This is a genomic window from Azospirillum brasilense (genome assembly GCF_007827815.1).
In the GTDB taxonomy this organism is placed as follows: domain Bacteria; phylum Pseudomonadota; class Alphaproteobacteria; order Azospirillales; family Azospirillaceae; genus Azospirillum; species Azospirillum brasilense_C.
In genome coordinates this window covers 1-113,128 of sequence record NZ_VITH01000007.1, presented here as the reverse complement: position 1 = coordinate 113,128, position 113,128 = coordinate 1, and the positions used below count along the sequence as shown (strand labels likewise).

Sequence of the window (113,128 nt, the reverse complement as noted above, 5' to 3'; positions counted from 1 at the left end):
ATGAGCTACTTCTGCTGCCCCAACTGCGGCCACCGCACGGACATCTTCAGCCACGGCGGCGCCCGCAAGGAAGCGTCCGACCTGGGCATGGAGTTCCTCGGCGAGGTCCCGCTGCACCTCGACATCCGCGAAACCTCCGACCAGGGCCAGCCCATCGTGGTGTCCCAGCCCGAGTCGGAACACGCGAAGGTCTACCGCGGGATTGCCAAGCGCCTGTGGGAGAAGATCGCCGGCGAGCAGGGTCCGGCGCGAGCGGCGCCGCGGATCGTGGTGTCGTAAGGGGGCGTGCTTGCCCCCACCCTTCCCACGGCTTGCGCCGCGGGCCCCTTCCCTCCCCCGCTTCGCAGGAGAGGGAGTTTTGTCCCCTCCCCTGCGTCAGCGGGGGAGGGATAGGGAGGGGGCAATGTTTTGCCGGGGGCAAGAACCCCCCATATTCCGTCCCTCGACACAGCGCGGACGGGGCCAATGCCGGATTTCGTGACGTTGGTGGTGCTGCTGGCCGCCGTGGTCCTGGCGGTGCCGGTGGCCAAGCGGATCGGCTTCGGCGGGCCGCTCGGCTATCTGGCCGCGGGGCTGGCCATCGGGCCGGGCGGGCTCGGGCTGGTGACGGACGTCGAGGCGATCCGGCACGTCTCGGAACTCGGCGTCATCATGCTGCTGTTCCTGATCGGACTCGAACTGCGCCCTGCCCGCCTGTGGGTGATGCGGCGATCGGTGCTGGGGCTGGGCGGCGCCCAGGTCGCGGTGACAACCATCGTGATCGCCGCCTCCGCCATTCTCCTGCTGGGTTTCTCCCCCGCCGCCGCCGCGGTGACCGGATTCGGCCTGTCTCTCTCCTCCACCGCCATGGTGCTGCCCATGCTGGCGGAGCGGGAGTTGCTGACCACCAACGCCGGGCGCAGCGCCTTCTCCATCCTGCTCTTCCAGGACCTCGCCATCATCCCGGCGGTGGCGCTGCTGCCCCTGCTCGGCCATGGCGCCGGGGAGGTGCCGGACGCCGGGACGGCGTGGCTGGCCGTGCTGAATGCCGGCGGAGCGATCGCGGTGATCCTGGCCGGCGGGCGCTATCTGCTGCGCCCGGTGCTGCGCATCGTGGACGGCGCCCGGACGCCGGAAATCTTCACCGCCACCGCCCTGCTGATCGTGCTGGGCACCGCCCTGTTCGCCGCCTGGGCGGGGCTGTCCATGTCGCTCGGCGCCTTCATGGCCGGGGTGCTGCTGTCCGATTCGGAATACCGGCACGAGGTGCAGGCGGACATCGCGCCGTTCGAGGGGCTGCTGCTCGGCCTGTTCTTCGTCTCGGTGGGCATGGGGGCCGACGTGGCGGCGCTGATGGCCGAGCCGGTGCGCTACCTGTCGCTGGCGCTCGGCCTGATGGCGCTGAAGGCGGCGGCTCTGTTCGGGCTGGCCCGCCTATCCGGGCTGCGTCCGGGCGGTTCGACGCGGCTGTCCACCGTGCTGAGCCAGGGCGGCGAGTTCGGCTTCGTGCTGTTCGGGTTGGCCGTCGGCGTCGGGGCGATGAGCGGGGGGCAGGCGGCGACGGCCATGCTGGTGGTCACCCTGTCGATGATCGCCACCCCCTTCGTCTTCGCGGCGGAGGAGCGCTGGCTGGCGCCGAGGCTGATCGTGAAGCCCGTCCGCCCCTACGACACCATCGCGCCGGACGGGGAGCCGCCGGTGCTGATCTGCGGCTTCGGCCGGGTCGGGCAGATCGTCGGGCGCGTGCTGCGGCTGCGCGGCATCCCCTTCACGGCGCTGGAGCAGAGCGCCGAGCAGGTCGACGTCGTGCGGCGGTTCGGCAACAAGGTCTATTACGGCGACCCGTCGCGGCTCGACCTGCTGCGCGCCGCCGGGGCCGACAAGGCCAAGGTGCTGGTGGTGGCGCTGGAGGACATGGAGCAGTCGCTGCGTGTGGTGGAGCTGGCGACGCGCCATTTCCCCCACCTCGTCATCCACGCCCGCGCCCGCAACCGCCGCCACGCCCATTTCCTGATGGACCGCGGGGTTACGCATTTCGTGCGCGAGACCTACGATTCGAGCCTGCGGCTGACCGGCGGCGTGCTGGAATCGCTGGGCCTGCCGCCGGAGGAAACCCGCCACACGCTGGACACCTTCCGCGAGCATGACGAGCGCACCCTGATCCGGCAGCACGCCGTGCACCACGACGAGAACCGCCTGATCCAGACCTCCCGCCAGGCCGCCGCCGAGCTTCAGGCCCTGTTCGAGGCCGACCGCGAGGAACCGGAGGGAGAGCGGGACAGCAAGACCGTCTGACGCTCCTCTCGCAAGCTTACCCGATCAGCAGGCTGTCGTCGGTGATGTCCTCGCCGCCGCGCTGCTTGGCGAACAGCGCCAGCAGATGCGGCACGTCCAGCCCGGCGCGCTGCTCCCCCGACACGTCGAGCACGATCCGTCCCTCGTGCAGCATCACCGTGCGGTCGCCATAGTCCAGCGCCTGCCGCATGGAATGGGTGACCATCAGCGTGGTCAGCCGGTTTTCCTCGACGATGCGGCGGGTCAGGCCGAGCACGAACTCCGCCGTTCCGGGGTCGAGCGCCGCCGTGTGCTCGTCGAGCAGCAGGATCTTCGACCCGGCGAGCGTCGCCATCAGCAGGCTGACCGCCTGCCGCTGCCCGCCCGACAGCAGGCCCATGCGGTCGTGCAGCCGGTTCTCCAGCCCCAGCCCCAGCTCCGCGATGCGCTCGCGGAAATGCCGGCGGCGGTCGCCGCGCAGGGCGGAGCCCAGGCCGCGGCGCCGTCCGCGGGCGGCGGCCAGCGCCATGTTCTCCTCGATGGTCAGCGCGGTGCAGCTTCCGACCATCGGGTCCTGGAAGACGCGGGCGACCAGCGAGGCGCGCTTCGGCGTCGCCCAGCGGGTGACGTCCACCCCGTCGATGGCGATGCGGCCCTCCTCGGCGATCACGTCGCCGGCCAGCGCGCCCAGGAAGGTGGATTTGCCGGCGCCGTTGGAGCCGATCACGGTGACGAACTGCCCTTCCGGAATCGTCAGGTCGACGCCGCGCAGGGCGTGCTTCTCCAGCGGAGTGCCGCGCCCGAAGGCGACGTGGATGCCGTTGACCGTGATCATCGGACGGCCTCCCTCTTCTTCGACGCGGCTTTCAGCCGCATCCGCGGCAGGATCAGCGCCACCGCGACCAGGACGGCGGTGACGAGGTTGAGGTCGGAGGCCTGGAGCCCGATGGCGTCCGCCGACAGGGCCAGCTGGACCGCCAGACGGTAGAGGATGGAGCCGACGACGCAGCCGACCAGCGCCCACAGCATCGCGCGGGCCGGCAGCACCGTCTCGCCGACGATCACCGCGGCCAGACCGACCACGATGGTGCCGATGCCGGTGGTCACGTCGGCGAAGCCGTTGGTCTGGGCGAACAGCGCGCCAGCCAGGGCGCACAGACCGTTCGACAGGGCCATGCCGGCGTAGATGTGGAAGTCCGTCTGAACCCCCTGGGCGCGGGCCATCCGGGCGTTGACGCCGGTCGCCCGCATGGCGAGGCCGAACTCGCTGTTCAGGAAGCGGGCCAGCAGCAGGACGATCACGACGACGACGACCAGGACGACGAGCGGCCGCACCACATGGTCGGGCAGCCCCAGCCCGTAGAAGGGCGTCAGCACCGTGTCTTGCATCAGCAGCGCCACGTTCGGGCGGCCCATCACGCGCAGGTTCACCGAGAACAACGCGATCATGGTCAGGATGCTGGCCAGCAGGTGCAGGATCTTGAAGCGGACGTTCAGCGTCGCCGTGACCAGCCCGGCCATCGACCCGGCCAGCGCCGCGACGAGGCTGGCGGCCCACGGGTTGACCCCGGCGACCAGCAGCGTGGCGCAGACCGCCGCCCCCAGCGGGAAGCTGCCGTCCACCGTCAGGTCCGGAAAATCGAGCACCCGGAAGGACAGGTACACGCCGAGGGCGACCAGCGCGTACACCAGCCCGATCTCGACGGCCCCGAAGAAGGCGATTTCACTCATGTGTGTATCCGGCTTCGCCGGTTCGCCCCCTCCCCGACCCTCCCCCGCTCACGCGAGAAAGGGAGAATCAGTCCCCTCCCTCGCCGAAGGCGGGGGAGGGCTAGGGACGGGGCAGAGCCAGCGGAACTTGGTCCTTACCGATTAAACTTACTGCTTAAACTTACTGCCCGACCACCTTGGTCGCGCGCCGGGTCACCGCCTCGGGGATGGTCACGCCCATCGCCGCCGCGGATTTCGGATTCACGAACAGGTCGGTGCCCTTGGCGAAGGTCACCGGGACGTCGCCCGGCTTCTCGCCCTTGAGGATGCGGACCACGGCCTCGCCGGTCTGGCGGCCGACCTGCCGGTAGTCGAAGCCGATGGAGGCCACCGTGCCGCGCGCCACGCTGTCGGTGTCGGCGGAGAAGACCGGCAGCTTGGCCTGCTGGCCCACCGCGACGACGCTCTCCAGAGCCGAGACGACCGTGTTGTCCAGCGGCACGTAGATCGCGTCGGCCTTGCCGACGAGGCTGCGGGCGGCGGGCTGGGCGTCGGCGGACTTGGTGGCGGTCGCCTCGACCACCGTCAGCCCGGCCTTCTGCGCCTCGTCCTTCAGCGCCTTGACCAGCGAGACGGAGTTCGGCTCGCCCGCGTTGTAGAGAACGCCCAGACGCTTGACCGACGGCACGATCTCGCGGATCAGCGCGACATGCTCGGCCACCGGGGCCATGTCCGACACGCCGGTGACGTTGGCGCCCGGCTTGTCCAGGCTGCGGACGAGCTGCGCGCCGACCGGGTCGGTCACCGCGGTGAAGACCACCGGGATGTCGCGGGTCGAGGCGACGACGGCCTGGGCGGAGGGGGTGGAGATCGGCACGATGACGTCCGGACGGGCGCCGGCGAACTGGCGCGCGATCTGCGCGGCGGTTGCGGGGTTGCCCTGGGCGCTCTGATACTCGACCTTCAGAGAGCCACCCGGCGTGTAGCCCGCGGCCTTCAGCGCCTCGATCACGCCGTCGCGCGTGGCGTCCAGCGCCGGATGCTCGACGATGGCGGTGATCGCGACGGTCTTGGTCTGGGCGAAGGCGGCGGCGCTGGTCAGCGCGACAGCCGCCGTGGCGGCGGCGAGAAACAGGCGGGTGATCGTCATGGCTCCAGGCTCCCGGGGAGGGTTTGTGCATCCCGTAGACGCCCAGGGGCCGGTCCGTCAACTGCCCGAACAGGAATCCGATGAGCGACGACCCGCACGACGCCCGACTCCACGCCCGACTCCGAGCCCTCGAAGACGCCATCGCCGACATCGAGGCGGAGGCCTGCGCCGCCGCGCACGCGCTGTGCGCCCATGAACTTCAGATGCGGCTGGAGAACATCGCCCGCCGCGTGGAGGCCCTGCGCGCGGCGCAACCCCGAGGTGCGGGTGACGGAACGGCGTGACGATCGGTCGCTCCCTCCCCATATGTGGCCCTTCGGGGAGCGGATCGCAGGGGTACGGTCATGACGGCGGAAGACAGGACGGTGGAAGACGGCACTCAGGACGGTGCGCGGTCGAAGACGACGGCGGCGCTGCGCGGGCTGATGGGGCAATGCCCGGCCTGCGGACGCGGGCGCCTGCTGCGGAACTACCTGAAGCCGGTGGACCACTGCGCCCATTGCGGCGAGGCGTTCGGCCATCTGCGCGCCGACGACGCCCCGCCCTGGATGACCATCCTGATCGTCGGCCACATCATCATCCCGGCGGTCCTCTCGGTCGAGCAGCGCTACGAGCCGGCGACCTGGGTGCATCTCACCATCTGGCCGTTGCTGACCCTGCTGCTGACCGGCCTGCTGCTGCCGCGCTGCAAGGGCGTGGTGCTGGGGCTGCTGTGGAGCACCGGCGCGCCGGGGTCGGAGCGCGCCTGATCTCCTTTAATCGAAGCTGGCTCAGTCGAAACTGAGGGCGAAGCTCGCCCGCCCCTGTCCGCCCTGGAAGCGCTGCCACATCACGCCGTAGGCGGCTTCCAGCGCGCGGGTGAAGCGCACGCCGTTCAGCGCCGGGGACGCCGCCAGCCGGTCCCGCAGCCCGCCGCGCAGGGCCGTCAGCCCCGCTGGGTCGGCCACCAGCGCCGCCGCCTTGGTGACGTAGCCGTCCGGCCCGTCGGCCACCAGATCGGACAACCCCGCCGAGGCGAGGTGCGTCACCGAATGGCGGGCGCAGAAGCGGTCGCCGCCCAGCGTCACCACCGGCACGCCCATCCACAGCGCCTCCAGGGTCGTCAGACCGCCGGAATAGGGGAAGGGGTCGAGCGCCACATCGACCTCGCCGTAACCGGCCAGGAACTCCCGATGCGGCGCCCCACCCCGCAGATCGACCCGCGCCGGGTTCAGCCCGGCCCGTTCGAACAGGGCCAGCGTGCGGGCCGCGGTGCCGGCGTCGTCCAGCCCCGGCGTGCGCAGTAGCAGGCGGGAACCGGGGACGGCGCCCAGCACGCGCGCCCACAGCGCCGCGACCTCGGCGTTCAGCTTGGGCAGCGCGTTGAAGGACCCAAAGGTGACGTGACCGCGCGCCGCCAGCGGCAGCGGAGCCACGGCCGGCGCGTCCTCGGGCGGCGCCCAGGGCACGTAGGCGTCGGGCATGCGCACGACGCCCTCGATGCACCAGCCGTCCGATCCCGGCGGGCTCTGCCGCGAATCGGAAATCAGATAGTCCATGGCCGGCAGGCCGGTGGTGCCGACATAGCCCGCCCAGGTCGCCTGCACCGGCGCCGCGCGCCGCGCGAAGACCGGCAGGCGGTTGCCGAAGGTGTGGCCCGCCAGATCGACCAGGATGTGGATGCCGTCCGCCTGGATGCGCTGGGCCAGGGCCGCGTCGTCCAGGCCGGTGGTCCAGACCCAGTGGTCGGCCTGGGCCATCAGCCGCTCCGTCTTCCAGTCCGGGTTGGCGGTGTTGGCGTAGCACACGACCTCGAAGGCCGAGCGGTCGTGGTTCGCCAGCACCGGCTCCAGGAAGAATCCCACGGGATGCGCGCGGAAGTCCGGCGAAACATAGCCGATGCGCATCCTCGGCGCCGGAGCGGCCACGGCGGGCGCCGGGCGGTCGGGGTAGCGGGCGCCCCAGTCCGCGTGGGCCTGGGCAATGGCCGGCATGGTCAGCCCCGGCACGAACTGCATCAGATAGAGGCGCGAGGCGTGCAGCGAATCGACGGTGCCATGCTGTGCCACCACGGCCTCGATCTCCGCCAGGGCCTCGTCCGTCCGCCCCTGCATGGCGAGCACACGGGTGGCGCGGTTCGCCCGCACCTCCGCCCGGCCCGGCGCCAGGGCGAGCGCCGCCCCATAAGCGTCGTCGGCCTCGCCCAGCCGGTTCATCTCGGCCAGCGCGTTGCCGAGGTTGTAGGGGTGCGCCCAGTTGGCCGGGTCGAGCCGCCCGGCCCTCTCATAGAGTGTCACCGCCTCCGCCCGCCGCGCCTGGGCGCGCAGCAGCACGCCCAGATTGGCGACGGCCGCCAGCGTTTTCGGGTTCAGCGCGATGGCGCGGCGGAAGAAGGCCTCCGCGCGCGCCGAATCGCTGGCCTGGCGCACTGCCTCCGCCATGGTGAGCAGCCCGTCCATCGCCATCTCCAGCGACGGATCGAGGTTCAACGCCCCGGCGTAGGCGTTGGCCGCCCCGGCGACGTCGCCCAGGCTTTCCATCACCAGCCCGTAATTGGCCCACCAGACGGGGACCGAGGGATAGGCCGCGATGGCCCGCCCGATCAGCTCCAAGGCCTCGTCGAACCGCCCGGCCTGCGCCGCGACGAGGCCCTGGCGGTGAAGTCCATCGGCCTCGTGCGGCGTCATCTTGGGCGGCGTCATGACGGTTGGTCCTTGCAGGGTTGGAGCGGGCGTTACTCGGCGCGGCCGAGCTGGTCCATCAGCTCCCGCCACTCGCGCTTGGACAGGCCGCTGGCCTCCTGGGTCACGGCCTCGCCGGAGAGCAGGCGCTTCACGACCTCCAGCCCGGTCTTCGACATGTGGGTGCCGCCCAGCCGGTACTCGCTGAAGGCGTCGAACACGGCGGGGACCCAGCGCTTGACCACGTCCAGCATGGCCTCCGCGTAGACGCGGATCTCGTACTGGGCGTGCGGGTCGGCGCGCAGGCTGAGGAAATGCAGGAGGTTGTGGAGATCAACCTTCCAATACCACTGGGTGTAGTAGTTCAGCGTCAGGTTCATGCGCGCCAGTTCGCGCGCCAGACCCTGGCGGCCCTCCGCGATGGTGGTGCCGTCCTCGCGCTGGTTCAGCATCTCCTCGTAGTGGGCGTAGACCGCCTCCGAATCGTCGCGCAGCAGCTTCATCACCGACGCCGCCTCGTCGCCCTGGAGGACGTCGCCGCGGCCCTGCCGGTTGACGACGGCCTGGGCGCCCAGGTTCTCGGGCGTCGGGATGTAGAACTCGCGATCGAGGATGGAGTAGCGCGCGGAGTATTCGTTGACGTTCGCCGTGCGGTGGCGAATCCACTGGCGGGCGACGAAGATCGGCAGCTTGACGTGGAACTTGATTTCGCACATCTCGAACGGGGTCGAGTGGCGGTGGCGCATCAGATACTTGATGAGACCGGCGTCCTCGGTGACCTTCTTGGTGCCCTTGCCGTAGGACACGCGCGCCGCCTGGACGACGGCCGAATCGTCGCCCATGTAGTCGACGACGCGCACGAAGCCGTGGTCCAGGACCTCCAGCGGCTCGTAGAGGATCTCCTCCAGGGCCGGAACGGTGGCGCGGCGGGTGGTGGCGGTGACGGCGCGCAGGCGGTCGATCTCGGCGCGCTGCTCGGGCGTGATCGGCATGGGTACTCCGGGGACTGAAATTCGGGCGGCACTCTACGTCCCCGGACCCGGCCAGTCACCCCCTTCGCGGCGGCCTCTGGTCAGAATCCGCCGCACCCCCTTTCCATATCCGGACGAAGGGCCTATATTGGGTCCGTCGGCAGCAGCCGACTATGGCGATAAACGCCTTGCGGAATAAGCGTTGTGGACCCGGGGGCGGTACCCGGCGCCTCCACCAAACAAACCACCGGTCTCTCGGGCGTTGCCGTAGGGAGCGGGTTCGTTGGGGGCGAAATAGGATCGACACGCGTGGTAAAGGCATGGTCTTCGCCCGGCATGGTTCCGCCGTTATCGGGCCATTGCAATAGTTGCCAACGACAACGTTGCTCCGGTCGCCGTTGCCGCCTAACAGCGGTAACTGACCGAAATCAATCCCCGATGGGTAGCACCTGAGGGTGGGGCCGTGGGCCGCCTAGCAACAGAAGGCCCACACTTACCCGTCTGGCGTTAAGGACCCGCCCAAGAATGCCGAGAGAGCAGTTGCGTTATGACCGCATGGTCGAGGCCGCCCTGCGCGGTGTCGTCCGTGACGCGCTCCGCCAGGTGACGGACCGCGGGCTCCCCGGCGATCATCACTTCTACCTGACCTTCCGGACGGGTTACCCGGGCGTCGACATCCCCGAATATCTGTCGTCCCAGTATCCCAACGAGATGACCATCGTCATCCAGTACCAGTTCTACGGGCTGGAGGCGCTGGACGATCATTTCGAGGTGACGCTGAGCTTCAACAACGTGCATGAGCGGCTGGTGATTCCCTACGCTGCCATCACCACCTTCGCCGACCCGTCGGAGAATTTCGCCCTCCAGTTCCAGCCGGTGGAGCCCGCCGAATCGGCGGAGATCGCCACCATTCCCGCGCGTGAGGCGTCGGAGAAGAAGGCTGCGGACGGCAAGGATGGGGCGAAGCCGTCCATCGCGAAGCTCGCCAAGTCGGATATCGGCAAGGCCGAATCCGGCAAGCCCGACTCCGACCGTTCCGGCGAGGAGCCGAAGCGCGGTGAGGTCGTGGCGCTCGACGCCTTCCGCAAAAAATAGGCTTTTACCAACAGGCTCCCCACCATGGCCACGGTCAGCGAACTCGTCCGTTTCCTGTGCGAGTCGCTGACACCGTTGGGAGCCATCACCGCCCGCCGCATGTTCGGCGGTTACGCGGTCTATTGCGACGGCGTCGTCTTCGCTCTGGTCGCCCGCAACGTCCTGTATTTCAAGACCGACGACGGCAACCGCGCAGAGTACGAGGCGCTGGGCCTGCGCCCCTTCAAGCCCTTCGACGACAAGCCGACGGTCCTGCCCTACTTCCCCCCGCCCGACTCGGCGCTGGATGACCCGGACGAGCTTCTGCTCTGGGCCCGTCCGGCCTTGGCGGCGGCGATCCGCACCGCCGCCGTCAAGAAACCGTCCCGCAGGAAAGCGAAAGTTTGAGGCGTCAGATGTTCTCCGCCATATGGGCGGAGGCGGTGTCCACCGGCGTGTTGCCAGCGCGCTGGCGCACCTGACGGGCGAAGCGCGCCGGACTCGGCAGATGGCTGAGCAGGCGCCCGGCGCGGCCCATGGCGGACATCGCCTTGCCCATGCTCATCACGTCGCCGAGCCGGCGATCCACGAAGGCCCAGGTCTCGGCATGGCCCTCCGACTGGTCGTCCAGCCAGTAGAAGGTGGCGGAGCTGAGCACCGCGGCCAGCGTCGCCCGCTTGGTGTAGTGGTTGAAATCGGTGGCCGTGTCGCCCGCCGCGAACCACATGGCGTCCACCGTGCGGTAGAGCATGCTCAGCCCCATGGCGATGTTCTGCGGCATGGCGAGGTAGGCGAGCAGCCGGCGCTTGGCCTCCATGTGCGGCTCAAGCACCTCGAAATGCGTGCGGATGGCGAGCGCGATCTTCTCGCGCACCTTCATCTCATCGAGCGGATGCTTGTCCAGCTCCGCCAGCATGCGGCGGTCGGTCCAGGCGCCGAAATGCTCGACCAGTTCCGGCACGCCCCCGGGAAAGGCGCGGTGCATGGTCGCCGTGTCGTAGCCGGCCATCTGCGCGCCGTCGCGCAGCGCCTGCTGGCTCCAGCCGTCGAACACGATGTTGGGAAGGGTGGAGAGCAGGATGTCGTCCCGCACCGCGTCCATATCCAGCGCAGCGTCCATGTCAGTCTCTCCCCTCCTGCTGTTCCAGCGCCTCGGTCACGTGATGCGCCTCGTCGGTGAAGGCCAGATAGCGCAGATCGGTCATCCGGTCGATGTAAAGCACGCCGTCCAGGTGATCGCACTCGTGCTGGATGACCCGGGCGTGGAATCCCTCCGCTTCGCGCTCGATCGGTTCGCCGTCCAGCCCGACGCCGCGGTAGCGGATGCGCGCGAATCGTGGAACGACGCCGCGCAGCTCGGGAATCGACAGGCAGCCCTCCATCCCGTGCTCCATCCCATCGTCCAGCGGCTCGATCACCGGGTTGATGAGGACGGTCGGCTCCACCGGCTCGCCGCCGGAACGCATGGCGGGAACGCGGAACACGATCATGCGCAGCGATTCGTGCACTTGCGGGGCCGCCAGCCCGACTCCGGGCGCGTCCAGCATGGTGTCGATCATGTCGGAAGCCAGCCGCCGGATCTCCGGGGCCGTCGGGTCGGGCACCGGGTCCGCGACCTTGCGCAGCACCGGGTGCCCCATGCGGGCGATCTTCAACAGGGCCATGCCCTATTATCTGGGCGCCACGGGCCGCCGGGCAACCGTTTTGCCCACGCATTGTCGCAGCGGAACACGCAGGGTTGGAAGACTCCGCTTCACAGGCGGCCCCGTCCGTGCTACATAAAGGTCCACACAAGGGGTGCGCCCGAAAGCGCATGCCTGTCGCATGCCTGTTTGTTGCTTCATGGCAACTCGGCTCACTTGATAAAGGTGACGGTTAACGTGCAAGTTCTGGTCCGAGACAACAACGTCGATCAGGCCCTCCGCGCGCTGAAGAAGAAGATGCAGCGCGAGGGCATTTTCCGGGAAATGAAGCTGCGCCGGAACTACGAGAAGCCCTCGGAGAAGCGCGCGCGTGAGAAGGCTGAGGCGGTGCGTCGCACCCGCAAGCTGCTCCGCAAGCGTATGGAGCGCGAGGGCTATTAATCCTCAGGCGCGTTTCGCGCCGGATTGACAGGCGCGCTTCGGCGCGCCGGGCATCCATGCGCGTTCGCGCGCTTGCCCCTCTTGTGTCTTGCACCTGCCGCCCCGCGTCTGCGCGTGGGCGGTTTTGGTGCATCTGCGGTCCGCTTCGCCGCACCGAATAAAGCCTGCCAAGAAAAGAATGGGGAGGGTCGCCAATGAGCGCATCCAAGGACACTCCGCGCGTCTCCGTGCCGGCGCTGCGCGCGCGCAAGGGCGGAGAGCCGATCGTCTGCCTGACCGCCTACACGACCCCGGTCGCCCGGCTGCTGGACCCGCATGTCGACCTGCTGCTGGTCGGCGACTCGCTGGGCATGGTGATTTACGGCTTCGACAGCACGCTGCCCGTCACGCTCGACATGATGATCGCCCACGGCGCCGCCGTGGTACGCGGCTCGCGCCACGCCTGCGTGGTGGTGGACCTGCCCTTCGGCAGCTATCAGGAGAGCCCCCAGGTGGCCTTCCGCAACGCCGCCCGCGTCATGGCGGAGAGCGGTGCCCAGGCGGTGAAGGTGGAAGGCGGGCTGGAGATGGCCGAGACGGTGGCCTACCTGACCACCCGCGGCGTGCCGGTGATGGGCCATGTCGGGCTGCTGCCGCAGTCGGTCAACGCGCTCGGCGGCTACAAGGCGGTGGGCCGCGATCCGGAAGCGGCGGAGCGCATCCGCGCCGACGCCCGCGCCATCGCCGAGGCCGGCGCCTTCTCGCTGGTCATCGAAGGCACGATGGAGTCGCTGGCCCGCCAGATCACCGAGGATGTGACCATCCCGACCATCGGCATCGGCGCCTCCCCCGCCTGCGACGGGCAGGTCCTGGTGTCGGACGACATGTTCGGCCTGTTCGGCGAGTTCCAGCCCAAGTTCGTCAAGCGCTACGCCCAGCTCGGCACCGCCATCGGCGAGGCCGCCGCGACCTACGCCGCCGAGGTGAAGGCCCGCAGCTTCCCCGGTCCGGAGCATTGCTTCGGCATCAGGAAGGCATAGGGCACCCTCCCCTGCCCCAAAGAAAAAGCCGTGCGGCCTCGCACGGCTTTTTCTTGTTCCGGGGAGCGTCAGGCGCCGTCCACCACGATCATGCGGAAGTCAGCGGCGTCTTTCCGGGCCTCGCGCGCTTCACGGTATTCGGGGCTGTCGTAAAAGGCCTTGGCGGCGGCGTAATCCGGGAACTCCAGGATGACCACGCGGTTGGGCTGCCAGCCGCCTTCCAGCGCCTCCGCCTGCCCGCCGCGGGCGATGAAGCGCCCGCCATTTTGGGCGACCGCGTTCGGGGTCAGCTTCTTGTAGTTTTCATAGGCCGCGGGATTCGTCACGTTCACGTCGGCGATGATGTAGGCGGGCATGGCGTCCTCTCTCCGTTTCTTGTGATGGCAAAAAGAAACCCCCGGGGCGCGCCGGCCCCGGGGGTTCATCTTACGCCACACCGGTAAGGGTGCGGGTTACTCCATCGACTTCACGACCTCTTCGGTGACCTTCTTGGCGTCGCCGAACAGCATCATGGTGTTGGGGCGGAAGAACAGCTCGTTCTCGACACCGGCGTAGCCGGCGGCCATGCCGCGCTTGATGAAGAACACCGTCTTGGCCTTCTCGACGTCGAGGATCGGCATGCCGTAGATCGGCGACTGCGGATCGGTCTTGGCCGCCGGGTTGGTCACGTCGTTGGCGCCGATCACGAAGGCCACGTCCGCCGTGCCGAAGTCGCGGTTGATGTCCTCCAGCTCGAACACCTCGTCGTAGGGCACGTTGGCCTCGGCCAGCAGCACGTTCATGTGCCCGGGCATGCGCCCCGCCACCGGATGGATGGCGTACTTGACCTCGACGCCCTCCTTCTTCAGCAGGTCGGCCATCTCGCGCAGCGCGTGCTGGGCCTGGGCCACCGCCATGCCGTAGCCCGGGACGATGATCACCGACTGGGCGTTCTTCATGATGTAGGCCGCGTCCTCCGGCGAGCCGGCCTTGACCGTGCCGCGCTCACCGCCGCCCGCCGCCGCCGACGCCGCCCCACTGTCGCCGCCGAAGCCGCCCAGGATGACGTTGAAGATCGAGCGGTTCATGCCCTTGCACATGATGTAGGACAGGATGGCGCCCGACGAGCCGACCAGCGCGCCCGTGACGATCAGCAGGTTGTTCTGCAGCGTGAAGCCGATGCCCGCCGCCGCCCAGCCCGAGTAGCTGTTCAGCATCGAGATCACCACCGGCATATCGGCGCCGCCGATCGGCAGGATCAGCAGGAAGCCAAGCGCCAGCGCGACCAGAACGATGATCCACATCGCCACGCCGGAGTTGCTCTGCACCAGCCAGACGATGAGGAGGATGGTCAGCACGCCGAGGGCGGCGTTGAGGTGGTGCTGGAAGGGGAAGACCAGCGGCTTGCCGGTGACCAAGCCCTGCAGCTTGGCGAAGGCGACGATCGAGCCGGTGAAGGTGATGGCGCCGATGGCGGTGCCGAGCGCCATCTCGACCAGCGAACCCTTGGCGATGGCGCCGGGGACGCCGATGCCGTAGGCCTCGGGCGAGTAGAAGGCCGACAGCGCCACGAACACCGCGGCCAGACCGACCAGCGAGTGGAAGGCGGCGACGAGCTGCGGCAGGGCGGTCATCTCGATCTTCTTGGCGATGACGTAGCCGATGCCGCCGCCGATGGCGATGCCGAGCACGATCATCCAGTAGGACTGGACGATGGGCAGGGCCAGCGTGGTCAGCACGGCGATGGTCATGCCGGCCATGCCGAAGAAGTTGCCCTGGCGGGAGGTCTCCGGGCTGGACAGGCCGCGCAGCGCCATGATGAAGCAGACCGAGGCGACCAGATAGAGAAGGGCGGACAGGGTTTCCATGGTTACTTGCCCTTCTTCTTGAACATCGACAGCATGCGCTGGGTGACCAGGAAGCCGCCGAAGATGTTGACGCTGGCCAGGATGACGGCGAGGAAGCCCATGATCTTGGAGAAGCCGAAGCCGGCCGGGCCGGCGGCGATCAGGGCGCCGACGATGATCACCGAGGACACCGCGTTGGTCACCGCCATCAGCGGCGAGTGCAGCGCCGGCGTCACCCGCCACACCACGTAGTAGCCCACGAAGCAGGCCAGCACGAACACCGTCAGGCCGGTGATGAAGAAGTTGCCGTGGCTCGCCGCGTCCGCGACGGGAGCGGCGTGGCCGAGCGCGGCGGCCTGGGCGGCGAGCGCGTCGATCTGCTGGCTGGCCGCGGCGAGCTGAGCCTTCAGCTCGGCGACGCGGTTGGACAATTGAGTCTGATCCATGTGTCTCTCCCTAATTCCGTCCGGCCTTTAGACCGTCTGGCCGGCGAAGGCGGGATGGACGACCTGCCCATCGCGGGTGAGCGCGATGGCCTTCACGATCTCGTCGTCCCAGTTGAGCGTGACGCCCTTCTCCTTGTCGTGCAGCGACTGCAGCAGAGCGAGGAGGTTCTTGGCGTACAAGAGCGAGGCGCTCTCGGCGATGCGGCTGGGGTAGTTGGCGTGACCGACGATCTTCACCCCGTTGTCGGTGACAACCACCTTGCCCAGCTCCGAGCCCTCGACGTTGCCGCCCTGCTCCACCGCCAGATCGATGATCACCGAGCCCGGCTTCATCGAAGCGACATGCTCGCGCGTCACCAGGATCGGCGCCTTGCGCCCGGGGATCAGCGCCGTGGTGATGACGATGTCCTGCTTCTTGATGTGCTCGGCCACCAGCGCCGCCTGCTGGCGCTTGTAGTCGTCGGACATCTCCTTGGCGTAGCCGCCCGCCGTCTCGGCCTGCTTGAACTCGTCGTTCTCCACCGCGACGAAGCTGCCGCCCAGCGACTGCACCTGCTCCTTGACCGCCGGGCGCACGTCGGTGGCCGAGACGATGGCGCCCAGCCGCTTGGCCGTGGCGATCGCCTGCAGGCCCGCCACACCGACGCCCATGATGAAGGCACGCGCCGGCGGCACCGTGCCCGCCGCGGTCATCATCATCGGGTAGGCCCGGCCATACTCGCTGGCCGCGTCGACCACCGCCTTGTAGCCGGCGAGGTTGGCCTGCGAGGACAGCACGTCCATGACCTGGGCGCGGGTGATGCGCGGCATGAACTCCATGGCAAACGCGTTCACCCCGGCCGCGGCGTAGGCCGCCACATGGTCACGGCTGTTGTAGGGGTTGAGGATGGCGAACAGCAGCGCGCCGCGCTTGATCAGCGCCAGCTCGTCGAGGTCCCCCTCCCCGGCCAGCAGCGGGCGCTGCACCTTCAGCACGATGTCGGCGTCGGCCAGCGCCGACGCGGCGTCCGGCGCGATCTCCGCGCCGGCGTCCTGATACACCCGGTCCGGCAGGTTCGAGCCCAGACCGGCGCCGGTCTCCACGACCACTTCCAGGCTGAGGGCTTTGAGTTTCTTGACCGTCTCCGGAGAAGCCGCGACGCGATTCTCGCCCGCGCGCCGCTCCCTGGGTATGGCGATTTTCATGGTTCTTTATCTCCCCTGCCGCAAGTGGCCGATTTGCGTGCAATCAGCCTAGACCGTCGGCATCAATGCCGGATTTATGTGACTTTGTGAAGCTCTTGAGCGTCGATGGTATTACCAGCGGTGACGGGTGCGGCGCAACAGCCCGGAGAGGGTTGGCACGCCCGCGTGCAACGGAAAGTGCAAGGTCGCCGCTTTCGCAAGGTCTCGCCATCGGTCTTTCGCATCAGGCGTCCGTCCGGGGCGGCGCTTGTCGCCGCAGGCGTATCTCACTATCCGGGCACACCCGGCCGCGGCCTGTGGCATCCGCGCCGATGACGCCGGGAGTCGCTTGCCATCGACGGCGCCCGCCGATATCGTCCGCGCCGGATTCCCCGGAAGCACCCAATTTGAGGTTACCCTTATCATGTCCGACGTCGGCGGCATTGCGGCGGATCGCCTGAAATCCTTCGTGGAGCGCATCGAGCGCCTGGAAGAAGAGAAGCGCGGCCTGCAGGAGGACATCAAGGAGGTCTACTCCGAGGCCAAGGGCACCGGTTTCGACACCAAGATCATCCGCCAGATCATCCGGCTGCGCAAAATGGACAAGGCCGACCGCCAGGAGCAGGAAGCGATCCTGGAACTCTACAAGGAAGCGCTGGGGATGGTGGAGTAACCACCCCACCCCTTCCCCGTTACGCCACCCCGATCAAGCCGCAGCGTCCGCGAGGGCGCCGGCGGCCAGCCGGTCCATCACGTTGCCCAGCAGGGCGAGACCGGCCCCACCGTCGAGCGACAGGATCGACTCGGGGTGGAACTGCACGGCGGCGAGCGGAAGCCGCCGGTGCTCCACGGCCATCACCAGACCGTCGGCGGTTTCCACCGTCACCATGAGGTCCGCCGGCAGCCGGTCGCGCCGCGCCACCAGCGAGTGGTAGCGACCGACCGTCAGCCGCTCCGGCAGGCCGGCGAACAGCGCGCCGCCCAGCACCCGGACCTCCGTCGCCTTGCCGTGGACCGGCTCCGGCAGCACGTCCAGCGTGCCACCGAAGCGCTCCACCATCCCCTGCAAGCCCAGGCAGACGCCGAACACCGGCAGGCCGAGCGCCAGCGCCGCGTCAATGGTGCCGGCCACGTCGAAATCCGCCGGGCGCCCCGGACCGGGGGACAGCACGACCAGATCCGGCCTCCGCTCCGCCAGCGCCGCCCGTGCGTGATTGTGACGCAGCGTCGTCACCGACGCGCCGGTCTGGCGCAGATAGTCGGCCAGCGTGTGGACGAAGCTGTCGTCGTGATCCACCAGCAGCACCCGCTTGCCACGCCCGCCACAGGGAGCCGCCGGAATTGTCTGAAGCGAATTCGCGGTGGTCCCGCGGATGGCGTCGCGGAAGGCGGCGGCCTTCAGGCGGCACTCCGCGTCCTCGGCGTCCGGGTCGCTGTCGGACAGCAGGGTCGCCCCGGCCCGCACGTAGGCGACGCCCTCGGCCATGCGGATGGTGCGCAGGGTCAGGCCGGTGTCCATTCCGCCGTCGAAGCCCAGCCGACCGAAGGCCCCGCCGTACCAGCGGCGCGGCGACCGCTCCGTGTCCTCCAGGAACTGCATGGCCCAGCGCTTGGGCGCCCCGGTCACCGTCACCGCCCAGGTGTGGGTGAGAAAGGCGTCCAGCGCGTCGAGGCCGGGCCGCAACCGCCCCTCCACATGGTCCACCGTGTGGATCAGGCGGGAATACAGCTCGATCATCCGCCGCCCGATCACCCGGACGGACCCCGGCTCGCACACCCGCGCCTTGTCGTTGCGGTCGACGTCGGTGCACATGGTCAGTTCCGCGGCGTCCTTGGCCGAGGTCAGCAGGCGAAGGACCTGCGCGGCGTCGCCCAGCGCGTCGGCCCCGCGCGCCACGGTGCCGGAAATGGGACAGGTCTCGACCCGCCCGCCGGCCACCCGCACATACATTTCCGGGCTGGCGGCGACCAGGAACTCGCCCCGCCCGAGATTGACGAAGGCCTCGTAGGGCGCCGGGTTGGCGGCGCGCAGCCGTCGGAACACCACCGAGGGCGCGTCGGCGCAAGGGTCGGCGAAGGTCTGGCCAGGCACCACCTCGAACAGGTCGCCGCGGCGGAAAGCGGCTTTGGCGGTCTCGACGACACCTTGATACTCGCCGGGGGCGTGGTCGCATCCGCCTTCGGCGTTGGTGTCGGGGCGGTAGGGGTGGTCGCGCCCGCCGCGCTCCAGCCCCTCGCTGCTTCCCGCCGCGGTGATGAACTCATACTCGATGAGCCGCGCGACGCCCGTTCCGGGGTCCAGTGCGACGAGCCGGTCCGGCAGGTAGAGCACCAGATCGCGCTGGTCGTCGGGCCGCTCCAGCCGCAGGCGGATCGGCTCGAACTGGAAGGCGAGATCGTAGGCGAAGGCCCCGTAGAGCCCGAGCAGCGGGTCGTCGGGGGCGGCAAACAGCGCCAGCACCGCGCGCAGGACCGAGAAGACGGAGGGCTGGCGGCTCCGCTCCTCCTCCGGGAAGGGGTGCTGCGGCTTGCGCACCAGGGCGGTGACCCGCGACGGCGCCTCCTCCAACCCGGCCAGCGCCTCCAGGCCACGCAGAGCCTCGGCAATGGCCGGCAGCAGCAGCCGGCCCCGCGCGTTCAGCGCGTCGAGGCGCAGCGTCCGCCCACGCGCCGTGACGGCCAGCGGCGGGTCGGTGAAGCCCAGCGCTTGGCGCCGGTAGCGGCCCGGTGCCTCCACCCCGCTGGACAGCAGCAGGCCGCGGCGGCGGTCCAGCGCATCGATCACCGGATCCAGGGCGTTCCGCGGGTCGAGCGCCGTGGCGCGCCGGGTCACGGTCACGCCGCCGCGCGTCCGGAAACGGAGCGGTTCGAGGAGGTCGGGCGAAGCGAGGAAATCGGCGGGATACATGGTGGGGTCTCCGGTGGTCGATCCGTTGGCGGACGGACACCCGGAGTTCCCTTGCTCGACACCTGGATTCCCTGGTCAGGAAAAAGGCCGCCCGGAAGCTCCGGGCGGCCTTTCGATACTGTGTGCGCTCACGCGCGTCGGCTGGCCGGCCCGGTTAGACGGGCCACCACCAACGACGCGACAGGGAGGGCGCAACGAAAATCATGGCGTCGAGTTCGCCACAGGGATGCGGCCCTGTCAAGCCCCCTTGCCCAGTCCGGTCGGGTCGGCGGGCGCGTGCCACGCGCGGAGTTCACTGACCGCCTGCCGCAGCGCCGTAGCCGCGGCGGACAGCACCGTGGCGGTGATGACCGCGGCGACCAGATGGTCCGGCCAGCCCTGCCCCATCGTCCAGGCGCCCGCCGCCGCCATCATCACGGCGGCGTTGGTCAGCAGGCCGTTGCGGGCGCACAGCCAGACCGCGCGCAGCGTCACTCCGCCGCGCCGTCCAGCGAACAGCAGGACCGCGACCGACAGGCTCGCCCCCATCCCGAGAAGCGCGACGAGGCTCATCACCGGCGCGTCGGGAACGGTTCCGGCGTAGGCGCTCCACGCCGTGACGGCCACCAACGCCAGACCGAGGACGGCCAGCAGCAGCCCTCTCGCCAGCGTCGCCCAGCCGCGGGACTCCAGCCCCCGGCCCATCATCCACAGGCCGACGCCGTGGGTCGTCGCGACCGCCAGGAAATCCAGCGCGCTCGCCCGCAAGGCCATGGACTGCGTCTCCAGCCCCGCGCCCAGAGCGACGGCGGCCATCAGCCCGTTGACGAGCAGAGCCATGCGCAGGGTGCGGCGATAATCAGCCTGCCGCCCGCCATTCGGACGACCGCCGCCCCCGCCGCCCCCACAGGAGCCTCCACAGCAATTGCCGGCCATTCCGTCACCCTCCGCCCGCGCCACGCGCACCGTTTATCAAGGACACTCTAATATACACGAACCGGACCGTCCACAGGACCGGTCATCACTCCGCCCATTCCGGATCGCTGGTGAAGACGATGGTGAGCCAGCGGTCAGGGCCTTCGCCGCCGATCGCGGCACCCACCTCGTCGCGGATTTTGTCCCACTCCTCCAGCGTGCGCGGCGGCCAGCCGCGCGGGACGATGAAGAACAGCTCGATCTGCCGCCCCCGCCCCACCCGCGCGACATAGGCGCGGTAGGAGGCGAGGCCATGGCGCTGCACAATGTCCGACGCGACAGCATCGACGTGCCGTTTGAGGTCGGCGGGCGTGACCAGCAGGACATCGGCCAGCGCCCGCCGCATCGTGCCGACCGGGATCGGGATGACCACCAGACAGACCAGGGCCAGCGCCGCCGGGTCGATGTAGGGCGACATCCAGTGAAGCCGGGTGCCCTGGATCAGATACCCGAACACGAAGGCAACGAGCAGCGCCGCGGTGAGCGCCGCCGACATGATCCAGGCCTTCGCGTCAAGCGCCAGGAAATCGGAGCGGACCGTCCGGTTCGCCCGCGTCGCGAAGACCGCCATGCCGGCCGCGACGAGAACCGTCACCGCCGCGTAGGCGATCGCGTGGTCGAAGGCCAGGTCGCGGCCGCCGGTCATCAGGCTGCCCACGGCGTTGATGAGCGCGTAGATCGCCGCCCCCATCAACAGGGTGGCGTTCAGCCCGAGGACCATGGGTTCGAGATGCCAGAAGCCCATGGTGAAACGCTCGGCCAGCTTGCCGCGGCGCGGTCCGCCGGTGCTCAAGGTGGCGGTCGAGGCGGTGATCAGGTTCGACACCAGCAGCGTCACCATCGTCATGCTGGCGTCCACCAGCGCATAGATGCCGTCGAAGACGATGGCGAAGGAGCCCGACAGCAGGCCGAACAGGATTCCGGCGCCCGCCAGCAGCACCGTGACGGCGATGGACAGGCGAAGAACCCTCTGCTCGGTGGTCATGCGCGCGCTCCCTTTCCCCCGCCACCCGGCGGTTGCCACGCATTCATGCATAGCGGCCCCGTCGAGACGGCAAAACCGATTTTCCAATCCGGACCGCCAAGCCCTTGCCGGAACCGCCGGCCGCTCCAGGCTCATTCCGAATCGGACCCCGCCGATTCGCCAACCCCAAAGAGGGAGGGTGGACATGACCGTCGTTTCCGAGGTTCTGAACCGCAAAGGCCATAACGTCGCATCGATCCTGCCGTCCGAATCCATCCGGACCGCCGCCCGCACGCTGACCGAGCGGCGCATCGGCGCCCTGGTGGTGTGCGACCGCCGGGGCCGGCTGGCCGGCATCCTGTCGGAGCGCGACATCGTCCGCGCCGTGGCGATGCATGGCGCCGATGCGCTGGACATGCCGGTGGAGGATCTGATGACCCGTCAGGTCAAGACCTGCCGGCCGGAGGATACGATCAAGGACCTGATGCAGATGATGACCCTGCGTCGCCACCGCCATGTGCCGGTGTGCAACGACGCGGGCGACCTTGCCGGGGTGATCTCCATCGGCGACGCCGTGAAGGCCCGCCTGGACGAGCAGGCCCACGAGGTGGCTGTCCTGAAGGATCTTGCATTGGTCCGCTAGAGGCACCCCGGACCTCGACCAAGTCCCCGGACGGGGGAGCCGAAGACCAGGCGCACTCCATGAGGCGAAAAGGCTCCCCCGGTCGCGCGCCGTTTGGCGCTAACACGTCTCCGCGTCCTGAAATCCCAGGGCGGCGTTCGGATATTCGGTAACGCTTCGTTCCCGAACCTTCGGACCCGACATGCCGCGCCGCTACCCGACCCACCTGAAGATCCTGGTCGTCGAGAACAACCCGCTGCTGCTGCGGGCGCTGCGGGATATGCTGGAACATTGGGGGGTCGGTCAGGTCGCCCCGGCCGCCAACGGGCGGGAGGCGATGGAGCTGATGCGCCGCGAGCCCTATGACCTGATGGTCACCGACTGGGTGATGGAACCGGTGGGCGGCGGACAGCTCGTCCGCTGGGTGCGCGGCTCGGCCAGTTGCCTCAGCCCCGACTTGCCGATCATCGTGCTGACCGCCAACGCCGACGTCGCCACCGTGCGCGCCGCCTGGGACGCCGGAGCGGACACCGTCCTCGCCAAGCCGGCCTCCGCCAGCACCATCGCCCGGCGCATCGAAACCGTGCTGACCAACCCACGCCGGGGTGGCCGCTCCCAAGCCGAGGCGGGCGCCGCCAAGCCGACGAACAGCAACACGCCCTCCCCTTCGCACGCGGCGCCGACCCGCCCGGCGATCTCCTCCGTCCCCGCCCCGCTGCGCCTCCCCCCGCCGCCGCCGCGCCTGCCCGGCCCGTCCACAGCGGGAACAGGTCCGCTGCGCTCCACCGACCCGAAGATGGTCCGTCTGGTGCTGGCGCTCGACCGGATGGAAAGGGCATTGGCCAACCCCGACGCGCTGGGCACGCGGCTGCGCCACGCGGTGTCCGACCTGCAGCTGGCCGCCGCCGGCAACGCCGCGGCCACCGCCATCGTCGCGTCGCTGTCCACCTGCATCACCTGGGTGGACCATGACGGAGAAAGCTTCCAGGAGGCGGTGCAGGCCCACATGGACGCCCTGCGCTGGACGGTCAGCATCGGCGGCGGGACGGAGTCCACCGCCGCCCTGCGCGTGATGATCGGCGCCCTGCGCGCCATGGTGCGCAGCCTCAGCCTGCGCGACGGCACCGGCCCCAGCCTGTGGCCGGATGGCGCCTTCGGTGCGCCGGACCACGGGGGCGAGGCTGGCCCCTCCTCCGGTCATTCTCCCCTCCCGCCGGTCTGAAGACGCCCCATATCGGGTAAAGAGCCCCCTCCCTAACCCTCCCCCGCTTCGCAGGGGAGGGAACGGACACCGCTTCGCGGAAGGCACCCTCCCCTGCGAAGCGGGGGAGGGCCGGGGTGGGGGGCAGCGGTCAAACGCATTGGAACGCGAGCGGGAATGTCCCGCTGGAGGGCGATTCCCGCCCGTCCGTTTCACAGCGCTGCGAGCGCCGGACCGTTCCTTGCTTTTTGCAGGAGGGGGTCCGGCACCGGTTGCCGAATAAGACAGCCTTCGTTACCTTTTTGCTTGTCGAACAAACACAAGAAGCGGCGCGGCGAACGCGCCCCGAACAGCGCTTTTCAGGGCGCCACAAAGGGGATGGAACAATGGCTCTCGCAACCGTGACCCTTGACGACAAGTACGCGCTTGAACAGGGGCGCGTGTACCTGACGGGAACCCAGGCGCTGGTGCGCCTTCCGATGATGCAGCGCCAGCGCGATCTTGCCGCCGGGTTGAACACCGCCTGTTTCATTTCGGGGTACCGCGGATCGCCCTTGGGCGGCTTCGACCAGAATTTGTGGAACGCGCGCAAGTTCCTGGAGAAGAACCACATCCGCTTCCAGCCCGGCGTGAACGAGGAGCTGGGCGCCACCGCCGTCTGGGGCAGCCAGCAGGTCGGCATGTTCCCCGGCGCCAAGTACGACGGCGTCTATTCCATGTGGTACGGCAAGGGTCCGGGCGTCGACCGGTCGGGCGACGTGTTCAAGCACGCCAACGCCGCCGGCACCTCGCGCAACGGCGGCGTGCTGGTGCTGACCGGCGACGACCACAACGCCAAGTCCTCCACCTTCCCGCACCAGTCCGAACACGCCTTCATGCACGCGATGATTCCCGTGCTGAACCCGTCGGGCGTGCAGGAGATCCTGGATTACGGCCTGATCGGCTGGGCGATGAGCCGGTATTCCGGCTGCTGGATCGCCATGAAGACGATCGCCGAGACGGTGGACACCTCGGCCTCGGTGACCATCGACCCGCACCGCGTCAGCCCGATCGTCCCCGCCGACTTCGCGATGCCGCCGGGCGGCCTGAACATCCGCTGGCCCGACCCGCCGCTGGAGCAGGAATACCGGCTGATGAAGCACAAGCTGTACGCCGCCCTGGCGTTCGCGCGTGCCAACCGGCTGGACAAGGTGATGGTGTCCTCCCCCCGACCGCGCTTCGGCATCGTCACCACCGGCAAGAGCTATCTGGACGTCCGGCAGGCCTTCGACGAGCTGGGAATCACCGAGGCGATGGCCGCCGACTGGGGCCTCACCGTCTACAAGGTCGGCATGCCCTGGCCGCTGGAGCGCGACGGCGTGCGCCACTTCGCCGAGGGGCTCGACGAGATCGTCGTGGTCGAGGAGAAGCGCGCGGTCATCGAGAACCAGCTCAAGGAGCAGCTCTACAACTGGCACCCCGACGTCCGCCCGAAGGTGGTCGGCAAGTTCGACGAGCACGGCGAGTGGATCCTCCCCTCCGCCGGTGAGCTGTCGCCCGCGCAGATCGCCGTGGTCATCGGGCGCCGGCTGGAGCGCTTCGTCGACAACGAGAACCTGAAGCGCCGCGTCGCCTTCCTGGACGCCCAGGAAAAGCAGAAGGCCCATCAGGCCCGCGTCATCCGCAAGCCGACCTTCTGCTCCGGCTGTCCGCACAACACCTCCACCCATGTGCCGGAGGGCAGCCGCGCGCTGGGCGGCATCGGCTGCCACTACATGGCGACGTGGCTGGACCGCAAGACCGACACCTTCACCCAGATGGGCGGCGAGGGCGTGCCCTGGGTCGGTCAGGCGCCCTTCACCGAGGAGAAGCACATTTTCGCCAACCTCGGCGACGGCACCTACTACCACTCCGGCATCCTGGCCATCCGCCAGTCCATCGCGGCGAAGGCCAACATCACCTACAAGATCCTGTTCAACGACGCCGTGGCGATGACCGGCGGCCAGCCGGTGGACGGCACGCTGACCGTCCAGTCGCTCGCCAACCAGCTCCGCGCCGAGGGCGTGGGCCGCATCGTCGTCGTGTCCGACGAACCGGAGAAGTACGGCATCGGCGACGGCCTGCCCCAGTACACCAACGTCGAGCACCGCGACGACCTGGACCGCGTGCAGAAGGAGATGCGCGAGGTCTCCGGCGTCAGCGTCCTGATCTACGACCAGACCTGCGCCACCGAGAAGCGCCGCCGCCGCAAGCGCGGCAAGATGGTCGACCCGGCCAAGCGCGTGATCATCAACGAGCTGGTCTGCGAGGGCTGCGGCGACTGTTCCGCCAAATCCTCCTGCGTGTCGGTGGTGCCGCTGGAGACCGAGTTCGGGCGCAAGCGTCAGATCGACCAGTCGAGCTGTAACAAGGACTATTCCTGCACCAAGGGCTTCTGCCCCAGCTTCGTGACGGTGGAGGGCGGGCAGCTCCGCAAGCCGAAACCGGTCGAATCGAAGACGGGTGCCGCCAAGGCCGGAGCCGACGCGTCGGACCTGCGCACCCCGACCCTGCCCGCGCTCGACCGGCCCTGGGGCATCTACGTCACCGGCGTCGGCGGCACCGGCGTGGTGACCATCGGCGCCCTGCTCGGCATGGCCGCCCACATCGAGGGCAAGGGCGTCGGCGTGCTCGACATGACCGGCCTCGCCCAGAAGGGCGGCGCGGTGACCAGCCACATCCGCATCGCCGCCACGCCGGAGGACATCCATTCCGTCCGCATCGCGGCGGGCGGGGCCGACGCGGTGGTGGGCTGCGACCTGATCGTCGCCGGGGCGGGCGACGCCCTGTCGAAGATGGCGCACGGCCACACCCGCGCGGTCATCAACACCCACGACACCATCACCGTGGACTTCCTGAAGAAGCCGGATTTCGCGGTGCCGGTGCGCGATCTGGTGGCCGACATCCGCAAGGCCTGCGGCGAGGGTGCGGTGAACGCCTTCGACGCGACCAAACTGGCAACCGCGCTGATGGGCGACAGCATCGCCACCAACCCCTTCCTGATGGGCTACGCGTGGCAGAAGGGTCTGATCCCGATCACCGCCGAGGCCATCCTGAAGGCGATCGAGCTGAACGGCGTGGCGGTCAAGATGAACACCGACGCCTTCAACTGGGGCCGCCGCGCCGCCGTCGATCTGGCCGCGGTGGAAGCCGCCGCCAACCCGCCGCAGGAGCAGGCGGCATCTCATGACCTGTTCATCCTCGACCAGCGCCGCCCCTCGGCCAGCCTGGACGAAACCATCGCCCGCCGCACCGCCTTCCTGACCGACTATCAGGACGCGGCCTACGCCAGCCGCTACCACGCGCTGGTCGACTGGACGCGGCGCGTCGAGGGGCAGAGGCTCCCCGGCTCCACCGCCCTGACCGAGGCTGTCGCCAAGGGCTATTTCAAGCTGCTCGCCTACAAGGACGAGTATGAGGTGGCCCGGCTCTACACCGACACCGGTTTCGTCGAACAGGTCGGGCGCATGTTCGAGGGCGACTACAAGCTGGTCTTCCACATGGCCCCGCCGGTGATGGGCGAGAGCGGCGAGGACGGCGGCGAGCCGAAGAAGAAGCGCTTCGGCCCGTGGATGCTGAAAGCCCTGCGCCTGCTCGCCAAAGGCAAGCGCCTGCGCGGCAGCCCGCTCGACCCGTTCGGCTGGCTGGCCGAGCGCCGCATGGAGCGCCGCCTGATCGCGGAGTACGAAGCGATTATGGGCGAAATCCTGCACGGCCTGACCCGCGACAACCACGCCATGGCGGTGGAGATCGCCCGCCTGCCGCAGGAAATGCGCGGCTACGGCCCGGTGAAGGCCCGCAACGTCGCGGCGGCCAAGGCGAAGGAGGCCGCCCTGCTCGATGGCTTCCGCCAGCCCGCCGCCCCGCAGCCGTTGGCGGCTGAGTAATATCGGCCGCGGCGTGATATCGACCGTCATTGATGATGATCGCCGATATCCGCGCCGACGGTTGGCAACCGCAGAAGCTCTTGATTTTGAAAGGTCAGGATCAAGAGCCGCTGCCGTAGGGCTGCCGCACCTGCGCGCAAGCTGCTCCTGCACGCTCCACCAAGAGCCGACCGCTTTTGGTGGAGCGTGCACATCCATCGCGCGTGCGGGCGAAAAGCCATGCCGTGCCGCCCCTGTCTGGACCACCCATGTCCGGACCACCCATGTCCGGACCTCCTTGGTTAAGGTTGCCCGTCGCCTGACACGTGAACGCCCAAGTTCACGAATCACCATCATGGCCCGTCATCATGGAGCAAGGCGAAGGAGACGGAGATGATCATAATATTCATTGGCGGCCACGGGCGGTGCGACGAAAATCTCTTGTGCAACGTGCCGGAGAAAGTGGCCCTCACTTGGTACGGATGCCAGGGAAACTCGGTGGGGAAAGATTTTTCATCCGCGATCCTCAAGGGCGCCTTCACATCCCCTCTGCCCACGGGGGTGGTGACCACTCCGCTCTGCGAGCATTATTCGTGCGACTCCATTTCCTTGGAGTGCGAGATGCGCGCTCAGGCTTTTCTGGAAGGGCCTTGGGATACCGACACCTACTTGATTCAGGCCCGTCCGGACTGCATCGTTCCACTCAGTGCAATTCTTGCCTATGCCGTGGACAAGTGGAAAGGCCGGCTGATCGAGATCAGATGGGCGGTATGCCGAACCTCTGTCAGAAGAAAATCCTTTGTTGTGCATCGCTTCAACAAAGAAACAAATATGCCGTACAATGAACTCCGCTCGGAAAAGGATCCAGCACCGGTTCCCTGTGAAGTGACGAGCAGCGGCATTCCAATTGAGGAATTTGAAAAGAAAATTTATCTGGAACAATGGAGTTCCGAAAAGAAAACCGTTTCAATCAACGAAACACCCACCATGAAGCAAATGCAGAATATTTTTGGAGGGAGTGCGTCTAAGCAGACCGGATCCTCCAAGGAAAGCCCGCTTTAGTCAGATCGCGGCGCAGCCGGTCCACCGGCTCCGTCCAGTTGCCGAACACGGATTGGCGGTAGAGACGGGCCGTCGGGTACCAGGGCGAATCCGTCCGCCCGTGCATCCAGCGCCATTCCGCCCCCTGGTCGAGCAGCACCGCCACCGGTTTCCCCAGCGCTCCGGCGAGGTGGGCCACGGCGGTGCAGGGGCTGATGACGATGTCCAGCGCCTGGATGGCCGCGGCGGTGTCGGCGAAATCGCGCAGTTCCGCTCCCAGGTCCAGGACCGGTCCGAACGGGGGGCAGCGCTCCAGTTCCGAACGCCCGTGCCCGACCTGGAGCAGGACCGCCGTCACGCCGGGGATACCGGTCAGCGGCCGCACCGCCTCGAACCCCGGCGAGCGCTGGCGGTGGTAGGGAAAGGCGACCGAACCGTGCCAGACCAGCCCCGCCTTCACCCCGCGCAGCCCGGCCAGCCGGTCCGCCCACCGCCGCGCCGCCGCGCCGGGCGCCCGCAGATAGGGAACGGCGGCGGGCACACTGTCCAGGTCGGTGCCCATGCGATGGATCAGGCTCATGATGGGGATATGGACGTCGTGGGCCGGCGGCGGCCCGTCGATCCCGGACAGCTCGTCCACCAGCTCCGACGCGCGGAACAGGGCGAGCAGCCCCTCCGGCCCGTGGAAGACCACGCGCATCCCCTGCGCCCGCAGCAGCGGGGCGTAGCGGATGAACTGGATGGCGTCGCCATGGCCGCGGTCGGCGTGGATCAGCAGCGTCCGGCCCGGCCGGACCCGACCGTCCCAGACCGGCCGGCTGTAGGAGCGCGACGGCGCGAAGGCGGGCAGGCTCAACCGCGCCTCGTAATCCGCCGCCCCGGCGCGCAGGCGCCCGGTGAGCATCCGCAGCGTTCCCCGCCCTGCCCGCGCCGTGTCCATCCCCGGCGCCAGACGCAAGGCGCGCTCGAAGGCGGCCTCGGCCAGGGCGACCGCGTGCCGGCCCAGCCCGGCGAAGCCCAGGTTGGCCCAGGGCTCGGCCGCGGACGGGTCGAGCGCTGCCGCCCGGCGCAGCGCAGCGCGCGCCTCGTCCTGCCGCCACGCCGCCAGCAGCGCCGCCCCCGCCGCCCCCCAGGCGGCGGCCGTGCCGCGCAGCACCGCCAGCCGGGCGAAGGCCTCGGCCGCCGCCTCCGGCCGTTCCGCCGTGCCCAGCGCCTCCGCAAGATTGTTCAGGCTGCGGGCGTGGCCGGGGGCGAGCGCCAGCGCCAGCCGGTAGAGCGCCACCGCCGCCGCCCCATCCCGCGCGCCCAGCCGCAAATCGCCGAGATCGCAGGCAAGATCCGGCGACAGCACGGCGCGGCGCACGGCACCGGCCAGCAGGGCCGACGCCCGGTCCGCCCGCCCCTGTCGCTTGAGGCATTCCGCCTGGCTGCGCGCGTAGGCGGGGTTGTCGGGCGCGCAGGCCGACGCCCTGCGGAAGCGCGCCTCCCCTCCGGCGGGGTCGCCGGCGGAGACGGCCAGAACGCCCAGGATGTTCCAGGCCTCGCCATGGCCGGGGACCAGCGCCAGCGCACGGACGACCCGGCGTTCCGCGCCGGCCCGGTCGCCCCGCTGAAGCGCGGCGGCGCCCGCGCGGAGAAAGTCCATCGCGTCGGTCATGACGGCAGGTCCAGCGCGTTCAGCGCCTCCGCCCAGACTTCGGCGGCGCGGATGGGGTGGAGGTGGTGGTCGCCGGGATTCGGGCTGCGGAACGCCTCGGCGACCAGCCCGCTGTCCGGGTCGGTGATGCGCGGCGTGATGTCGACAAAGGGCAGCCCGCGCGCCGCCGCCTCGTTGCGCAGGCGGGCGTTGTAGCGGTGGGTCAGCTCGGTGCGCTGGCGCAGCGTGGCGGTGACCTCATGCCGGGCGCGGGCGACCTTGCCCCTTGTCTCGCCGTCGCGGATGGTCGGCAGCACCGCCCCGGTCAGCACCAGCGTGGGATAGCCGCCCTCCAGCAGATCATCCACGAAGGCGGCGCAGGCGGCCACCGAGTCCTCCAACTGCCGCTCGACGCAATCACCGTGCCTCTGCGCCCGCCACCAGATGACGAACCCGCAATCGACCTCGCCGAGTTGGATCACAGGAATGGCGTCCGCCTGGGCGGGGAGCAGCGCCTCCTTGAAGAGAGCGACCGCGTGGGTCTGGCTCTCCGGGTTGCGCAGGCCGACCGAGGTCGCTCCGGGGACTGGCAGACAGCGCGCCGGACGGTTGAGCAGACGCAGCGTTGCGGCGACCTCGAAGGCTTGCACGTGGCTGTCGCCGATGAAGTACCAGTCCCGCATGCCCCGTTCCGCGCCGTCACCGGCGCATTGTGGAGCGGCGGCGGGACAAGAGTAAACCGGGAAACGAAAGGCGGAAGGCTATCTCAACGTCACATGATAAAGGGTCGCATCATCCCGACAGGACGTGCGAGGGGCGGTGGGAGCCCCTGGCACAACGGTTCCGTTCCGACCTCAGCTGTCCTTCGGCTTGTGCGTGTCGCTGATCGGCTGGACGCCGGCCGGCGGCTGGTCCTGCTGCGGCTGGGGCTGCTGCTCCTGCTGCTGTTGCTGTTGGGGCTGCGGGTTCTGCTGGGATTGTGGCTCGGGGCGGCGCGGGCCGGCCTTGACGTCGTTGTAGACGGCCTCGGCGACGCGCAGCAGGTCCTCCTTGGACATCCGGCCGGCCAGCGCATAGGCCAGCGGCCCCTCCACCCAGTAGATGGTCGCCACGTCGCCGTTCTGCGAGAAGCCGAACTTCGCCGGGTTGCCGGAGCGCGGGGCGCCGACGAACAGGGTGACGCGCTTGTTCGCCTCGTTCACGTACATGTACTGGGCGCCGGCCCCCAACTCGGTGGGCAGCGACCGCCCGCCGATCAGCCGCAGCCCGACCCCGCCGAGGTCCGGGCCGAACACGTCGCGCCCGACGCGCTTGGACAGCCAGCTGTTCAGCTCGTCCTGGTTGTCGGCGCCAAGCTCGACCTGGAAGCGCTCGTCGGAGGTGTAGAAGCGGTGGGCCTGGGTGGCCTCCTCGGCGAAGGTCTGGAGCGTCTGGCGCTGCTGGACGACCGGCGACTGGTCGACGGCGCCGCGGCCCAGCCAGCCGCCGCCGGCCCCGCCGACGATCAGCATCACCGCCGCGGCCATGCGCACCCAGTGGCGGGCGTGCCAGGGGGCGGCGTTGTCGTTGCCGGGCATGCGCCCGCGCAGCTTGCCCGTCAGCTCCTCGACCGGGCCGCTGGCCGGCTCGCGCAGCACGGGGTCGAAGAGTTCGTGCAGCAACGCGGCCTGGGCGCGGTAATCCTCCGCCCGGCGGGCGGCGTCCGGGTCGTCGGCCAGCCATCGCTCCACGAAGAGCCGGCGTTCCGGAGCCAGTTGCCCATCCACATAGGCGTGCAGTTCGTCGTCCGTTACGCAATGCGCGTTCATCACTTCACCCGCCTGAGAGCCACCGAGCCCTCGTTCGCCAGCTTCGCCCTGACCGCCTCGCGCGCCCGCGAGAGGCGCGACATGACGGTCCCGATCGGCACGCCGAGCGTCTCGGCGACCTCTTCGTATTTCAGGCCCTCCAGCGCGACGAGGAGCAGCACCTTGCGCTGTTCCTCCGGCAGGTCGTCGAGCGCGCGCATCATCTCGCGCAACTCCACACGTTCCTCCTGCCGGGCCGGGGTCACCAGCTTCGACTCGACGCTGTCCACATCGACCTCGTCGGGCCGCGACGCTTTGGAGCGGACCTGATTGACATGGACGTTGTGCAGGATGGTGAAAAGCCACGCCCGCAGGTTCGTCCCCGCCTTGAAGGTGTCGGCGCGCGCCACCGCACGCGTCAACGCCTCCTGCACCAGATCCTCGGCATCCGAACGGTTGCGCAGCAGCGCGCGCGCGTAGCGGCGCAGCGACGCAATGTGGACTTCCAGCTCGACCCCGAACGTGCTCAACCGCGCACCCGATTGTTGCCTCGAAGGCTCCACGGACCGCCGGGTGGCGGATCATGGCACTCCTTCAGGTAGGAACGGGTGGCGCGCCCTCCCAGGGCCGAGCCCCCTCGCAAGGACCCGGTACGCCAGGATGAACGCCCCCCGCTCATCGTTTATTCCAGACTTTGATGCCCGTGCAGCAAAAATTCGGCGGAAAGGTGGCGAGGCCGAAAACCGTCTCCGTTGGAACGCCGGCTTGTGGCATATCGCCGCTGCGCGCGGATAAGCCCTCGAAACCGGTGCGCGGCTTGGCACAATCCACCGCACTGCGTCATCAGGGCGGGGCCATGGCACGCCATCACGACACCATCGAAATCCTGGTCACCGCCCGCCATCTGGAGGCCCAGGGCATCCGCCCGACCACGCGCATGCTGCGGCTGGCGCTGGGCGGCGGCAGCAACGCGGCCATCGCGCAGGCGCTGGCGGTGGAGGAGCTGACGCCGCTGGAGGAACTGATCCGGCGCCGCCGCGACCAGCTCGACCTCGACATCGCCAACGCCCGCCGCGCCCTGGCCGAGTTGGAGGCCGAACAGGCCCGGCTGGACGAGCTGGACGAGTCCCTGACCGCGCTGGTCAAGGCTTAGCCGACAAAGGAAACCCCTCCCCCGGGCCATGCCGGGGAAGGGGCTTCGAACGCGGAACCGGTCAACCGGCCTGATGCGTCTTGGCGTAGCCGAGCGACTGCAGCGCCTCGGCGATCTCCGGCAGGATGCCCGGATCGTCGATGGTCGCCGGGGTCTTGTAGTCCTGGTTGTCGGCGATCTTCTGCATGGTGCCGCGCAGGATCTTGCCGGAGCGGGTCTTCGGCAGGCGCTCCACCACCACGGCGCGCTTGAAGTCAGCAACCGGGCCGATCTGCTCGCGCACAAGCTGCACCACCTCCTTCACGATCTCCTCGTGCGGGCGGGTCACGCCGGCCTTCAGGCAGAGGAAGCCCAGCGGCACCTGTCCCTTCAGGTCGTCGGCGACGCCGATCACCGCGCATTCCGCCACGTCCTTGTGGCTGGCCAGAACCTCCTCCATGCCGCCGGTGGACAGGCGGTGGCCGGCGACGTTGATGATGTCGTCGGTGCGGGCCATGATGTAGACGTAGCCGTCGTCGTCGATGAAGCCCGCGTCGCCGGTCTGGTAGTAGCCGGGATAGTCGGACAGGTAGGACTTCCGGTAGCGGTCATCGGCGTTCCACAGCGTCGGCAGCGTGCCCGGAGGCAGAGGCAGCTTCACGCAGATAGCGCCGATGTCGCCGCGCGGCACCTCCTTGTTCTCGGCGTTCAGGATCTGCACGTCCCAGCCCGGCATGGGGCGGGTGGCGGAGCCGTACTTGATCGGGAAGAGCTGCACGCCCAGCGGGTTGCCGGAGATCGCCCAGCCGGTCTCGGTCTGCCACCAATGGTCGATGACCGGAACGTTCAGATTGTCCTCGGCCCAATGCAGCGTGTCGGGGTCCGAGCGCTCGCCGGCCAGGAACAGGGCGCGGAAGTGCGACAGGTCGTACTTCTTCAGCAATTCGGCGTTGGGGTCCTCGCGCTTGATAGCGCGGAAGGCGGTCGGGGCGGTGAACAGCGTGCCAATCTTGTGCTGCTCGATCACCCGCCAGAAGGTGCCGGCGTCCGGCGTGCCCACCGGCTTGCCCTCGAACACAACGGTGGTGCAGCCGTGCAGCAGCGGGCCGTAGACGATGTAGGAGTGGCCGACCACCCAGCCCACGTCCGACGCCGCCCAGTACACCTCGCCCGGCTCGACGTTGTAGATGTTCTTCATCGTCCACTTCAGCGCCACGGCGTGGCCGCCGTTGTCGCGGATGACGCCCTTCGGCTGGCCCGTGGTGCCCGAGGTGTAGAGGATGTAGAGCGGGTCGGTCGCGGCCACCGGCACGCAGTCCGCCGGTTCGGCCTTGGCGACGGCCTCCGCCCAATCCACATCGCGGCCCTCGACCAGGGTCGCGGTCTCCTGTGGGCGCTGGAAGACGATGACGCTGGACGGCTTGTGCTCCGCCTGCTCGATGGCGGCGTCGAGCATCGGCTTGTACTTGACGACGCGGTTCGGCTCGATGCCGCAGGAGGCCGAGACGATGGCCTTCGGCCGGGAGTCGTTGATGCGGGTCGCCAGCTCGTGCGGGGCGAAGCCGCCGAACACCACCGAATGCACCGCGCCGAGACGCGCGCAGGCCAGCATGGCGACCAGCGACTGCGGGATCATCGGCATGTACAGGATGACGCGGTCGCCCTTCTCCACGCCCTGGGCGCGCAGCGCGCCGGCGAAGCGGGCGACCTGATCCTGAAGTTCGGCGTAGGTGATGGTCTGCACGGTCTTTGTGACCGGGCTGTCGTAGATGATCGCCGCCTGGGCGCCGCGTCCGGCCTCCACATGGCGGTCGACGGCGTTGTAGCAGGTGTTCAGGACGCCGCCGGTGAACCAGCGGTAGAAGGGCGCGTTGCTGTCGTCCAGCACCTTGTCCCAACGCTTGATCCAGGTGATGTCTTCCGCCGCCTCGCCCCAAAATCCGTCGGGATCGGACAGGGAACGGGCGTGGATCTGGTTGTAGCGATCGGCCGAGCTTTGGCTCATGGGGGGCGTCCCTTATATTTTGTTTGGTTCGCGTTTCTCCGCAGCCGCGCAATGAACGTTCACGCAGCGGCCCCAATCTGCGTCAGATCCGCATCGTTTGGCAAACGGCATTCCGGAAGGTGCGGCGGGCTGTCGCACCACTTTGGTGAGTGCTGGGCTCCCTCGCCGCCCCTCAAGCGGGTGTTACTGTTCCAGTTGCAGGAACTCGGCGGCCAGCGCCGCGCCGCAGAAGCCGACGTCCTCGATGTAGGTCTTCGTGTCCGACACCCGCACCCGCCCACAGGGGCGTTGCGCGTTGTGCGTGTCGATGGGCATGACGTGGCCGACATCCTTCAGAAGCACCGTCTCGACCCACAGGGTGTTGGCTCCCGCCGGGGCGAAGCCCTGCCGCACGGCGCGGTCCGGCCAGGAGGGTTCCTGCCCGATGACCACGGGAGCGTCCGTCTTCAAACCATGGAAGGCCGTCCATTGGTTGGTCAGATAGAGGGCGTTCTGCGGGTCCACGGTGCAGTCCGCCGTTCCCTGGACGATCAGCACGCGCGGACGCCCGGCGGGGTGCTGGGCGCGCTGCACCGCCTTCTTCCATTCGCTGTTGTCGTAACCGCCGGAGCGCGCCTTGACCTCGGCGCAACCGCGCGACACGGAGATGCCGCAAAGCGACGCGGCCGACTGCATGCTCTGCGCGCACATCACCGGCACGCCCGCGAACAGCGCCCCGCCGGCGAAGAGCTGGAAATAATCGGCTAGCAAGGTCGCCGCCATCCCTGCCCCCGCCGACAGGCCGGTGACGGACACCCGGTCCGCGTCCACCACCGGGCCGTTGGCGCCCAGCCCCTTGCCGGAGACGACGGCACCGACCATTGAGGCGATGGCCGCCGCCTCGCTCGGCACGAAGCCCTTCAGCGGGCTGTTCAGCCGGTCGGCGAAGTTGAAGCAGCCGAGCGGGTTGCCGTAGCGCCCGAGCCCTCCCGTCCCCACCATGGAGAACAGGTTGTGCTTCTGCGCCGGCAGCAGGGCGACGAAGCCATGGGCGTCGGCCATGTCCTTCCAGCCCGAATCCTCGAAGAAGGTCCGGGCGTCCTGCTCGCAGCCGTGCAGCAGGACCAGCAGCGGCGCCTTGCCCCGCGCCCGCGCGCTGTCCGGCACATAGACCAGGGCCGACAGGGCGGTGCCCTGCGCGTTGTAGCTGCCGGCGGGCAATTCGACAGGGGTGGGTTGAACCGGCGCCGCGGCGACGGGGAGAAGCCACGACAGAACAAAGAATGCCGCGAGAACCGGCTTTCGTAAGCGCACCAACAATGTCATTGCCGTATTCCCCTTTACTCGCCGGAGCTCCGATTCACGCGAAAGCAAATCATCTCACCAGCCTTATAGAAAGCGCGCAACAATCACTTGTGAACCGCTAATTTTTATACATTCCACCCCAGGGCATACTTGCGTATGGCTGCGTTCATTTTTCGCAGAGCGCGACCTCCTGTCCGTCCCCCTTCCCCCTGTCCGACGGCCTTGTCTCTGGCCTATTGGGGACCGGAGCGCTATGGATGGTCCCATGAGCAGCGACCCGCCCGTCTTCGGCATCCGCCCGATCCTAACCGTCGTCCACACCAACGGCGAGCGGCTGATCGTGGCCCGGCTGACCAGTCTCGGCGGGTCCAGCCAGTCCAACCGCTTCGTCCTGCGCCGCGCCGACTTCCGCGCCCCATGGGAGCAGCCGGACAAGGGCTATTTCGGTTATGCGGAGGTCGCCCGCGCGCTCGACGCCAACGGCTGGCGCGGCTGCGCCATCGAGGCGATGCCGACCACCGACCTTGAGGAGCGGCGGACCCGCCAGCTCGCCCGCAAGAAGCTGCACCTGCAATGCGTGGAGGCGGCGATCCGCCGCGCGCAGGAAAGCCAAGCCCCCTGAGCGGGCACCGCAACACAGTCTTCCCCCGAACCCGCGCGGCGCTTATATCCCGTTCCAAGCACAGAACGGCCAAAGCCCAGAATGGCCAAAGCCCAGAACGGAGGGACAGATGACCCGCAGCGCCACCCGGCACCCGATTGGCGATTTCCTTGGCGCTCCCCAGACCACCATGCCCGACACCGCCCTGGCCGCCGCAGGGGACGCGCCGGACCTCGGCGCCCTGCCCTCCTGGGACCTGACGGACCTCTATCCGGGCATGGAGTCGGCGGAACTGAAGGCCGACCTGGAGCGGATGGAGCGCGCCTCTAAGGACTTCTATGAACAATACGCGACCAAGCTCGCCGGGCTGGACGGCAACGCCTTCGCCGCCGCCATCCGCGAGTACGAACACATTGACGAGGTGCTGTCGCGGGTGATGTCCTACGCCGGGCTGGTCTACAACGGCAACATGACCGACCCGACCATCGCCAAGTTCTACCAGTCGGCGCAGGAGCGGGTGAACGGCATCTCCACCCACCTCGTCTTCTTCACGCTGGAGATCAACCGGCTGGAGGACAAGGTGCTGGACGCCAAGCTGAAGGCGTCGAAGGATCTCGCCCGCTACGCCCCCTGGCTGCGCGACGTCCGCCTGTTCCGTGAGCACCAGCTCTCCGACGAGGTCGAACGCCTGCTCCATGAGAAGCATGTGGTCGGGCGCGCCGCCTGGAACCGCCTGTTCGACGAGACGATCGCGTCCTTGCGCTTTCCCATCGGCGGCAAGGAGCTGACCTGCGCGGAGGCGTTGAACCGCCTGTCCGACCGCCGCCCGGAGGTCCGCAAGGAGGCCGGGACGGTGATCGGCCGGGTGATGGGCGACAACATCCGCCTGTTCGCCCTGGTCACCAACACGCTGGCCAAGGACAAGGAGATCGACGACAAGTGGCGCAACTACAAGGCGCCCACGTCGGCCCGCAACCTGTCCAACCGCGTCGAGGACGAGGTGGTGGACGCGCTGGCTGCGGCGGTGAAGGACGCCTACCCGGCGCTGTCCCACCGCTACTACGCGATGAAGGCCAAGTGGTTCGGGCAGGATCACCTGGACTACTGGGACCGCAACGCCCCGCTTCCCGACGACACCGACCGCAGCATCCGCTGGGACGAGGCGCGCGATCTGGTCCTGGGCGCCTATGGCCGCTTCTCGCCGGATCTGGCGGCGCTCGGCAAGCGCTTCTTCGACAACGCCTGGATCGACGCGCCGGTGCGCCCCGGCAAGGCGCCGGGCGCCTTCGCCCACCCCACGGTGCCCAGCGTCCACCCCTATCTGCTGGTCAACTACCAGGGCAAGACTCGCGACGTGATGACGCTCGCGCATGAGCTGGGCCACGGCGTGCACCAGATCCTGGCCGGCGGCCAGGGGCACCTGCTGTCCGACACGCCGCTGACCCTGGCGGAAACCGCGTCGGTGTTCGGCGAGATGCTGACCTTCCGCGCCCTGCTCGACCGCGAGACCGACCCGAAGCGCCGCAAGATCATGCTGGCCTCGAAGGTCGAGGACATGCTGAACACGGTGGTCCGCCAAATCGCCTTCTTCGACTTCGAGCGCCGCGTCCACACCGAGCGCCGCGAGGGCGAACTGACGGCGGAGCGGCTGGGCGAGATCTGGATGGCGGTGCAGACCGAAAGCCTCGGCCCGGCGCTGCGCTTCGACGAGGGCTACCGGAACTACTGGTCCTACATCCCGCACTTCATCCACTCGCCCTTCTACGTCTACGCCTACGCGTTCGGCGACTGCCTGGTGAACTCGCTCTACGCGGTCTACCAGGAGTCGGAGAAGGGCTTCGCGGAGAAGTATCTGGCGATGCTGTCGGCGGGCGGCACGCTGCGCCACCAGGAGCTTCTGGCCCCCTTCGGGCTGGACGCCAGCGATCCGGCCTTCTGGCAGAAGGGGTTGAACGTCATCCGCGGCTTTGTTGACGAGCTGGAAAATCAGTCCTGACCGGGTTTTCTTGACGGACGTCAAGAATCCATAATCGGGGGATGGGTATGGTGGCCTCCAACGATCCCTTCGGAGAGCACCATGCCCACCCTCTCGATCCCCGCCTGGAGCCCGTCCCTGGAAGTCGGCAACGCCATCATCGACGCCGACCACAAGGAAACCATCGAGCTTCTGGCCGAAGCCGCCAAGGCTCCCGACGCCGACCTGCCCGCCCATTTCACCGCCTTCGCCCAGCACCTCCGCGACCATCTGGCCCGCGAGGAGGAGCTGATGCACCAGTACGGCTTCCCGCCGACCCCCATCCATGTGCACGAGCACAACCGCGTCCGTCTGGAACTGGAAGGCATCGCCAAGCGCATGGCCGCCGGCAATCTGGCGCTGGTCCGCGGCTACCTCACCGAGGTCGTGCCGGAGTGGTTCATCAACCACAAGAACACCATGGACAGCGCTACCGCCGCCTGGATTCGCAGCCAGGGCGGCTGATCCACCGCCCCTCACCGTCAAAGCCGCAAAAAACACCGAATTGAGGGGTGGCTCCGTCCGGAAGAACACCGGAGGGAGTCCTTTCCCGGATGGCCTGTGCAGGGGTGACAATTTACCCTTGTTGCGCCAATCCGCTCCGGATATTCGCGAAAATTGCTGCTTTGACGTGGGAGGTGCTTGATGGGCGATTTCACGCTTCGCACCGCCGACCGGCGGGACGCGACCCTTTCCGAGGACGCCGTCAACGATCTTGCCGCCCGTCTGCGCGGCCCGCTGCTGACCCCGCAATCGCCGGGCTATGACGAGGTCCGGACGATCTGGAACGCCATGATCGACCGTCGGCCCGGCCTGATCGCCCGCTGCGCCGGCGCCGCCGACGTCATGCAGGCGGTGCGCTTCGCGCGGGAGAACGGGCTGCTGGTCTCCGTGCGCGGCGGCGGTCACAACATCGCCGGCAATTCCCTGTGCGACGGCGGTCTGCTGATCGACCTCGGCGCCCTGCGCTTCGTCCATGTCGACCCGATCAGCCGGACGGCGCGGGTGGCGCCCGGCGCCACGCTGGGCGACCTCGACCGGGAAACGCAGGCCTTCGGGCTGGCCGTGCCGGTCGGCATCAACTCGACCACCGGCATCGCCGGGCTGACGCTGGGCGGCGGATTCGGCTGGCTGACCCGCAAGTATGGGCTGACGGTGGACAATCTGCTGTCCGCCGACGTGGTCACCGCCGACGGCCGATTCCTCAGGGCCGGCGCAGACGAGAACGCCGACCTCTTCTGGGCCATCCGCGGCGGCGGCGGCAACTTCGGCGTCGTCACCTCCTTCACCTTCCGCCTGCACCCCGTGGGACCGATGGTGTTCGCCGGGCTGGTCGTCCATCCCTTCGCCGGGGCCGGCGACCTGATGCGCCGCTACCGCGACGCCACGGCGGCCCTGCCCGACGAGGCCACCGCCTGGATGGTGCTGCGCAGGGCGCCGCCCCTGCCCTTCCTGCCGCCGGACGTGCATGGCAAGGAGGTGGTCGTCATGCCCGTCATCTGCGCCGGAGACGACGAGGCGGCGGCCCGCAAGGCGCTGGAACCGGTGCTGTCGCTGGGCACGCCGGTCGGCGAGCATGTCGGCCTCATGCCCTACGCGGCGTGGCAGGCGGCCTTCGACCCGCTCCTGGTGCCGGGCGCACGGAACTACTGGAAATCGCAGAACTTCACCGGGCTGGAGGACGGGCTGATCGACCTGCTCGTCGAGGAGGCCGGACGTCTACCCTCCGACCAGTGCGAGATTTTCGTCGGTTTGCTCGGCTCGGCGGCCAACCGCGTGCCGGCGGACGCCACCGCCTACCCGCACCGCGACGCCCTCTTCGTCATGAACGTGCACGCGCGCTGGAACACCCCGCCGGAGGACAGCGCCTGCATCCAATGGGCGCGCGGCGTTTCCGACCGGACCGCCCGCTACGCCACGGGCGGGGTCTATGTGAACTTCGTCACCGACGACGAGCAGCGCGTCCAGGCCGCCTATGGGCCGAACTACGAACGCCTGCGCACGCTGAAGGCCAAATACGACCCCGGCAACCTCTTCTGCGTGAACCAGAACATCGCGCCGAGCGGATGAGTCCGGTGATCCTGCGGAACGGTGGCGCCATCCCACGCAAGCGGGTTACAGTGTCACCAATCCCCAGGAGAGCGAAATGGGCAAGATCGTCAGGCTCGAAATCGACGAAGCGCTGCACGCGACTCTGACCGAACGCGCCGCGATCAACGGACGCTCGGTCGAGGAGGAAGTCGGTGCCATCCTGTCGCAGGCCGCACGCCCCGGCCGTGCGGCGCTCATTGAGGAACTCCAGCGGGAGCAAGACGAACTTGCCCGCAAGTACGGTGTGCTTCCCGACAGCACGCCGCTGATCCGTGAATGGCGCGACCGGTGAGCGTGGCGGGCCAAGCGGTCGTCGTAGACGCCAGTGTCGCCGTGAAATGGATCATCAGGGAAGACGCAAGCTCAGACGCACTTGCGTTCCTTGCCCAGGAAAGGCCGCTGCTGGCGCCCGATATTCTGCTCATCGAAGTGGCTGCGGCGCTCGCCAAACGCGTCCACACGGGCACTTTGGAGACGTCGGATGCCGACACGCTCTTGGGCCGCCTGCGTGGATTGGTCGCCCAACTCCCGCTGACGCTGACTCCGGCGGTGGATGTGGCGGAGCGTGCGCTCGACCTCAGCGGCACACTTCGGCATCCCTTGGTCGATTGCCTCTATCTGGCTCTCGCTTGGTCGAAGAACGCGGGACTGGTGACCGCTGACCGCAAACTGGCGGAAGTTGCCGCCCGAAGCGGATTGCCGGGCCTGGTCCGGATCGGCCCCGCCACCTGAGGCGACGCCAGGGGACTCGCCTTTCGGCCTCGCCGCACCCACCTATTCGGCATGCCGAACACGGATGAGAACAGGCTGGGCGGCCGGATCGCGCGGTATGCGCGGGTCGGGACCGCCGTGGGGGGCCTTGCGGCCCGTTTCGCCGGAGAACGGGTGCTGGGCATCCCCCTGGAACGGGATCGCCACGCCGCCGAACTGCGCGCCGCGCTGGGCGGGCTGAAAGGTCCGCTGATGAAGGTGGCGCAACTGCTGTCCACCATCCCCGACGCACTGCCCCGCGAGTATGTGCAGGAGCTGTCTCAGCTCCAGGCCGACGCGCCGTCGATGGGCTGGCCCTTCGTCAAGCGCCGCATGGCAAGCGAGTTGGGTCCCGCCTGGCACAAGCGCTTCCGGCACTTCGAACAGACAGCGGCGGCGGCGGCCTCGCTGGGGCAGGTGCACCGGGCCGTCGGGCTGAACGGGCAGAACCTCGCCTGCAAGCTCCAGTATCCGGACATGGCCTCCGCCGTGGAGGCGGACCTGCGCCAGCTCGGCCTGATCTTCGCCATCTTCGAGCGCACCGACAGCGCCATCTCCACCAAGCAGATCCAGGCGGAGATCGGCGCCCGGCTGCGCGAGGAGCTGGATTACGAGCGCGAGGCCAAGCACGCCCGCCTCTACCGCGCCATGCTGGCCGACACCTCCGGCGTTCATGTGCCGGCGGTGGTGCCCGACCTCTCCACCCGGCGCCTGCTGACGCTGGAATGGGTGGAGGGGCGCAAGATCCTGGACTTCGTCAAGGACCATCCGGACGCCCGCGACGCGCTGGCGATGAACATGTTCCGGGCTTGGTACGTGCCCTTCTACGGCTACGGCATCATCCACGGCGACCCGCATCTGGGGAACTACACGGTGCGGCCCGACCGCGGGATCAACCTGCTGGATTTCGGCTGCATCCGCGTCTTCCCGGCCCGCTTCGTGAAGGGGGTGATCGATCTCTACGACGCGCTGCAGACCGGCAACCAGGACAAGGCGGTGGAGGCCTACCGCACCTGGGGCTTCGCCAACCCGACCAAGGAGCTGGTGGACGTTCTGAACATCTGGGCGCGCTTCGTCTACGCCCCGATCATGGACGACCGCAGCCGCCGCATCGAGGAAACCAACTCCGGCCATTACGGCCGCGAGACCGCCGCCAAGGTCCATGCCGAGCTGCGCCGCGTCGGCGGGGTGGAGGTGCCGCGGGAGTTCGTCTTCATGGACCGCGCGGCCATCGGGCTGGGCTCCGTCTTCCTGCATCTCCAGGCCGAGGTGAACTGGTACCGGCTGTTCCAGGAGATGATCCAGGGCTTCGACGTGGACGTCCTGCACGCCCGCCAGACCGCCGCCCTGACCGCCCAGGCCCTTCCTTTGCCCGAATGAACCCCGACTCGTAATGCTTCCCCCCTCCCACCGCTTTGGTCTATACGAGCGGCTCCCATGAAGACCGCCGATTTCGACTTCGACCTTCCGCCGGACCGCATCGCCGAGCATCCGGCCAAGCCGCGTGACGCCGCCCGTCTGCTCGACGTGGCGGAGCGTCTGCACGACCGCACCGTCCGCGACCTGCCCGCCCTGCTGGAGCCGGGCGACCTGATGGTCGTCAACGACACCCGCGTCATCCCCGCCCGGCTGGACGGCCGGCGCGGCGAGGTGCGGGTGGAGATCACGCTCCACAAGCGCGAGGGTGAGCGGGAATGGGCGACCTTCGCCCGTCCCGGCAAGCGGCTGAAGCCCGGCGACGTGATCGCCATCGCCGAGGATTTCGCGGCGGAAGTCGTCGCCAAGGACGGGATGGAGGTGCGCCTGCGCTTCTCCAAGGGCGGGCCGGCGCTGATGGAGGCGCTGCACCGCCACGGCCGGATGCCCCTGCCCCCCTACATCCGGCGCGAGGCGGACGAGCAGGACGCGGCGGACTACCAGACCGTCTTCGCCGCGCGCGAGGGCGCCGTCGCCGCCCCCACCGCCGGGCTGCACTTCACGCCGGAGCTTCTGGCGGCGCTCGACGCGCGCGGCATCCGCCGCGTGCCGGTGACGCTGCATGTCGGGGCCGGCACCTTCCTGCCGGTCAAGGTGGACGACATCGCCGAGCACCGCATGCACAGCGAGTGGGGCGAAATCTCCCCTGAGACCGCCGAGGCCATCAACGCCACCCGCGCCGCGGGCGGGCGGATCGTCTCGGTCGGCACCACGGCGCTGCGCATCCTGGAGACGGCGGGGTTGGACGACCGCAGCATCCGGGCCTTCAGCGGCGACACCGACATCTTCATCACCCCCGGCTACCGCTTCAAGATCGTGGACCTTCTGGTGACCAACTTCCACCTGCCCCGCTCCACCCTGTTCATGCTGGTCTGCGCCTTCGCGGGCATGGACAGGATGAAGGCGGCCTACGCGCACGCCATCGGCCAGAACTATCGTTTCTTCAGCTACGGCGACGCGTCGCTGCTCCGGAGGGTGTGATGACCGGGATCGGGTTCGAGCTTCTGAAGACCGACGGGCGCGCCCGGCGCGGGCGGGTCTCCACCGCGCACGGCGTCATCAACACGCCGGCCTTCATGCCCGTGGGCACCGCCGCCACCGTCAAGGCGATGACCAGCGACGCGGTCAAGTCCACCGGCGCGGAAATCCTGCTGGGCAACACCTACCACCTGATGCTGCGCCCCACGGCGGAGCGCGTCGGGCAGTTGGGCGGCCTGCACCGCTTCATGAACTGGGACAAGCCGATCCTGACGGACAGCGGCGGCTTCCAGGTCATGTCCCTGTCGGACCTGCGCACCATGACCGAGGAGGGGGTGACCTTCAAATCCCACCTCGACGGGAGCAAGCACCATCTGACGCCGGAACGCTCGATCCAGATCCAGCATCTGCTGGACAGCAACATCACCATGTGCCTGGACGAGTGCACCCCCTTCCCGGCGACGGAGGCCCAGGCCGCTTCCTCCATGCGCCTGTCGATGCGCTGGGCCAAGCGCAGCAAGGACGCCTTCGTCGAGCGGCCCGGCTACGGCCTGTTCGGCATCGTCCAGGGCGGCGTCTACGCCGACCTACGGGCGGAGAGCGTGGCGGCCCTGTCCGACATCGGCTTTGACGGCTACGCCATCGGCGGGCTGGCCGTGGGCGAGGGCCAGGAGACGATGTTCACCGTGCTCGACTTCACCGAACCGCTGATGGTCAAGGAGCGCCCGCGCTACCTGATGGGCGTCGGCCGTCCCAGCGACCTGATCGGTGCGGTGCGGCGCGGCGTCGACATGTTCGACTGCGTGATGCCCACCCGCTCGGGCCGCACCGGTCAGGCCTTCGTGCGGCGCGGCACCATCAACATCCGCAACGCCCGCCACGCCCACGACGAGCGCCCGCTCGACGAGGAGTGCGGCTGCCCGGCGTGCCGCAACCACAGCCGCGCCTATCTGCACCACCTGTTCAAGGCGGGCGAGATGCTGGGGCCGATGCTGCTGACTTGGCACAACCTGCATTACTACCAGGACCTGATGGCCGAGCTTCGGCAGGCCATCGAGGACGGCCGCTTCGACGAGGTCGCGGGCGCGCTGGAGGCCCGCCTGAACGAGGGCGACATCCCGGCCACCGAAGACCCGCTGGCCCACCTGAAGGTGAAGCCGGCCAAGCCGGCGAAGCCCGCCAAGAAGGAATCCGCCGATGTCTGAGAACATCTACGCCGGCCTGACCCAGCTCGGCGGCGCCACCGTCCAGCCGAAGACGCCGGAGGAGGCGGTGCTGGAGCGCGTGCCGAATCCGAACCCCGGTGAGAACTACGTCGTACGCTTCACCGCGCCGGAGTTCACCTCGCTCTGCCCGATCACCGGCCAGCCGGACTTCGCCCATCTGGTCATCGACTACGTGCCGGGCGAGTGGCTGGTGGAGTCGAAGTCGCTCAAGCTGTTCCTGACCAGCTTCCGCAACCACGGCGCCTTCCACGAGGCCTGCACGGTCGGCATCGGCAAGCGTCTGGTGGACGAGCTGAAGCCGGTGTGGCTGCGCATCGGCGGCTATTGGTACCCGCGCGGCGGCATCCCCATCGACGTGTTCTACGCCACCGGCGAACCGCCGAAGGGCGTGTGGATTCCGTCGCAGGACGTCCAAACCTACCGCGGCCGCGGCTGATCCGGGAGTGTAACCCTCCCAAATCCCCTCTCCCCTCTGGGGAGAGGGCTAAGCGATCAAGCCATCACCATGTCCGACCCCACCACCTCCACCCGTGAAGCGATCCGCGACCGCGCCCTGTCGCTGGGCTTCGACGCGGTGGGTTTCGCGCGGGCGGAGCTGGGTCCGGAGGCTAGGGAACGGCTGGCCGAATTCCTGCGCCAGGGCCGGCACGGCGACATGGGCTGGATGGACGACAAGGCCGACCGTCGCGTCCATCCCCAGGCCCTGTGGCCGGAGGCCCGCACCGTCATCGCGCTCGGCACCAGCTACGCCCCGGCGGAGGACCCGCGCGCCCTGCTGGAGCATCCCGACCGCGGCATCGTGTCGGTCTATGCGAAGAACCGCGACTATCACGACCTCATCAAGGGCCGGCTGAAGACGCTGGGCCAATGGATCGCCCACCGCTTCAAGGCGGAGCTGAAGGTCTTCGTCGACACCGCCCCGGTGATGGAGAAGCCGCTGGCCGAGAAGGCCGGACTGGGCTGGCAGGGCAAGCACACCAACCTCGTGTCGCGCACCCACGGCTCCTGGCTGTTCCTGGGCGAGGTCTACACGACGCTGGAGCTGCCACCGGACCCGCCGGGGGTGGACCGCTGCGGCCAGTGCCGCCGCTGCCTGGACGCCTGCCCCACCGCCGCTTTTCCCGCCCCCAACCAGTTGGACGCGCGGCGCTGCATCTCCTACCTGACCATTGAGCACAAGGGGCCGATCCCCGAGGAGCTGCGCCCGCTGATGGGCAACCGCATCTACGGCTGCGACGATTGCCTGGCCGCCTGCCCGTGGAACAAGTTCGCCAGGCGCTCGCGCGAGGCGGCCTTCCTGCCGCGGGCGGAGCTGACGGCGCCGCGGCTGGCCGATCTGGCGCAGTTGGACGACGCGGGGTTCCGGCAGGTGTTCAGCGGCTCGCCGATCAAGCGGATCGGCCGCGACCGCTTCGTGCGCAACGTGCTGGTGGCCCTGGGCAACAGCGGCGACGCCCGCCACGCCGCGGTGGCCGAGTGGCTACTCGAGGACTCCAGCGAGGTGGTGTGCGACGCCGCGGGCTGGGCGCTGGGCCGGCTCAGGAGCGCGCAGAGCCCTTCAGGCTGAGCCAGAGCAGGCCGCCGGGCAGCGACGACAGGGTGACCGACAGGCCGATCATCAGCGACAGAGCCAGCGCGTCGGTGGCCCCGAGACCGTAGAGCGCGAAACCGGCGACGAAGGCTCCCTCCCGCACGCCCCAGCCGTTCAGCGAGATCGGCAGGGCCGCCGCGAAGATGGTCATCGGCACCACGGCCAGCGCGTCCAGAACCCGCACGGGAATGCCCAGGGCCTGGGCGTAGGCGATCACCGCGAACACGGTGCACAGATGCACCGCCGCGCTGTGCAGCAGCCCGGCCAACGCCGCGCGGCCGAGCAGCGCCACGCGCAGGCGGGCCACCTGCGCCTGCGCCGCCCGCACCGGCGGGCGCAGCAGGACGTCCGGCAGCGGCAGGCGGTCCGCCTGGAGCCCAACGACCATGGCGACCGCGAGCAGCAGGACCGCCGCCGGCCCGGCCCAGGCAACCGCGGGCGGCGCGGTGGCGACCAGATGCGGCAGGCCGAGGAACAGCAGCAGGATGCAGCCGACCAGCGCCAGCAGCCGGTCCAGAACCAGCGCCAGCACCACGGCGGCGGAGGACGCGCCGCCCCGGTAGGTCAGCCAGCCGCGCACCACGTCGCCGCCCAGCGCGCCCGGCAGCACCTGCCCGAAGAACAGGCCGGTGAACATCAGCCGCATCGCCAGCCCGTGCGAGACCCGCTCGCCGGCGGCCCACAGGGAGTCGCGCCAACGCTCGGCCGCGCAGACCACCGACAGAAACTTGGCCAGGAAGCCGGCGGCCAGCCAAGCCGGGTCCGCTCCGGCGACCCGCGCCAGCAGGGCCGGCCAGTCGGCCTTGGCGCCCAGCACGCCGAGAACCGCCAGGGTCACCGCCAGCTTGGCGAGCAGCATCAGGCGTCCACCCGGCTTTCCGGCGGGCAGGGTGACCGCATCGGCGGGCATGGCGCTGGCGTCCTGTCTGCTCAAATCCTTCATGGCTCCTGCAACATGATCGGCGGCACACTAGCGGTTCGGCGGAAGAGCATCGATCGCCGCCAGCACGCCGGCCACGTCCATGTCGGCGAAGGACGGACGGTGGTGGACGACCATGCGCGGCCCGTTGGCGTGGATGGGGATGGAGGCGTCGCAGAAAAGGCCCAGCACGGGACCGCCGACGGCCGCGACCAGATGGGTGGGGCCGGTGTCGTTGCCAACCGTCGCCCAGGCCCGGCGGGCCAGCCCGGCGATTTCCGGCACGCCGGTGCGGCTGGTCAGGTCCACCGCCTGCGGACAGGCGTCCACAATGGCCCGGGCGAGGTCCGCCTCGATGGCGGTGCCCAGCACGACCGGCGTGATGCCGCGCGCGGCCAGCGCACGCGCCAGTTCGCCGTAGCGCTCCACCGGCCAGCGCTTGTCGGGGCGTCCCGGGGAGGAGCCGGGGATCAGCAGGGCGTAGGGCGCGGCGATGCCGAACCCGCCGGTGTCGGCATCGAGCCAGGACAGGTCCGGCACCGCGTCGGGCACGATTCCGAAGGGCGCCAACTGCCGGGTGTAGCGCTCGATCACCGGCACCTTGCGCCGCCCCGGATACTTGTCGCGGTTCGAGGCGCCCCAGGCCGTGCCCGACCATTCCGGCCACGGACCGGGGGCGAGCAGCCAGAAATAGCGGTCGGTGCGCGGCTGCGCCTGGAGATCGTAGACCCGGTCGAAGCGCCCGGCGCGCAGCAGGCGGCGAACCCGCCGATAGGCGCCGATGGAACGGCCGCGCGGGTCCTCCAGAACCTCGTCGAACAGGCCGCTGAGGCGGGCGAGCGGGGCCAGGGACGGCAGGGTCAGCAGCGCGAGATGATCGGCGGCGTGATGCCGCCGGATGGCGGAGAAGGCGGTCTGGGCCAGGAAGAAGTCGCCGAAGGCCCCCAGCTTGATGATCAGGATGCGGCGGCGGCCGTTGCCGAACGTTCCCGTCATTCGCCCCCCACCGGGGTGCGGGCGGCCAGCCGGAGCATCAGGCCGGCGGCCAGCATGCCGCCCATCCACCACGCCTGCCAGATCCCGTAGGCCGTGCTCGCCATCGCCAGCGCCGACGCGAAAAGGGCCAGCGCGAAGGGTTGCAGGCGCCGCTCCATCCGGCCGGTGCCGAGCAGGAGCAGCAGGGCCGCCGCCAGAGCCAGCGCCGCCCCGACCGCGCCGAGCTCCAGCCAGACCTGGAGGAAGGCGTTGTGGGGATGCAGCGGCAGCAGGCTGTCGGTCAGCGTGCCGAAACGCGACACCGCCCCGTCCGGGTCGAGCGCCCGGGAGGCGTCGATCCCCTGCCCGAAGACAGGGGTTTCCAGCGCCCGGCCGGCGGCCATCCCCCAAATCTCGACGCGGTGCTGGGCGGATCGGAACAGCCAATCGGCGCCGTCCAGATTCAGCACGCGGTCGAACAGCAGCACCAGCGGAAGCACGAAGGTGAAGGCGATGCCGAGGACCGCGGCGAGCGCCCCGCGGACCAGCCGCGGCGACCAGACGGCCAGCGCGAAGGCCACCCCGCCGGCGGCGATCCCCAGCATGGCCGACCGGCTGGTCAACAGCAGGCAGGCGCCGGCGAAGACCGCGGGAAGCACGAAGGCCAGCCCCCGCCGTCCGGCCCGGTCGAGCGCCATCGCCGCCGGCCAGACCAGCAGGCAGAGCAGCACCGCCGTCCGCTTCGGCACGTTGCTTTCGGCGATCTCGGCGTTGGCGGGCACATGGTTCCACCAGCGGTGCAGCGGGAAATCCAGCGCCGCCTCCACCGTGAACAGAAGCACGCCGGCGAAGACACCCAGAAGGAACAGGCCGGTCAGGCGGCGCGCCTCCACCGCCGGCAGCGAGGACAGCCATGCCCCGCCGGCCAGCGCGCCGAGACCGACATAGCCGATTTCCACCACCGTCAGGCCGGCGCGCGGCGACGGGCTCCACAGGATGGACAGGGTGGCCAGCGCCAGGAAGGCCAGGACGACCGCCGTGCCCGGCATCGCCCGCTGAAGCCGCCCCAGGGCGCCGCGGCGGAGCAAACCGGCCAGCGACAGACCGGCGATCAGGATGACCCACACCGGCAGGCCGCGCGGCGCCATGGCGGCCAGCGGACCGAGCAGAGCGACGAGCAGACCGGCCGTTCCCGCAAGAATCGCGTCGGGAATTCCCCGTGTGGAATCGCGCTGTGACAAGGGGAAGGCCATGAGGTCTCACGTCCGTGGGGCACGGCGCGGCTTAACAGATGCCCCGCGCGAAAGCAACGGGGACGGGACGGGCGAAAATTCGGCCTCGTCCCCCTCCCCCCGCGGGCCCGCTCCCCGGATGGACGTCCGTCAGGCGGTCCGCACCTTGTTGAGGAAGCCCTGCACCTCGGACCGCAGATGCTCGGCCTGCCGGGTCAAGGTGCGGCTGGCGTCCAGAACCGCGTCGGCGGCTCCCCCGGTCTTGGTGGCGGCGTTGGTCACCTCGGCGATGTGGTGCATCACCTCCTGCGTGCCCTCGGCGGCCTGGTTGACGTTCTGGGCGATCTCGCGGGTGGCGAGCCCCTGCTGCTCCATGGCGCGGGCGATCTCGGTCACCGTGCTGCTGATGGTGCCGACCGCGTCGGAGATGGTGCGGATGGCGCCCACCGCCCCGCCCGTCGCCGCCTGCATCTGCGCCACCTGGCTGGAGATCTCCTCGGTCGCCTTGGCGGTCTGCCCGGCGAGGTTCTTCACCTCCGTCGCCACGACGGCGAAGCCCTTTCCGGCCTCCCCGGCGCGCGCCGCCTCGATGGTGGCGTTGAGCGCCAGCAGATTGGTCTGCTCGGCGATCTCGCCGATCAGGTCGACCACCTGCCCGATGCGCTGGGCGGCCTCGGCCAGCCCTTCGACGATGCCGTTGGTCTCGGTCGCCTTGGCCGCCGCGCCGACCGCCACCTGGGAGCTGCTGTTGAGCTGACGGGAAATCTCGGCGATGGAGGAGGACAGCTCCTCCGCCGCCGCGGCGACGGTCTGCACGTTGCTTGACGCCTGTTCCGACGCCGCGGCGACGGCGCTCGACTTGGCGGTGGTCAGGGCCGCGTCCGACGACATCTCCTGCGCGTCGCGGCCGAGGTTGCCGGCGGATTCAGTCAGCGACTGGACGACGCCCGACACCGCCTGCTCGAAGCCGTTGGCGAACTCGTTCATGGTGCGGCGGCGGTCGGCGTCGATCTGCCGGCGCATCTCCTCCCGCTCGCCCTCCATGCGCTGCATCTCCAGGGCGTTCTCCTTGAAGACGCTGAGCGCCTCGGCCATGGCGCGCAGCTCGTCCTTGCGGCTGCTGCCGGGGATGTCCACCGTCAGGTCGCCCTCGGCCAGCCGCCCCATCGCCTTGGTCATGGCGTGCATCGGGTGGGTGATGGCGCGGTCGATGATCCACGCCATCAGCACGCCGAGCGCCAGCGCCACGGCGGCGCCGATGATGATGATCAGCTCCGCCCCGCTGCGCCCGTTCTCGCGGTCGTCGCGCTGGATGGAGACGAGACGGGCCACCTGCTCGCTGACGTCGCCGGCCGCCTTGGCCATGGTCTTGGAGGCGGTGCGCTGGTTCTCGCTGGTGGTGACCAGGGCGGCGAACTCCCGGTCGAAGGCCTGGGCCGCCTCGGTGATGGCGGCGATCAGGGCGCGCCCTTCCGAATCGACGAGCACGGCGCCGGCCTGGGTGGCGAGCGCCAGCGTCTCCTTGACCGCGCCATGCACCCGGTTGCGGGGCTCCTCGCCGTTCATCAGGATGAAGTCACGCTGCCCCAGCATGGCGGACTGCGCGCCCTGGATCAGGCGCATGGCGATGCCGCGCAGCTGGACGGCCTCGTTCACCTCGCTCTGGGCGAAGTTCGCGGCCTCCTGGAGCGCGCTGGAGACCATCGCCTGGTTCTCCTGCATCTCGTGGGCGAGGTTCTGGATTTCCTGGGCGTGGCGGTCCAGCGCCTGGATGCGGCCGCTGGCCGACTCCCCGGCGCCCTCGGTGCGGGTCTGATCGAACACCATGCGGTAAGCGCCGGCGATGGTGACGATCCGCTGGGCCAGCTCCTCGTCGTTGGTGCCGACGAGGTCCTTCTCGATGGCCTCGGCGTTCGCCAGCAGCGCCGCGATGGCCTCCCCGGCGGCCGCCATCGTGGCGGGGTTGCGGGTGTGAGCGAAGTCGGACTGCAGGCGCCGCGCCTCCAGCACCATCTCGATCAGCCGGTCGGCGCGGTCGGAGGTGTCGCGGCTCTGCCGCACGGCGTGCTCCGCGTCCTTCAGGCTGACCATGTTCTGGTCGTAGCGGTCGGACTGCTGCGTGCCGATCTTCTCCGCGATCTCCCGCAGGGCCTGGGCGCGCGTCTCCATGCTCTGGGTACGGGCGCGGGCCTCCTGGTCCTGGGCGACGAAGTTGGCGAAGGCGCTGCGGTAGCCGGCGATGCCGGCCAGGATCTCGTCGACCAGCCGGACGCTGCCGGCGTCCTCCAGCGCGGACCGCGTGCCCTGCGCCTCGTCGCGCAGCCGGTCCAACATGCCGGGCACATTGTCGGCAGCCTTGGAGTCGCGCTCGGTGACGAAGCGGGCTTCCTCGATCCGCACGGTTTTCAGCCGGGCGTCCAGTTCGGCGGTGTGGGCCGCCAGATCGACGCGTCCCGCGTAGGTGCGCAGGCTGTTCCAACCAACGAACGCCACGCCAACCGTCATCAGAAGGACCGCCGCAAAACCGAGCGCAATCCGCGTTCCAATCGTCATGAAATCGGGCTCCCCCGGATCGTACGGCCTTGTTCGCCGGCCGTCGTCATGCCTTTGTCATTAAGGGATACAGCAGAAAGGGTTAATTTCTGGTTTGATAAACGCAACTGGTAACACCGCTTCAGAACCGGTCCGGCATCCAGGGCGCCGGCCCCGAGAAAAACCGCGCCGCCAGCGCCACCGCGTCTTCACCGCCGCGCAGAAGACCAACCTGTCGGAGAACATGCGGCCCCTTATGCCCGCTGTAGAGGCTGGCGAGGGCGCCGATGGACAGCGACAGCACCGCGTCGTCCGTCGTCCCACCCGCCTTTTCCGCTCTGTTCGGCGTCCTCCGCAACGGGCGCACGGACGCGTTCCCCTCGGACAGCCGCAACCGGAAGCTGCCGGAATTCTCCGGAATCAGCGCGTCCGACACCTCCAGGATCAGCTCTCCCGCAACCCCAGGCGGGTATCCGCGGCTTTCCAGGGCGCGCGGCAGGTCGAGAATGCGCAACAACCATTCGTCGCACGCGTCGGCGCGCACCCCACGCTCCGGCGCCAGCAGAACCAGCGGATCGTCCGGTCCGCCGCGCCACGTCACGCGGTCGACCTGCGCCCGGTAACCGGCCAGGAAGCCCTGCACCAGCCGCACCGCCCGCGGGCTGAGGAGGCAGAGATCCGCAACATTGAGCTTCCGGTCGGCCGGCGGCGCCACCGCAACGTATCCCTCCGCACCGCCAGCGCCACCCAAGGTGTAAACATCGGATGGGACGCCGTCCGGGCAGAGGGCGAAACTCCACAGCCCCTCATTGCGCACCACCAGACCGTTGGTGGTGGCGAGCAGGCTGCGGCGTAGCGCCGCAAGCTCGCTGGCGTCGCTGGCGTCGGTGCGGCGGATCCAGCCATCTCCCGGCGGCGGCCCGGCGGACAGGGCGGCCGGCGGCGCGCTCCAGTCGAAGGACACCCCGCCCCGCCCGAATCCCAGGCGGGTGTAGAGCGGCAGGGTCGCCGGGTAGAGCGCCGACAGCGCGGCGCCCCCGGCCCGCGCCTCCTCCAGCAGGCCGCGCATCAGCGCGCTTCCATAGCCGCGCCCGCGCTCCGCCGGATCGACGGCCACCGCCGCCACGCCGCAGGACGGCACCGGGCGTCCGCCGAACCATTGGTCCATCGGCCAGACCGCGGCGCAGCCGACGAGCTGGCCGGCGCGGCCCGCCTCCGGCCCGGCGCGCAGACCACGCATCACGCCCGGCCCGAACAACTCCACCGACCGGTCGAAATACTCGCGGGGAATGCCGAAACCCTGGCGAACCAGGGTCGCGGCGTCCGCCCGTTCCTCGGGCAGAAGGGGGCCGAAGCCCCCGGTCACAGCGCTCACACCTTCGCTCCGTTCAGCGCGCGGGCCTGGTCGCGCAGCACGTATTTCTGGATCTTGCCGGTCGAGGTCTTCGGCAGGGCGGTGAAGACGACGGTGCGCGGGCACTTGAAGTGGGCCAGATGCTCGCGGCAATAGGCGATCACCTCCGCCTCGGTCAGCTGCTTGCCCTCCTTGACGGTGACGAAGGCGCAGGGCGTCTCGCCCCACTTCTCGTCCGGACGGGCGACCACGGCGGCCTCGACGATGTCCGGATGCTTGTAGAGGACCGATTCGACCTCGATGGTCGAGATGTTCTCGCCACCGGAGATGATGATGTCCTTGGAGCGGTCCTTCAGTTCGATGTAGCCGTCGGGATGCCAGACGCCGAGGTCGCCGGTGTGGAACCATCCGCCGGAGAAGGCCTCCTGCGTGGCCCGCGGATTCTTCAGATAGCCCTTCATGACGGTGTTGCCGCGCATGAAGATCTCGCCCATCGTCACGCCGTCCTTGCGGGTCGGCTGGAGCGTGTTGGGGTCGGCGACCATCAGCCCTTCCAGCGTGGCGTAGTTCACGCCCTGCCGCGCCTTCAGCGCCGCGCGCTCCTCCAGCGGCAGGTCGTTCCAGTGCTCGTGCCAGGCGCAGATGGTGACCGGGCCGTAGACCTCGGTCAGGCCGTAGACGTGGGTCACGTCGAAGCCCATCCGCTCGATCTTCTCGATCACCGCGGCGGGTGGGGCGGCGCCGGCGGTCATCATCTTGACGCCGCGCGGGATCTCCCGCTTCTGCTCCTCCGGCGCGTTGACGATCAGCCCCATGATGATGGGGGCGCCGCACATGTGGGTGACGCCGAGGTCGGCCAGCGCGTCGTAGATGCCCTTGGCGGTAATGGTGCGCACGCAGACGTTGGTGCCGGCCATGGCGGTGACCGTCCAGGGGAAGCACCAGCCGTTGCAGTGGAACATCGGCAGGGTCCACAGATAGACGGGATGGTGCGGCATCGCCCAGGTCAGCACGTTGCCCATGGCGTTCAGATAGGCGCCGCGGTGGTGGTAGACGACGCCCTTGGGGTTGCCGGTGGTGCCGCTGGTGTAGTTCAGCGCGATGGCCTGCCACTCGTCGGCCGGCATCGCCCATTCGTAGGCCGGGTCGCCGGTCTCCAGGAACTGCTCGTAGGTCTGCTCGCCGATCAGTTCGCCGCCCTTGGCCTGCGGGTCGTCGATGTCGATGACGATGGGGCGGCGCTTCGGCTCCAGCATGTGGACGGCCTTGGAAATGACGCCGGAGAACTCCCGGTCGGTCAGCAGGACCTTGGCCTCGCCATGCTCCAGGATGAAGGCCAGCGCCTCGGCGTCCAGGCGGATGTTCAGGGCGTTCAGGACCGCGCCGGCCATCGGGACGCCGAAATGCGCCTCGAAGGATTCCGGCGTGTTGGGGGCCATCACCGCGACCGTGTCGCCCAGCCCGATGCCGCGCTTGACCAGGGCCGAGGCGAGGCGCACGCACCGCTCGTAGGTTTCCGCCCAGGTGCGGCGGACCGGGCCGTGGATCACGGCGGTGCGCTGCGGGTAGACGGCGGCGGTGCGGCGCAGGAACGAAAGCGGCGACAGCGGCACCGTGTTGGCGGCGTTCTGGTCGAGGTCGGTCTCGTACGGGTTATGCCGGGCGTCGGTCACGGATGCCTCCCTGATGCGTCTCTGTTCAAGAACTCGTTGCGGAGAGTCTTGCCAGAGAATCCAGAGGCTTGGAAGAGGGGTGGCCGGGCGATGCGCGATCATGCCGCGCTGCGGCATCCTGACCGCTTGACCGGTTTTCGCGGGGTGCGCTCAGCCCTTGCGGACGGTTTCGACCCGCCCGCCGGTCATGGCGACGAGCTGCGCCGGGGTCAGGCGGAAGACCGCGTTGGGGGTGCCGGCGGCGGCCCAGATGGCGTCCAACGCCAGCAGGTCGGCGTCGATCAGGACCAGCGGCGGCACGGCGTGGCCGATGGGCGGCACCCCGCCGATGGCGAAGCCGGTGCTCTCCCGGACAAAGTCGGGATCGGCCCGCTCGATCTTCTCGCCGATCAGCCGGCCCACCGCCTTCTCGTCCACCCGGTTGGCCCCGCTGGCCACCACCAGCACCGGCCGGCCGCTGTCTTTCGCGCGGAAGATCAAGGACTTGGCAATCTGCGCCACGGCGCAGCCGACGGCGGTCGCGGCGTCCTCCGACGTCCGGGTGCTGCCCTCATGCTCGACCACGCTGTGGCCGTGGCCGAAGCCATCCAGCAAGGCTTGAACCCGTTGGGCGGAAGGGCTGAGGGCCGCCATGCCGCGTTACTTCGCCAATTCGCGGGAACGGTTCGCGGCGGCAGCCACGGCGCGGTCGAACAGCGGCTGCATGCCGTCACCGGCCATCAGGACGTCGAGCGCCGCCTGGGTGGTGCCGTTGGGGCTGGTCACCGCCTTGCGCAGGTCGGCGGCGGCGGTCGGGGACTGGTGAAGCAGCTCGCCAGCGCCCGCAACGGTGGCCCGCGCCAGACGCATGGCAAGTTCGGCGGGCAATCCGGCGGCCTCGCCGGCCTTCGCCATGGCCTCCACCATCAGGAAGACATAGGCGGGACCACTGCCCGAGACGGCGGTCACCGGATCGAGAAGCGACTCGTCCTCCACCCAGGCCACGTCGCCGACCGCGCGCAGCAGCGAATCGCACAGCGTCTTCTGCGCCTCGGTCACCACCGGGTTGCCGACGGCGACGGTCATGCCGCGGCCGATGGCGGCGGGCGTGTTGGGCATGGAGCGGACGATGGCCGCTCCCTCGCCCAGCGCCGCTTCGAAGGAGGCGATGGTCTTGCCGGCGGCGACGGAGAGGAACACCGTGCCGGGGCGGACCAGAGCCCGGTAGGCGGGCAGAACCGAATCCATCACCTGCGGCTTCACCGCAAGGACTACCACATCCGGTGCGAAACCGGCGGGCAGAGCATCCGGACCGCTCGCCAGGGCGACGGCGGGGTTGCCGCGCAGCGACTCCGGCAGGCCCGACGGCTCGACCACGGCGACGCTGGAGGCGATGCCGGCGGTCAGCCAGCCGTCGAGCATCGCGCCGCCCATCTTGCCGCAGCCGGCCAGAAGCAGCGTGCAGCCCGTCGTTCCACCCTGCGCCATGGCGGTCACGCCTCCCCCGCGGTGTCGAGGATGGCGGCGGACACCGCTTCGGACGCCGACTTGCCGCCCCAGATCACGAACTGGAAGGCGGGGTAGAACCGCTCGCACTCCGACAGGGCGATCTCGACGAGGTCCTCGAGCTGCTCCACCGTCGCGCCGCGCGAACCGCGCAGCAGCATGGTCTGGCGGAACATCGGCGTGTGCTCCTCGGAGCAAACGTCGAAATGGCCGAGCCACATGCGCGCGTTCACCTCCGCCAGCAGATCATTGACCGAGGACCGGCGCGCCGCCGGGACCTTCATGTCGAACTGGCAGGAGAACTGCATCGCGCTGACGTCGGACTGCCAGACGAAATAGAGCCGGTAATCGCACCAGCGCCCGCCGATCTCGACGATCAGCTCGTCCTCGCCGGCCCGCTCGAAGGGCCATTCGTTGGCGGTGACGATCTCCTCGACGATGTCCAGGGGATTGTGCGCGGATGAGGGGGTGTCGACGGCAACAGCCGACATGTCGGCGTCCTCCTGTAAAGGCGCGGTGGACGGAACCGCCCCGGGGCCGCTCCGCCTTCGCGCGAGAAGGGGAAGCCCCGAGATGTTGTGGCTGGCAGACGGATGAATACCACCCAGGGCACCGTGCCAAAAGGGTCTGGCCGGCGCAACTGGTTTTCGGCACTGCATCCGTGAAGGATCGGAGGCGTGGCGGGAACCGGATCAGACCGGTCCGGTGCCCCCGCCCGCGATGGGACCGACGGAGGGAGCCGCTGCGGGGGCGGAGGCGCCCGTGTCCGGCTTCGAGTCGCGTTCGGCCTTGAGCGCCGCGACCGTGGCCTCCAGAGCGGCGAGCCGCTCGGCCATGGTCTCCTGCTCCTCACGGGCCTTGGCGGCCATGGCGCGGACGGCCTCGTGCTCTTCGCGGCTCACCACGTCCATGCGCGACAGCACGCGCTCGAACTGCTGGCGCATCTGCGCCTCGGCTTCCTCACGCAGGGACGACAGCGCGCCGAGCGCACCGCCCGCGACGCGGGCCAGATCGTCCAGAATCTTATTGTCCACCTGCATCGACTCAAAATCCGCTTCTTGTCTGTCGCATTATGGGACCCGCCCCACGGAACTTCAACGGGCTTGGACGCAATGCGTCACGGGGCTTGGACGCAATGCGTCACGGGGCTTGGACGCGATGCGCCACGCGCGCGCCTCTCAACGCCGCAGCCCGTCGATCAGCCCCTTCAACAGCGCGTCCGGCTTCGGCGCGTTGCCGCCCCCGGGAATTGGCAGGTCCTTCGGCACCACCTTGTTCAGCAGACCCTCGGCGGCGCGGCGGGCGAAATGCTCCTGCACCTCCTGCATCTCGAAGGAGCGGGTGGGCTTGTCGAGCGCGCCGGTCATGCGGACGGTCAGCGGGGGCAGCGACTGATCGGACTGCACGGTCAGGCGGACGCGCATGTCGATGGTCTGCGCCGGCAGGTTGACCTGCCCCACCGCCACCGCCTCGCCCAGGTCGGAGGTCAGGCGCGTGTCCTCGGTGCGGGCCACGCCCTTGTCGATGGCGAAGCTGCCGTCCAGCCGGGCGAAGCGCGTCTCGCCGCCCTGAAGGCCGCCCATCACCGCGCCCAGCAACTCCTGCGGGCGCTCCAGCTTGGTCAGCCGGTCGCGCAGGGCGCCCAGGTCGAAGCCGCGCAGCAGGCCGTCGCGGGCGCTGATCCGGCCCTGGCCGCCCAGCGCCTTGAGCATGGCGTCGCCGTCGGCGCCGCTGGTCGTCAGGTTGGCCTCGGCGTCCAGAACGCCCCCGGCGATCTCCAGCGCTCCGCCACCCAGCCCGCCGCCCACCGCCTCGGCCAGCTTGGCCTTGGACAGGGTGATGGTGGCCTCGGCGGTCGGCGTCTGGTTGCCCGGCGCGGCGAGCCGCCCGGTGGCGCCGAGCTGGCCGCCCATCAGGGCACCGTCGAAACGCTCCACCGTCAGCACGCCGTTGGTCACGGTGGCGCGCAGGGCCGGATTCTCGATCCGCGTGCCGCCCTTGACGAGGGCGGAGGCGGTCAGCGCGAAGCGTCCGTCGAAGCGGCGCAGCCCGCTGAAATCCCCCGTCGCGGCGGGCGCGCCCGAGGACGTCTCGGCCGATGGAGACGGGGCACTCGCCGGGCGGGCCGCCGCGGCGGGGAGCGCCGCCAGCCGGTCCAGCTCCAGGTCGCCGGTCTGCAGGTCGGCCTCGACCCGCGGCTTGCTGCCGTTGAGGTCGGCGCTGGCCTTGCCCTTGACGGTGACACCGGCCACCGTCCCCTGGATGTTGCCCAGGGTGAACGCCTTCCGCGTCCCCGCCAGCTCCGTGTAGAGGTCCATCGGGCCGAAGGAGGCTGGCCCCGCGCCACCGGCGGGCGGAGTATCGGCGAACAGGCTGGCCAGCCGGGCCAGCTCCGGATGCTTGGCGCGCAGCTTGAGGTCGGCGCTGGGGTCCTTCTCGACGTTCGACAGTGTGCCGCCCGCCTCCAGCGAGCCTTCGACCGCCTCGACGCCCAGCTCGACCGCCAGACGGTCGGCGTCGCCCGACAGGCGGGCCTGCGCCTTCACCGCGCCCAGCCGCTCCGGCGAGGGCGCGCCCTCCGGCCAGGGAACGGCGCGCGCCACCCCATCCAGGCTGGGGGCCTCGGCGTTCAGCGTCAGATGGGCGCCGCGCAGCGGCTCCAGCCCGGCGATCTGCCCGTCCAGCCGGAGCTTCACCCCGGCGGCGTCCTGCACCGTCGCCTCTTTGATCGACAGGGCGCCGCCCGCGGCGGTGGCGTCGAGCCGAAGCCCCTGCACCGGCGTGTTGCGCACGGTCAACTGGCCGACCGACACTTCCAGATTCGCGTCCACGCCGGCCAGCAGCCGGGCCGGGGTCATCGACGAATTGCCGGATGAATTTCCGTTGCGCGCCGGGGCCGCCGTCCCGTTCGCGGCGGGAGCGGTATGGGCCGCGTTGGCGCCGCCCGGCGGGGGAAGATAGGCGTCGAGGTTCAGCCGGTCGAGGTCGAGCCGCGCCCCGAAGGCGGGCCGGCCACGGTCCACATAGGCGACGGCGCCGGTCAGCCGGCTGGCGTCGACCCGCAGGTCGAGCCCGCTCACGTCCACACGCCCCGGCCGGCCCTGCAGCTGCGCGGCGATCGAGGCCCGGCGCAGGCGATCCGCCGGCACGGCGCGGACGTCCACCCGCAGCCACTCCAGCAGGGCGCGCAGGTTGTCGGCGTTCGCCTCCATCCGCAGGTTGAGGTTGGGCTGGCCGTTGGCCGCCGCCAGCTCGCCCGCCGCCACGATGTCGGACCCGCCGGGCAGCAGCGCGCTGATACGGTCGATGTTCAGCGTGCCGCCGGTCAGGCTGGCCTCCACCCGCCCCTGGCGCATCACGCCGCCGTTGTAGGTGATGCCGTCCACCGCGAGGTCGAGCTTGGCGTCCAGCGCGTCCGGCAGGGCGAAGCCGCCCGGCTGGCTGGCGCTACCCGAAGCAGCGCCGGCGGAGGGGGCGCCAACGGATGGGGCGCTGGGCGCCGCGCCCTTGCCCCCGTTGGTGTTGCGGGCGGTCGACGGGGCGCCGGTCTCCGCGCCGCCGCTCGACCGGGCGCGCTCCAGCCAGGCGTCGAGGTCCAGCCGGTTCAAAGCCAGGGTCAGTTCCGCCCGCGCCGGCGTTCCGCTGCGCAGGGTCGCCGTGCCGGTGGCGCGCGTGTCGCCGAGCTGCGCCTCGAGATTGGTGAAGGTCGCCGTGGTCGGCGACGCCTCGACCGCCGTGCGGATGCCGAAGGACTGGGCGAGCAACGCGTTCGCCTTCCGGTCCTCGCCGGCCGCCGCACCGTTGCGGACCAGGGCCAGGACGCGGGACAGGTCGCTGCCCTCGGCGCGCAGGTCGCCCTGGGCGCGCGACCCGCCGTTGCCCGGCGGGTTGGTCACGATCCCGGCGAAGCGCAGCGTGGCGTCGGTGTCGGCCATCGACAGGGCGGCCCGGACCTGGACGGCGGCGCCGTCGATCAGCCGGCTGACGAACATCTCCCCGCGCAGCGGCACGCCGCGCGCGCGAAAGCTGCCCTGCCCCTGGAACGGCCCGGTGAAGCTGCCGGCGACGATGCGCGCGTCGACCTGGTCGATCACCTCCGACTGGCCGGTGCGGGCGTCGCGGTACTGGATGGTGCCGTTCTGCACCGTCACCTGGTCGAAGCTGACCGCCGAGGCCAGCCCGTCGCCGGACCCGCTCCGCTCCGCGCCGGCCGGTCGCCCGGCGCCGGACAGGTCCCAGTTGAAGCGCCCGTCGGGCAATGTTTCGAACAGGAAGGTGGGATCGATCAGGCGGATGCTCTGCACCTGGATGTGGCCGCTGAGCAGCGGGCCGAGCGCCACGCGGACGTCCAGCTCCTTCAGGCGGGCCATGTCCTGCTCCGACCCGCCGGGCGCGTTGGCCAGACGGGCATCGCGCACGGTCAGCGCCGGGGCCGGCAGCAGCGACAGGCCGATGTCGCCCCTCAGCTCCACCTCACGCCCCGTCGCGGCGGACACCCGCTCCGCGATCTGGGCTTTGTAGGCGTTCCAATCGACGACGCTGGGCACGATCAGCACCGCGGCCACCAGCAGACCGACGACTATCAGAGCTGCGATCAGGAATCTCTTCACCGGTTGACGCGCCTTCCCCACCGTTCGGCTGTTGAGTCGCCGTGTTGCCGCCACAAGCCGCGAGAACCGCTGGCGCCCGCTCCGGTCTTCCGGGTGGCACGGGGTTTCGCTAAACTATCGTCCCGAAAGAAAACAAGCAATTTGGGCATTCCAACGGCCGCGTTGAACGAAGGATCAAATGCCCCGCCCTGCGGAGATTTCCCCCATGGCCGATGTCGTCAACCTGAACCGCTTCCGGAAGATGCGCCAGAAGGAAGAGCGTGAAAAAAACGCGGAGGCGAACCGCATCCGCTTCGGCCGCACCAAGACCGAGAAGTTGCGCGACCGCCAGGAGGCCGAGCGCCGCGCGGCGGAGCTGGACGGCAAGAAGGTCGAGGACGGGACGGGGGACGAGTAACGGCCGAGCCCGTGCTTTGGTATCGCTTTTGTGACAATTTGGTACTCTAACAATTCGTCCATAAGACAATCTGGATCGCCGCGGACCGCTTTGCTACAGTTGCGCTGACGAGAGGCGCAATGGGCAAAGGGGAGGACCATCATCATGGTCGACATGTCGTCTCACCGCGGTGCGTCCCAATTCCATCGGCCGGTCCGGCGCAAGGAACCCTCCGAGTTCCACAAGCCGGCGCCCTATCTTCCACGAATTCGCAGCGTCGACGTCGACCGCCCCTGGCTGTGGCTGAGCGCCGGCTGGCGCGACATGTGCACCAGCCCGGCGATCAGCGCCGCCTATGGCCTGCTCGCGGTGCTGTCCAGCTTCGCGCTCGTGGCGGTGCTGTCGATGCAGGACATGCAGTATCTCGTCCTGCCGATGGCGGCGGGCTTCATGCTGCTGGGGCCGGTGTTCGCCGTCGGCCTCTACGAGACCAGCCGCCTGCTGGAGCGGGGGGAGACTCCGACCCTGATGAAGGTCGCCGGGGCCTACCGCCGCAACGGCGTACAGATCGCCGGGATCGGGCTGGCGCTGACGCTGGCCATGCTGGCCTGGATCCGCATCGCCTTCCTGATCTTCGCGCTGTTCTTCGCGACGGAGCCGCCGGCCTTCGACCAACTCGTCGACCGCATCTTCTTCTCGGCCCAGACGTTCCCCTTCCTGCTGACCGGCACCATCGTCGGCGGCGTCATCGCCACGGCGGTCTTTGCCATCAGCGTGGTGTCGATCCCGATGCTGCTCGACCGCGAAACCGACAGCTTCACCGCCATGGCGACCAGCGTCGCCGTGCTGCGCGCGAATCTGCGGACCATGGCCGGCTGGGCCTTCCTGATCGTGCTGTTCACCGCGGCGGGGATGGTCACCGGCTTCCTCGGCTTGGCGCTGGCCCTGCCGCTGATCGGCCACGCCTCCTGGCACTGCTACCGCGATCTGGTCGGCGCGGACTGAGCTTTCACAGCCTTATTCCCTCTCCCGGGGCGGGAGAGGGAAAATCTTTATCCGCCCTTCTCAGGACGACTTCTTGAAGAAGGCCTCGGCGGCGTTCTTCTGCGCCTCCTTGGCGGCGATGGCGGCGCGGGCGCGGGCGATTTCCGCCTCCAGCCCGGCGATGTAGTCCTTCAGCTCCGCCACGCCCAGCGCGGTCAGGTCCTTCAGCGCCGGCTTGGCCTTGCGCGGCTCCAGATCGTCGATGTCCATTGGGCTTCTCCTCCCGCTTCCGCGCATCCCTGCCCCGCGCCGTCCGCTTCCCGCCCGTCGGAAAGGCCGGCGGGGCGTGCTTGTCAGCGCCGGTGCGGAATTCTAACTTTGGACGCCTGCGGACACAAACGGCCCGGCCGCCCGGAGCGGCGACGGCCGGATCGGTGGACACCGCGTCAACGAGGAATGGGGAAGAGACCATGGGCATCGCCCTGCCGGACAGCATGACCTGCGTGGAGATTTCGCAACCCGGCGGCCCGGAGGTCCTGCGCACCGTGCAGCGCCCCGCCCCGGTGCCCGGCCCCGGCGAGGTCCTGGTGGCGGTGGAGGCGGCGGGCGTGAACCGCCCGGACATGCTGCAGCGCCAGGGCCGCTACGACCCGCCGCCGGGCGCCTCCGACCTGCCCGGCCTGGAGATCGCCGGGCGCGTCGTCGCCATCGGCGAGGGCGTGACGGAGTGGGCCGCCGACGACGCGGTCTGTGCCCTGATCTCCGGCGGCGGCTACGCCCAGTATTGCGTTGTCCCGGCGCCCCAGCTCCTGCCCGTTCCCAAGGGCTACGGCATGGTCGAGGCCGCCGCGGTGCCGGAAACCTTCTTCACCGTCTGGACCAACGTGTTCGAGCGCGGCGCGCTGAAGCCCGGCGAGACCCTGCTGGTCCATGGCGGTTCCAGCGGCATCGGCACCACGGCCATCCAGCTCGCCAAGGCCTTCGGCGCCAAGGTGTTCACCACCGCCGGCAGCGCCGAGAAGTGCCGCGCCTGCGAGGAACTCGGCGCCGACCGCGCCATCGACTACAAGACCGAGGACTTCGCCGCGGTCATTCAGAAGGAGACCGGCGGACGCGGCGTCGACGTGGTGCTGGACATGGTCGGCGGCGATTACATCGCCCGCGACATCGGCATCATGGCCCCGGACGGGCGGCACGTCTCCATCGCCTTCCTCCAGGGGCCGAAGGTCTCCATCAACATGTTCCCGGTGATGACCAAGCGCCTGACCCTCACCGGCTCCACCCTGCGCGCCCGCTCGGTCGAGGAGAAGGGCCGCATCGCCGCCGCCCTGCGCGCAAAGGTCTGGCCGCTGCTGGAAGGCGGCACGGTCAAGCCGGTCATCCACAAGGTGTTTACCCTGGAGCAGGCGGCCGAGGCGCACGCGCTGATGGAATCCAGCGCGCACATCGGCAAGATCGTCATGACGGTCGGCCGCTGAACGTCAGCGCCGCCGCGGACCGTAGGATTGCGAAGGGAATTCCCCGGCAGCACAGCCGGGAATTCCCTTTCAAGCATTTTTTTCGCTTCATTCCTGTTCCCGAACCGCCGGGTGGGCTTGCTAAAGCGCGCCAAGACGGTTAGCAGAAGGATCGGTGTCCGGGTTTTCCCGGCCGCCTGCCCGAGCACGCTTACATCGACCGGTTCCGGCCCTATATGGAGGGCGAAGCTCGGGACCATCCGGTAAAGTATGGCCGATCGCGCCACCCGCCAGCGGGTGCGGTCGGGTTGGAGTTGTCAGGAGGGACGATGGCACTGCCCTTGATGCCGAAAGCGACGGCCGTCTGGCTGGTCGAGAACACATCCTTGACCTTCGAGCAGATTGCCGCCTTCTGCGGCCTGCATTCCCTGGAGGTCCAGGCCATCGCCGATGGCGAGGTGGCGGTCGGCATGGTCGGGCTGGACCCGGTGGCCAACGGTCAGTTGACGAAGGGCGAGATCGAGCGCTGCGAGCGCAACCAGGACCTGCGCCTGAAGCTGCTGGTCCCCGACCTGCCGCTCCCGGCGGCGCGGTCGAAGGGTCCGCGTTACACCCCGATCACCAAGCGCGGCGACAAGCCCGACGCCATCGCCTGGTTGCTGAAGCATCATCCGGAGCTGTCGGACGCCCAGCTCTGCCGCCTGATCGGCACGACCAAGCCGACCATCGCGGCGGTGCGCGACCGCACGCACTGGAACGCCCCGAACATCAAGCCGCGCAACCCCGTGCTGCTCGGTCTGTGCACCCAGCGCGAGCTGGAGGAGGCGCTGGCCCTGGCGGTCCGTCGCGGCGGTGTTCCTCTGTCGCAGGAGGAGCGCGAGGCGCAGGACGGCGAGGACGGCTACGGCGACGAGTCGCCCTATTCGGAGCGGGAAGAGGCGCGCTGACGCCGCTTTTCCGGCCCCTCTCCCCCAGCGGGAGGGGGGCTTTTTGCTTGTGCGCCCCGGGGATGGCCGTCCCTCCGTCCCCGGCGCCGGCCCTGCGGAAAGGCCCGTGAAGACCGCGCTCTGGACGACACCCCACCCGCGCGCTACTTCTTCGCCATGACTGCACCCTCCCGTCTTGTCGTCGGCATCAGCGGAGCCTCGGGCGTGATCCTGGGCATCCGCTTGCTGTCCGTGCTCCGCCGGATCGGCGTCGAATCGCACCTCGTGGTCAGCCGGTCCGCCGAGGTCACCCTGGCCCATGAGACGGACATGAAGGTGGCGGAGCTGCGCGCTCTGGCCGACGTGTCCTACGCCGCCGCCGACATCGGCGCGGCCATCGCCAGCGGCAGCTTCCGCGCCATGGGCATGATCGTCGCCCCCTGCTCGGTCCGCACGATGAGCGAGATCGCCACGGGCGTGACCTCCACCCTGCTGACCCGTGCGGCCGACGTCACGCTGAAGGAGCGCCGCCCGCTGGTGCTGATGGTGCGCGAGACGCCGCTGCATCTCGGGCACCTGCGCACCATGACCCAGCTGGCCGAGATGGGCGCGGTGATCGCCCCGCCGGTTCCCGCCTTCTACAGCCGCCCGCAGACCATCGACGATCTGGTCGACCACGCCGTCGGGCGTGCGCTCGACCTGTTCGGGCTGGACGCGGGCATTGTCCGCCGCTGGGGCGAGCCGGCGCCTGCGGAGGTTCTGGAAACATGACCCGGCCTGGGCTATACCGCATCCGCTAAATCCCGACCGATGAGGGGTATCAGAACGATGCCACACACCCGCGACCAGGACGTTCCGATTCGTCAGCTTCTCGCCGGGATGAAAGGTTTCCGGGCGCGTTACTACGAGCGCCGGCCCGACAGCATGCGCCAGCTCGTCGAGCAGGGGCAGAAGCCGAAGATCCTGATGATCGGCTGCTCCGACAGCCGCGTCGATCCGGCGCTGCTGACCGAGGCCGAGCCGGGCGAGATGTTCGTCGTCCGCAACGTCGCCAACCTCGTTCCGCCCTACCAGCCGGACGGCAGCTACCACGGCACCTCGGCGGCCATCGAGTACGCGGTGCGGGTGCTCCAGGTCAGCCACGTCATCGTGCTGGGCCACGCCCTGTGCGGCGGCATCCAGGGGCTGATCCGCCTGCGCAAGGGCGAGCCGGACCAGAACGACTTCGTGTCGCCCTGGGTGTCCATCGCCAGCGCGGCGCTCGATCCCTACATCCCGCCCGCCCAGGGGGACACCGACGAGGAACGGCGCAAGGCCGAGTTCGAGCGTCTCCAGCAGAAGCCCGACGTGATCGAGCGCGCCGCCGTCCGCACCTCGGTCGACAACCTGATGACCTTCCCCTTCGTCCGCGAGCGGGTGGAGGCCGGGTCGCTGGAACTGCACGGCTGGTGGTTCGATCTGGACAGCGGCGACCTGTGGGCCATCAATTCCCAGACCAAGATGTTCGAGCCTGTCGATTGAGGCCGGTCGACTGAGGCCGGCCGACTGAAGCTAGCCGACTGAGGGTGCCGGGTGGGCGAAAGCTGCCCAGCGGACGGTGAGGAGCCGCTTCCGCCGGGAAATTTCTGCCCATCCCCTGTTTCCCGCGGCCCGAGCAAGTCCGCCCCCCGCCGCGGGGAGGGTTGTTTCAGCGGGTGACCGCTTTCTGGCACGACGGTTGCACTTCCATGTTCGGCGCGTTCCGGCGGACGCGCACGGACGGGAACAAGGCGGCCGGACCATGGGCATCACCACGATCTTCAACAATGGCGTTCTCGGGCTGACGGCGCAGAACCGCGCCTTGGGCACCATTTCGAACAACATCGCGAACGCCTCCACGTCCGGCTTCAAGGCGTCCGAAACCCAGTTCGCCGATTTCGTTCTGAGCGACCGCACCGGCAACAAGGACCCCGGCAACGGGGTGCGCGCCTTCGAGCGGCTGGACCACAGCGGCGGCACGATCACCCAGACGGGCGTCACCACCAACGCGGCCATCGTCGGCAACGGCTTCTTCCTCGTCCAGGATCTGGACGCCCAGACCGGTACGACCGCGACCGCCCCCCAGACGAGCGACGACACGGTCTTCCTGACGCGCTCGGGCGACTTCTCCCCCGACAAGGAAGGCCGTCTGGTGAACGGCGCCGGCAAGGCGCTGATGGGCTTCAAGCTCGATCCCGCCAGCGGCACCGGCTCCTTCGGCAGCCTCAGCAGCATGACCCCGGTCTCGCTGAGCGGGTTGCAGGACTACCGCGAGGCCTCGACCCAGGCGTCGCTGAACCTCAACCTGCCCTACGACCAAGCCCCGGTGACCGGTCAGATCACGACGGCGAACACCACCGGCGTCGTTCTGAACATGGTGGACAAGAACGGTGCCGACGGGGCGATGGCGCTGCGCTTCGTGAAGACCGGGCAGGCGGAGGACGGCACCTCGACGTGGCAGGTCTTCAACGCCGGGGTCATCGGCGCCGACGGCAAGCCGGTGGGCGACGGCAACGTGAACGACCCGACCACCTGGAAGTCGCTCGGCACGCTGAACTTCGCCCGCAACGGGACCCTGACCGGCGGACCCACCGGCGGCCAAGTGGCCCTGACCCTGAATCCCGGCGGCGACTTCGCCCAGACGACGCTGGATCTCGGCTCATACGGGAAGATGAGCAACTCCATCACCACCATCGCCGGCATGGATCTGGGAATCGTCCAGGGCAACAACGGCATCCGCGCCGGCACCTACCAGGGGTCGGAGATCACCGCCGACGGCTTCGTCGCCGCGAACTTCCAGGGCGGCAAGCAGCGCTACGTCTACCGCATCCCCGACGCGACGGTGGTCAACCCGACCGACCTGGAAAGCGTGTCCGGCACCATGTTCCGGACCACCGCCAATTCCGGCGCCATCCGCCTGAACTCCTTCGGCAACCTGACCAGCGAGACCGGCACCAGCGCGCCGAAGACCGTCGGGGCGTCGCTGAACACGGCCAGCGTCGAGGGCTCCAACGTCAAGATCGAGGAGCAGTTCACCACGCTGATCCAGGCGCAGCGCACCTACTCCGCCGCCTCCAAGCTGGTGTCCACCGCCGACGAGATGACCCAGACGACGATCACCCTCAAGTCGTAAGAGCCGCGGCACGCAACGCCTCGGCGACCCGCCCGGCCACCTCCGTCCAATCGCCGACGCGCGTCTGGCGGAACAGGCGGGCGGTGGGGTACCAGGGGCTGTCCTCCCGCCCCACCATCCAGCGCCAGTCCGGCGAAAGCGGCAGCACGACCCACACCGGCACCCCCAGCGCCCCGGCCAGATGGGCCGGCCCGGTGCAGGAGGAGATCACGAGGTCGAGGTTGGCCATGACCGCCGCGGTGTCGGCGAAATCGGCGATGTCCGGTCCCAGGTCGGTGAAGGTCGAGGGCATCGGCACCCGCTCCAGATCCTCGCGTCCCGGCCCCTTCTGCAGCCCGAAGAAGCGCACGCCCGGCACGTCCAGCACCGGCCGCAGCCCGGCCAGCCGGGGCGAGCGCAGCGCGTCGCCGGGAAAGCGCGGGTTGCCCGCCCAGACCAGCCCGACGCGCAGCCCCCTTCCCTCCGCCAGCCGCTCGCCCCAGGCGGCGGCGCGCTGTTGGTCGGGGCGCAGATAGGGAACGGCGGCGGGCACGGTGTCCAATGCGGTGCCGAAGGCGCGCGGCAGGCTCATCAGCGGGCATTCCAGATCGAAGTCCGGCAACGGGTCGCCGCGGGCGATCAGCCGCTCCACCCCCGGCAGCCCAGACAGAACGCTCATCAAAGGCGGCTGCACCTCCAGGATCACCCGCGCCCCGCGCGCCGCCACCAGCGGGACGTAGCGGACGAACTGCAGGGTGTCGCCCAACCCCTGCTCGGCGTAGAGCAGGATGGTGCGCCCGGCGATGTCGCCGCCGGTCCAGGTGGGCTGGGCGAAGCGGCGCCAGGGCGGTTCCGCCCGCGCATCGTGGCGGCGCCAGTCGAACTCCGGCCAGCCGCCCTCGCAATCCCCGGCCAGCAGCCGGGCGAAGCCGCGGTTCCAGCGCATCCCGGCGTCGTCGGGGCGGACCTCCAGCAGCCGGTCGAAGTCGGCCAGAGCCTCCACCGGCCGGGCCATGGCGAGCCGCGCGTTGCCGCGCGCCGACCACAGGGACGGGCCGGAAAAGCCGCGCTCCTCGGCCGCGGCGAAGGCCGCCAGCGCCTCCTCGAAGCGGCCCAGCCCGGCGAGCAGCGACCCGAGATTTCCCCACGCCGCGCCATAGCCGGGGGCACGGTCCAGCGCCGCGCGGTAGGCGGCCTCCGCCTCGTCCCAGCGCTTCTGGGCGGCACAGGCGGAGCCGAGCATCATCCGGGCCGCCGGTGATCCCGGCGCCACAACGGCGGCGCGGCGGGCCGCCCGCTCCGCCTCCGCTCCCCGCCGACCGGCGAGCGCCGTTTCGGCGAGATTCACCAGGGCATCCGCCGAGGCCGGGAGCAGCGCCAGCGCCCGTTGCGCCGAACGGGCGGCCTCCGGCACCCGGTTCAGGTTGCGCAACGCGGCGGCCCGGCTGGCGTGGGCGTCGGCAAGCAGCGGGTCCAGCCTCAGGGCGCGGGCGTAGCCAGCCTCCGCCCCGGCCGCGTCGCCCATGGTCTGACGCGCCCCGGCGAGGTTGGAGTGCCCGCCCGCCGAGTCGGGACGCAGAGCCAGCGCCCGGCGCAGCAGCCGCGCCCCGTCGGCCGGACGCCCGGTCTGCGCGTGCAGCACGCCCAGGAACTGGGCGGCGTCGGGCTGCTCCGGATCGGCCTCCAGAATTCGCCCGTAGAGCGTCGCCGCTTCGGCCAGACGGCCCGACTGGTGATGGTCGATGGCGGCCAGAAGGGCCTCGATGATCGTCGCCATGGGACGCGCCTGATGATGGAAGGGGTACCGGAAGCCGAAGGACCGGACAGGTCCGCTGACGCATTGGTCACAAGTCCTGCCGTTCCCGCAACCCACCCACGAGAAGCCCCGCGTTGCATTTCACTTTTGCAAAACTTATTCTGCACCCATGCCCTGGGACATACCGGGGTATTCAGCGCGAGAACCGCTTCCCGCTTATGAAAAGCATTCCGTCGATGACAAGCACCTTGAACGTCTGTGCCCTTGCGCTGACCTGCGCCCTGGTCCCGGCGATCCTGACCGCAACGCCCGCCGCGGCCAACGAGAAGCCCGCCGGCGGCGGATGCCCGTGGGCGCAGGACGTCAAGCTGGACCTCAACGGCAAGACGCTCACCCTGAACCAGGAGGCCTTCTCCGCGAAGGGAGAGCCGCTGGACCTCGAGGGCTATCAGATCTACCCGCTGCTCGACCAGTTGAAACTGCGCATCCTCGGGCCGCGCGGGCAGGAGTGGGAAGCCGGGCTGACCCGCCTGTCCGGCGGCAAGCGCTGCCAGGCCTTCTATGTCGGCAAGCCGTTCCTGGTGTCCGACGAGACGGGCGACCGCAACAGCCTCATCCTGGTCCGCTGACACCGGCACCGATCCCGCTCCGCCAGCGGTCGCGCCCGATCCGGTAGAGGACGTGCCGCTTCAGGCGATGCCCGTCGGGAACCCGCGGGTGGTCGAAGTCGGCCGCCGCGTCGCGCTCCATCCCCAGCCGCTCCATGACCCGCTGCGACCGCCGGTTCGCCGGTACGGTGAAGGCCACGATCTCGTCCAGCCCGACCGCACCGAACCCGTGGGCCAGCGCCAGCTTGGCGGCCTCGGTTGCCAGCCCCTGCCCCCAATGGGCGGGGTCGAGCCGCCAGCCCACCTCCACCGCAGGGGCAAACGGCGCCTCCCACGTCACGCGGGCCAGCCCGACGAAACCGATGAAGGGGCCGTGGCCGGGCCGCTCCACCGCCCAGAAGCCGAAGCCGTGCCGGTCGAAATGCTCGCCGATGCGCCGGATCACCGCGTCGCTGGCCGCCCGGTCGGGAAGCGGCAGCAGATGCTCCATCACCGCAGGGTTCTGCGACAGCGCGTGGAAGGTCTCGCCGTCGCCGTCACGCCAGGGACGCAGGATCAACCGGGAGGAGGCGAGGACGGGCCGCGTGGTCACCGCGCCGGTCGCCCTCAGGGCTCCGGCGGCGTGTCGAGCGCCGCCAGCAGAGCCATCACCGCCGGGTCACCCTCCGGCACCAGCCGGTAGAGGTTGGCCGCGGCCGGCGCGATGCCGCCGCCCGGCGCGGGGGTGAGCCCAGACAGGGCGAAGAGGCGGTCCTGCTGGACGCGCTCCGCCTCCAGCTCCGCCGCCTTCAGGCGCTTGTAGAGGGCGTCGTCCTCGCCCTTCGCCCGGCGGCGGACGGTGCGCAGCGGGCGGACCACCTCGTCCCGCCAGGGCGCGACCGCGGAGTCGATCCGCGCCAGTTCCTCCGCCGGCAGGTCGGCGTTGCAGGCCATGCCCGCCCAGGCGGCGAACAACAGGACATTCACGTCCTGGCCGAGCCGGTCCTGGAGGTCGAGGCAGGCGGCGGGCACGCCGGGCCGCCCGTAGACGGCGAGCGAGAAGTCCCAGAGCGGGTTTTCCGACATCGCCGCGCCTGCCTCCCTGGAGTTCCCGCTCAATCGCCCAGGCTGATGCCCAGGCCGCGGGCCGTCTTGACCATGGCGCCGTCCAGCTCCACGCAAGCGTATTTGGCGATGGCCTCGGTGATCGGCACGTCGATGACGCCGCGGTCCGACCAGGCGACCATGCGGTCGAACTTGCCCTCCGCGATCAGGTCCACGGCGTGCACGCCGAAGGCCGAGGCGACCAGACGGTCGCGCGGGCTGGGCATGCTGCCGCGCTGGACGTGGCCGAGGACGGTGACGCGGGTCTCCGCCCCCGTCGCCTCGGCGATCTTCTCGCCGATGTAGTCGCCGATGCCGCCGTAGCGCTTCTGGCCGCCCTGGAACAGCTTCTGCACGCCGGTGCCGTCCACGGTCTTCACCGCCTCCGACACCACGACCAGCGCGAAGTTGCGGCCGGTCGAGCGCACCTGCTTGATCTTCTGGGCGATCTTCTCGATGGAATAGGCGATCTCGGGGATCAGCACCACGTCGGCGCCGCCGGCGATGCCCGCGGCCAGCGCGATGTGGCCGGCGTCGCGGCCCATCACCTCCAGCACCATGACGCGGGCGTGGCTGGCCGCGGTCGGCTGGAGCCGGTCGAGCGCCTCGACCGCCACGCCGACGGCGGTGTCGTAGCCGACCGACACCTCGGTCAGGCCGAGATCGTTGTCGATGGTCTTGGGGATGCCGACCATCTGGAAGCCGCCCTTGTCGGCCAGCTTCTTCAGGATGGCAAAGCTGCCGTCGCCGCCGATGCCGATCAGCGCGTCCAGCCCCAGCTCGCGGTAGCCGCCGATGATCTCGTCCGACCGGTCCTTCTGGGTGCCGTCGGCCATCGGGTAGGCGAAGGGGTCGCCGCGGTTGGTCGTGCCGAGGATCGTGCCGCCCATGCGCATCATGTTGCCGTCGACCTGCGGCAGGTCGAGCACCTGATACTGCACCGGACGCTGCAGCAACCCCTGGGTGCCTTCCTTGATGCCCAGGACCTGCCAGCCGTAGGTCAGGACGGCCCGGTGGACCACCGCGCGGATGACCGCGTTCAGCCCGGCGCAGTCGCCGCCGCTGGTGAGAATGCCGATGCGCTTGCCTGCTGTCATGGATGACTGTCCCGTGTCGTCTGGAACCGCTGCGAAAGGTAGTCATACCAGAACGTTGCTCCACCGCAATGGTTCTGGTCCTCCGAGTATATTACATTCCGGCGACCGGATTATAACCCTGCGAAGAATGCGTGGTTTCGCACTGCCGTTGCGCCGGAAATCTGGTATAGTCCCCGCCGCTCAGCCAGCGGGCCCCGCGCGTATGAACGAACAAGAGATGCTGAAGGAAAAACTGGCCACGCTTCGCAGCGAGCATCGCGACCTCGACGACGTGATCGCCCGACTGCACGAACGTGCGCCGTTCGACCAGCTTCAGATGCAACGTCTGAAGAAGCGCAAACTCGCGCTCAAGGACCAGATCATGGTCCTGGAAAGCCGCATGCTGCCCGACATCATCGCCTGAGACGGGTTTTCGGCGGGGTACATGGCCCGACGCATCGCGTCGCGCTGGACTCCGCGTGCGCGCTTTCTATAATGCGCCGCTTTCCGGACCTAGAGGAAAGCGCGCGCCGTGTCCGCATCCATCGCCGCCACCACCGACCGCAAGCCGCTGGTCGGCATCATCATGGGCAGCCAGTCGGACTGGACCACCATGAAGCACGCCGCCGAGACGCTGACCGCGCTCGGCGTCCCGCACGAGGTCCGGATCGTCTCCGCCCACCGCACCCCGCAGCGTCTGGTCGAGTACGCCACCACCGCCCGCGAGCGCGGCCTGAAGGTGGTCATCGCCGGGGCCGGCGGCGCCGCCCACCTGCCGGGCATGGCCGCCTCCATGACCCCCCTGCCCGTCTTCGGCGTCCCGGTGGAAAGCCACGCGCTGAAGGGCATGGACAGCCTGCTGTCGATCGTCCAGATGCCCGGCGGCGTTCCGGTCGGCACCCTTGCCATCGGCAAGGCCGGCGCGATCAACGCAGCGTTGCTCGCCGGTTCGGTCATCGCCCTGATGGACCCGGCCGTCGCCGAGGCGCTGGACGCCTGGCGCGCCCGCCAGACGGCCGCCGTCGCCGAAGCCCCCGTCGACGAGCCCGCCTGAACCATGGCGCACCGCATCCTTCCGCCCGGCTCGACCATCGGCATGCTCGGCGACGGGCAGCTCGGCCGCATGACCGCGCTCGCCGCCGCCCGTCTGGGCTACAAGACGCACGTCTACGCGCCGGGATCGCAGGGCAGCCCCGGCGCCCAGGTCGCGGCGGCCGTCACCTCCGCCGGCTGGGACGACCTCGACGCGCTGGAGGCCTTCGCCCGCTCCGTCGACGTGGTGACCCTGGAGTGGGAGAACGTCCCGGTCGCCGTGGTCGAGCATCTGAACCGCTTCACCCCCGTCCACCCCGGCGGCCCCGTGCTGTCGGTCGCCCAGGACCGGGTGGAGGAGAAGTCCTTCGTCAACGCGCTGGGCATCGGCACCGCCCCCTGGCGCGCCGCCCGCAGCGCCGACGAGGTGGCGACGGCGGTGGCGGAGATCGGCCCGCGCTGCATCCTGAAATCCACCCGCCTCGGCTATGACGGCAAGGGGCAGGCGCGGATCGAGCCGGGCAGCGACCCGGCGGAGGCCTGGGCGGCCATCGGCTCCGACGCCGGCATCGTGGAGGGCTTCGTCTCCTTCACCTGCGAGGTGTCGGTGATCGTCGCCCGCGGGCTGGACGGCCGCATGGCCGCCTACCCCGCCGTGGAGAACCGGCACAAGGACGGCATCCTCGACAAGACCATCGCCCCGGCCCGCGTCCCGGCGGCGACGGCCGCGGAGGCCGAGCGGGTCGCCCACCGCATCGCCGAGGCGCTGGACCTCGTCGGCGTGCTGGCGGTGGAAATGTTCGTGACGCCGGACGGCGGCGTGCTGGTCAACGAGATGGCGCCGCGCCCGCACAACTCCGGCCACTGGACCATGGACGCCTGCCATTCCTGCCAGTTCGAGCAGCTCGTCCGCGCCGTCTGCGGCCTGCCGCTCGGCTCGGTGGAGCGGGTGGCGGACGCCGAGATGGAGAATTTGATCGGCGCCGACGCGGACCGCTGGCCGGATCTGATGGGGGAGCCCGGCGCCCGCCTGCACCTCTACGGCAAGGCGGAATCCCGCCCGGGCCGCAAGATGGGCCATGTGACCCGGCTCCGTCCGCGCGCCTGACCGTCCCGGTCGATTCCCCCCGTTTGAGCGTCACGGCGGGCCGTTTCCTGTGCGGGAACGGCCCGCTTTCCTTTTTTTCGCGCGACGGGTGCGATAATCCGGCGCGGCTCAAAACCATATTTCTCTTTAAATCATTGAAAATTCTACGTTCCGATTTTTTGTTCGGAACGGCGGGGCAAATCTTGCCGCTTTTTTCAGAACGGGAACACGGCTAGTCTCCATTGAATGAATGACGCAATTCGATAAACTTTTTCTCAATTTCGGACCATTGCCGATGCAGCTTGCGCATGACTCGATCAGACGCCCGGTGCCGCAGACCAGCACGCAGGTCCGGCGCCCGTCGCACCGCGAGCGCGACCGCTTCGTCGGCTTCGCCTTCGCCGCGGCGGATCTGCTGATCGAGACCGATGCGAAGGGCACCATCCTGTTCAGCGCCGGGGCGCGCTGCCGCCTGACCGAAGGCGACGTGGGAGGGCTGGTCGGCAGCAACCTGCTCGACGTCGTCGCGCCCAACGACCGCAAGTACGTCACGGTCCTGTTCAAGCGCATCCAGGACAAGGGCCGCATCAAGCCGGCGCGCGTGGTCTTCCAGGGCTGCGACGGCAACCGCTTTCCGGCGCTGCTCGGCGGCTGCCGGCTCGATTCCTGCCCCGGCTCGCTGTTCCTGACCGTCCTGCTGGCCTCCGGCCCGCGCAACACCAACGAGGCGCTGGCCGCGGCCGGCCAGCTTCTCGACGGCAACGCCTTCAGCCACATCCTGGAGGACCGCATCCTCAAGGCGCGGGAGAAGGGGCTGGACAACGCCTTGACCCTGCTGCTGATCGACGGGCTCCAGTCGATGGTCGACGCCCTGCCGGAAGGGGCGGCGAGCGAGGTGATGCAGGGGATCGAGGCCTATCTTCGGGCGATCTCCGCCAACGGCGACAGCGCCGGGCAACTGGCCACCGACCGCTACGGCATCGTCCACGCCTCCGACATCGACGGGCAGGAGGTGCAGGCCCACATCACCCAGATCATCCAGAGCGCCGGCGGCGAACTGCCCGGCGGCATCCGCACCTGGTCGCTGGACGTGTCGGACGAGCGGCTGGATCCCGCCGACGCCGCGCGCGCTCTGGTCTACACCGTGCAGGCCTTCGCGTCGGCCCAGGGCGGCGAGTTCACCATCTCCAGCCTGGAGGATGGGGCCAAGCGCATGCTGTCCGACGCGGTGGACCGCATCGGCCGGCTGCGCGCGACCATAGAGAAGCGCGACTTCTTCGTCGTCTACCAGCCCATCGTCGACATCGGGACGCGGACCGTCCACCATCTCGAGGCGCTGACCCGGGTGGAGGGCATGCCGTCACCGGCGGACTTCATCACCTTCGCCGAGGATGTCGGGCTGATCTACGACTTCGATCTGCTGCTGACGCAGTCGGTGCTGGACACCATGCACGCCCACCGCAAGGAACCGACCCTGCCGGACGTGGCGATCAACCTGTCCGCCAAGACGCTGATGAGCCCGATCTTCCTGCGCCAGTTCCTGGCGGTGACCGAGCCCTACGGCGATCTGGCCCGCAAGCTTCTGCTCGAAGTGACCGAGACGGTCGTCGTCACCGACATCGCCAAGCTGAACGAGGTCCTGCAGAAGCTGCGCGCCGCCGGCTTCCGCATCTGCCTGGACGACGTCGGGGCCGGGTCGACCTCCTTCCAGTCGCTCTACGGCCTCCAGGCGGATTTCGCCAAGATCGACGGGCATTTCGTGCGCGGCGCCGTGCACAGCGGGCGCGACATGGCGATGCTGCGCTCCATCGTCGACGTCTGCGGCCAGCTCGGCCTCGGACTGATCGGGGAGCAGGTGGAAGGGCCGGAGCACGCGCAGCTTCTGACGGAACTGGGGGTGCCGCTGGCGCAGGGCTACCTCTACAGCCGCCCATCCCGCGATTTCGCCTATTTCGCCAAGGATTGGGCGAAGATGGCCGGCACGGGCGGCAAGGTCCTCAGGAAAGGCTGAGGCGCGCCCGAACCGGACCGGGGTCAGCCCAGTTCGTGCGCGGCGTCGATGAAGTGGCGCGCCTGATCGAGCAGCTCGCGGTTGCGGTCCATGAACTCCTTGGCGGCGCCGCAGGCCCCCGGATGCAGCCGGACTTCCGCCAGGAGCCGCTCCGCCTCGTCCAGCGAATTCAAGACCGATACCGCTGTGTCGATGTCCATGGCCAACCCCCTCGATCATGGCGTGCTGCAACGCACGCGTTCATCAGGCGGCTATGACAAAAGCATTAATTTGCGCTGCAGCGTATTGGCCATAACGTCGCAGATTTAGAACATTTTAACCTATTTCTCGCCAAAACCGTGCATCATGGCCGTTTGCGTTTCTCCAACGCATCCGCCTGTACGCGGATGACCTTCTCCGTCGCGGAGAAGCCCTGCCGGCGGGTCAGGACGACGATGACCGCCGCGGTGGACACCATGAAGAACCAGGGGCCGAGCATCCAGGCCAGCGCCGCCATGGCAAAGTAATAGGCGCGCATGCCGCCGTTCAGCGCCTTGACGGCCAGCGTCATGGCCGCGGCGATGCTGTCCGCCATGGCCGTCTTCTCTTCCGCCGGCACCGGAGGCAGCGGGGCGGAGCCGATCAGGGCGCAGCAGTAATTGTACTGGCGCAGCGCCCAGGTGAACTTGAAGAAGCCGAAGGTGAAGATCGCCACGAGCAGCAGCATCTTCAGCTCGAAGAACTCGCGGCTGGTCGGCACCGTGAAGGACAGCGTGCCGACCAGCTTGTGGGCGTTCTCCACCGCGCCGAAGGCGCCGACCAGACCGGCCAGCACCAGCATGTTCGTGCTGGCGAAGAAGGTGCAGCTCTGCATGGTGTGGCCGACGAGCTGCGAGTCCATGATGCGGTTGTCGCGCTCCAGCATCCGCTCCATCCAATGGCGTCGCACCTTCTTCAGATGCTGGTTGACGACCATGCGCCCGCCCAGCATGTGGTCCTGGATCAGCGTGAAGCCCGCCCAGCAGGCGAGGAACCACAGGAAGGCGACGGTGTCGAGGAAGGTGATGTCGGGCGTCACGGGCGGACACTCTGGCGCGAGGGGAAGGGGACGGTCCGGCGCAAGGGTGTAGCCGTCCCCCCGCCGCCTGTCCAGGGCGCCCCGGCGGGAGAGGGAGCCCCTACCCTGTCCCTTACCCCCGCCCCTGTACCGCGTTCAGCACGAAGACGCGGATCGCGCTCGACAGGTTGCCGCTGCGGGTCGAATCGATCTCCTCGATCAGCGCGTTGACCGACATGCCCCGCGCCTGCGCGAGGCCCTTCAGCGCCTCCCAGAATTCCTCTTCCAGGGAGACGCTGGTCGGGTGCCCGGCGATGAGGACGGAGCGCTTTTTCATCGACGGCGCGCGGCCCCGGTCACCGGGGCTTGACCATGGTGTCCGGCTTCACCCACTGATCGAACTGCTCCTCGGTCAGCAGGCCCAGCGCCACGCCGGCCTGTTTCAGGGTCGTTCCCTCCTTGTGCGCCTTCTTGGCGATCTTCGCCGCGTTGTCGTAGCCGATGTGCGGGTTCAGCGCGGTCACCAGCATCAGGCTCTCGTTCAGCAGCTGTCCGATGCGCTCGCGGTTCGCCTCGATGCCGACGACCGCGTTGTCGGTGAAGCTGTTGCAGGCGTCGGCCAGCAGCCGGATCGACTGCAGCACGTTGTAGGCGATCACCGGCTTGAAGACGTTCAGCTCGAAATGGCCGGTGGCGCCGGCGATGCTGACGGTGGTCTGGTTGCCCATCACCTGGGCGCAGACCATGGTCATCGCCTCCGACTGGGTGGGGTTCACCTTGCCGGGCATGATGGAGGAGCCGGGCTCGTTCTCCGGCAGCGCGATCTCCCCGATGCCGCAGCGCGGGCCGGAGCCGAGCAGGCGGATGTCGTTGGCGATCTTCATCAGCGACACCGCCAGCGTGTTCAGGCTGCCGTGGGCGTCGACCAGCGCGTCGTGGGTCGCCAGCGCCTCGAACTTGTTCTCGGCCGTGACGAAGGGCAGCCCGGTGATGGACGCCACCTCCTCGGCGAAGGCTTCGGCGAAGCCGGTCTTGGCGTTCAGGCCGGTGCCCACCGCCGTGCCGCCCTGGGCCAGCCGGTAGAGCTGCGGCAGCGACGCCTTCACCCGCTCGATCCCGTAGGCGATCTGGGTGGCGTAGCCGGAGAACTCCTGCCCCAGGGTCAGCGGCGTGGCGTCCTGGAGATGGGTGCGCCCGATCTTCACGATGTCGGCGAACTCCGCCGCCTTCGCCGCCAGCGCCGCGTGCAGGTGCTCCAGCGCCGGCAGAAGCTCGTGGTGGATCTGCTCGGCCGCGGCGATGTGCATGGCGGTGGGGAAGCTGTCGTTGGACGACTGTCCCATGTTGACGTGGTCGTTGGGGTGGACCGGCTTCTTCGACCCCATCTCGCCGCCCAGCGCCTCGATGGCGCGGTTGGAGATGACCTCGTTGGCGTTCATGTTGGTCTGGGTGCCGGAGCCGGTCTGCCAGACCACCAGCGGGAAATGATCGGCCAGCGTGCCGTCGATCACCTCCTCCGCCGCCTCGACGATGGCGCGGCCCAGCCGGGGGTCGAGCACCTCCAGCGCCATGTTGGCGAGTGCCGACGCCTTCTTCTGGATGCCGAGCGCGCGCACCAGCGCCGGCGGCATGCGCTCCCCGCCGATGCGGAAGTTGCGCAGCGAGCGCTGCGTCTGGGCGCCCCAGTAACGGTCGGCGGCAACCTCGATCGGTCCGAAGCTGTCGGTCTCGGTGCGCATCCCGGTCTTACCGGTCATGGTCAGGTCCTCGTCGGTTCGAACATCGGTCCGGTCAGGGCATTTTTTCCCGAATCGGCCGCCGGGCAAGGGGAATCCGCGCGGAATGCCCTTTGGGCGAGGGTCCGGCCGAATTTGTTCTTGTTGCGTTCCGCTTCCTGCGTTACCGTTTCTGCGTGAACGGCCCAGCCGTCCGGCCCGGCCATCCTCCTACAGCCCTGGGAGATTCGAATGAGCGACGTCGCCCTGGACCATGTCCGCGCCCTGATTGCCAAGACCCGCGTCGCCGAGATGACGGCGCAGGGCTGGCGCGTGATCGGCCCCGGCGAGGAAGGCTCCCTGCTGATGGAAGGGCCGCAGCTCGGTGGCGCGCCGGTGCGCCTGTCGGCCCTGGTCAACGATTTGTTCGACGATCTGGTCGCCCAGGCGCTGGAGCGCGCCGACCGCATGGATCACGCCGCTGGCCGGTTGCCGCGCGCCGCGTAAGGGGTTACGCCCGGCATGCCGGGCTCCCGCAAAGGATGTACTCCGCCCGGCGGGGCGGCCTGTTAACGCCCCGCCGCAGCGGTTTAAGGCTTGCGGACGCCGCCGTTGAGGCTCCGCCCCATCCCGCCTAGGCCGCTCCGGCCGCTATGACCTTTGCCGGAAGTCCTTGAAAAGTCTCACAGCGCCAAAACCGCACCGGCGCGCCTAAAGAAAAGTATTAATCCAAACGGGTAAAAGCACCCTATATTTGTCGGTTGCGGGATTACCCCTCAAGACACCAGCCCGGCGGAACCCCCGTTAGTAAGTCGTTAACCGGGACATGGCCAAATAGAGACATCACGAACACACAAGACAAAACGGAGTTTTAAAATGCTGATCGCCACCACCACCGAACAGATTACCTCGTCCTCTCGCGTTCACATCGCCCTGGTCGATGAGTTCATCCAGCTGGCGCTGAACCGGATCGACGGCCAGAACGACCCCTTCGTCCGCGAAAGCCTTGCCGACCTGCTGTCCACCCTGCGCGAGGAGCGGTCCGGCTACCTGGACCTGCTGAACGCCGCGATGCCGGCCAAGGCCGCCTGAGGGTCCCGCAGGACCAAGGCGTAAGTACAGCGTGGTGGCGATGAGGTCGGGGCCATCGACAAGCCCCGACCGTCAGCCCACCGGAACAGTCAGATACCGACGTTCCCTCAAGCCTCATCCGCCTGCGCGGCCAGTGCCGCGATCGCATCGCCGGTGAGACGGTAGGGAAGCCACTCCTCCATCTGTTTGAAGCCGATGCGCAGATAGAAATCGCGCGCCGGGTTCCAGTGCAGCACATTCAGGTCGACACGGCGGCAGCCCCGCTCGGCCGCCAGTCTGGCCACCGTCGCCAGCAGCTTGCGGCCCACGCCGTAGCGCCGCGCCTCCGGAGTGACGTAGAGATCCTCCACGAACAGGCCGGCCCGCCCTTCCCAGGTCGAATAGTTGCGAAAGCACAGCGCGAAGCCGACGGGCTCCCCGTCCAGCTCGGCGATCAGCGCCTCGAACACCGGACGCTCGCCCCAGCCGTCGCGCCGGAAGTCCGCCTCGCTCGCCTTCACGGCGTGGGGCTCGTTTTCGAACGCGGCCAGTTCCCGGACGAAGCGGAGGATGGTCGGGCAATCGGCCTCGACGGCCGGACGGACGGACACGGTGGGCATGGCAACTCCAGGTCTCGACAATGGCGCGACGATAGCCGCGCCGGCCGCAAGGCAACAACCGCTTTGCCATCGCCCGCGGGCGGGCCTAGGCTGCGCGCCATGCGGGACATCAAGACCATCGGCGGCCAGACCATCGGCGGCGTCGCCATCCGCGAAGCCCGGCCCGGCGAGCGCCATGCCCTGCTGGCCCTGGTCGCGCGGATCGACGCCGAAAGCGATTTCCTGCTGCGCGAGCCCGGCGAGCGGCCCTTCTGGGGACGCGATCTCGCCGCCTTCCAGGCGCTGGGCAATTCCACGATCTTCGTCGCCGAGACCGTGGGGAGCCGCCCCGCGGAGCTCGTCGGCTATCTCAGCGCCCATGGCGGACGGTTCCGCCGCAACCGCGGCGCGGTGACCCTGGCGGTCGGGGTGCGGCGCGACTGGAACGGGCGCGGCGTCGCCACCGCGCTGTTCGCCGCGGCGGAGTGCTGGGCGCGGCGCACCGGCGCGCACCGGCTGGAACTGACCGTGGCCGAGAGCAACGGCCGCGCCCTCTCTCTTTATGACCGGCTCGGCTTCCTCGACGAGGGGTTGATGCGCGACGCGCTGCGCGTCAACGGCGCGTGGCGCAGCGAGCGGCTGATGGGCAAGCTCATCGGGGCGGAGCATGTTCCCGAATGGCCCGACCTGACGCCCGACCCGATCGTGGACGCGCCGCCCCCGGCGCGGATCGGGCGGCTGGAGATCCGCCCCGCCCTGCCCGCGGACGCCGCCGCCTACCTCGCCTACGACCGCGCGGTGCGCAGCGAGACCCATTTCCTGATGCGCAGCGCCGCCGAATCCCTGCCCGACGTCGCGGCGGCCCGGCGCTTCCTCGCCGAACAGAGGATCGGCGACCGGGCGGCGACCCTGCTGGCCGTCGTGGACGGCACCATCGCCGGGTCCCTGTCGCTGTGGACCGGCGCCTACGCCCGAACCGCCCATGAAGCCGGCCTGGGGCTGGCGGTGCGCCGGGACTTCTGGGCGTCGGGCGTCGGTGGGCGCCTGATCGCCGCGGCGGACCTCTGGGTGCGGGCGCGGCGGCTGCACCGGCTGTCGCTCTGGGTGTTCGGCCACAACGGCCGCGCCCGGCGCTTCTACGCCAAGCACGGCTTCCGGGAGGAGGCGGTGGCCCGCCGCCACAGCCTGATCGACGGACGGCTGACCGACCATGTGGCGATGGCGAAGCTCTACGGCGCCGCGCCCTAGGAACAGGTGGCGGGGCTACGCCATCCCCGCACCCGCCGCCGTCGCCCCTCCGGCCACCAGCTCCTCGAACCGCGTCAGATAGCGTTCCGTCATGCCGTCCAGCGAGTAACGGGCGCGGGCGACGGCGCGGCAGGCGTCGGGGTCCAAGCCCTCGCAGTCCTCGATGGCGCGGGCCATCTCCTCGGCGTCCTTGACCAGGAAGCCGGTGACGCCCGGCTCCACAAGGTCGGCCAGAGCGCCGGTCGGGAAGGCCACCACCGGCGTGCCGCAGGCCAGCGCCTCCAGCGCCGCAACGGGCGTCGGCTCCGACATCAGGCTGGGCGCCAGCAGGCAGCGCGCCGCCCCGAGCATCCAGCGCTTGCGCCCGAAGCCGATCCGCCCGAGGAAGCGGCGCTTGGGGTCCAGCCGCGGCCGGATCTCCTCCTGGAGATAGCGCTGGTCCTCCGCGTTGCGGGACAGCCCGCCGCAGAGGAGAAGCTGCATGTCGATCTGCCGCGCCGCGTCCAGCGCGATGTGGAAGCCCATCTCCGGCTCGATGTCGCCCAGGCAGACGGCGAAGCGGCGTTTCGGCACGCGGATGTGCAGGCGGTCCACCGCCACCCCGATCTCCAGCGGCGGCAGCAGGGACAGCGCCGACGAGGCGCCGCGCACCTGCGCCGCGGACACCGGCTGGAGATGCAGGTTCGCCCGCCGGAACGCCAGGGCCTCCGGCCGGTAACGGTCGAGCGGCTGGTAGAGGGTCGCCAGGACCGGCACGTCCTGCGGCGGCAGCAGGACGTCGAAGTCCCGGACATGGATGTGGACGAGATCCGGCGCGTGGTCTTCCACCGCCCCGGCGACCACGGTGGCGACGCGCCTCAGAACGGCCGCCTGCGCCCGCTCGTCCGGGGCCTGCCCATGCGCGCCGCCATGGACGCGCGCCAGGGGAATCAGCGTTCCCGCCACCGCCGAATTCTCCGGAGCGATGACGACCGAGCGGTGCCCGGCACGGACCAGGGCGGCGTCGATGGCGCCGGCCACCTGCTCCGCCGTGCCGTCGCTCTCCGGATCGGCGCCGACCGGGGCGAAGGGCGACGCCACGGTGAGGATGGTCAATGCCATTGAGCCGCCTCCGCAAAACGGAGGCCCGACAGGACGCCGACGCTCGGATGAGGTTCTCCCGCCGATCCGTTCCTACGCTTCACCGCTTCGTTCATCCCATGTCCCTGTGGTGTTATTCATTGAAACTTATTGTCTGACGCTCGCTCTTCTTTCCGACGCCTTGATGATCTGGGGAAAAGCCGGAATCGGGACAGCCCTGTTGCCATTGCCCCCTCTTTGTTTTCTACGAAAAAGGGCTTCCGGTAACCGGGGTATTGGAAGTGGATCGACTCGCGGAAGGGATAGCCGTCCTGCACCGGGCTGCCGACCTCGGAACCGGGAACCCGACCGGACGGCCAGGACGCCCAGGGCGGCTTACTTCCAACAGAGGCGGCCCGGGCAACCGGGCGACGTCGGATCAATCATCGCCGCCCCCCTTGATGTCGAGAATGGAGCGCAACTCCCGCACGCGCCGCTCCGCCGTGTGCTCCTCCAGAACGCGCGACCGCGCGCGCTGGGCCAGGGTGGCGAGATGGCCGCGCGGCAGCATCAGCGCCGTGGTCACGTCGTCGGTCTCCCGCGCGACCAGGATGTCGCGCCCCGGTTCGAAGAAGGCGCCGAGCCCCTCCCACGCGTCGGAAATCACCGGAACGCCGCAGGCCGCCGCCTCGAACAGCCGGACCGACGGGCACCAGCCCATCGCCTTCAGGGACCGCCGGGTCACGTTCAGCGTCAGGGTGGACGAGCGGAAGAAGGCCGCGTGCTCCGCCGGAGGCAGATGTTCGACGCGCCGGATGTTGGCGCCCCAGGACGCGTCGTCCGGGTAGCCGCCGCCGGCCAAGACGAAGCGCCGCCGGCCCAACCGCCGGGCCGGCTCGAGGAACAGCGCCTCCAGCGCCGCCCGCCGGTCCTCGACCCAGGCGCCGAGATGGCAGAGATCGCCGAGATAGCGCGGCACCGCGTCGACGGGCCGGTGCAGGTCAGGATCGACCCAGGCGTAGAGCGGCGCCACGTACCGGGCGCCCAGTTCAGTCTTCAGCGCCTCGAGCGCTTCCCCGCCGGTGCTGCTCAACACGGTGTCGAACCCGCCCAGACCGTCCGGCGGCAGATAGGCCGGCCGTTCCCCCGTTTCGGAGCGGGACAGGGTGATGTGCGTGTCGAGGTCGTAATAGACCGTGCGTTGCGCCTTCGATCCCAGCACGAGGTGGGAGGCCGCAGCCCCGTCCGGACAACCGGAGGTCACCATCGCGACGTCCGCCTCGTCGGCGTGGCGCTGCGCCGCCGCCGCTACTTCCTCCCAACGCCCGTAGAGCAGAAGCTCGCCGCCGGGCACCTCCCACAGGTCGCGGTGCTGCGCCCGCTCGGGCGTGTCGCGCTCCAGGAAGACGACGCGGTTGCCCCGCCGCGCCAAAGCCTTGATCAGCCCCCGCCACAAGGTGGCGTGCCCGTTGCCCCAGGAGGAGCTGATGGATTGTCCGAAAATGATGATTTTCATGATGTTGGCGCCATGCCTCCGCCCCCGAGCCTCCAACCCGATGGCCCATTTGGAACAACGTGCCCCATCCGATCCGGTTCCGGACGCCGGGACCGCGCGGAGGGGGTGCCCCGAGGGTCTGCGGCGCTCCTCGGCGATCCGCGGCATGGGCCGGCAGGACAGCCTCTCATGGCGCCGTCGCACGCTATGCGTGCAAGAAACAGGAGGCATCGGAAAATGAAAATATTTGTATAAAAATGTCGTTTAACCACCTTAGCGGGATATGGAATAATAAGTTCGTGAAAAAATAAATTCATTCACTTGTATGGCAACCATCCGTCTGAACAAAAAACAATCCCAACGCGAAGGACACATCATGCGCAAGGCTCTTCTCCCCGCCGCGCTTGCGATGGCAAGCGGCATGGCTCTGTTCAGCACACCCGCAGCGGCCTGCAACGACGAGGCCTACATCGGCACCGTCTGCACCTTCGCGTTCGACTGGTGTCCCCGTAACTACATCCCGGCCGACGGCCGGACCCTGGCGATCCGCGAGTATCAGGCGCTGTTCGCGCTGGTCGGCTTCCGCTACGGCGGCGACAACGTGAACACGTTCGGCATCCCCGACCTGCGTGGCCGCGCGGCCATCGGCAGCGGGACCGGCCCCGGCCTGGTGAACATCGCCATCGGCGCCAAGGTCGGCCAGCAGGAGCTTCTGCTCTCGGCGGCCCAGGTGCCGCTGCAGCCGCACACCCACACCGCCACCTTCACCGGCACCGGCGGCGGCTCGGGCGGCTCGACCACCGTTCCCTTCACCGGCACCGTCAGCCTTCCCATCACCAACGGCGGCACCCCGGTGTCGGCCCCGACCTCGGGCACGGTCTATCTCGGCGACACCTCGATCGACGACGGCGGCGCCGGCATGGTTCTGAAGGGGCCGTACAACACCAGCGGCCCGGGCACGGGCGCCAAGGTGGCCGGCACGGCCAGCGGCTCCATCACGGTTCCCAACACCGGCATCACCGGCGGCACCGTGGCGGTCGCCCCCGCGTCGGCCGGCGCCACCCAGAAGGTCTCCACCCAGTCCCCGGCGATCGGACAGACCGTCTGCATCGTGGCCAACGGCCTCTATCCGAACCGTCCGTAACGAATCGCGTAGCCGAAACCCGAACCTCTTCAACGCCGAGGACCCACCATGCGCAAGTTCCTTCTCTCCGCCGCCTTTGCGATGACCGGCGGCTTGGCTCTGGTCAGCACCCCCGCCGCCGCCTGCAACGTGGAACCGTACATCGGCACCATCTGCACCTACTCGTTCGACTGGTGCCCGCAGGGCTATGTGGTGGCCGACGGCCGCACGCTGGCGGTCCGCGAGAACCAGGCCCTGTTCGCCCTGATCGGCTACCGCTACGGCGGCAACAACAACGATCTCTTCGCCGTCCCCGACCTGCGCGGCCGCGCCGCCATTGGCACCGGGACCGGCCCCGGCCTGGTGAACATCGCCATCGGCGCCAAGGTCGGCCAGCAGGAGCTTCTGCTCTCGGCGGCCCAGGTGCCGCTGCAGCCGCACACCCACACCGCCACCTTCACCGGCACCGGCGGCGGCTCGGGCGGCTCGACCACCGTTCCCTTCACCGGCACCGTCAGCGTCCCCGTCACCAACGGCGGTACCCCGGTGTCGGCCCCGACCTCAGGCACCGTCTATCTCGGTGAGACCTCGCTCGACGACGGCGGCGCGGGCATCACCCTGAAGGGACCGTACAACACCAGCGGCCCGGGCACGGGCGCCAAGGTGGCCGGCACGGCCAGCGGCTCCATCACCGTTCCCAACACCGGCATCACCGGCGGCACCGTGGCGGTCGCCCCCGCGTCGGCCGGCGCCACCCAGAAGGTCTCCACCCAGTCCCCGGCGATCGGACAGACCGTCTGCATCGCGACCGCCGGCCTCTACCCGAACCGTCCGTAACGGATCGCGGGCCTGCCCCCTCCCCATGGGCGGAGGGGGCAGGCCCTTTCCTTCTTCCCGCGCTCTTCGACAGGCTTTGACGTCGACTGTCGATCCGTGAAAAAATTTAATAAAATATAATACTCATTACGCACGGTCGCCTGTGAGACATTGAATCAACAATAAAAACAACACCGATCACTTTAAAAAGCCTTCGATATCCCCCAAACCATACAGAAACGAAGGACACACCATGGTCAGGATGTCCCTCCCGATCGCCGCCGCGATGGCCGGCGGCATGGCTTTCTTCAGCGTGCCGGCGGCGGCCTGCACGCCCTACCAATACACTGGTACGTTGTGCACCGTCCCGTTCGACTGGTGCCCGGAGGGATTCGCCATGGCCGACGGCCAGTCTCTGCCAATCCAACAGTACCAGCCGCTGTTCGCATTGCTCGGCACCCGCTTCGGCGGCGACGGCAAGACCACGTTCAACCTCCCCGACCTGCGCGGACGCGCCGTCATCGGCGCCGGCACCGGCATCGGACTGGTACGAACCCCTCTGGGCCAAGCCCTTGGCCAACAGACCGTCACGCTGACCCAGGATCAGGTGCCGCTGAAATCGCACAACCACAGCGCCAGCTTCGCCGGCACCGGCGCCCAGGGCGGCACCGGGACCATCGTCCCCTTCACCGGCACCGTCAGTGTCCCCATCACCACCGGCGGCAACCCGGTGTCGGCCCCGACCTCGGGCACCGTCTATCTCAGCACCACCTCGATCGACGACGGCGGCGCCGGTGCCACCATCAAGGGGCCGTACAACACCAACGCGCCATCGTCGAGCACGGGCGCCAAGGTCACCGGCACGACCAGCGGCACCATCAACGTCCCGTTCACCGGCTTCACCGGGGGCAACGTGTCGGTCGCCGCGGCGACCGCGGTGGCGTCGAAGAGCGTTCCCACCCAGCCGCCCTCGCTCGCGCTGAACGTCTGCATCGCGCTCAAGGGGGAATGGCCGACCCATCCATAGCGTGTCCGTTCCGCGATCGGAGGGCGGCGATCATCAACAGGGCGTCACCAGTAGGTCATGGCGTCGGCGTAAAGCCTGCGCAGGTCCTCCTCCGTCACCGGGCGCGGCGCGATGGTCAGCAGCCGTTGCTGGGCAATCGCGCCGCGCACCAGATCCGGGATGTCCGCCGCGCCGTAGCCGAGCGCCGACAGGCCGTTGGGCAGATGGGTGGCGCGCATCATGGCGATCAGCCGGGCGGCCAGAACGGCGCCGCCGTCCGCAGGCGACACGTCGCGGACCTCCGCCCCCAGCGCTTCGGCGGCGCGCAGATGGCGCTCGGGCTCGGCGGAGCCGGTGAAGCGGAAGGCGGCCGGCGCGTTCAGCACCACCGAGATGCCGTGCGGCACCATCGGGTTCGCCTTCTCGTAGCCGCGCGCCGTGAAGCGGTGGTTCAACCCGGCGACGGAGTAGGACATGGCGTGCGGGATGTGCACCCCCGCGTTGCCGAAGGCCAGACCGGCCAGCGTCGCCGCGAACATCAGGGCGTCGCGCGCCTCCTCGTCCGCCGGGTCATTGACGGCGCGCTCCAGATACTGCCCGCCGAGCCGGATCGCCTGCAGGCTGCCGATGTCCGACCAGGGGTTGGCGCCCTGGTAGGGCGGGCGCGGGTTGGCCGCGTCGGGCTTCGGGCGGGAGCGGAAGGAGCGCGCGGTGTGGCTCTCGATGGCGTGGGTCAGCACGTCGAAGCCGGTGGAGGCGATGACGCCCGGCGGCAGGCTGTCGATGGTCGCCGGATCGACCAGCGCCAGATTGGGCCGCAGGTAGCGGGAGGAGATCCCCGTCTTCACCCGCATCTCGACATGGTCGAAGATGGCGACGCCGGTCGTCTCGCTGCCGGTGCCGCAGGTCGTCGGGCAGGCGATGTGCGGCTTGACCGGGCCGGGCACCGGGCGCCCCTCGCCCAGCGGCTTGTTGACGTAGGCGAGGAAGTCCGCCGGGTGGGTGGCGTAGAGGTTGGCCGCCTTGGCGGTGTCGATCACCGACCCGCCGCCAACCGAGACATAGCCGTCGAATTGGCCCTCGCGGGCGAAGTCCGCCGCCTCCAGGAAGGACGCGCTGGTCGGCTCCACCGCGCAGCGGTCGTAGACGGCGACGTCCAGCCCGGCTCCCTTGAGCGAGTCCAGCGCCGCCGCGAAGGGCGCGATCCCGGCCACATGGGGATCGGTGAACAGGGCCACCCGGCGCATGCCCATGGCCTTGGCATCGTTCCCCGCCTCCGCCAGCATGCCGCGGCCGAACTTCATCGACGCGGCCTCCACCGTGAAGCCGCTGTCGCCGTTGGGCAGGATGGGGTGGGCGATGGGGTTGGTCATGGCTGCGGGCCTCCCTGGCTTTTCTGTGTTCGTTTCCACCATCGGAGCGCGAGAGGGGGCGGCTGTCAACCCGACCGTTCGCTCAGGCGACTGTTTGCCCTCCCTGCGGCGCGGTGCCCTGAAGCCGCCGGTAGAGATAACCGACGCCGATCAGGCTCAGCCCCAGCCCGAGGAAGGAGGCGACGCGGTACAGCCCGCCCAGCTCGGCCATGTCGCTGAGGAAGACCTTGGCGACCACCGCCAGGATCAACGCCATCGCGGCGTGGCGCAGCCAGCCCAGCCGGTACCGCAGGGCGGCCACCAGCATCAGCACCGCCGCGACCAGGAAGCCGACGGAGTAGCCGTACCATTCGGCGTCCGGCAGGTCCGGGCCGGAGAGCACCGGTCCCTGGAAGGCGTGGCGGATCTCCAGCGCCAGATTCGTGCCGAGCAGCGCCAGCGGCAGCAGCGCGATCCAGGGGCGCAGGCGGGCCGGCAGCGGCTCCGCCCACAGGAACAGCAGCCCGAGCAGGGCCGGAAGCCCATAGGCGAGCAGCAGCGTGTTCGCCACCGGCCACGCGCCCACCGCCTCGTCGCTCCACAACGGATTCAGGGCGACCAGATGCAGCGCCGCCGCCTGAAGCGCCGCCAGCCCGGCCAGGATGCGCCGTCCCCACACCGCCACGGGCCGCGCCCGCCAACGCCGCCCCGTCGCCAGCAGCAGGGCCAGCGCCAGCCAGACCAGCGTGTGCAGCGCCACCTCGCGCAGCGTGTCGGGCGGCTCCTCCAGCGAGCCGCGGGTCAGCGCCTGGATGCCGAGCGACAGCAGCAGCGTGACAAAGGCCAGCCCGCCGGCCTCCAGCAGAGCCACCACCCCGTCGTCACCCCTGCCGTCCGGCGCGGAGCGCAGCCAATGGGCGGCCAGGAAGAAGCCCGCCGCCGGCAGGCCGTAGCCGTAGACGACCCAGCCAAGCCCGTCCTCCCCATACTCCAGCACGGAGGGATTCAGCGCCAGCCGGACCAGGACGGCGCCCGCCACCAGCAGGATCACCGCGCGCAGCGAGCGCAGCCCCATCCGCCGCTCCAGCCACGCCAGCACCGGCACCTGCACGGCCAGCGCCACGGTCAGCCACGCCTCGCGCAGCATCATGACCGCGCCGAGGCTGAGCGCCCCGACCGCCCCGGCGGCGAAGGCGGCCAGCCCCAAACTGACGCCCGGCTGGTGGCGGTGGCGGGCCAGCGGGCCGGTGCCGGCGACCAGCAGCGCCGCCAGCGCCAGGCTGGCCACGGGCCACAGCGTGTCGGCCTGCGGCGGGTCCAGCCGCCAATAGGCGAGCGCCAGAAGCACCACCGGCATCCAGGCCGCCAGCGACGACCACAGCGCCGCCCGCGTCGACCGCCACAGGGCGATGAAACCGCCCATCCCGTAGAGCAGGGCGAAGCCGCCCACCGCCCACAGGAAGCGCCCGGACTGGAACGGCAGCCCCGCGCCCGGCGATGGAACGATGGGATGCCCGTCGGCGGTAACGGCAGGCGGCGGCAAGGGCCAGCGCGGCACCGTCCAGCCGGCAAAGGCGAGAAGAACCGCCAGCGCGCCGATCCAGGCGACGCCGGCGATCCGCTCGATCCGCCGCCCCGCCGCGACGCAGAGCAGCCCGAACAGGGCGAGCATCACCAGCGAGCCTGTGCGATGGCCGTCCACGGTGACGAGCATCGCCATCAGCAGCCCCAGCACCGCCACCGCCGCGACGGCCAGACGGTCGGCGCGCGGGCGTCCCCTCCAGCGCAGCATGTCGAACAGGGTGGTGCGCGGCATGGCCTCGACCGGCCCGGCCAGCAGGGCGGGCATCAGGAACAGCCCGGCGGTCAGCAGCAGATAGATCCCGACCGGCAGGGCGTCGCCGGGGTTCCAGCCGCCGACGTACCAGACCGGCACCCAGCCCGCCGCCCCGGCCAGCGTGCCCAGCCCCAGCCAGCGCCAGCCGCGCCACAGCACCACCGTCATGCCGGCGCCCGACAGGGCCAACAGATAGGCGAACAGCCCCCAGGCCGATCCCCCGATGGACGAGACCAGCAACGGCGTTGCGAAGCCGCCGAGGAGGCCCAGCGCCGCGATGTAGGGTCCCTGGAGCAGCGACAGCGCCATGCCCAGCGCCGCCAGCCCGCCGAGCAGCGCGAAGGCCAGCGGCGGGGCGAACAGGTCGTAGAGCACATAGCCGCCATAGACGCTGGCGAAGCCGGTGAACAGCCCGGCCGCGGTCAAGGCCGGCGGCACCGGATCGCGGACCTCCGGCTCCACCCGCCTTCCACGCTGCCGCAGCCATTCGCCGCCGACCATCAGCGCCGCGGCGGAGACCAGGCCGAGCGCGACGCGCACGCTGGGGCCGAGCCAGCCCTGCTCCACCGACATCTTGATGAAGAAGGCCGCCGCCAGGGCGACCGTGGCCCCGCCCAGCCAGATCAGCCAGCGCCCGGCCAGCGCGTCCTCCAGCCGGCTCCACACGGACAGCGGGGGTGGAGTGGGCTCCGGTGGTGGTTGGATGGGCGGCGGTTGGATCGGCGGCGGCTCTGGCGGAGCCTCCGCCATGACGGGGGCGTCCGCGGCGGGAGCCTCGACCGGCACGGCATCGACCGTCACCAGCCCTTGCACCCGCTCCAGCGCCTGCCGCAGCCGGGCGATCTCGCGCTCCTGCGCCGTCAGCCGGCGGTTGAACCGGTGGGCGACGATGGCCCCGATCAGCACCAGTAGAATGACGTCCATGCCCGACCGCCCCGGCTGCGCTTGCGTTCGCGCAACGATAGCGGTCAGGCGCCGGGCTTGTCTCTCTGACCTGTGGAGGCACCCAAACGGCTCATCAGCGTCAGCGCGTCGTCGACCGCGTGGAAGTCCGCCGTGTTGTCGAAGACGCACCAGACCGGCCGCTCCCGCGCCTCGTCGCGGAAGCGCCGGGCCAGCCGGTCCAGCACGTCCAGCGGGTAGGCGCTGCGGTACATCACCGGCGAGCCGTGCAGCCGCCAGTAGCGGAAGCCGTCCCAACCCGCCGGCTCCGCCGCCGCTGGCACCGGGGCTGGGTCGGCGGCGGCGCGGGCCACGGCGTGGTCGACCAGCAGCCGGTCCGGTTCCGCCGCGAACCAGCTCGGGTGGCGCGGCTCGCAGACGACAAGGCCGGCGAAGCGCTCGCGCAGGGCCGCGAAGAAGGGGCCGGCCACCGCCGGCTCGAAGCGCAGCGTCGGCGGCAACTGCACCAGCAGCGGCCCCAGCCGGTCGCCGAGATGCCCGACCTCGTGCAGGTACTCCGTCAGCGGGCCGGCGCAGTCCTTCAGCCGCTGCTCGTGCGTGATGGCGCGCGGCAGCTTGACCGCAAAGCGGAAGTCCGGCGGCGCCGAGGCCGCCCAGCGCTCCCAGGTCTCCGGCTTGTGCGGGCGGTAGAAGCGGCTGTTGACCTCGGTCATCGGGAAGACGCGGGCGTAGCGCTCCAGATGCGTGCCCTCCGCCGGAAAGGCCGGGGCGGAGGGTTTCGGGATGCTCCAGCCGGCGCAGCCGATGCGGATGGCGTTGATGGTCCCTTCGGCCAAGCCTCTGCTCTCCATCCTTGGGCGCGTGGGTTCCCGCCTTAGAACAGCGTCGGCTGCCGCTCGTCCCGCCTTACGGCGCTACCTGATTGGTCGGCGTCGGCGATCAGCCGGGCCATCTCCCGGCGCGCCTTCTCCGCCTCGTAGCCGCCACGGTAGCGCCCGATGAAGCCCTTCCGGCAGGCCCGGCTGAAGCGCTGCGACGCGGTTTCCCAGTCGTCGCCGGGGCGCAGCCAGCTCACATAGGTGGTGCCGCTGCGCGGGTCGGTTCGCAGGTAGCGGCCATGCCCCTTCGGTCCCCGCACCCATTGGCCGGGATTCAGGCGCAGAGCCCCCCGCGCCAGCAGCAGGGACACCTGCGGGGTGAGTTCGATGGTCGGAAAATACGGCATGGCGAACCCTCTCGGCGGCGCGCCGGGGGGCGGGCCGCGAACGTCTCGTCTCTGGTTTCGGAATGCCCTGGATATGGGGATTTCAGCCCGTTTGTTCAAGTTTTGTTCATGGTCAAGCCCTGGCTGTATGGGCGCCGCGTCGCTCCGTCGGATGACAAAATCCGACACGGATTTCACGGACTCGGTCACGGATTTCACGGATTTCTGAAAACCCTCAAGCGCACGGCTAGTCGAACCGGATAGCTCCGTGAAATCCGGTTTGATCCGTGCAATCCGTGTCGATTCTTGCCCGCGTGTCCCGCGCGTGGCGGATGAGCGTTGCTTCCGGCACCGGAACTTGTCCGTTGAGTGAAAGGGCCGTCCGTCCTAGGCTCCGGCACAGCTTTTCCCTGTTGGTCACGAGAGCGCATGCGCCCCCTGCTGTCCCTTCCCGTCCGCCTCCTGCTCGCCACCACGATCCTGGCCGGCTGCCAGACGACGGGCGCTCCGCCCGTGTCTGCGACCACCACGTCCGGAACCGCGAAGGCGTCCGCCGCCGCCCCGGCCAGCGTGGCCCCGGTCCAGCCCGCCGTCAGCTTCGCCGACTGGCTGAAGGCCCTGCGCGCCGAGGCGCTCGGCCAGGGCATCCGCGCCCAGACCTTCGACCGCGCCTTCGCCAACGTGAAGCTGTCGGACCGGGTGGTCGAGCTGGATTCCTCCCAGCCGGAGTTCAACCGCCAGCCCTGGCAGTATCTGGACAGCGCGGTCAACGACCGCCGCATCCAGGCCGGACGCCAGCGCATCCAGGACAACGGCGCGCTGCTGCGCCGCATCAGCCAGCGCTCCGGCGTCCCGGCGGAGATCCTGGTGGCCTTCTGGGGCGTCGAGACCGATTTCGGCAACTTCACCGGCGGCTTCTCCGTCGTCGACGCGCTGACCACGCTGGCCTATGAGGGCCGCCGCGCCAGCTACTTCCGGACGGAGCTGCTGGCCGCCCTGCGCATCCTCGACAGCGGCGACATCCCGCCGGAGAAGATGAGCGGCTCCTGGGCCGGCGCCATGGGCCAGACCCAGTTCATGCCGACCATCTTCCTGAAGCACGCCACCGACGAGGACGGCGACGGACGGCGCGACATCTGGGGCAGCCTGCCCGACGTCTTCGCCTCCACCGCCAAGTTCGTGCAGGCCAACGGCTGGCGCACCGGGGAGCGCTGGGGCGAGGAGGTCACCCTGCCCGCCGGCTTCCCCTACGAGCAGGCCGAGTACAACATCTCCAAGCCGGTGTCCGAATGGCGCCGCCTCGGCGTGCGGCCGGTCACCGGCGGCGAGCTGAGCGGCGGCGAGGAGGAGCGGGCCGCCGTCCTGATGCTCGCCGGGGCGCAGGGACCGGCCTTCCTGGTCCGGGAGAATTTCCGGGCGATCATGAAGTACAACCCCTCGACCAGCTACGCGCTGGCGGTGGCGCTGCTGTCCGACCGTCTCGCCGGCCGCTCCGGCGTGCAGGGAAGCTGGCCGCGCCACGAACCGGCGCTGAGCCGCGACGAGCGGATCGAGCTTCAGGAGCGGCTGGCCTCGCTGGGCATGGAACCGGGGACGGCGGACGGCATCGTCGGCGCCAACACCCGCAACGCCGTGCGCCGCTTCCAGCAGTCGATCGGCGCCGTGCCGGACGGCTTCGCCACCAAGTCCCTGCTGGAACGGCTGCGCCAGTCCGCCGCTCCCGTCCCGGCGGCGGGCTGACGCTCCGCGATGCTGGCGGCGGCGAAGGGCTGGGCGCGGCGGATCAAGCGCGACGTGATCGCGCTCTATCTGGCCGCGCGCGACCCGCGGACGCCTTGGTACGCCCGTGTGGCCGCCGCGGCGGTGGCGGCCTACGCGCTCAGCCCCATCGACCTGATCCCCGACTTCGTGCCGGTCCTGGGCTATCTGGACGACCTGCTGATCGTGCCGCTCGGCATCCTGCTGGTCATCCGCCTGATCCCGGCGGCGGTGCTGGAGGAACACCGCGCCACCGCCGCCAAACTGGCCAACCGGCCGGTCAGCTACGCCGCCGCCGCGCTGATGGTCGGGATCTGGCTGGTCGCCGCCGTCGCTCTCTTCTGGTGGCTCGAACCCTACATCGCGGGTTGGCTGGGGTAGACGCGCGGGCGCCTTCCCCTCATTCGCCCAGCAGATGCAGCGCCAGGGTCCGCTCGTGGGGCTGGCGGCGGTGCTCGAACAGATAGATCCCCTGCCAGGTGCCCAATGCCATCCGCCCCTCCAGCACGGGGATGGACAGTTGCACGGTGGTCAGCGCGCTGCGGATGTGAGCCGGCATGTCGTCCGGCCCTTCCAATATGTGGTCGTAGAGCGCCGGGTCTTCCGGCACCAGCCGCTTGAAGAAGCGCTCCAGATCGCCGCGCACGCTCGGGTCGGCGTTCTCCTGGATGACCAGCGAGGCCGAGGTGTGCCGGCAGAAGACCGTCAGCAGACCGGTCTCCATGCCCTGGGCGGCGACCCAGCGGGCCACTGGCTCGGTCACCTCGACCAGGCCCTGGCCGTGGGTGCGGATGGTCAGCGTCATGACGGCCTGCCGCATGTGTGTCGCCCTCCGTGCTCGATTGCGCGTCTTGGAAGCGGGTCTTCCATACACCAAATCGCTTGGCATTTCCGGCCCGACAACTGGCCCGACCAACAACAGGTGATTCATGGAACTGAACGGCCAGTACCGGATTCCGGCGGCGCGCGAGCGGGTTTTCACCGCGCTCTGCGATCCCGCCGTGCTGCAACGCTGCATCCCGGTTCTGGAGGAGATGGACCGGCTGTCGCCCACCGAATACAGCGCCCGCGTGCGCGCCACGGTCGGCCCGCTGAACGCGCGCTTCGCCGGCAACGTCCGGGTGGCACCGGAGGACGCGCCGCGCTTCTACATCCTCTACGCCGAGGGCAAGGGCGGCCTCGCCGGAGCGGTCAAGGGCGAGGCCCGCATCACGCTGGAGGAGGTGGACGGCCACACCCAGCTGTCCTTCACGCTGGCGGCGGCGCTGGGCGGGGCCGTCGGCCGGCTGGCGGTCAAGCTGGTCAAGGCCAAAGCCGACCGCGTGATCGACGGCTTTTTCGAGCGTTTCACGACGGAGGTCCTGAACGGCTGAGCCGGATGCCCGGCGGGCCTCGACAACGCACCCGCAAAAAAACCACTTCGCAGTTGCGGGAATTTGATCCACCATCATGGTCATGACCGAACAACCCCCCGATGCGGGAGTTCGCCGACCATGATTGCCGACATCGCCGATCCCGCGGTTCTCTCGCTCCACCCGCCCGCCGACGCCCTGGACGGCGTTCCGGACGGCCCGGCCCTCGACCGGCTGCTGTTCACCCGCATCGTCGGGCTGGCCGCGCAGCATCCGGGCGGTCCCGCCGCCGCGCTGGGGCTGGAGCGTGAAGCGCTGGCCGAGCTGATCCGCCGGCACGCGGCGGGCTTCGCCCCTCTCCTTTCCTCCCTGCCGGAGGACAGCGGTGTGGACGCCATCGAGGAGGAGGATTTGCGGGCCTTCCTGCTCGACCACCGCGCCGCCGGGACCGTCGAGGAGGAGTGGCTGGCCGCCATTGTCGCCCGCCGCGCGCTGGGGCCGAACCACCTCTGGCAGGACATGGGCTTCGCCAACCGGCGGGAGCTGAACGCCATGTTCCGCCGCCACTTCCCGTCGCTGGTCGCGCTGAACAGCGGCGACATGAAATGGAAGAAATTCTTCTACCGCCAGCTGTGCGAGCGCGAAGGGCTGATGCTCTGCAAATCGCCGAACTGCGAGGTGTGCGACGACTTCAGCGCCTGCTTCAGCGCGGAGGACGGCGATCCGCTGAGCGCCCTGGCCCGCGTGGCCCGTGGCGAGGGGGCGTGAACAAAGATGCGCTGCGGATGAAGAAAGCCGCTTGACCGGAGCGCCGCTACCCGTTAGATAACGCCACCCGCCGGACGGAAGGCCTAGCAAGGCCCGATGAACGGCAGGTCTCCGATGGTCGCGTCAAGCATCAGCGGAAGGGTGGCCGAGTGGTTAAAGGCAGCAGACTGTAAATCTGCCCGCGTAAGCGTACGCTGGTTCAAATCCAGCCCCTTCCACCATCTGACGCGGCCGGTTCATGACAGGGTCATGACCGGCCGTTTCCTTTTCCGGACAGCGCCGACTTATTGCCTCGTCAGCACGCCTTCTCAGCGTGGCTGGGCTCCCAAATCCTCGAAGGTCAGGCCCTTGTCGGTGCGGGTGAAGCGGCCCTTGCCGTTGACCGTCATCGCCGTCGCGCCCGGCTGCGGCGCAAAGGTCGCCGCGTAGTAGCAATCATATTGCTTGTCGTCCGGCTTCGGGGCGCCGTTGCGGTACTTGGTGTCGACGCAGCCCTGCTTGCGGAAACCATCGAACCCACGGAAGCTGCCCTGCCCCTGACCGTCCAAGGCCCGCCGGGTGTGCGATTCCACCAGCTTGCGCATGTCGGACTCGCCCGGCTCCCCCGAACAGGCGGCCAACGGCACCACCGCCAGACCGCACAGCACCGCAAGCCGCAGGCCCCGCATCCCCTCCCTCACTTGGCGGCCAGCAGGCGATCCACCCGCTCCTTCAGGGCGCCGAAGGACGGCGGCTTCACGACGAAGCCGTTGACGCCCAGGGACATGGCCTTCTTCACGATTTCGGATTCCGTGTGGTTGGTCAGGAAGACCACCGGCGTGCGGCGGTTCCTCACCTCGGCGCTGGCCCGCAGATCGGCCAGGAACTGCAGGCCGGACACCGGCTTCATGTCGATGTCGCAGACAATCACGTCGGGGGTGGCGCGGATGCATTCCCGCATGCCGGTCTCGCCGTTGTCGGCCTCGGCGATCGAGCGGAAGCCGATCTGCGACAGGATCTGCATGATGGTCCGGCGCACGAAGGGCTGATCTTCGATGACCAGGATGCTGTACTGCCCGTAATCGACCGGCTTCCTGTCCATCGCCGCCCCCTCCTCCGCCAGAACTGGTGGCACCAGTCCGTGGTCATACAGTCGGACACTGATAATGCGAGTCCGGCGGACGAGCAACCAAAGGACGGTTACAACTTTTAAAGAATGACGGATTCCCAGCGCCCGGACGCGGCGGCGGGCCGAGCGAAACCGCAAGGCCCGTCCTGCGCGCGACCGCCGCTCACCAGAAACGGGACGCTACCGCCGACCGGTTCCCTGCAACCCCAGGATGGTGGAGATCAGGCCCGCCACGAACCGCCGTTCCGGGTGCAGCTCATGCACCGCGACCGCGCGCCCGGCGAAGGACAGCGCCGCTTTCGCAAGGTCCGCCGGGTCCGGGCAGGCTTCGCCGTCGATGCGGAAGCGCGCGACCGTCTTGGTCAGCTCGTGCATCGCCGTCAAAGGCGGGATGCACATCAGGAAGCGGGCGCTGGCGACCGGCGTGAAGCCGCAGCGCTCGAACATGGTCTGCACGGTCACCGGAACGCCGTCCGGTCCTTCGGTCCCGACCTGAAAGCGGAGCAGACGCTGCGCCCGCTCCTCCACCGCCTCGGACCAGCCGGCGGTGGCTGTAATCATGGGGTTGATCAAACCTGCCTCCAAATGCACCAGCCACGGGCCGCGCAGGCTCCAGGGACGTTAGATTGTTCGCTCAGCGAACAAGGTCAAGAAACATCCCGTATGGCGGAAACCCGCATCCGTTTGATTACAAAGCAATCACCGTGCCAGCGCACGGAAACGGCGGCGCAAAGCCGCCCCGCCCCATCACCGGCTTCCCCTATCATCTTGGAACTCCACCTGATTGTTCCATGGCGCCCGCATCGACGCCGGAACGGCGCCTTCGGAGTCAACAGCGCGACGACCGCCCCGGTGCCGACGGCTGACCGCTTCGTCGCCTCCGGAACACGTTGCATGTGTGACAACCTGCCGTCCTTTTGGGCACGGGGTGTCGCTGCTCCGCAACCGACACCCTTGAAGCGATGATCGGGACCTTTGCACGCGCGCGAATCGTTATGCCCACGAAAACAATTCCCGTTCTGCGCTGTTGTGACCTGACGTACGTGAAATCATGTGCCGGAAGTTGTTTCGCGGCGGTGAGCGGGGGCCATCGTGGAGACCTATATGCCCAAACATGCGGATTCGGACGAACCGGACAAAGGTGGGGCAACCACCGGAGAGGTGCTGCGCGAAAGCCTGGGGACGCTGAGCCGCAACCTTGCCGAAGGGGTCCGCACCGCCGAACGCCTCCAGCGGGACGCCGCCCGGCTGGTCGAGGAAAGCGCGCGTCTGGCCGCCGAACTGGTCGAGCAGCGCCGCGAGATGGGGCGGCTGCGCGACCGCATGCACCGCGCCGAGGATCGCCGTTCCGCCCGGGAAGAGGAACTGCGCCGCGCCCATGAGACGGCGGAACGCGCCGACCGGGCCAAGGCGCGTTTCCTGACCGCCGCCAGCCACGACCTGCGCCAGCCGATCCAGGCGGCGGCGCTCTACGCCCACATCCTGCGCGGCGCGGTCGGCGGCAACCCGTCGGCGCGGGAGGCGGCCGACCTCCTTCAGGCTTCCATCGACAGTCTGAGCGGCATGCTGAGCGGCCTTCTGGACCTCGCCCGGCTGGAGGCGGGGGCGGTGGACGTCACGGTCTCGGAGTTCCGCCCCGATGCGCTGATGCGCCGTCTGGGCCAGGAGTTCCGGGCAAGCGCCACGGCCGAGGGTATGAGCCTGCACGTCCATCCCAGCGGCGTGGCGGTGCGGACCGACGCGCGGCTGCTGGAACGCATCCTCACCCACCTGCTGTCCAACGCCGTCCGCCACGGCGGGAAGAACGGGGGACGCGTCCTCCTCGGCTGCCGGCGGCGCCCTGAGGCGCTGGAGTTCCAGGTGTGGGACGACGGGCGCGGCATCCCCCCCGACGCCCGCGCCGCCATCTTCGAGGAGTTCCACCAGCTCGACAATCCGGAGCGCTGCGCGGCCAAGGGCTTCGGGCTCGGCCTGCCGCTGGTCGCCCGCATGGCGCGGCTGCTTGGGCTGACGCTGGACCTGCGGTCGCAGGTCGGCCGGGGCACGGTCTTCACGGTGGCCGTTCCGCGCGCCGCCCTTCCCTCCGAACCCGACCGCCGCCTGACCGCCGCCGCCCGCGCCATCGCCGTGGCCGCGACCAGCGCGGTCGCCACGGCCTCGCCGATGGAGCGCATGCGGGGCCGCCGGGTGCTGCTGGTGGAGGACGACGAGCGGGTGCGCCACGCCATGACCATGCTGCTGAAGCGCTGGGGGGTGCGGGTGACCGCCGTCGGCTCCGCCGAGGAGTTGGCCGACCGCCTGCCGCGGCTGCGCAGCCGCCCGCACGTCGTCCTCGCCGACCACCGCCTTCCACGCGGGCAGACCGGCCGCACGGTGGCGGAGCTGGTCCGCCGCCGCTGGGACGTTCCGGTGGTCATCATCACCGGCGACACCGCGCCGGAGCGGTTGCGCGAAGCCCGGAAGATCGGCTGCCGCCTGCTGCACAAGCCGGTGGAGCCCGGCGACCTCGCCGCCACGCTCGACGACGTCATGGAGGGGTGAGCGCTCAGAACGATCCCCCGCTCCGCCTGTTCGCAGGGTGGGAGGTGCGCGCATGGGACGACGGAAGACGCGGCGGAACTCAATCGGGCGTGGCCTGATCGGCGGGGCCGCCGTGATTCTGGCGCTCGGCGCCGGGGCGGTCGCCTGGGCGTGGGAAAGCGCGATCCCGCCCCAGCCGCGCCCGGCGGCGGAGTCCTTTCCGGCGGAGCTGGTGGCGGAAGGAGCGCGGCTGGCCGCGGTGGGGAACTGCATCGCCTGCCACACGGTGCCGGGCGGGCGGTCCTTCGCCGGTGGGCTCGCCCTGCCGACGCCCTTCGGGACCATCCATTCCACCAACATCACGCCCGACGAGGACACCGGCATCGGCCGCTGGAGCGAGGCGGCCTTCACCCGCGCCATGCGCCGCGGGGTGGACCGCGACGGGCGGCATCTCTACCCCGCCTTCCCCTACGACCATTACACGCGGGTCAGCGACGCCGACAACCGGGCGCTCTACGCCTATCTGATGACCCGCACGCCGGTGCGGGCGGAGGCGCCGGCCAACCACCTTCCCTTCCCGCTGAACATCCGGATGGCCGTGGCCGGGTGGAAGCTGCTCTATTTCCGCGAGGGCGCCTTCACCCCCGACCCGGCCAAGCCGGAGGTCTGGAACCGCGGCGCTTATCTGGCGGAGGGGCTGGGCCATTGCGGCGCCTGCCACAGCCCGCGCAACGCGCTGGGCGCGGTGGACAAGGATCGCGCCTGGGCCGGCGGCGAGGCCGAGGGCTGGACCGCCTACCCCATCGACCAGGACTCCCCGGCGCCCGTCCCCTGGACGGCGGACAGCCTGACCTTCTACCTGCGGCATGGCTGGCACCCGGCGCACGGCGTGTCGCGCGGGCCGATGGCGGAGGTCACCGGCAACCTCGTCGGCCTGCCCGACGCCGACGTGGCGGCCATCGGCGCCTACGTCGCCGACCGCATGGGTCCCCCCAGCGCTGAGCGCCTGCGCCGCGGCGAAGACCTGCGGGCTCTGGTTTCGCGCCGTACCGCCGACGCCGGGGCGCCGCCGGGCGCCGGCCCGACCGCCGCCGACAGCCAAGCCCGTCCCCCCGCTGCGGACTCCGGGCGGACCGGGGGTGACGAGCGTGGCGAGGCGATCTACCGCACGGCCTGCGCCACCTGCCACGAATCCGGACGGCCGCTGCCCTTCGGCGGACTGCCTTTCGCGCTCAGCACCGCGGTGAACGCCGCGAACCCGCAGAACATCGTCAACGTCACGCTGTTCGGCCTGCCACCCGGCGACGGCACCGTCAGCGCGGTGATGCCGGCCTTCGGCGGAGCGCTGACCGACGCCGACATGGTGGCCCTGCTGCGTTACCTGCGCGGGCGCTTCAGCGACCAGCCGCCATGGGACGGGCTGGAGCGGCTGGTGGCCGACACGCGCAGCGGCGCACACCACGTCGCCGTCCGCCCCGCCGACGGCATCGAACGGGCGCCGCAGAACGTCGGCGCCGCCGACTGAACGCATGCCCGGATTGACGGAAGGAAGCCCATCATGGCGATCGACCTCACGGTGAACGGCACCCCGCAGCGGGTGGAGGCGGACCCGGACACGCCGCTGCTCTACGTGCTGCGCGACGATCTCGGGCTGAACGGGGCGAAGTTCGGCTGCGGGCTGGGCCAGTGCGGGGCCTGCACGGTGATGGTGGACGGGCGCGCCGTTCTGTCCTGCGTCACGCCGGTCCTGCTGATGCAGGGCCGCGCCGTCACCACGGTCGAGGGGTTGGGCACCGCTGAGGCCCCCGGCCCCATGCAGCGCGCCTTCATCGAGGAGCAGGCGGCCCAGTGCGGCTACTGCATCCCCGGCATGATGATGCGGGCGCAGGCGTTGCTCCAGGAGCGGCCGGACGCCGACGACGCCGCGATCCGTCGCGCGCTGGAGTTCAACCTGTGCCGCTGCGGCACCCACATGCGCATCCTGCGCGCCATCCGCCGCGCCGCCGACACCATGCGCCACGCCGAGACCGCCGCCCCGAACGGGAGGGCCGGCTAATGAGCGACCACAGCCCCCTCCCTCTGACCCGCCGCGGCCTGCTGGCCGCCGGTGGCGCCCTGGTCGTCACGGTGTCGCTGGCCCGCCCCCTGCCCGCCCAGACCGGGGACGGCGGTGGCGCCCGGCCTCCCAAGCCCGCTCCGGGCAGCCTCGCCCAGACGCCCCGGCTCGACGCCTGGGTCCGCATCGGCGCGGACGGCGCCATCACCGTCTTCACCGGCAAGGCCGAACTCGGCCAGGGCATCCGCACCGCCCTGCTCCAGGTCGCCGCGGAGGAGCTGCGCGTCCCGCCCGCCGCCATCACGCTGGTCACCGCCGACACCGCCCGCACCCCGAACGAGGGCTACACCGCCGGCAGCCAGTCCATGCAGAACAGCGGCACCGCCATCCGCGCCGCCGCCGCCCAGGCCCGCGCCCTGCTGGCGCAGGAGGCGGCGCGGCGCCTCGGCGCGCCGGCCGACGCGCTGGGCTTCGCCGACAAGCGGGTGACGGCGCCGGACGGGCGGACGCTCGGCTATGGGGAGTTGGCCGCGTCGCTCGACCTGACGGTGGAGGTGCCGGCGGACGCCCCGTTGACCGCACCGGACCGCCTGTCCGTGATGGGCCAGCCGCTGCCCCGCGTGGACATTCCCGCCAAGATGACCGGCGGCGCGGCCTATGTGCAGGACCTCCGGCCGGAGGGCATGCTGCACGCCCGCGTCGTCCGCCCGCCCAGCCCCGCCGCCCGGCTGACCGCGCTGGACGGCGCCGCCGTGGAGGCGATGCCGGGGGTGGTCGCCGTGCTGCGCGACGGCGACTTCCTCGCCGTGGTGGCCGACAAGGAGTACCGGGCGGTCAAGGCGATGCGCGCCCTCGCCTCCGCCGCCCGCTGGGAGGAGCCGGCGACCCTGCCCGGCGACACCCCGATCCCCGACCTGCTGCGCTCGCTGGAGCGCGAGGTCGGCACGGTGGACGCCAAGGGCGACGCCGGCCCCATCGCCGACGGCCCGCGCAGCCTGCGCGCCCGCTTCACCCGGCCCTACCAGCTTCACGGCTCCATCGGCCCGTCCTGCGCCGTGGCGGTGATGGGCGAGGACGGGCTGACCGTCTGGTCGCACACCCAGGGCGTCTATCCCGACCGCAAGGCCATCGCCGAGATGCTGCGCCTGCCCTTGGATCGGGTGCGGGTGATCCATACGGAGGGGTCCGGCTGCTACGGCCACAACGGCGCCGACGACGCGGCGGCGGACGCGGCGCTGATCGCCAGCAAGCTGCCCGGCCGCCCGGTGCGGGTGCAGTGGATGCGCGAGCAGGAGCATGCCGGGGAGCCCTATGGCCCGGCCATGATGATCGAGGCCGCGGCCTCCCTGGACGGGAACGGGCGCATCGACCGCTGGACCTTCGACGTCTGGTCCAACACCCACACCACCCGCCCCGGCGGGGCCGGCGCCCTGCTGGCCGCGCGCCATCTGGCCGAGCCCTTCCCGGCGGAAGCGGCGGCGATGCAGATCACCCCCGCCGGCAACGGCGATCGCAACGCCATCCCGCTCTACGCCATCCCCAACACCCGCATCCTCTGGCATTTCCTGCCCGACATGCCGCTGCGGGTGTCGGCGCTGCGGTCGCTCGGCGCCTACGCCAACGTCTTCGCGCTGGAAAGCATGATGGACGATCTGGCGCTGCTGGCCGGCGCCGACCCCGTAGAGTTCCGCTTGCGCCATCTGGAGGACCCGCGCGCCCGCCGGGTGGTCGAACTGGCGGCGGAGCGCTTCGGCTGGACGGGCGCCGCGCCGGCGCCGGGCTTCGGCCACGGTTTCGCCTTTGCCCGCTACAAGAACCACGCCGCCTATCTGGCGTTGGCGGTGGAGCTGTCGGTGGACCGCGGCAGCGGGCGGGTGCGGATGACCCGTGCCACCGCCGCCATCGACAGCGGCGAGATCGTCAACCCCGACGGCATCCGCAACCAGACCGAGGGCGGCATCATCCAGGCGATGAGCTGGACCCTGTTCGAGCGCGCCGTCTACGACGACACCCGAGTCACCTCGGTGGACTGGGCCAGCTACCCAATCCTGCGCTTCGCCAGCGTGCCCGACCGCATCGACGTCCACATCGTCGAACGGCCCGGCGATCCCTTCCTCGGCACCGGGGAGGCAGCGCAGGGGCCGACCGCCGCGGCCATCGGCAACGCCATCCGCTCGGCGACCGGCTTGCGCCTGCGCGACCTGCCCTTCACCCCCGACCGGGTGCGGGAGCCAACCGCCTCCGGCTGAGCCCGCCAGAAGAGGCCACAAGGAGGAAATTTCCACGGATCCTCTGGTGAATAGAACGAACGGCTTGGCACCTTTGTGCCAAGAGTGGCGGATGCCCAACCCAGGGTAAGCGGTCGCGCTGCGCTCTGGCGTTGCGCCACGCCAAGATGCGCCGGACAGTTCAACGGAACCGTTGCTTGCTACCGCAACTCACCGCAGCGCCACTTTTACTGGTGTGCGCCACGCTATTTTGCGGCACAGCGAAATAAAAATTGAATAGATGCATGATTTTATCAGCGTCATAATAGGAATTAACAACACATTAACACTCCTAATGACACGATATTTCGCAATATGTAACATTAGAATGTGAATTTGTGCTTTCAATCGACAAGAAAACAGCTGTGTCAAATGCCATGATCTTGCGTTGTATTCATTGACCAGGGCACCGGGTTGTGGGTATGTCAAATCAAACGGGGTAGCCATTTCTTTCGAGAGATGCCCACCTCGGATTGCTTCCCACTTAGGAACCGTCCGCCATGACCGAAGCGCCCGCCGCCGCCGCCGCCCCGCGCGTTACCACCTCAGGTCGCTTCCTCCGCACGGCCTCAGAGATTGCCGTCATCGACACCGCCCTTGACGGGTGGCGGGATCTCCAGGCGGGACTTCCCTCCGGCATGGAGGCGGTTCTGATCGGCGAAGGCCGCGACGGCGTGGCGGCGATGGCGCAGGCCTTGGCCGGGCGCCGCGGCATCCGGGCGCTCCATGTGCTGTGCCACGGCTTCGAGGGCGGCCTGCAACTCGGCGCGGCGCGGCTTGACGACGCGACGCTGGGCGCGCGCGCCGCGGAACTGGCGGCCATCGGCTCCTGCCTTGCCGACGACGGCGACATCCTGCTGTACGGCTGCAACGTGGCGAGCGGCCATGGCGGTGCGTTCCTCGACGCGCTGGCCGACATCACCGGCGCCGCCATGGCGGCCTCCCGGACGCTGACGGGCGCCGCGGACCTGGGCGGCGATTGGACCCTCGCCTGGACGCGCGGCACGGTGCGGACCGAAGCCCTGCGGATCGACCGGTATCGCGGGGTGCTGGCCGCACCGTTCGTTGATGAAGTGGTCGCCTACACCGGCGAGAACACCATCACCATCCGGTACGAAGACAGCCTGGACACCACGAGCAACCCGCTGCTGACCCATTTCGTGGCGACCGACGGCACCGTGAACGCGGGCACCGGTTCCATCCTGATCAATGGCAACGCGGTCGCCCTGATCAGCGCCGTGGTGTCCGACACCTTCGTAACCCTGACCGTCGGCCACCAGTTCCAGCTGAACGACGCCATCGCCTTCCGCTACGAGGACCCGGCGGGTGACGACCTGACCGGCGTCATCCAGGCCCCCTACGGCCTGGACACGCAATCGGTGGACGTCTCGATCACAGTGCTGTCCGCCCGCCCCCCGGCCTTCCTCTCCTCATCCGCGCAAATCGGGACCAACAAGGTCGTCCTGTCCTTCGATCAGGCGCTGGACGCCAACAATCCCCCGTCCACCCAGCAGTTCTTCGGGTCCTCGTCGACGCAGGGACAGATTCGCATCAACGGCGTCTACTACAGCGTTTCGAGCGTCGCCGTCGTTGGAAGCACCGTCACCGTCGAGGTCGGCAACGGCTACATCTTCCAGAATGGAGATTTCGTCTCCCTCCGTTATTACGACGGAGACACGGTGGACAGCACGACGGCCATCCAGAACCAGGCCGGTGTCGATATTCCGGATTTCAGAACCAGCTTCACGGTCCAGCTCAACGAGCCGACCGTGACCGCGACGGGCAACGCGCCGACCTTCACCCAGAACGCGGCGCCGGTGGACCTGTTCTCCGGGGTGTCCGCCAGCACCAACACCGGACAGGTCTTCACCAGCGTGACCCTGACGGTCACCAATGTCGTTGACGACGAGTGGCTGTCCATCGATGGCACCATCCCCATTTCCCTGACCTCGCCAGCCACCGGGGTGACCGTGCCGACGATGCCGGGAGCGACGGTCTCCACCTCGTACAGCGGCACCACGGCGACCGTCACCGTGAGCGGGCTCAGCCTCACCGGCACCCAGCTGGCGGCGCTGCTCGACGGCATCGCCTATGTCAATGCGGGCGACGTCCTCACCGGCATCGTCACGCCCGGCAACCGCATCGTTTCCATCACCAGCGTCACCGATGACGGCAGCACCAACAACACGGCCACCCTCAGCGGCGTTTCCTCCACCGTCGTCGTCGCGGCCGCGGCGGCGCCGACGCTGACGGCGACCGGCAACACGACGACCTTCACCACCTACACGAACGCGGCGGACCTGTTCTCGACGGTCACGGCCAGCACCAACGACTCCGGCCAAGTCTTCACCAGCCTGACGCTCACGGTGACCGGTGTCCTGGACAGCGCGTCGGAAATGCTGGTCTTCCTGGTTCCCGGATGGTCGTCCTCGACCATTGCCCTGAACCATGGCGCCACCTCCCTGCCCGTCGGCGCGGTGACGGCCAGCGCCACGGCCAGTGGCGGCACCGTCACGGTGACGATCAGCGGCCTGCATCTGACGGACAGCGAAATGGCGTCGTTCATCGACGGCATCGCCTACAACAACATCGCGGCCCTGCAGAGCGCCACGCCGTCCGACGGCCCGCGCGTCATCACCATCACCGGCGTCACCGACGACGGCAGCAGCGACAACAGCGCCAGCCTCACCGGCATCGCCGCCACCGTCAACATCGGCGCGCCCGCGACGCCGGTGCTGCAGAGCGCCGCGGTGAACGGCGCATCGCTGGTGCTGACCTACGACGTGGCGCTCGACTCCGCCAACCCGCCGGCGACCGGCGCCTTCACCGTGACGGCCGGCGGCAGCCCGGTCACCGTCAGCGGCGTCGCCGTGGACAGCGCGAACAAGACGGTGACGCTGACGCTCGCCCAGCCGGTCGCCTTCAACAGCTCGGTCACCGTTTCCTACACCGACCCGACCGTGGGCGACGACGCCAACGCCGTTCAATCGGCCTGGGGCGGCATGGATGCCGCGACCGTCACCGCCCAGCCGGTCACCAACAACACGCCCGACCCGAACGGGACCCCACCGACCCTCACGCTGAGCACCGAAACCCCCTTCTTCATGGGGAGCAGCGGCAGCAGCGGCTTTGACCTCTTCAGCGCGGTGACCGCCTCGACCGTCGACGGCGGGCAACACTTCACCGGCATGGTCCTCAAGGTCTACAACGTCGTCGGCAACGGCAGCACCGAGTTCCTGACCATCGGCGGCAGCGACATCGCGCTCGGCACCGGGTCGGGCACATTCAGCAACGGCAGCTACGCGGTCACACTGACCAACGGCGTCGCCACCGTGACGCTGAGCGGCATGTCGTTGAGCGACGGCACCATGGGCTCGCTGATCGACGGGATCACCTACAAGAACACCGGCCCGGCCAATGCGGCGTTCGGCTCCACCGAGACGCGGCCCGTCGTCCTTCACTCCATCACCGACAGCGGCCCCGTCGGGCAGAACACCACCGTCGTCGACCAGGTCGCCACGGCGACGATCGCCAACACGATGCCTGCGCCCGCGCCTCTCAAGATCGCACCGACAAGCCCGACCGTGTCCTTCGTTGCGGGGACGCCGAAGCAGGTGTCCTTCACCATCACGGCCACACAGTCCATCACCCTGGTAGGGTCGATGGTCGAGTTCGGCGTCAGCGCGCCCAGCGGCTGGACGGTCGCGAACATCAGCCTCGACATGCCGGTCGCCGGCATCATTACGATCGGCAGCGTCTTCACCCTGACCTTCGACATCACGGCGTCCGGCACGGACACGTCCGGTGCATTCCCCATCAGCATCGTCTCCACGGCGGTCGGGATCGACATGAGCACCGCCGCCATCTCGAACTCGGTGATGGTGATGCTCGCCCCACCCGCGCCGGTGCTGCAGAGCGCCACGGTCAACGGCACGTCGCTGGTCCTGACCTATGATGCCGCGCTGGACGCGGTGAACGGCCCGGCGGCTGCCGCCTTCGAGGTCAAGGTCGGCGGCAGCACGGTCACCGTCTCCACCGTCGCGGTGAACAGCGTCAACAAGACGGTCACGCTGACTCTGGCCCAGGCGGTCCAGCACGGGCAGACGGTCACCGTCAGCTACACCGACCCCACCAACGGCGACGACGCGGCGGCGATCCAGAACATTACCGGCGGCGCGGACGCGGCCAGCGTGACCAACCAGTCGGTGACGAACAACACGGCGGACACGACGCCGCCGTCGATCACCAACGTCACGATCCCCAACCAGCCGGCCAAGGTCGGCGATACGGTGACGGTGACGATCACCGTGGCGTCGGACAGCGACACTTACACGCTGGGCAACGGCAGCACCGTCAACGGCTTCGCGCTCGCCAACCTGACCAAGGTCAGCGCGACCACCTACACCGCCACCTTCACCGTCACCGCCGACGGCCAGCGCACCGGCGACCGCGCCGCCAACCAGGACATCCCGGTCAACATCGTCCTGGTCGACAGCGCCAGCAACGCCAACACCCCCTACACCACCCCGATCAGCCAGACCAACGACCGCATCGACACCAACGCCCCCCCGGTCCTGGCCGTCCCGACCACCCCGCCGACGCTGGTCGACACCTCGGCCAACGACACCTTCCCGCTGATCGATGGCCAGCTCTCCGCCACCGACCTGGAAGGCGACACGCTGACCTTCTCCGTCGCCGGCTCGCAGGCCTCCCCGGTCCAGCACGGCAGCGTCACGCTCAGCAACGGCGTCACCTACGACACCTGGTCCACCGGTCCGGGCGGCACCGCCTACGTCAACAGCCAGACCGGCCACTACGCCTACGTCTTCGACGCCGCCTTCCTCAACGGCGTCCCCGCCGGGCCGATGCAGGGCACCAGCACCTTCACCGTCTCCGACGGCAACCGCACCGTCGAGCGGCAGCTCACCCTCAACTTCACCGGCGCCAACGACAGCCCGATCCTGTCCAACGACGCCCGCAGCCTGGCCGCCATCGACCAGGGCATCGCCGACGCCGCCAACACCGGCACCACCGTCACCGATCTGCTCGCCTCGGCCGGCACCGCCACCGACGCCGAGTACGACAGCCCCTTCCCGCTGGTCACCGTCGTCCCGCTGGGCATCGCCGTCACCGGGGTGACCAACAGCAACGGCACCTGGCAGTACAAGGTCGGCAACGGCGCCTGGACCGACATCCCCACCGGCCTGTCCAACGGCTCGGCGCTGCTGCTCGCCGGCTCCGACCGCCTGCGCTTCGTGCCGAGCGGCTCGGGCTTCACCAACACCGACACCGGCGCCATCACCTTCAAGGCGTGGGACCGCACCAGCGGCACGGCCGGCGCCACCGCCGACACCAGCGGCGACGCCTTCAGCACCGGCGGCGCCACCGCGACGATCCGCGTCGACGCCGTGCCGACCCTGGCCGCGACCGGCGGCGCCAAGACCTTCGGCGTCGGGGTGGACGCCTCGACCAGCCTGTTCAGCGGCGTCGCCGCCTCCACGGTGGAGGCCGGACAGAGCTTCCGCGGCGCGGTGTTCACCGTCAGCGGGGTGGTGGACGCCACCGAGGTCCTGACCATCGGCGGCACCGACGTCGCCCTGACCAACGGCGCCACCGCCACCCTGACCGGTCTCGGCGTGGCGGGCGGCAACGCCGGCGTCACCGTGTCGGTGGTCGGCGGCGTCGCCACGGTGACCGTCACCGGGCTGGAGCGCAGCGACGCGCAGATGAGCGCTCTGCTCGGCGGCGTCACCTACAAGAACACCAGCGCGACGGCGACGCTGGGCGACCGCACGGTGGCCATCGCCGGCCTGACCGACAGCGGCGGCGCCACCGGCAGCGCGACCATCTCCGGCGTCAGCGCGGTGGTGAGCGTGGCCGACGTGACGCCGCCGGCGGCTCCGGTCGTCACCAGCGCGGCGCTGACCAAGAACGCCACGCCGGTCCTGGCCGGCACGGCGGAGGCGGGCAGCACGGTGACCGTCACGGTGGGCGGGGCGACCTACACGACCACGGCGACCAACGGGACCTGGACTCTTGACCTCGCCACGGCGACGCCGACCACCGGCTCGCTGAGCCTGAACGCCAACGGCACCAACGCGGTTTCGGTGACGGCCAGGGACGCGTCCAACAACACGTCGACGGCCGGCACCCAGACGCTGACCATCGACACGACGGCGCCCTCCGCCCCGGCGGTGACCAGCGCCGTGCTGACCAAGAACGCCACGCCGACCCTCACGGGCACCGCCGAGGCCGACAGCACGGTGACCGTCACGGTGGGTGGGGCGACCTACACGACCACGGCAACCAACGGCACCTGGTCGATCAACCTCGCCACGGCGACGCCGACCACCGGCTCGCTCAGCCTGAACGCCAACGGCGCCAACGCCGTCTCGGCGACGGCGACCGACGTTGCGGGCAACACGTCGACGGCCGGCACGCAGTCGCTGACCATCGACACCACCGCGCCCACCGCCCCGGCGGTGACCAGCGCGGCGCTGACCAAGAACGCCACGCCGGTCCTGGCCGGCACGGCGGAAGCGGACAGCACGGTCACCGTCACGGTGGGTGGCGCAACCTACACGACCACGGCGACCAACGGGACTTGGTCGATCAACCTCGCCACGGCGACGCCGACCACCGGCTCGCTGAGCCTGAACGCCAACGGTGCCAACGCCGTCTCGGCCACCGCCACGGATGCCGCCGGCAACGTCTCTTCGGCCGGCACGCAGTCGCTGACCATCGACACCACCGCGCCCACCGCGCCGGCGGTGACCAGCGCCGTGCTGACCAAGAACGCCACGCCGACCCTCACGGGTACCGCCGAGGCCGACAGCACGGTGACCGTCACCATCGGCGGGGCGACCTACACGACCACGGCGACCAACGGCACCTGGAGCGTCAACCTCGCCACGGCGACGCCGACCACCGGCTCGCTCAGCCTGAACGCCAACGGCGCCAACGCCGTCTCGGCGACGGCCACCGACGCCGCGGGCAACGTCTCCACGGCCGGCACGCAATCGCTGACCATCGACACGACGGCGCCGACCGCTCCGGCGGTGACCAGCGCCGTGCTGACCAAGAACGCCACGCCGATCCTCACGGGCACGGCGGAAGCGGACAGCACGGTGACCGTGACCATCGGCGGGGCCACCTACACGACCACGGCAACCAACGGCACCTGGTCGATCAACCTCGCCACGGCGACGCCGACCTCCGGCTCGCTGAGCTTGAACGCCAACGGCGCCAACGCCGTCTCGGCCACCGCCACGGATGCCGCGGGCAACACGTCGACGGCCGGCACGCAGTCGCTGACCATCGACACGACGGCGCCGACCGCTCCGGCGGTGACCAGCGCCGTGCTGACCAAGAGCGCCATGCCGATCCTCACCGGTACGGCGGAGGCCGACAGCACGGTGACCGTCACCATCGGCGGCGCCACCTACACCACCACGGCAACCAACGGGACCTGGAGCGTCAACCTCGCCACGGCGACGCCGACCACTGGCTCGCTGAGCCTCAACGCCAACGGCGCCAACGCCGTCTCGGCCACCGCCACGGATGCGGCGGGCAACGTCTCCACGGCCGGCACGCAGTCGCTGACCATCGACACCACCGCGCCCTCCGCCCCGACCGTCACCACGGCGTTGACCAACAGCACCACCCCGATCCTCAGCGGCACGGCGGAAGCGAACAGCACGGTGACCGTCACGGTGGGCGGCGCCACTTACACCACCACGGCAACGGGCGGCAACTGGTCGATCAACCTCGCCACGGCGACGCCGACTTCCGGCTCGCTCAGCCTGAACGTCAACGGTGCCAACCCGGTCTCGGCCACCGCCACCGATGCCGCGGGCAACACGTCTTCGGCCGGCACGCAGTCGCTGGTTGTCGACACCACGCTGCCCAACGCCCCGACCGTCACCAGCGCCACGCTGACCAACAGCACCACCCCCACCCTGACCGGCACGGCGGAAGCGGACAGCACGGTGACCGTCACCATCGGTGGCGCCACCTACACCACGACG

General features: G+C 69.6%; 101 protein-coding genes, 1 tRNA gene, 1 other RNA gene and 2 pseudogenes (1 of these 105 cut by a window edge). 54 read left to right on the top strand and 51 right to left on the bottom strand.

Annotation, left to right across the window (positions count from 1 at the left end):
- Positions 1-279: the 3' end of an iron-sulfur cluster carrier protein ApbC gene (apbC, locus tag FBZ83_RS15670; protein WP_145678336.1), read on the top strand. 894 nt of this gene lie to the left of the window's left edge; only the last 279 of its 1,173 coding nucleotides appear in the window; its start codon lies beyond the left edge, outside the window; it ends in the stop codon at positions 277-279.
- Positions 280-465: 186 nt separating this feature from the next.
- Positions 466-2,274, top strand: coding sequence for a monovalent cation:proton antiporter-2 (CPA2) family protein (locus tag FBZ83_RS15665; protein ID WP_145684523.1), 1,809 nt, complete (start codon positions 466-468; stop codon positions 2,272-2,274).
- Positions 2,275-2,290: 16 nt separating this feature from the next.
- Here FBZ83_RS15665 and FBZ83_RS15660 read toward each other — a convergent pair whose 3' ends face one another.
- The 3 genes from FBZ83_RS15660 to FBZ83_RS15650 form a co-directional block, all read right to left on the bottom strand.
- Positions 2,291-3,088, bottom strand: a complete 798-nt coding sequence (locus FBZ83_RS15660) for an ABC transporter ATP-binding protein (protein ID WP_145684521.1) — start codon at positions 3,086-3,088, stop codon at positions 2,291-2,293.
- Positions 3,085-3,984: an ABC transporter permease gene (locus FBZ83_RS15655; RefSeq protein ID WP_145684518.1), complete on the bottom strand. Its 900-nt coding sequence runs from the start codon at positions 3,982-3,984 to the stop codon at positions 3,085-3,087. Before FBZ83_RS15655 ends, FBZ83_RS15660 begins: the two co-directional genes overlap by 4 nt.
- 160 nt (positions 3,985-4,144) lie before the next feature.
- On the bottom strand, positions 4,145-5,113 hold the full coding sequence (locus FBZ83_RS15650) for an ABC transporter substrate-binding protein (protein WP_145684516.1): 969 nt from the start codon (positions 5,111-5,113) through the stop codon (positions 4,145-4,147).
- Between the two features lie 80 nt (positions 5,114-5,193).
- On the opposite strand from FBZ83_RS15650, the gene FBZ83_RS15645 reads away from it, so the two are divergent.
- Entirely contained in the window at positions 5,194-5,397 is a 204-nt protein-coding gene (locus FBZ83_RS15645; protein ID WP_145684514.1) for a hypothetical protein, read from the top strand.
- Between the two features lie 60 nt (positions 5,398-5,457).
- A complete protein-coding gene (locus FBZ83_RS15640) occupies positions 5,458-5,862 on the top strand; it encodes a DUF983 domain-containing protein (protein ID WP_014239979.1) in 405 nt (134 codons plus the stop codon).
- Between the two features lie 21 nt (positions 5,863-5,883).
- Here the strand turns inward: FBZ83_RS15640 and FBZ83_RS15635 are convergent, their stop codons facing one another.
- Complete coding sequence (locus tag FBZ83_RS15635; protein ID WP_145684512.1) at positions 5,884-7,794, bottom strand: tetratricopeptide repeat protein; 1,911 nt, start codon at positions 7,792-7,794, stop codon at positions 5,884-5,886.
- 32 nt (positions 7,795-7,826) lie between these two features.
- Positions 7,827-8,765: an FAD-dependent thymidylate synthase gene (gene thyX / locus FBZ83_RS15630; protein ID WP_145684510.1), complete on the bottom strand. Its 939-nt coding sequence runs from the start codon at positions 8,763-8,765 to the stop codon at positions 7,827-7,829.
- Positions 8,766-8,861: 96 nt separating this feature from the next.
- On the opposite strand from thyX, the gene ssrA reads away from it, so the two are divergent.
- The 3 genes from ssrA to FBZ83_RS15615 all read left to right on the top strand — a co-directional run bounded on the left by ssrA (position 8,862) and on the right by FBZ83_RS15615 (position 10,226).
- Positions 8,862-9,238, top strand: a transfer-messenger RNA (tmRNA) gene (ssrA, locus tag FBZ83_RS15625).
- A gap of 31 nt (positions 9,239-9,269) precedes the next feature.
- A complete protein-coding gene (locus FBZ83_RS15620; protein ID WP_041810983.1) occupies positions 9,270-9,839 on the top strand; it encodes an SspB family protein in 570 nt (189 codons plus the stop codon).
- Positions 9,840-9,863: 24 nt separating this feature from the next.
- Complete coding sequence (locus tag FBZ83_RS15615; protein ID WP_145684508.1) at positions 9,864-10,226, top strand: TfoX/Sxy family protein; 363 nt, start codon at positions 9,864-9,866, stop codon at positions 10,224-10,226.
- Between the two features lie 4 nt (positions 10,227-10,230).
- Here FBZ83_RS15615 and FBZ83_RS15610 read toward each other — a convergent pair whose 3' ends face one another.
- The gene (locus tag FBZ83_RS15610; protein ID WP_145684506.1) at positions 10,231-10,938 is read right to left on the bottom strand and encodes a COQ9 family protein; all 708 of its coding nucleotides are present in this window, start codon (positions 10,936-10,938) and stop codon (positions 10,231-10,233) included.
- Between the two features lies 1 nt (position 10,939).
- The gene (def, locus tag FBZ83_RS15605) at positions 10,940-11,482 is read right to left on the bottom strand and encodes a peptide deformylase (RefSeq protein WP_145684503.1); all 543 of its coding nucleotides are present in this window, start codon (positions 11,480-11,482) and stop codon (positions 10,940-10,942) included.
- A 216-nt stretch (positions 11,483-11,698) separates the two neighbouring features.
- Here def and rpsU point away from each other — a divergent pair, with 216 nt between their 5' ends.
- Positions 11,699-11,902, top strand: a complete 204-nt coding sequence (rpsU, locus tag FBZ83_RS15600) for a 30S ribosomal protein S21 (RefSeq protein WP_012974546.1) — start codon at positions 11,699-11,701, stop codon at positions 11,900-11,902.
- A 194-nt stretch (positions 11,903-12,096) separates the two neighbouring features.
- Positions 12,097-12,921 (top strand): 3-methyl-2-oxobutanoate hydroxymethyltransferase, encoded by an 825-nt coding sequence (gene panB, locus FBZ83_RS15595; protein WP_137140269.1) that lies wholly within the window; start codon positions 12,097-12,099, stop codon positions 12,919-12,921.
- A gap of 68 nt (positions 12,922-12,989) precedes the next feature.
- Here panB and FBZ83_RS15590 read toward each other — a convergent pair whose 3' ends face one another.
- The 4 genes from FBZ83_RS15590 to FBZ83_RS15575 form a co-directional block, all read right to left on the bottom strand.
- Positions 12,990-13,277, bottom strand: a complete 288-nt coding sequence (locus FBZ83_RS15590) for a DUF1330 domain-containing protein (protein ID WP_145684501.1) — start codon at positions 13,275-13,277, stop codon at positions 12,990-12,992.
- Between the two features lie 96 nt (positions 13,278-13,373).
- Positions 13,374-14,768 carry an NAD(P)(+) transhydrogenase (Re/Si-specific) subunit beta gene (locus FBZ83_RS15585; protein ID WP_014239969.1) on the bottom strand — a complete coding sequence of 465 codons (1,395 nt, stop codon included), beginning with the start codon at positions 14,766-14,768 and terminating at the stop codon, positions 13,374-13,376.
- Between the two features lie 2 nt (positions 14,769-14,770).
- A complete protein-coding gene (locus tag FBZ83_RS15580; RefSeq protein WP_014239968.1) occupies positions 14,771-15,193 on the bottom strand; it encodes an NAD(P) transhydrogenase subunit alpha in 423 nt (140 codons plus the stop codon).
- A gap of 27 nt (positions 15,194-15,220) precedes the next feature.
- Complete coding sequence (locus tag FBZ83_RS15575) at positions 15,221-16,378, bottom strand: Re/Si-specific NAD(P)(+) transhydrogenase subunit alpha (RefSeq protein WP_145684499.1); 1,158 nt, start codon at positions 16,376-16,378, stop codon at positions 15,221-15,223.
- Positions 16,379-16,781: 403 nt separating this feature from the next.
- On the opposite strand from FBZ83_RS15575, the gene FBZ83_RS15570 reads away from it, so the two are divergent.
- On the top strand, positions 16,782-17,030 hold the full coding sequence (locus FBZ83_RS15570) for a DUF2312 domain-containing protein (RefSeq protein WP_014239966.1): 249 nt from the start codon (positions 16,782-16,784) through the stop codon (positions 17,028-17,030).
- A 33-nt stretch (positions 17,031-17,063) separates the two neighbouring features.
- On the opposite strand, the gene FBZ83_RS15565 is transcribed toward FBZ83_RS15570, so the two are convergent.
- The 3 genes from FBZ83_RS15565 to FBZ83_RS15555 form a co-directional block, all read right to left on the bottom strand.
- A complete protein-coding gene (locus tag FBZ83_RS15565; protein ID WP_145684497.1) occupies positions 17,064-19,265 on the bottom strand; it encodes an anthranilate synthase in 2,202 nt (733 codons plus the stop codon).
- A 237-nt stretch (positions 19,266-19,502) separates the two neighbouring features.
- Positions 19,503-20,084: a cation transporter gene (locus tag FBZ83_RS15560; RefSeq protein ID WP_145684494.1), complete on the bottom strand. Its 582-nt coding sequence runs from the start codon at positions 20,082-20,084 to the stop codon at positions 19,503-19,505.
- A 181-nt stretch (positions 20,085-20,265) separates the two neighbouring features.
- A complete protein-coding gene (locus tag FBZ83_RS15555; RefSeq protein WP_145684492.1) occupies positions 20,266-21,204 on the bottom strand; it encodes a cation diffusion facilitator family transporter in 939 nt (312 codons plus the stop codon).
- A 184-nt stretch (positions 21,205-21,388) separates the two neighbouring features.
- On the opposite strand from FBZ83_RS15555, the gene FBZ83_RS15550 reads away from it, so the two are divergent.
- The 4 genes and pseudogenes from FBZ83_RS15550 (at position 21,389) to FBZ83_RS15530 (ending at position 27,952) form a co-directional block, all read left to right on the top strand.
- Complete coding sequence (locus FBZ83_RS15550; RefSeq protein ID WP_145679512.1) at positions 21,389-21,826, top strand: CBS domain-containing protein; 438 nt, start codon at positions 21,389-21,391, stop codon at positions 21,824-21,826.
- 181 nt (positions 21,827-22,007) lie between these two features.
- Positions 22,008-23,027, top strand: coding sequence for a response regulator (locus FBZ83_RS15545; protein WP_145684490.1), 1,020 nt, complete (start codon positions 22,008-22,010; stop codon positions 23,025-23,027).
- Positions 23,028-23,389: 362 nt separating this feature from the next.
- Positions 23,390-26,911: pseudogene (locus tag FBZ83_RS15535) on the top strand (indolepyruvate ferredoxin oxidoreductase family protein); the annotation flags it as partial.
- 372 nt (positions 26,912-27,283) lie between these two features.
- Entirely contained in the window at positions 27,284-27,952 is a 669-nt protein-coding gene (locus FBZ83_RS15530; RefSeq protein WP_145684485.1) for a hypothetical protein, read from the top strand.
- Here the strand turns inward: FBZ83_RS15530 and FBZ83_RS15525 are convergent.
- From FBZ83_RS15525 to FBZ83_RS15510, 4 genes are all read right to left on the bottom strand, one after another.
- Positions 27,915-29,588 (bottom strand): tetratricopeptide repeat protein, encoded by a 1,674-nt coding sequence (locus FBZ83_RS15525; RefSeq protein ID WP_145684483.1) that lies wholly within the window; start codon positions 29,586-29,588, stop codon positions 27,915-27,917. The two genes, FBZ83_RS15530 and FBZ83_RS15525, sit on opposite strands and share 38 nt — an antisense overlap.
- Entirely contained in the window at positions 29,585-30,250 is a 666-nt protein-coding gene (locus FBZ83_RS15520; RefSeq protein WP_145684481.1) for an SGNH/GDSL hydrolase family protein, read from the bottom strand. The genes FBZ83_RS15525 and FBZ83_RS15520 overlap by 4 nt, the downstream gene beginning before the upstream one ends.
- 171 nt (positions 30,251-30,421) lie before the next feature.
- On the bottom strand, positions 30,422-31,375 hold the full coding sequence (locus FBZ83_RS15515; RefSeq protein ID WP_186466098.1) for an anti-sigma factor family protein: 954 nt from the start codon (positions 31,373-31,375) through the stop codon (positions 30,422-30,424).
- Positions 31,375-31,884 carry a sigma-70 family RNA polymerase sigma factor gene (locus tag FBZ83_RS15510; protein WP_014239953.1) on the bottom strand — a complete coding sequence of 170 codons (510 nt, stop codon included), beginning with the start codon at positions 31,882-31,884 and terminating at the stop codon, positions 31,375-31,377. The genes FBZ83_RS15515 and FBZ83_RS15510 overlap by 1 nt, the downstream gene beginning before the upstream one ends.
- A gap of 326 nt (positions 31,885-32,210) precedes the next feature.
- Here FBZ83_RS15510 and FBZ83_RS15505 point away from each other — a divergent pair, with 326 nt between their 5' ends.
- Positions 32,211-32,507 carry a DNA-binding protein gene (locus FBZ83_RS15505; protein ID WP_145684479.1) on the top strand — a complete coding sequence of 99 codons (297 nt, stop codon included), beginning with the start codon at positions 32,211-32,213 and terminating at the stop codon, positions 32,505-32,507.
- Between the two features lie 61 nt (positions 32,508-32,568).
- Here FBZ83_RS15505 and FBZ83_RS15500 read toward each other — a convergent pair whose 3' ends face one another.
- Positions 32,569-34,491: a propionyl-CoA synthetase gene (locus FBZ83_RS15500; RefSeq protein ID WP_145684477.1), complete on the bottom strand. Its 1,923-nt coding sequence runs from the start codon at positions 34,489-34,491 to the stop codon at positions 32,569-32,571.
- A 183-nt stretch (positions 34,492-34,674) separates the two neighbouring features.
- Positions 34,675-35,784, bottom strand: a complete 1,110-nt coding sequence (locus FBZ83_RS15495; RefSeq protein WP_186466097.1) for an extracellular catalytic domain type 1 short-chain-length polyhydroxyalkanoate depolymerase — start codon at positions 35,782-35,784, stop codon at positions 34,675-34,677.
- 256 nt (positions 35,785-36,040) lie between these two features.
- On the opposite strand from FBZ83_RS15495, the gene FBZ83_RS15490 reads away from it, so the two are divergent.
- The 11 genes from FBZ83_RS15490 (at position 36,041) to queG (ending at position 46,478) form a co-directional block, all read left to right on the top strand.
- The gene (locus FBZ83_RS15490) at positions 36,041-36,397 is read left to right on the top strand and encodes a hypothetical protein (RefSeq protein WP_145684471.1); all 357 of its coding nucleotides are present in this window, start codon (positions 36,041-36,043) and stop codon (positions 36,395-36,397) included.
- 169 nt (positions 36,398-36,566) lie between these two features.
- Entirely contained in the window at positions 36,567-38,372 is a 1,806-nt protein-coding gene (locus FBZ83_RS15485) for a M3 family oligoendopeptidase (RefSeq protein ID WP_145685991.1), read from the top strand.
- Between the two features lie 81 nt (positions 38,373-38,453).
- On the top strand, positions 38,454-38,855 hold the full coding sequence (locus tag FBZ83_RS15480) for a bacteriohemerythrin (protein WP_145684467.1): 402 nt from the start codon (positions 38,454-38,456) through the stop codon (positions 38,853-38,855).
- A gap of 180 nt (positions 38,856-39,035) precedes the next feature.
- Complete coding sequence (locus tag FBZ83_RS15475; protein ID WP_145684465.1) at positions 39,036-40,460, top strand: FAD-binding oxidoreductase; 1,425 nt, start codon at positions 39,036-39,038, stop codon at positions 40,458-40,460.
- A gap of 76 nt (positions 40,461-40,536) precedes the next feature.
- Positions 40,537-40,773 carry a FitA-like ribbon-helix-helix domain-containing protein gene (locus FBZ83_RS15470; RefSeq protein ID WP_145679522.1) on the top strand — a complete coding sequence of 79 codons (237 nt, stop codon included), beginning with the start codon at positions 40,537-40,539 and terminating at the stop codon, positions 40,771-40,773.
- Positions 40,758-41,213 (top strand): type II toxin-antitoxin system VapC family toxin, encoded by a 456-nt coding sequence (locus FBZ83_RS15465; RefSeq protein ID WP_145684461.1) that lies wholly within the window; start codon positions 40,758-40,760, stop codon positions 41,211-41,213. Before FBZ83_RS15470 ends, FBZ83_RS15465 begins: the two co-directional genes overlap by 16 nt.
- Before the next feature lie 51 nt (positions 41,214-41,264).
- On the top strand, positions 41,265-42,611 hold the full coding sequence (locus FBZ83_RS15460) for an ABC1 kinase family protein (RefSeq protein ID WP_145684458.1): 1,347 nt from the start codon (positions 41,265-41,267) through the stop codon (positions 42,609-42,611).
- Between the two features lie 57 nt (positions 42,612-42,668).
- A complete protein-coding gene (gene queA, locus FBZ83_RS15455) occupies positions 42,669-43,688 on the top strand; it encodes a tRNA preQ1(34) S-adenosylmethionine ribosyltransferase-isomerase QueA (RefSeq protein WP_145684456.1) in 1,020 nt (339 codons plus the stop codon).
- Positions 43,688-44,890, top strand: a complete 1,203-nt coding sequence (gene tgt / locus FBZ83_RS15450; RefSeq protein ID WP_145684454.1) for a tRNA guanosine(34) transglycosylase Tgt — start codon at positions 43,688-43,690, stop codon at positions 44,888-44,890. The genes queA and tgt overlap by 1 nt, the downstream gene beginning before the upstream one ends.
- Positions 44,883-45,347 (top strand): preQ(1) synthase, encoded by a 465-nt coding sequence (gene queF / locus FBZ83_RS15445; protein ID WP_035672604.1) that lies wholly within the window; start codon positions 44,883-44,885, stop codon positions 45,345-45,347. Before tgt ends, queF begins: the two co-directional genes overlap by 8 nt.
- A 69-nt stretch (positions 45,348-45,416) precedes the next feature.
- Complete coding sequence (gene queG, locus FBZ83_RS15440; RefSeq protein ID WP_145684452.1) at positions 45,417-46,478, top strand: tRNA epoxyqueuosine(34) reductase QueG; 1,062 nt, start codon at positions 45,417-45,419, stop codon at positions 46,476-46,478.
- Here queG and FBZ83_RS15435 read toward each other — a convergent pair.
- The 11 genes from FBZ83_RS15435 to FBZ83_RS15385 all read right to left on the bottom strand — a co-directional run bounded on the left by FBZ83_RS15435 (position 46,450) and on the right by FBZ83_RS15385 (position 61,282).
- A complete protein-coding gene (locus tag FBZ83_RS15435) occupies positions 46,450-47,412 on the bottom strand; it encodes a lysylphosphatidylglycerol synthase transmembrane domain-containing protein (RefSeq protein WP_186466096.1) in 963 nt (320 codons plus the stop codon). The genes queG and FBZ83_RS15435 overlap by 29 nt on opposite strands.
- 60 nt (positions 47,413-47,472) lie before the next feature.
- Positions 47,473-48,417 carry a glycosyltransferase family 9 protein gene (locus FBZ83_RS15430; protein ID WP_145684443.1) on the bottom strand — a complete coding sequence of 315 codons (945 nt, stop codon included), beginning with the start codon at positions 48,415-48,417 and terminating at the stop codon, positions 47,473-47,475.
- Entirely contained in the window at positions 48,414-49,649 is a 1,236-nt protein-coding gene (locus tag FBZ83_RS15425) for an O-antigen ligase family protein (protein ID WP_145684436.1), read from the bottom strand. Before FBZ83_RS15425 ends, FBZ83_RS15430 begins: the two co-directional genes overlap by 4 nt.
- Positions 49,650-49,778: 129 nt before the next feature.
- Entirely contained in the window at positions 49,779-52,121 is a 2,343-nt protein-coding gene (locus tag FBZ83_RS15420; RefSeq protein ID WP_247888321.1) for a methyl-accepting chemotaxis protein, read from the bottom strand.
- Between the two features lie 181 nt (positions 52,122-52,302).
- A complete protein-coding gene (locus tag FBZ83_RS15415; protein ID WP_247888320.1) occupies positions 52,303-53,535 on the bottom strand; it encodes a GNAT family N-acetyltransferase in 1,233 nt (410 codons plus the stop codon).
- Positions 53,532-55,187 carry an acyl-CoA synthetase gene (locus FBZ83_RS15410; RefSeq protein WP_145684423.1) on the bottom strand — a complete coding sequence of 552 codons (1,656 nt, stop codon included), beginning with the start codon at positions 55,185-55,187 and terminating at the stop codon, positions 53,532-53,534. The genes FBZ83_RS15415 and FBZ83_RS15410 overlap by 4 nt, the downstream gene beginning before the upstream one ends.
- Positions 55,188-55,337: 150 nt before the next feature.
- Positions 55,338-55,820 (bottom strand): YbaK/EbsC family protein, encoded by a 483-nt coding sequence (locus FBZ83_RS15405; RefSeq protein WP_145684416.1) that lies wholly within the window; start codon positions 55,818-55,820, stop codon positions 55,338-55,340.
- 6 nt (positions 55,821-55,826) lie between these two features.
- Positions 55,827-56,654: a pyrroline-5-carboxylate reductase gene (gene proC / locus FBZ83_RS15400; RefSeq protein ID WP_145684409.1), complete on the bottom strand. Its 828-nt coding sequence runs from the start codon at positions 56,652-56,654 to the stop codon at positions 55,827-55,829.
- 5 nt (positions 56,655-56,659) lie between these two features.
- Positions 56,660-57,163 (bottom strand): YbjN domain-containing protein, encoded by a 504-nt coding sequence (locus FBZ83_RS15395; protein ID WP_109068036.1) that lies wholly within the window; start codon positions 57,161-57,163, stop codon positions 56,660-56,662.
- 201 nt (positions 57,164-57,364) lie between these two features.
- On the bottom strand, positions 57,365-57,712 hold the full coding sequence (locus FBZ83_RS15390) for an accessory factor UbiK family protein (RefSeq protein WP_145684405.1): 348 nt from the start codon (positions 57,710-57,712) through the stop codon (positions 57,365-57,367).
- Positions 57,713-57,850: 138 nt separating this feature from the next.
- The gene (locus tag FBZ83_RS15385) at positions 57,851-61,282 is read right to left on the bottom strand and encodes an AsmA family protein (RefSeq protein WP_211101670.1); all 3,432 of its coding nucleotides are present in this window, start codon (positions 61,280-61,282) and stop codon (positions 57,851-57,853) included.
- A gap of 205 nt (positions 61,283-61,487) precedes the next feature.
- Here FBZ83_RS15385 and FBZ83_RS15380 point away from each other — a divergent pair, with 205 nt between their 5' ends.
- Together FBZ83_RS15380 and FBZ83_RS15375 are read left to right on the top strand one after the other, a co-directional pair.
- Entirely contained in the window at positions 61,488-61,679 is a 192-nt protein-coding gene (locus tag FBZ83_RS15380; protein ID WP_145684396.1) for a DUF4169 family protein, read from the top strand.
- Between the two features lie 144 nt (positions 61,680-61,823).
- Entirely contained in the window at positions 61,824-62,663 is an 840-nt protein-coding gene (locus FBZ83_RS15375; protein ID WP_145684389.1) for a DUF2189 domain-containing protein, read from the top strand.
- A gap of 60 nt (positions 62,664-62,723) precedes the next feature.
- On the opposite strand, the gene FBZ83_RS15370 is transcribed toward FBZ83_RS15375, so the two are convergent.
- On the bottom strand, positions 62,724-62,912 hold the full coding sequence (locus FBZ83_RS15370) for a DUF1192 domain-containing protein (protein ID WP_145684381.1): 189 nt from the start codon (positions 62,910-62,912) through the stop codon (positions 62,724-62,726).
- Between the two features lie 200 nt (positions 62,913-63,112).
- Between FBZ83_RS15370 and FBZ83_RS15365 the strand changes: the two genes are divergently transcribed.
- The 5 genes from FBZ83_RS15365 (at position 63,113) to FBZ83_RS15345 (ending at position 68,176) form a co-directional block, all read left to right on the top strand.
- The gene (locus tag FBZ83_RS15365; RefSeq protein WP_145684374.1) at positions 63,113-64,120 is read left to right on the top strand and encodes an NAD(P)H-quinone oxidoreductase; all 1,008 of its coding nucleotides are present in this window, start codon (positions 63,113-63,115) and stop codon (positions 64,118-64,120) included.
- Positions 64,121-64,428: 308 nt separating this feature from the next.
- Complete coding sequence (locus tag FBZ83_RS15360) at positions 64,429-65,046, top strand: DUF1013 domain-containing protein (protein ID WP_145679542.1); 618 nt, start codon at positions 64,429-64,431, stop codon at positions 65,044-65,046.
- A gap of 156 nt (positions 65,047-65,202) precedes the next feature.
- Complete coding sequence (locus FBZ83_RS15355) at positions 65,203-65,796, top strand: UbiX family flavin prenyltransferase (RefSeq protein ID WP_041810970.1); 594 nt, start codon at positions 65,203-65,205, stop codon at positions 65,794-65,796.
- 57 nt (positions 65,797-65,853) lie between these two features.
- Positions 65,854-66,546: a carbonic anhydrase gene (locus FBZ83_RS15350; protein WP_137140232.1), complete on the top strand. Its 693-nt coding sequence runs from the start codon at positions 65,854-65,856 to the stop codon at positions 66,544-66,546.
- A 259-nt stretch (positions 66,547-66,805) separates the two neighbouring features.
- Positions 66,806-68,176: a flagellar hook-basal body complex protein gene (locus FBZ83_RS15345; protein WP_145684372.1), complete on the top strand. Its 1,371-nt coding sequence runs from the start codon at positions 66,806-66,808 to the stop codon at positions 68,174-68,176.
- Here the strand turns inward: FBZ83_RS15345 and FBZ83_RS32345 are convergent.
- Positions 68,166-69,932 carry a tetratricopeptide repeat protein gene (locus tag FBZ83_RS32345; RefSeq protein ID WP_145684370.1) on the bottom strand — a complete coding sequence of 589 codons (1,767 nt, stop codon included), beginning with the start codon at positions 69,930-69,932 and terminating at the stop codon, positions 68,166-68,168. The two genes, FBZ83_RS15345 and FBZ83_RS32345, sit on opposite strands and share 11 nt — an antisense overlap.
- Positions 69,933-70,147: 215 nt before the next feature.
- On the opposite strand from FBZ83_RS32345, the gene FBZ83_RS15335 reads away from it, so the two are divergent.
- Complete coding sequence (locus tag FBZ83_RS15335) at positions 70,148-70,540, top strand: hypothetical protein (RefSeq protein WP_145684367.1); 393 nt, start codon at positions 70,148-70,150, stop codon at positions 70,538-70,540.
- Here FBZ83_RS15335 and FBZ83_RS15330 read toward each other — a convergent pair.
- From FBZ83_RS15330 to FBZ83_RS15320, 3 genes are read right to left on the bottom strand one after another with little or no spacing between them, the layout of a single operon-like run.
- Positions 70,524-71,111, bottom strand: coding sequence for a GNAT family N-acetyltransferase (locus FBZ83_RS15330; protein WP_145684365.1), 588 nt, complete (start codon positions 71,109-71,111; stop codon positions 70,524-70,526). The two genes, FBZ83_RS15335 and FBZ83_RS15330, sit on opposite strands and share 17 nt — an antisense overlap.
- A 14-nt stretch (positions 71,112-71,125) precedes the next feature.
- Complete coding sequence (locus FBZ83_RS15325) at positions 71,126-71,584, bottom strand: TIGR02444 family protein (RefSeq protein WP_145684363.1); 459 nt, start codon at positions 71,582-71,584, stop codon at positions 71,126-71,128.
- A 29-nt stretch (positions 71,585-71,613) separates the two neighbouring features.
- A complete protein-coding gene (locus FBZ83_RS15320; RefSeq protein WP_014239910.1) occupies positions 71,614-72,699 on the bottom strand; it encodes an ATP-dependent 6-phosphofructokinase in 1,086 nt (361 codons plus the stop codon).
- A 217-nt stretch (positions 72,700-72,916) separates the two neighbouring features.
- Between FBZ83_RS15320 and FBZ83_RS15315 the strand changes: the two genes are divergently transcribed.
- The 4 genes from FBZ83_RS15315 to FBZ83_RS15300 all read left to right on the top strand — a co-directional run bounded on the left by FBZ83_RS15315 (position 72,917) and on the right by FBZ83_RS15300 (position 76,808).
- Complete coding sequence (locus FBZ83_RS15315; protein ID WP_014239909.1) at positions 72,917-73,102, top strand: YdcH family protein; 186 nt, start codon at positions 72,917-72,919, stop codon at positions 73,100-73,102.
- 162 nt (positions 73,103-73,264) lie between these two features.
- Positions 73,265-73,732 (top strand): 5-(carboxyamino)imidazole ribonucleotide mutase, encoded by a 468-nt coding sequence (gene purE, locus FBZ83_RS15310; protein WP_051140162.1) that lies wholly within the window; start codon positions 73,265-73,267, stop codon positions 73,730-73,732.
- A gap of 3 nt (positions 73,733-73,735) precedes the next feature.
- Complete coding sequence (locus FBZ83_RS15305; RefSeq protein ID WP_145684360.1) at positions 73,736-74,818, top strand: 5-(carboxyamino)imidazole ribonucleotide synthase; 1,083 nt, start codon at positions 73,736-73,738, stop codon at positions 74,816-74,818.
- Between the two features lie 274 nt (positions 74,819-75,092).
- Positions 75,093-76,808: an EAL domain-containing protein gene (locus FBZ83_RS15300; protein WP_211111388.1), complete on the top strand. Its 1,716-nt coding sequence runs from the start codon at positions 75,093-75,095 to the stop codon at positions 76,806-76,808.
- A 23-nt stretch (positions 76,809-76,831) separates the two neighbouring features.
- Here FBZ83_RS15300 and FBZ83_RS31460 read toward each other — a convergent pair whose 3' ends face one another.
- The 4 genes from FBZ83_RS31460 to fumC form a co-directional block, all read right to left on the bottom strand.
- A complete protein-coding gene (locus FBZ83_RS31460; RefSeq protein ID WP_186466095.1) occupies positions 76,832-77,008 on the bottom strand; it encodes a hypothetical protein in 177 nt (58 codons plus the stop codon).
- A gap of 143 nt (positions 77,009-77,151) precedes the next feature.
- On the bottom strand, positions 77,152-77,865 hold the full coding sequence (locus FBZ83_RS15295; RefSeq protein WP_145679551.1) for a DUF599 domain-containing protein: 714 nt from the start codon (positions 77,863-77,865) through the stop codon (positions 77,152-77,154).
- Between the two features lie 112 nt (positions 77,866-77,977).
- Entirely contained in the window at positions 77,978-78,181 is a 204-nt protein-coding gene (locus FBZ83_RS15290; protein ID WP_109068052.1) for a ribbon-helix-helix domain-containing protein, read from the bottom strand.
- Positions 78,182-78,200: 19 nt separating this feature from the next.
- Complete coding sequence (gene fumC, locus FBZ83_RS15285; RefSeq protein WP_145684358.1) at positions 78,201-79,601, bottom strand: class II fumarate hydratase; 1,401 nt, start codon at positions 79,599-79,601, stop codon at positions 78,201-78,203.
- Positions 79,602-79,811: 210 nt separating this feature from the next.
- On the opposite strand from fumC, the gene FBZ83_RS15280 reads away from it, so the two are divergent.
- Together FBZ83_RS15280 and FBZ83_RS15275 are read left to right on the top strand one after the other, a co-directional pair.
- Positions 79,812-80,066: a hypothetical protein gene (locus FBZ83_RS15280; protein WP_145684355.1), complete on the top strand. Its 255-nt coding sequence runs from the start codon at positions 79,812-79,814 to the stop codon at positions 80,064-80,066.
- 369 nt (positions 80,067-80,435) lie between these two features.
- Positions 80,436-80,651 (top strand): hypothetical protein, encoded by a 216-nt coding sequence (locus FBZ83_RS15275; RefSeq protein WP_014239900.1) that lies wholly within the window; start codon positions 80,436-80,438, stop codon positions 80,649-80,651.
- Positions 80,652-80,758: 107 nt separating this feature from the next.
- Here FBZ83_RS15275 and FBZ83_RS15270 read toward each other — a convergent pair whose 3' ends face one another.
- Positions 80,759-81,250, bottom strand: a complete 492-nt coding sequence (locus FBZ83_RS15270) for a GNAT family N-acetyltransferase (RefSeq protein WP_145684353.1) — start codon at positions 81,248-81,250, stop codon at positions 80,759-80,761.
- A gap of 99 nt (positions 81,251-81,349) precedes the next feature.
- On the opposite strand from FBZ83_RS15270, the gene FBZ83_RS15265 reads away from it, so the two are divergent.
- Positions 81,350-82,477: a GNAT family N-acetyltransferase gene (locus FBZ83_RS15265; protein WP_145684351.1), complete on the top strand. Its 1,128-nt coding sequence runs from the start codon at positions 81,350-81,352 to the stop codon at positions 82,475-82,477.
- Between the two features lie 15 nt (positions 82,478-82,492).
- Here the strand turns inward: FBZ83_RS15265 and FBZ83_RS15260 are convergent, their stop codons facing one another.
- Positions 82,493-83,578, bottom strand: coding sequence for a glycosyltransferase (locus tag FBZ83_RS15260; RefSeq protein ID WP_145684349.1), 1,086 nt, complete (start codon positions 83,576-83,578; stop codon positions 82,493-82,495).
- Positions 83,579-83,975: 397 nt separating this feature from the next.
- On the bottom strand, positions 83,976-85,052 hold the full coding sequence (locus tag FBZ83_RS15255) for a CgeB family protein (RefSeq protein ID WP_145684347.1): 1,077 nt from the start codon (positions 85,050-85,052) through the stop codon (positions 83,976-83,978).
- Positions 85,053-85,452: 400 nt separating this feature from the next.
- On the opposite strand from FBZ83_RS15255, the gene FBZ83_RS15250 reads away from it, so the two are divergent.
- From FBZ83_RS15250 to FBZ83_RS15240, 3 genes are all read left to right on the top strand, one after another.
- On the top strand, positions 85,453-86,175 hold the full coding sequence (locus tag FBZ83_RS15250; RefSeq protein WP_200477491.1) for a phage tail protein: 723 nt from the start codon (positions 85,453-85,455) through the stop codon (positions 86,173-86,175).
- Positions 86,176-86,223: 48 nt separating this feature from the next.
- Entirely contained in the window at positions 86,224-86,991 is a 768-nt protein-coding gene (locus tag FBZ83_RS15245; RefSeq protein ID WP_145684343.1) for a phage tail protein, read from the top strand.
- Between the two features lie 232 nt (positions 86,992-87,223).
- Positions 87,224-87,997 carry a phage tail protein gene (locus FBZ83_RS15240; protein WP_145684341.1) on the top strand — a complete coding sequence of 258 codons (774 nt, stop codon included), beginning with the start codon at positions 87,224-87,226 and terminating at the stop codon, positions 87,995-87,997.
- A gap of 44 nt (positions 87,998-88,041) precedes the next feature.
- Here the strand turns inward: FBZ83_RS15240 and FBZ83_RS15235 are convergent, their stop codons facing one another.
- The 4 genes from FBZ83_RS15235 to FBZ83_RS15220 all read right to left on the bottom strand — a co-directional run bounded on the left by FBZ83_RS15235 (position 88,042) and on the right by FBZ83_RS15220 (position 93,293).
- The gene (locus tag FBZ83_RS15235; protein ID WP_145684339.1) at positions 88,042-89,349 is read right to left on the bottom strand and encodes a hydroxyacid-oxoacid transhydrogenase; all 1,308 of its coding nucleotides are present in this window, start codon (positions 89,347-89,349) and stop codon (positions 88,042-88,044) included.
- 82 nt (positions 89,350-89,431) lie between these two features.
- On the bottom strand, positions 89,432-92,089 hold the full coding sequence (locus FBZ83_RS15230) for a DUF2339 domain-containing protein (RefSeq protein WP_145684337.1): 2,658 nt from the start codon (positions 92,087-92,089) through the stop codon (positions 89,432-89,434).
- 44 nt (positions 92,090-92,133) lie between these two features.
- Positions 92,134-92,904: a DUF72 domain-containing protein gene (locus FBZ83_RS15225; RefSeq protein ID WP_145684335.1), complete on the bottom strand. Its 771-nt coding sequence runs from the start codon at positions 92,902-92,904 to the stop codon at positions 92,134-92,136.
- Positions 92,905-92,942: 38 nt separating this feature from the next.
- Positions 92,943-93,293, bottom strand: a complete 351-nt coding sequence (locus tag FBZ83_RS15220) for a hypothetical protein (protein ID WP_145684333.1) — start codon at positions 93,291-93,293, stop codon at positions 92,943-92,945.
- A gap of 408 nt (positions 93,294-93,701) precedes the next feature.
- On the opposite strand from FBZ83_RS15220, the gene FBZ83_RS15215 reads away from it, so the two are divergent.
- Complete coding sequence (locus FBZ83_RS15215; protein ID WP_145684331.1) at positions 93,702-95,012, top strand: lytic murein transglycosylase; 1,311 nt, start codon at positions 93,702-93,704, stop codon at positions 95,010-95,012.
- Positions 95,013-95,015: 3 nt separating this feature from the next.
- Positions 95,016-95,411: pseudogene (locus tag FBZ83_RS15210) on the top strand (YkvA family protein); the annotation flags it as partial.
- Between the two features lie 19 nt (positions 95,412-95,430).
- Here the strand turns inward: FBZ83_RS15210 and FBZ83_RS15205 are convergent.
- Entirely contained in the window at positions 95,431-95,850 is a 420-nt protein-coding gene (locus tag FBZ83_RS15205; protein WP_145684327.1) for a secondary thiamine-phosphate synthase enzyme YjbQ, read from the bottom strand.
- Between the two features lie 109 nt (positions 95,851-95,959).
- Between FBZ83_RS15205 and FBZ83_RS15200 the strand changes: the two genes are divergently transcribed.
- The 3 genes from FBZ83_RS15200 (at position 95,960) to FBZ83_RS15190 (ending at position 97,371) form a co-directional block, all read left to right on the top strand.
- Complete coding sequence (locus FBZ83_RS15200; RefSeq protein WP_145684325.1) at positions 95,960-96,403, top strand: CoxG family protein; 444 nt, start codon at positions 95,960-95,962, stop codon at positions 96,401-96,403.
- Between the two features lie 120 nt (positions 96,404-96,523).
- Positions 96,524-97,150, top strand: coding sequence for a nitrogen fixation protein NifQ (locus tag FBZ83_RS15195; RefSeq protein WP_145684323.1), 627 nt, complete (start codon positions 96,524-96,526; stop codon positions 97,148-97,150).
- A gap of 135 nt (positions 97,151-97,285) precedes the next feature.
- Positions 97,286-97,371 (top strand) — tRNA-Tyr (locus FBZ83_RS15190).
- Between the two features lie 87 nt (positions 97,372-97,458).
- On the opposite strand, the gene FBZ83_RS15185 is transcribed toward FBZ83_RS15190, so the two are convergent.
- The 3 genes from FBZ83_RS15185 to FBZ83_RS15175 all read right to left on the bottom strand — a co-directional run bounded on the left by FBZ83_RS15185 (position 97,459) and on the right by FBZ83_RS15175 (position 98,819).
- Positions 97,459-97,818, bottom strand: a complete 360-nt coding sequence (locus FBZ83_RS15185) for a hypothetical protein (RefSeq protein ID WP_145684321.1) — start codon at positions 97,816-97,818, stop codon at positions 97,459-97,461.
- Between the two features lie 8 nt (positions 97,819-97,826).
- Positions 97,827-98,231: a response regulator gene (locus FBZ83_RS15180; RefSeq protein ID WP_145679569.1), complete on the bottom strand. Its 405-nt coding sequence runs from the start codon at positions 98,229-98,231 to the stop codon at positions 97,827-97,829.
- A gap of 207 nt (positions 98,232-98,438) precedes the next feature.
- Positions 98,439-98,819, bottom strand: a complete 381-nt coding sequence (locus tag FBZ83_RS15175; protein WP_145684319.1) for a hypothetical protein — start codon at positions 98,817-98,819, stop codon at positions 98,439-98,441.
- A gap of 543 nt (positions 98,820-99,362) precedes the next feature.
- Here FBZ83_RS15175 and FBZ83_RS15170 point away from each other — a divergent pair.
- From FBZ83_RS15170 to FBZ83_RS15150, 5 genes are all read left to right on the top strand, one after another.
- On the top strand, positions 99,363-100,799 hold the full coding sequence (locus FBZ83_RS15170; RefSeq protein ID WP_145684316.1) for an ATP-binding response regulator: 1,437 nt from the start codon (positions 99,363-99,365) through the stop codon (positions 100,797-100,799).
- Positions 100,800-100,851: 52 nt separating this feature from the next.
- A complete protein-coding gene (locus FBZ83_RS15165) occupies positions 100,852-102,303 on the top strand; it encodes a cytochrome c (RefSeq protein WP_145684314.1) in 1,452 nt (483 codons plus the stop codon).
- Positions 102,304-102,336: 33 nt separating this feature from the next.
- Positions 102,337-102,834, top strand: coding sequence for a (2Fe-2S)-binding protein (locus tag FBZ83_RS15160; protein WP_145679573.1), 498 nt, complete (start codon positions 102,337-102,339; stop codon positions 102,832-102,834).
- On the top strand, positions 102,834-105,083 hold the full coding sequence (locus FBZ83_RS15155; RefSeq protein ID WP_145684312.1) for a xanthine dehydrogenase family protein molybdopterin-binding subunit: 2,250 nt from the start codon (positions 102,834-102,836) through the stop codon (positions 105,081-105,083). The genes FBZ83_RS15160 and FBZ83_RS15155 overlap by 1 nt, the downstream gene beginning before the upstream one ends.
- Positions 105,084-105,601: 518 nt before the next feature.
- A partial coding sequence (locus FBZ83_RS15150; protein WP_145684310.1) for a SwmB domain-containing protein occupies positions 105,602-113,128 on the top strand: 7,527 nt, incomplete at its 3' end.

Coding starts and splice junctions, on each gene's coding strand:
- FBZ83_RS31460 (WP_186466095.1), bottom strand. CDS start 77,008: ATGGACATCGACACAGCGGTATCGGTCTTGAATTCGCTGGACGAGGCG.
- FBZ83_RS15390 (WP_145684405.1), bottom strand. CDS start 57,712: ATGCAGGTGGACAATAAGATTCTGGACGATCTGGCCCGCGTCGCGGGC.
- FBZ83_RS15640 (WP_014239979.1), top strand. CDS start 5,458: ATGACGGCGGAAGACAGGACGGTGGAAGACGGCACTCAGGACGGTGCG.
- FBZ83_RS15375 (WP_145684389.1), top strand. CDS start 61,824: ATGGTCGACATGTCGTCTCACCGCGGTGCGTCCCAATTCCATCGGCCG.
- FBZ83_RS15180 (WP_145679569.1), bottom strand. CDS start 98,231: ATGGACAGGAAGCCGGTCGATTACGGGCAGTACAGCATCCTGGTCATC.
- FBZ83_RS15615 (WP_145684508.1), top strand. CDS start 9,864: ATGGCCACGGTCAGCGAACTCGTCCGTTTCCTGTGCGAGTCGCTGACA.
- FBZ83_RS15260 (WP_145684349.1), bottom strand. CDS start 83,578: ATGGCATTGACCATCCTCACCGTGGCGTCGCCCTTCGCCCCGGTCGGC.
- thyX (WP_145684510.1), bottom strand. CDS start 8,765: ATGCCGATCACGCCCGAGCAGCGCGCCGAGATCGACCGCCTGCGCGCC.
- FBZ83_RS15545 (WP_145684490.1), top strand. CDS start 22,008: ATGCCGCGCCGCTACCCGACCCACCTGAAGATCCTGGTCGTCGAGAAC.
- FBZ83_RS15270 (WP_145684353.1), bottom strand. CDS start 81,250: ATGCCCACCGTGTCCGTCCGTCCGGCCGTCGAGGCCGATTGCCCGACC.
- FBZ83_RS15665 (WP_145684523.1), top strand. CDS start 466: ATGCCGGATTTCGTGACGTTGGTGGTGCTGCTGGCCGCCGTGGTCCTG.
- tgt (WP_145684454.1), top strand. CDS start 43,688: ATGACCGGGATCGGGTTCGAGCTTCTGAAGACCGACGGGCGCGCCCGG.
- FBZ83_RS15655 (WP_145684518.1), bottom strand. CDS start 3,984: ATGAGTGAAATCGCCTTCTTCGGGGCCGTCGAGATCGGGCTGGTGTAC.
- FBZ83_RS15370 (WP_145684381.1), bottom strand. CDS start 62,912: ATGGACATCGACGATCTGGAGCCGCGCAAGGCCAAGCCGGCGCTGAAG.
- FBZ83_RS15575 (WP_145684499.1), bottom strand. CDS start 16,378: ATGAAAATCGCCATACCCAGGGAGCGGCGCGCGGGCGAGAATCGCGTC.
- FBZ83_RS32345 (WP_145684370.1), bottom strand. CDS start 69,932: ATGGCGACGATCATCGAGGCCCTTCTGGCCGCCATCGACCATCACCAG.
- FBZ83_RS15255 (WP_145684347.1), bottom strand. CDS start 85,052: ATGAAAATCATCATTTTCGGACAATCCATCAGCTCCTCCTGGGGCAAC.
- FBZ83_RS15405 (WP_145684416.1), bottom strand. CDS start 55,820: ATGGCGGCCCTCAGCCCTTCCGCCCAACGGGTTCAAGCCTTGCTGGAT.
- FBZ83_RS15220 (WP_145684333.1), bottom strand. CDS start 93,293: ATGCCGTATTTTCCGACCATCGAACTCACCCCGCAGGTGTCCCTGCTG.
- FBZ83_RS15215 (WP_145684331.1), top strand. CDS start 93,702: ATGCGCCCCCTGCTGTCCCTTCCCGTCCGCCTCCTGCTCGCCACCACG.
- FBZ83_RS15465 (WP_145684461.1), top strand. CDS start 40,758: ATGGCGCGACCGGTGAGCGTGGCGGGCCAAGCGGTCGTCGTAGACGCC.
- queA (WP_145684456.1), top strand. CDS start 42,669: ATGAAGACCGCCGATTTCGACTTCGACCTTCCGCCGGACCGCATCGCC.
- FBZ83_RS15485 (WP_145685991.1), top strand. CDS start 36,567: ATGCCCGACACCGCCCTGGCCGCCGCAGGGGACGCGCCGGACCTCGGC.
- proC (WP_145684409.1), bottom strand. CDS start 56,654: ATGGCGCAGGGTGGAACGACGGGCTGCACGCTGCTTCTGGCCGGCTGC.
- FBZ83_RS15480 (WP_145684467.1), top strand. CDS start 38,454: ATGCCCACCCTCTCGATCCCCGCCTGGAGCCCGTCCCTGGAAGTCGGC.
- FBZ83_RS15525 (WP_145684483.1), bottom strand. CDS start 29,588: ATGACCGACGCGATGGACTTTCTCCGCGCGGGCGCCGCCGCGCTTCAG.
- FBZ83_RS15355 (WP_041810970.1), top strand. CDS start 65,203: ATGACTGCACCCTCCCGTCTTGTCGTCGGCATCAGCGGAGCCTCGGGC.
- FBZ83_RS15560 (WP_145684494.1), bottom strand. CDS start 20,084: ATGGCTCTGCTCGTCAACGGGCTGATGGCCGCCGTCGCTCTGGGCGCG.
- FBZ83_RS15345 (WP_145684372.1), top strand. CDS start 66,806: ATGGGCATCACCACGATCTTCAACAATGGCGTTCTCGGGCTGACGGCG.
- FBZ83_RS15250 (WP_200477491.1), top strand. CDS start 85,453: ATGGCTCTGTTCAGCACACCCGCAGCGGCCTGCAACGACGAGGCCTAC.
- FBZ83_RS15235 (WP_145684339.1), bottom strand. CDS start 89,349: ATGACCAACCCCATCGCCCACCCCATCCTGCCCAACGGCGACAGCGGC.
- FBZ83_RS15570 (WP_014239966.1), top strand. CDS start 16,782: ATGTCCGACGTCGGCGGCATTGCGGCGGATCGCCTGAAATCCTTCGTG.
- panB (WP_137140269.1), top strand. CDS start 12,097: ATGAGCGCATCCAAGGACACTCCGCGCGTCTCCGTGCCGGCGCTGCGC.
- FBZ83_RS15240 (WP_145684341.1), top strand. CDS start 87,224: ATGGTCAGGATGTCCCTCCCGATCGCCGCCGCGATGGCCGGCGGCATG.
- FBZ83_RS15635 (WP_145684512.1), bottom strand. CDS start 7,794: ATGACGCCGCCCAAGATGACGCCGCACGAGGCCGATGGACTTCACCGC.
- FBZ83_RS15300 (WP_211111388.1), top strand. CDS start 75,093: ATGCAGCTTGCGCATGACTCGATCAGACGCCCGGTGCCGCAGACCAGC.
- queG (WP_145684452.1), top strand. CDS start 45,417: ATGTCCGACCCCACCACCTCCACCCGTGAAGCGATCCGCGACCGCGCC.
- purE (WP_051140162.1), top strand. CDS start 73,265: ATGGGCAGCCAGTCGGACTGGACCACCATGAAGCACGCCGCCGAGACG.
- queF (WP_035672604.1), top strand. CDS start 44,883: ATGTCTGAGAACATCTACGCCGGCCTGACCCAGCTCGGCGGCGCCACC.
- FBZ83_RS15305 (WP_145684360.1), top strand. CDS start 73,736: ATGGCGCACCGCATCCTTCCGCCCGGCTCGACCATCGGCATGCTCGGC.
- FBZ83_RS15565 (WP_145684497.1), bottom strand. CDS start 19,265: ATGTATCCCGCCGATTTCCTCGCTTCGCCCGACCTCCTCGAACCGCTC.
- FBZ83_RS15315 (WP_014239909.1), top strand. CDS start 72,917: ATGCTGAAGGAAAAACTGGCCACGCTTCGCAGCGAGCATCGCGACCTC.
- FBZ83_RS15290 (WP_109068052.1), bottom strand. CDS start 78,181: ATGAAAAAGCGCTCCGTCCTCATCGCCGGGCACCCGACCAGCGTCTCC.
- FBZ83_RS15475 (WP_145684465.1), top strand. CDS start 39,036: ATGGGCGATTTCACGCTTCGCACCGCCGACCGGCGGGACGCGACCCTT.
- FBZ83_RS15230 (WP_145684337.1), bottom strand. CDS start 92,089: ATGGACGTCATTCTACTGGTGCTGATCGGGGCCATCGTCGCCCACCGG.
- FBZ83_RS15430 (WP_145684443.1), bottom strand. CDS start 48,417: ATGACGGGAACGTTCGGCAACGGCCGCCGCCGCATCCTGATCATCAAG.
- FBZ83_RS15380 (WP_145684396.1), top strand. CDS start 61,488: ATGGCCGATGTCGTCAACCTGAACCGCTTCCGGAAGATGCGCCAGAAG.
- FBZ83_RS15275 (WP_014239900.1), top strand. CDS start 80,436: ATGCTGATCGCCACCACCACCGAACAGATTACCTCGTCCTCTCGCGTT.
- FBZ83_RS15580 (WP_014239968.1), bottom strand. CDS start 15,193: ATGGATCAGACTCAATTGTCCAACCGCGTCGCCGAGCTGAAGGCTCAG.
- FBZ83_RS15175 (WP_145684319.1), bottom strand. CDS start 98,819: ATGATTACAGCCACCGCCGGCTGGTCCGAGGCGGTGGAGGAGCGGGCG.
- FBZ83_RS15460 (WP_145684458.1), top strand. CDS start 41,265: ATGCCGAACACGGATGAGAACAGGCTGGGCGGCCGGATCGCGCGGTAT.
- FBZ83_RS15280 (WP_145684355.1), top strand. CDS start 79,812: ATGAGCGACGTCGCCCTGGACCATGTCCGCGCCCTGATTGCCAAGACC.
- FBZ83_RS15265 (WP_145684351.1), top strand. CDS start 81,350: ATGCGGGACATCAAGACCATCGGCGGCCAGACCATCGGCGGCGTCGCC.
- FBZ83_RS15325 (WP_145684363.1), bottom strand. CDS start 71,584: ATGTCGGAAAACCCGCTCTGGGACTTCTCGCTCGCCGTCTACGGGCGG.
- FBZ83_RS15365 (WP_145684374.1), top strand. CDS start 63,113: ATGGGCATCGCCCTGCCGGACAGCATGACCTGCGTGGAGATTTCGCAA.
- FBZ83_RS15520 (WP_145684481.1), bottom strand. CDS start 30,250: ATGCGGGACTGGTACTTCATCGGCGACAGCCACGTGCAAGCCTTCGAG.
- def (WP_145684503.1), bottom strand. CDS start 11,482: ATGGCCCTGTTGAAGATCGCCCGCATGGGGCACCCGGTGCTGCGCAAG.
- FBZ83_RS15620 (WP_041810983.1), top strand. CDS start 9,270: ATGCCGAGAGAGCAGTTGCGTTATGACCGCATGGTCGAGGCCGCCCTG.
- FBZ83_RS15160 (WP_145679573.1), top strand. CDS start 102,337: ATGGCGATCGACCTCACGGTGAACGGCACCCCGCAGCGGGTGGAGGCG.
- FBZ83_RS15205 (WP_145684327.1), bottom strand. CDS start 95,850: ATGCGGCAGGCCGTCATGACGCTGACCATCCGCACCCACGGCCAGGGC.
- FBZ83_RS15165 (WP_145684314.1), top strand. CDS start 100,852: ATGGGACGACGGAAGACGCGGCGGAACTCAATCGGGCGTGGCCTGATC.
- FBZ83_RS15170 (WP_145684316.1), top strand. CDS start 99,363: ATGCCCAAACATGCGGATTCGGACGAACCGGACAAAGGTGGGGCAACC.
- FBZ83_RS15245 (WP_145684343.1), top strand. CDS start 86,224: ATGCGCAAGTTCCTTCTCTCCGCCGCCTTTGCGATGACCGGCGGCTTG.
- FBZ83_RS15515 (WP_186466098.1), bottom strand. CDS start 31,375: ATGAACGCGCATTGCGTAACGGACGACGAACTGCACGCCTATGTGGAT.
- FBZ83_RS15425 (WP_145684436.1), bottom strand. CDS start 49,649: ATGGCCTTCCCCTTGTCACAGCGCGATTCCACACGGGGAATTCCCGAC.
- FBZ83_RS15360 (WP_145679542.1), top strand. CDS start 64,429: ATGGCACTGCCCTTGATGCCGAAAGCGACGGCCGTCTGGCTGGTCGAG.
- FBZ83_RS15490 (WP_145684471.1), top strand. CDS start 36,041: ATGAGCAGCGACCCGCCCGTCTTCGGCATCCGCCCGATCCTAACCGTC.
- FBZ83_RS15185 (WP_145684321.1), bottom strand. CDS start 97,818: ATGCGGGGCCTGCGGCTTGCGGTGCTGTGCGGTCTGGCGGTGGTGCCG.
- FBZ83_RS15505 (WP_145684479.1), top strand. CDS start 32,211: ATGGCACGCCATCACGACACCATCGAAATCCTGGTCACCGCCCGCCAT.
- FBZ83_RS15320 (WP_014239910.1), bottom strand. CDS start 72,699: ATGACAGCAGGCAAGCGCATCGGCATTCTCACCAGCGGCGGCGACTGC.
- FBZ83_RS15395 (WP_109068036.1), bottom strand. CDS start 57,163: ATGTCGGCTGTTGCCGTCGACACCCCCTCATCCGCGCACAATCCCCTG.
- FBZ83_RS15660 (WP_145684521.1), bottom strand. CDS start 3,088: ATGATCACGGTCAACGGCATCCACGTCGCCTTCGGGCGCGGCACTCCG.
- FBZ83_RS15530 (WP_145684485.1), top strand. CDS start 27,284: ATGATCATAATATTCATTGGCGGCCACGGGCGGTGCGACGAAAATCTC.
- FBZ83_RS15500 (WP_145684477.1), bottom strand. CDS start 34,491: ATGAGCCAAAGCTCGGCCGATCGCTACAACCAGATCCACGCCCGTTCC.
- FBZ83_RS15585 (WP_014239969.1), bottom strand. CDS start 14,768: ATGGAAACCCTGTCCGCCCTTCTCTATCTGGTCGCCTCGGTCTGCTTC.
- fumC (WP_145684358.1), bottom strand. CDS start 79,601: ATGACCGGTAAGACCGGGATGCGCACCGAGACCGACAGCTTCGGACCG.
- FBZ83_RS15555 (WP_145684492.1), bottom strand. CDS start 21,204: ATGACCACCGAGCAGAGGGTTCTTCGCCTGTCCATCGCCGTCACGGTG.
- FBZ83_RS15645 (WP_145684514.1), top strand. CDS start 5,194: ATGAGCGACGACCCGCACGACGCCCGACTCCACGCCCGACTCCGAGCC.
- FBZ83_RS15590 (WP_145684501.1), bottom strand. CDS start 13,277: ATGCCCGCCTACATCATCGCCGACGTGAACGTGACGAATCCCGCGGCC.
- FBZ83_RS15195 (WP_145684323.1), top strand. CDS start 96,524: ATGATTGCCGACATCGCCGATCCCGCGGTTCTCTCGCTCCACCCGCCC.
- FBZ83_RS15335 (WP_145684367.1), top strand. CDS start 70,148: ATGACAAGCACCTTGAACGTCTGTGCCCTTGCGCTGACCTGCGCCCTG.
- FBZ83_RS15650 (WP_145684516.1), bottom strand. CDS start 5,113: ATGACGATCACCCGCCTGTTTCTCGCCGCCGCCACGGCGGCTGTCGCG.
- FBZ83_RS15470 (WP_145679522.1), top strand. CDS start 40,537: ATGGGCAAGATCGTCAGGCTCGAAATCGACGAAGCGCTGCACGCGACT.
- FBZ83_RS15155 (WP_145684312.1), top strand. CDS start 102,834: ATGAGCGACCACAGCCCCCTCCCTCTGACCCGCCGCGGCCTGCTGGCC.
- FBZ83_RS15350 (WP_137140232.1), top strand. CDS start 65,854: ATGCCACACACCCGCGACCAGGACGTTCCGATTCGTCAGCTTCTCGCC.
- FBZ83_RS15435 (WP_186466096.1), bottom strand. CDS start 47,412: ATGCCCGCCGATGCGGTCACCCTGCCCGCCGGAAAGCCGGGTGGACGC.
- FBZ83_RS15200 (WP_145684325.1), top strand. CDS start 95,960: ATGGAACTGAACGGCCAGTACCGGATTCCGGCGGCGCGCGAGCGGGTT.
- FBZ83_RS15550 (WP_145679512.1), top strand. CDS start 21,389: ATGACCGTCGTTTCCGAGGTTCTGAACCGCAAAGGCCATAACGTCGCA.
- FBZ83_RS15610 (WP_145684506.1), bottom strand. CDS start 10,938: ATGGACGCTGCGCTGGATATGGACGCGGTGCGGGACGACATCCTGCTC.